General features: G+C 65.2%; 100 protein-coding genes (1 of these 100 cut by a window edge). 59 read left to right on the top strand and 41 right to left on the bottom strand.

What is annotated here, in order from left to right:
• From A3Q7_RS0105545 to ybiB, 4 genes are all read right to left on the bottom strand, one after another.
• A protein-coding gene (locus A3Q7_RS0105545; protein WP_018410868.1) for a nitrate/nitrite transporter crosses the window boundary here: on the bottom strand, nt 1–734 show its 5' portion. It extends 481 nt beyond the left edge of the window; the window shows 734 of its 1,215 coding nt (coding positions 1–734); its start codon is at nt 732–734; its stop codon lies off the left edge, out of view.
• 101 nt (nt 735–835) lie between these two features.
• Entirely contained in the window at nt 836–1,156 is a 321-nt protein-coding gene (nirD, locus tag A3Q7_RS0105540; protein ID WP_018410867.1) for a nitrite reductase small subunit NirD, read from the bottom strand.
• 137 nt (nt 1,157–1,293) lie between these two features.
• Complete coding sequence (gene nirB / locus A3Q7_RS0105535; protein WP_018410866.1) at nt 1,294–3,762, bottom strand: nitrite reductase large subunit NirB; 2,469 nt, start codon at nt 3,760–3,762, stop codon at nt 1,294–1,296.
• 657 nt (nt 3,763–4,419) lie between these two features.
• On the bottom strand, nt 4,420–5,334 hold the full coding sequence (gene ybiB, locus A3Q7_RS0105525; RefSeq protein WP_018410865.1) for a DNA-binding protein YbiB: 915 nt from the start codon (nt 5,332–5,334) through the stop codon (nt 4,420–4,422).
• Between the two features lie 146 nt (nt 5,335–5,480).
• Between ybiB and A3Q7_RS0105520 the strand changes: the two genes are divergently transcribed.
• Both A3Q7_RS0105520 and A3Q7_RS0105515 read left to right on the top strand, forming a co-directional pair.
• Nucleotides 5,481–6,365, top strand: a complete 885-nt coding sequence (locus A3Q7_RS0105520; protein ID WP_018410864.1) for an NAD(P)-dependent oxidoreductase — start codon at nt 5,481–5,483, stop codon at nt 6,363–6,365.
• Between the two features lie 10 nt (nt 6,366–6,375).
• On the top strand, nt 6,376–7,251 hold the full coding sequence (locus tag A3Q7_RS0105515) for an NAD(P)-dependent oxidoreductase (protein WP_018410863.1): 876 nt from the start codon (nt 6,376–6,378) through the stop codon (nt 7,249–7,251).
• A gap of 28 nt (nt 7,252–7,279) precedes the next feature.
• Here A3Q7_RS0105515 and A3Q7_RS0105510 read toward each other — a convergent pair whose 3' ends face one another.
• A complete protein-coding gene (locus tag A3Q7_RS0105510) occupies nt 7,280–8,539 on the bottom strand; it encodes a D-amino acid dehydrogenase (RefSeq protein WP_018410862.1) in 1,260 nt (419 codons plus the stop codon).
• A 168-nt stretch (nt 8,540–8,707) separates the two neighbouring features.
• Here A3Q7_RS0105510 and A3Q7_RS0105505 point away from each other — a divergent pair, with 168 nt between their 5' ends.
• The gene (locus A3Q7_RS0105505) at nt 8,708–9,721 is read left to right on the top strand and encodes a class 1 fructose-bisphosphatase (RefSeq protein WP_018410861.1); all 1,014 of its coding nucleotides are present in this window, start codon (nt 8,708–8,710) and stop codon (nt 9,719–9,721) included.
• On the opposite strand, the gene A3Q7_RS0105500 is transcribed toward A3Q7_RS0105505, so the two are convergent.
• Genes A3Q7_RS0105500 through A3Q7_RS0105485 form a run of 4 tightly spaced genes read right to left on the bottom strand, consistent with a single transcriptional unit; the run spans nt 9,709 to nt 13,352 of the window.
• On the bottom strand, nt 9,709–10,953 hold the full coding sequence (locus A3Q7_RS0105500; protein ID WP_026224526.1) for a TIGR03862 family flavoprotein: 1,245 nt from the start codon (nt 10,951–10,953) through the stop codon (nt 9,709–9,711). The genes A3Q7_RS0105505 and A3Q7_RS0105500 overlap by 13 nt on opposite strands.
• 44 nt (nt 10,954–10,997) lie before the next feature.
• A complete protein-coding gene (locus A3Q7_RS0105495; protein WP_018410859.1) occupies nt 10,998–11,657 on the bottom strand; it encodes a lytic transglycosylase domain-containing protein in 660 nt (219 codons plus the stop codon).
• Nucleotides 11,658–12,011 (bottom strand): VanZ family protein, encoded by a 354-nt coding sequence (locus tag A3Q7_RS0105490; protein ID WP_018410858.1) that lies wholly within the window; start codon nt 12,009–12,011, stop codon nt 11,658–11,660.
• A gap of 6 nt (nt 12,012–12,017) precedes the next feature.
• Entirely contained in the window at nt 12,018–13,352 is a 1,335-nt protein-coding gene (locus A3Q7_RS0105485; protein ID WP_018410857.1) for an undecaprenyl-phosphate glucose phosphotransferase, read from the bottom strand.
• Between the two features lie 200 nt (nt 13,353–13,552).
• Here A3Q7_RS0105485 and epsL point away from each other — a divergent pair, with 200 nt between their 5' ends.
• On the top strand, nt 13,553–14,782 hold the full coding sequence (epsL, locus tag A3Q7_RS0105480) for an XrtB/PEP-CTERM-associated polysaccharide biosynthesis outer membrane protein EpsL (protein ID WP_018410856.1): 1,230 nt from the start codon (nt 13,553–13,555) through the stop codon (nt 14,780–14,782).
• 6 nt (nt 14,783–14,788) lie between these two features.
• Here the strand turns inward: epsL and A3Q7_RS0105475 are convergent, their stop codons facing one another.
• The 5 genes from A3Q7_RS0105475 to A3Q7_RS0105455 are packed head-to-tail and all read right to left on the bottom strand — an operon-like array spanning nt 14,789 to nt 18,828.
• Entirely contained in the window at nt 14,789–15,328 is a 540-nt protein-coding gene (locus tag A3Q7_RS0105475) for an adenine phosphoribosyltransferase (protein ID WP_018410855.1), read from the bottom strand.
• On the bottom strand, nt 15,325–16,392 hold the full coding sequence (locus A3Q7_RS0105470; RefSeq protein ID WP_018410854.1) for an aminopeptidase: 1,068 nt from the start codon (nt 16,390–16,392) through the stop codon (nt 15,325–15,327). Before A3Q7_RS0105470 ends, A3Q7_RS0105475 begins: the two co-directional genes overlap by 4 nt.
• A 6-nt stretch (nt 16,393–16,398) precedes the next feature.
• Complete coding sequence (pabB, locus tag A3Q7_RS0105465; RefSeq protein WP_018410853.1) at nt 16,399–18,201, bottom strand: aminodeoxychorismate synthase component I; 1,803 nt, start codon at nt 18,199–18,201, stop codon at nt 16,399–16,401.
• Between the two features lie 38 nt (nt 18,202–18,239).
• On the bottom strand, nt 18,240–18,551 hold the full coding sequence (locus A3Q7_RS0105460) for a DUF3301 domain-containing protein (protein WP_018410852.1): 312 nt from the start codon (nt 18,549–18,551) through the stop codon (nt 18,240–18,242).
• A gap of 1 nt (nt 18,552) precedes the next feature.
• Nucleotides 18,553–18,828 carry a hypothetical protein gene (locus tag A3Q7_RS0105455; RefSeq protein ID WP_018410851.1) on the bottom strand — a complete coding sequence of 92 codons (276 nt, stop codon included), beginning with the start codon at nt 18,826–18,828 and terminating at the stop codon, nt 18,553–18,555.
• 339 nt (nt 18,829–19,167) lie between these two features.
• On the opposite strand from A3Q7_RS0105455, the gene A3Q7_RS0105450 reads away from it, so the two are divergent.
• The 8 genes from A3Q7_RS0105450 to A3Q7_RS0105415 all read left to right on the top strand — a co-directional run bounded on the left by A3Q7_RS0105450 (nt 19,168) and on the right by A3Q7_RS0105415 (nt 25,687).
• Entirely contained in the window at nt 19,168–20,124 is a 957-nt protein-coding gene (locus tag A3Q7_RS0105450; protein ID WP_018410850.1) for an EpsD family peptidyl-prolyl cis-trans isomerase, read from the top strand.
• A gap of 80 nt (nt 20,125–20,204) precedes the next feature.
• Complete coding sequence (gene epsE, locus A3Q7_RS0105445) at nt 20,205–21,011, top strand: polysaccharide export protein EpsE (protein WP_018410849.1); 807 nt, start codon at nt 20,205–20,207, stop codon at nt 21,009–21,011.
• A gap of 12 nt (nt 21,012–21,023) precedes the next feature.
• On the top strand, nt 21,024–22,415 hold the full coding sequence (gene epsF, locus A3Q7_RS0105440; RefSeq protein WP_018410848.1) for a chain length determinant protein EpsF: 1,392 nt from the start codon (nt 21,024–21,026) through the stop codon (nt 22,413–22,415).
• An 11-nt stretch (nt 22,416–22,426) separates the two neighbouring features.
• Nucleotides 22,427–23,290, top strand: coding sequence for a chain length determinant protein tyrosine kinase EpsG (gene epsG, locus A3Q7_RS0105435; RefSeq protein WP_018410847.1), 864 nt, complete (start codon nt 22,427–22,429; stop codon nt 23,288–23,290).
• 64 nt (nt 23,291–23,354) lie between these two features.
• Nucleotides 23,355–24,221 carry an exosortase B gene (gene xrtB, locus A3Q7_RS0105430; protein ID WP_018410846.1) on the top strand — a complete coding sequence of 289 codons (867 nt, stop codon included), beginning with the start codon at nt 23,355–23,357 and terminating at the stop codon, nt 24,219–24,221.
• 22 nt (nt 24,222–24,243) lie between these two features.
• Nucleotides 24,244–24,717 carry a tRNA adenosine(34) deaminase TadA gene (tadA, locus tag A3Q7_RS0105425; protein ID WP_026224525.1) on the top strand — a complete coding sequence of 158 codons (474 nt, stop codon included), beginning with the start codon at nt 24,244–24,246 and terminating at the stop codon, nt 24,715–24,717.
• Nucleotides 24,717–25,196: a L,D-transpeptidase gene (locus A3Q7_RS0105420; protein ID WP_018410844.1), complete on the top strand. Its 480-nt coding sequence runs from the start codon at nt 24,717–24,719 to the stop codon at nt 25,194–25,196. Before tadA ends, A3Q7_RS0105420 begins: the two co-directional genes overlap by 1 nt.
• A gap of 53 nt (nt 25,197–25,249) precedes the next feature.
• Nucleotides 25,250–25,687 carry a GNAT family N-acetyltransferase gene (locus tag A3Q7_RS0105415; protein ID WP_018410843.1) on the top strand — a complete coding sequence of 146 codons (438 nt, stop codon included), beginning with the start codon at nt 25,250–25,252 and terminating at the stop codon, nt 25,685–25,687.
• On the opposite strand, the gene A3Q7_RS0105410 is transcribed toward A3Q7_RS0105415, so the two are convergent.
• The 5 genes from A3Q7_RS0105410 to ygfZ form a co-directional block, all read right to left on the bottom strand.
• The gene (locus A3Q7_RS0105410) at nt 25,684–26,109 is read right to left on the bottom strand and encodes a response regulator (protein ID WP_018410842.1); all 426 of its coding nucleotides are present in this window, start codon (nt 26,107–26,109) and stop codon (nt 25,684–25,686) included. The genes A3Q7_RS0105415 and A3Q7_RS0105410 overlap by 4 nt on opposite strands.
• Complete coding sequence (locus tag A3Q7_RS19495) at nt 26,106–27,836, bottom strand: sensor histidine kinase (protein ID WP_018410841.1); 1,731 nt, start codon at nt 27,834–27,836, stop codon at nt 26,106–26,108. Before A3Q7_RS19495 ends, A3Q7_RS0105410 begins: the two co-directional genes overlap by 4 nt.
• Before the next feature lie 86 nt (nt 27,837–27,922).
• Nucleotides 27,923–28,708 (bottom strand): NRDE family protein, encoded by a 786-nt coding sequence (locus A3Q7_RS0105400; RefSeq protein WP_018410840.1) that lies wholly within the window; start codon nt 28,706–28,708, stop codon nt 27,923–27,925.
• A 19-nt stretch (nt 28,709–28,727) separates the two neighbouring features.
• On the bottom strand, nt 28,728–29,015 hold the full coding sequence (locus tag A3Q7_RS0105395) for a DUF4936 family protein (protein ID WP_018410839.1): 288 nt from the start codon (nt 29,013–29,015) through the stop codon (nt 28,728–28,730).
• The gene (gene ygfZ / locus A3Q7_RS0105390; protein WP_232417833.1) at nt 29,015–30,037 is read right to left on the bottom strand and encodes a CAF17-like 4Fe-4S cluster assembly/insertion protein YgfZ; all 1,023 of its coding nucleotides are present in this window, start codon (nt 30,035–30,037) and stop codon (nt 29,015–29,017) included. Before ygfZ ends, A3Q7_RS0105395 begins: the two co-directional genes overlap by 1 nt.
• Nucleotides 30,038–30,161: 124 nt before the next feature.
• Between ygfZ and mltG the strand changes: the two genes are divergently transcribed.
• The 7 genes from mltG to queF are packed head-to-tail and all read left to right on the top strand — an operon-like array spanning nt 30,162 to nt 35,550.
• Nucleotides 30,162–31,175: an endolytic transglycosylase MltG gene (mltG, locus tag A3Q7_RS0105385; RefSeq protein ID WP_018410837.1), complete on the top strand. Its 1,014-nt coding sequence runs from the start codon at nt 30,162–30,164 to the stop codon at nt 31,173–31,175.
• 7 nt (nt 31,176–31,182) lie between these two features.
• Nucleotides 31,183–31,800 (top strand): dTMP kinase, encoded by a 618-nt coding sequence (gene tmk / locus A3Q7_RS0105380; protein WP_018410836.1) that lies wholly within the window; start codon nt 31,183–31,185, stop codon nt 31,798–31,800.
• Entirely contained in the window at nt 31,801–32,853 is a 1,053-nt protein-coding gene (gene holB / locus A3Q7_RS0105375; protein WP_026224524.1) for a DNA polymerase III subunit delta', read from the top strand.
• A gap of 29 nt (nt 32,854–32,882) precedes the next feature.
• Nucleotides 32,883–33,248 carry a PilZ domain-containing protein gene (locus A3Q7_RS0105370; RefSeq protein WP_018410834.1) on the top strand — a complete coding sequence of 122 codons (366 nt, stop codon included), beginning with the start codon at nt 32,883–32,885 and terminating at the stop codon, nt 33,246–33,248.
• A 45-nt stretch (nt 33,249–33,293) separates the two neighbouring features.
• Nucleotides 33,294–34,097: a TatD family hydrolase gene (locus A3Q7_RS0105365; RefSeq protein ID WP_018410833.1), complete on the top strand. Its 804-nt coding sequence runs from the start codon at nt 33,294–33,296 to the stop codon at nt 34,095–34,097.
• Entirely contained in the window at nt 34,094–34,726 is a 633-nt protein-coding gene (locus A3Q7_RS0105360; protein ID WP_026224523.1) for an ankyrin repeat domain-containing protein, read from the top strand. Before A3Q7_RS0105365 ends, A3Q7_RS0105360 begins: the two co-directional genes overlap by 4 nt.
• The gene (queF, locus tag A3Q7_RS0105355; RefSeq protein ID WP_018410831.1) at nt 34,726–35,550 is read left to right on the top strand and encodes an NADPH-dependent 7-cyano-7-deazaguanine reductase QueF; all 825 of its coding nucleotides are present in this window, start codon (nt 34,726–34,728) and stop codon (nt 35,548–35,550) included. Before A3Q7_RS0105360 ends, queF begins: the two co-directional genes overlap by 1 nt.
• Before the next feature lie 3 nt (nt 35,551–35,553).
• Here the strand turns inward: queF and A3Q7_RS0105350 are convergent, their stop codons facing one another.
• Nucleotides 35,554–36,258, bottom strand: a complete 705-nt coding sequence (locus tag A3Q7_RS0105350; protein ID WP_018410830.1) for a uracil-DNA glycosylase — start codon at nt 36,256–36,258, stop codon at nt 35,554–35,556.
• A 111-nt stretch (nt 36,259–36,369) separates the two neighbouring features.
• On the opposite strand from A3Q7_RS0105350, the gene A3Q7_RS0105345 reads away from it, so the two are divergent.
• Nucleotides 36,370–38,853, top strand: coding sequence for an ABC transporter permease (locus A3Q7_RS0105345; RefSeq protein ID WP_018410829.1), 2,484 nt, complete (start codon nt 36,370–36,372; stop codon nt 38,851–38,853).
• A gap of 78 nt (nt 38,854–38,931) precedes the next feature.
• Here A3Q7_RS0105345 and A3Q7_RS0105340 read toward each other — a convergent pair whose 3' ends face one another.
• The 4 genes from A3Q7_RS0105340 to A3Q7_RS0105320 form a co-directional block, all read right to left on the bottom strand.
• Nucleotides 38,932–39,330: a hypothetical protein gene (locus A3Q7_RS0105340; protein WP_018410828.1), complete on the bottom strand. Its 399-nt coding sequence runs from the start codon at nt 39,328–39,330 to the stop codon at nt 38,932–38,934.
• Entirely contained in the window at nt 39,317–39,667 is a 351-nt protein-coding gene (locus tag A3Q7_RS0105335; RefSeq protein ID WP_018410827.1) for a heavy-metal-associated domain-containing protein, read from the bottom strand. Before A3Q7_RS0105335 ends, A3Q7_RS0105340 begins: the two co-directional genes overlap by 14 nt.
• A 16-nt stretch (nt 39,668–39,683) precedes the next feature.
• Nucleotides 39,684–40,394 (bottom strand): hypothetical protein, encoded by a 711-nt coding sequence (locus tag A3Q7_RS0105330; protein WP_018410826.1) that lies wholly within the window; start codon nt 40,392–40,394, stop codon nt 39,684–39,686.
• Nucleotides 40,395–40,816: 422 nt separating this feature from the next.
• Nucleotides 40,817–42,100 carry a sensor domain-containing phosphodiesterase gene (locus A3Q7_RS0105320; RefSeq protein ID WP_026224520.1) on the bottom strand — a complete coding sequence of 428 codons (1,284 nt, stop codon included), beginning with the start codon at nt 42,098–42,100 and terminating at the stop codon, nt 40,817–40,819.
• 243 nt (nt 42,101–42,343) lie between these two features.
• Here A3Q7_RS0105320 and A3Q7_RS0105315 point away from each other — a divergent pair, with 243 nt between their 5' ends.
• From A3Q7_RS0105315 to A3Q7_RS0105295, 5 genes are all read left to right on the top strand, one after another.
• A complete protein-coding gene (locus A3Q7_RS0105315) occupies nt 42,344–43,609 on the top strand; it encodes a DNA recombination protein RmuC (protein ID WP_018410823.1) in 1,266 nt (421 codons plus the stop codon).
• Nucleotides 43,606–44,556 (top strand): AEC family transporter, encoded by a 951-nt coding sequence (locus A3Q7_RS0105310; RefSeq protein ID WP_018410822.1) that lies wholly within the window; start codon nt 43,606–43,608, stop codon nt 44,554–44,556. The genes A3Q7_RS0105315 and A3Q7_RS0105310 overlap by 4 nt, the downstream gene beginning before the upstream one ends.
• A 268-nt stretch (nt 44,557–44,824) precedes the next feature.
• Nucleotides 44,825–45,964 (top strand): M14 family metallopeptidase, encoded by a 1,140-nt coding sequence (locus A3Q7_RS0105305; RefSeq protein ID WP_026224519.1) that lies wholly within the window; start codon nt 44,825–44,827, stop codon nt 45,962–45,964.
• Between the two features lie 68 nt (nt 45,965–46,032).
• On the top strand, nt 46,033–47,355 hold the full coding sequence (locus A3Q7_RS0105300; RefSeq protein WP_018410820.1) for a UDP-glucose dehydrogenase family protein: 1,323 nt from the start codon (nt 46,033–46,035) through the stop codon (nt 47,353–47,355).
• Nucleotides 47,356–47,364: 9 nt separating this feature from the next.
• The gene (locus A3Q7_RS0105295) at nt 47,365–48,372 is read left to right on the top strand and encodes an NAD-dependent epimerase (protein ID WP_018410819.1); all 1,008 of its coding nucleotides are present in this window, start codon (nt 47,365–47,367) and stop codon (nt 48,370–48,372) included.
• A gap of 45 nt (nt 48,373–48,417) precedes the next feature.
• Here A3Q7_RS0105295 and A3Q7_RS0105290 read toward each other — a convergent pair whose 3' ends face one another.
• From A3Q7_RS0105290 to A3Q7_RS21355, 6 genes are all read right to left on the bottom strand, one after another.
• Nucleotides 48,418–49,221, bottom strand: a complete 804-nt coding sequence (locus tag A3Q7_RS0105290; RefSeq protein WP_018410818.1) for an energy transducer TonB — start codon at nt 49,219–49,221, stop codon at nt 48,418–48,420.
• A 134-nt stretch (nt 49,222–49,355) separates the two neighbouring features.
• A complete protein-coding gene (locus A3Q7_RS0105285) occupies nt 49,356–50,744 on the bottom strand; it encodes an MATE family efflux transporter (protein WP_232417831.1) in 1,389 nt (462 codons plus the stop codon).
• On the bottom strand, nt 50,741–51,757 hold the full coding sequence (locus tag A3Q7_RS0105280) for a quinone-dependent dihydroorotate dehydrogenase (protein ID WP_018410816.1): 1,017 nt from the start codon (nt 51,755–51,757) through the stop codon (nt 50,741–50,743). The genes A3Q7_RS0105285 and A3Q7_RS0105280 overlap by 4 nt, the downstream gene beginning before the upstream one ends.
• 101 nt (nt 51,758–51,858) lie before the next feature.
• A complete protein-coding gene (locus tag A3Q7_RS0105275; RefSeq protein ID WP_018410815.1) occupies nt 51,859–52,608 on the bottom strand; it encodes an arginyltransferase in 750 nt (249 codons plus the stop codon).
• A 3-nt stretch (nt 52,609–52,611) separates the two neighbouring features.
• A complete protein-coding gene (gene aat / locus A3Q7_RS19490) occupies nt 52,612–53,358 on the bottom strand; it encodes a leucyl/phenylalanyl-tRNA--protein transferase (protein ID WP_018410814.1) in 747 nt (248 codons plus the stop codon).
• Nucleotides 53,355–54,485 (bottom strand): ABC transporter ATP-binding protein, encoded by a 1,131-nt coding sequence (locus A3Q7_RS21355; RefSeq protein WP_018410813.1) that lies wholly within the window; start codon nt 54,483–54,485, stop codon nt 53,355–53,357. The genes aat and A3Q7_RS21355 overlap by 4 nt, the downstream gene beginning before the upstream one ends.
• 209 nt (nt 54,486–54,694) lie before the next feature.
• On the opposite strand from A3Q7_RS21355, the gene A3Q7_RS0105260 reads away from it, so the two are divergent.
• Nucleotides 54,695–56,287, top strand: coding sequence for an ABC transporter permease (locus A3Q7_RS0105260; RefSeq protein ID WP_232417829.1), 1,593 nt, complete (start codon nt 54,695–54,697; stop codon nt 56,285–56,287).
• A gap of 102 nt (nt 56,288–56,389) precedes the next feature.
• On the opposite strand, the gene A3Q7_RS0105255 is transcribed toward A3Q7_RS0105260, so the two are convergent.
• The 4 genes from A3Q7_RS0105255 to A3Q7_RS0105240 all read right to left on the bottom strand — a co-directional run bounded on the left by A3Q7_RS0105255 (nt 56,390) and on the right by A3Q7_RS0105240 (nt 61,712).
• Nucleotides 56,390–57,292, bottom strand: coding sequence for a sterol desaturase family protein (locus tag A3Q7_RS0105255; RefSeq protein WP_018410811.1), 903 nt, complete (start codon nt 57,290–57,292; stop codon nt 56,390–56,392).
• Between the two features lie 69 nt (nt 57,293–57,361).
• Nucleotides 57,362–58,513, bottom strand: a complete 1,152-nt coding sequence (locus tag A3Q7_RS0105250) for a MalY/PatB family protein (RefSeq protein WP_051079108.1) — start codon at nt 58,511–58,513, stop codon at nt 57,362–57,364.
• A gap of 29 nt (nt 58,514–58,542) precedes the next feature.
• Nucleotides 58,543–60,672, bottom strand: coding sequence for a 5-histidylcysteine sulfoxide synthase (gene ovoA / locus A3Q7_RS0105245; RefSeq protein WP_018410809.1), 2,130 nt, complete (start codon nt 60,670–60,672; stop codon nt 58,543–58,545).
• A gap of 131 nt (nt 60,673–60,803) precedes the next feature.
• Nucleotides 60,804–61,712, bottom strand: a complete 909-nt coding sequence (locus tag A3Q7_RS0105240; RefSeq protein ID WP_018410808.1) for a LysR family transcriptional regulator — start codon at nt 61,710–61,712, stop codon at nt 60,804–60,806.
• A gap of 303 nt (nt 61,713–62,015) precedes the next feature.
• Here A3Q7_RS0105240 and A3Q7_RS0105235 point away from each other — a divergent pair, with 303 nt between their 5' ends.
• From A3Q7_RS0105235 to A3Q7_RS20460, 5 genes are all read left to right on the top strand, one after another.
• Entirely contained in the window at nt 62,016–62,807 is a 792-nt protein-coding gene (locus A3Q7_RS0105235) for a response regulator transcription factor (RefSeq protein ID WP_198289156.1), read from the top strand.
• On the top strand, nt 62,801–64,255 hold the full coding sequence (locus tag A3Q7_RS0105230; protein WP_018410806.1) for an ATP-binding protein: 1,455 nt from the start codon (nt 62,801–62,803) through the stop codon (nt 64,253–64,255). The genes A3Q7_RS0105235 and A3Q7_RS0105230 overlap by 7 nt, the downstream gene beginning before the upstream one ends.
• A gap of 155 nt (nt 64,256–64,410) precedes the next feature.
• Nucleotides 64,411–65,253 carry a spondin domain-containing protein gene (locus A3Q7_RS21100; protein ID WP_232417827.1) on the top strand — a complete coding sequence of 281 codons (843 nt, stop codon included), beginning with the start codon at nt 64,411–64,413 and terminating at the stop codon, nt 65,251–65,253.
• A gap of 244 nt (nt 65,254–65,497) precedes the next feature.
• A complete protein-coding gene (locus A3Q7_RS0105220) occupies nt 65,498–66,145 on the top strand; it encodes a glutathione S-transferase family protein (RefSeq protein ID WP_018410804.1) in 648 nt (215 codons plus the stop codon).
• Between the two features lie 7 nt (nt 66,146–66,152).
• On the top strand, nt 66,153–67,085 hold the full coding sequence (locus A3Q7_RS20460; RefSeq protein WP_077231315.1) for a pyridoxamine 5'-phosphate oxidase family protein: 933 nt from the start codon (nt 66,153–66,155) through the stop codon (nt 67,083–67,085).
• Here the strand turns inward: A3Q7_RS20460 and A3Q7_RS0105210 are convergent.
• From A3Q7_RS0105210 to A3Q7_RS0105200, 3 genes are read right to left on the bottom strand one after another with little or no spacing between them, the layout of a single operon-like run.
• Complete coding sequence (locus tag A3Q7_RS0105210; RefSeq protein WP_018410802.1) at nt 66,997–69,117, bottom strand: FUSC family protein; 2,121 nt, start codon at nt 69,115–69,117, stop codon at nt 66,997–66,999. The two genes, A3Q7_RS20460 and A3Q7_RS0105210, sit on opposite strands and share 89 nt — an antisense overlap.
• 4 nt (nt 69,118–69,121) lie before the next feature.
• Nucleotides 69,122–69,748 carry a response regulator gene (locus tag A3Q7_RS0105205; protein WP_018410801.1) on the bottom strand — a complete coding sequence of 209 codons (627 nt, stop codon included), beginning with the start codon at nt 69,746–69,748 and terminating at the stop codon, nt 69,122–69,124.
• Entirely contained in the window at nt 69,745–71,106 is a 1,362-nt protein-coding gene (locus A3Q7_RS0105200; protein WP_018410800.1) for a cache domain-containing protein, read from the bottom strand. The genes A3Q7_RS0105205 and A3Q7_RS0105200 overlap by 4 nt, the downstream gene beginning before the upstream one ends.
• 257 nt (nt 71,107–71,363) lie before the next feature.
• Between A3Q7_RS0105200 and A3Q7_RS20455 the strand changes: the two genes are divergently transcribed.
• The 7 genes from A3Q7_RS20455 (at nt 71,364) to A3Q7_RS0105165 (ending at nt 77,893) form a co-directional block, all read left to right on the top strand.
• Complete coding sequence (locus tag A3Q7_RS20455) at nt 71,364–71,537, top strand: DUF1328 domain-containing protein (protein WP_018410799.1); 174 nt, start codon at nt 71,364–71,366, stop codon at nt 71,535–71,537.
• Between the two features lie 28 nt (nt 71,538–71,565).
• Nucleotides 71,566–72,120: a ferritin-like domain-containing protein gene (locus tag A3Q7_RS0105190; RefSeq protein WP_018410798.1), complete on the top strand. Its 555-nt coding sequence runs from the start codon at nt 71,566–71,568 to the stop codon at nt 72,118–72,120.
• A 50-nt stretch (nt 72,121–72,170) separates the two neighbouring features.
• Entirely contained in the window at nt 72,171–72,374 is a 204-nt protein-coding gene (locus A3Q7_RS0105185) for a CsbD family protein (protein ID WP_018410797.1), read from the top strand.
• Nucleotides 72,375–72,797: 423 nt separating this feature from the next.
• Nucleotides 72,798–74,864: a carbon starvation CstA family protein gene (locus A3Q7_RS0105180; protein WP_018410796.1), complete on the top strand. Its 2,067-nt coding sequence runs from the start codon at nt 72,798–72,800 to the stop codon at nt 74,862–74,864.
• 114 nt (nt 74,865–74,978) lie between these two features.
• A complete protein-coding gene (locus tag A3Q7_RS0105175) occupies nt 74,979–75,173 on the top strand; it encodes a YbdD/YjiX family protein (protein WP_026224511.1) in 195 nt (64 codons plus the stop codon).
• A 93-nt stretch (nt 75,174–75,266) separates the two neighbouring features.
• Nucleotides 75,267–76,304 carry a CobW family GTP-binding protein gene (locus tag A3Q7_RS0105170; RefSeq protein ID WP_018410794.1) on the top strand — a complete coding sequence of 346 codons (1,038 nt, stop codon included), beginning with the start codon at nt 75,267–75,269 and terminating at the stop codon, nt 76,302–76,304.
• Nucleotides 76,305–77,068: 764 nt separating this feature from the next.
• Nucleotides 77,069–77,893 (top strand): DUF3014 domain-containing protein, encoded by an 825-nt coding sequence (locus tag A3Q7_RS0105165; RefSeq protein ID WP_018410793.1) that lies wholly within the window; start codon nt 77,069–77,071, stop codon nt 77,891–77,893.
• Between the two features lie 16 nt (nt 77,894–77,909).
• Here the strand turns inward: A3Q7_RS0105165 and A3Q7_RS0105160 are convergent, their stop codons facing one another.
• The gene (locus A3Q7_RS0105160; RefSeq protein ID WP_018410792.1) at nt 77,910–79,034 is read right to left on the bottom strand and encodes a helix-turn-helix transcriptional regulator; all 1,125 of its coding nucleotides are present in this window, start codon (nt 79,032–79,034) and stop codon (nt 77,910–77,912) included.
• A 176-nt stretch (nt 79,035–79,210) separates the two neighbouring features.
• Between A3Q7_RS0105160 and A3Q7_RS0105155 the strand changes: the two genes are divergently transcribed.
• On the top strand, nt 79,211–80,032 hold the full coding sequence (locus tag A3Q7_RS0105155; RefSeq protein WP_018410791.1) for a hypothetical protein: 822 nt from the start codon (nt 79,211–79,213) through the stop codon (nt 80,030–80,032).
• Between the two features lie 59 nt (nt 80,033–80,091).
• On the opposite strand, the gene A3Q7_RS0105150 is transcribed toward A3Q7_RS0105155, so the two are convergent.
• Nucleotides 80,092–80,409 carry a hypothetical protein gene (locus A3Q7_RS0105150; RefSeq protein WP_018410790.1) on the bottom strand — a complete coding sequence of 106 codons (318 nt, stop codon included), beginning with the start codon at nt 80,407–80,409 and terminating at the stop codon, nt 80,092–80,094.
• A 511-nt stretch (nt 80,410–80,920) separates the two neighbouring features.
• On the opposite strand from A3Q7_RS0105150, the gene A3Q7_RS0105145 reads away from it, so the two are divergent.
• Together A3Q7_RS0105145 and A3Q7_RS0105140 are read left to right on the top strand one after the other, a co-directional pair.
• Nucleotides 80,921–82,057: a hypothetical protein gene (locus A3Q7_RS0105145; RefSeq protein WP_026224509.1), complete on the top strand. Its 1,137-nt coding sequence runs from the start codon at nt 80,921–80,923 to the stop codon at nt 82,055–82,057.
• Nucleotides 82,058–82,061: 4 nt separating this feature from the next.
• Nucleotides 82,062–84,287, top strand: a complete 2,226-nt coding sequence (locus A3Q7_RS0105140; RefSeq protein WP_018410789.1) for a hypothetical protein — start codon at nt 82,062–82,064, stop codon at nt 84,285–84,287.
• 270 nt (nt 84,288–84,557) lie between these two features.
• Here the strand turns inward: A3Q7_RS0105140 and A3Q7_RS0105135 are convergent, their stop codons facing one another.
• A complete protein-coding gene (locus tag A3Q7_RS0105135; protein WP_018410788.1) occupies nt 84,558–87,446 on the bottom strand; it encodes an adenosylcobalamin-dependent ribonucleoside-diphosphate reductase in 2,889 nt (962 codons plus the stop codon).
• 877 nt (nt 87,447–88,323) lie between these two features.
• Entirely contained in the window at nt 88,324–89,025 is a 702-nt protein-coding gene (pdeM, locus tag A3Q7_RS19485; protein ID WP_018410787.1) for a ligase-associated DNA damage response endonuclease PdeM, read from the bottom strand.
• Nucleotides 89,026–89,216: 191 nt separating this feature from the next.
• Here pdeM and A3Q7_RS0105125 point away from each other — a divergent pair, with 191 nt between their 5' ends.
• From A3Q7_RS0105125 to A3Q7_RS19460, 18 genes are all read left to right on the top strand, one after another.
• Nucleotides 89,217–91,580, top strand: coding sequence for a putative bifunctional diguanylate cyclase/phosphodiesterase (locus A3Q7_RS0105125; RefSeq protein WP_018410786.1), 2,364 nt, complete (start codon nt 89,217–89,219; stop codon nt 91,578–91,580).
• Between the two features lie 473 nt (nt 91,581–92,053).
• The gene (locus A3Q7_RS0105120) at nt 92,054–93,460 is read left to right on the top strand and encodes an esterase-like activity of phytase family protein (RefSeq protein WP_018410785.1); all 1,407 of its coding nucleotides are present in this window, start codon (nt 92,054–92,056) and stop codon (nt 93,458–93,460) included.
• Between the two features lie 432 nt (nt 93,461–93,892).
• Nucleotides 93,893–94,573, top strand: coding sequence for an exosortase-associated protein EpsI, B-type (gene epsI, locus A3Q7_RS0105115; protein ID WP_018410784.1), 681 nt, complete (start codon nt 93,893–93,895; stop codon nt 94,571–94,573).
• Nucleotides 94,574–94,623: 50 nt separating this feature from the next.
• Nucleotides 94,624–95,916, top strand: coding sequence for an oligosaccharide flippase family protein (locus A3Q7_RS0105110; protein ID WP_157278108.1), 1,293 nt, complete (start codon nt 94,624–94,626; stop codon nt 95,914–95,916).
• The gene (locus A3Q7_RS0105105; protein ID WP_232417825.1) at nt 95,916–97,163 is read left to right on the top strand and encodes a Coenzyme F420 hydrogenase/dehydrogenase, beta subunit C-terminal domain; all 1,248 of its coding nucleotides are present in this window, start codon (nt 95,916–95,918) and stop codon (nt 97,161–97,163) included. The genes A3Q7_RS0105110 and A3Q7_RS0105105 overlap by 1 nt, the downstream gene beginning before the upstream one ends.
• Nucleotides 97,164–97,210: 47 nt before the next feature.
• The gene (locus tag A3Q7_RS0105100; protein WP_232417824.1) at nt 97,211–98,410 is read left to right on the top strand and encodes a polysaccharide pyruvyl transferase family protein; all 1,200 of its coding nucleotides are present in this window, start codon (nt 97,211–97,213) and stop codon (nt 98,408–98,410) included.
• A 38-nt stretch (nt 98,411–98,448) separates the two neighbouring features.
• Nucleotides 98,449–99,966, top strand: a complete 1,518-nt coding sequence (locus tag A3Q7_RS0105095; RefSeq protein WP_018410779.1) for an O-antigen ligase family protein — start codon at nt 98,449–98,451, stop codon at nt 99,964–99,966.
• Nucleotides 99,963–100,958, top strand: a complete 996-nt coding sequence (locus A3Q7_RS0105090) for a glycosyltransferase family 2 protein (protein ID WP_018410778.1) — start codon at nt 99,963–99,965, stop codon at nt 100,956–100,958. Before A3Q7_RS0105095 ends, A3Q7_RS0105090 begins: the two co-directional genes overlap by 4 nt.
• A 122-nt stretch (nt 100,959–101,080) precedes the next feature.
• Complete coding sequence (locus A3Q7_RS0105085) at nt 101,081–102,109, top strand: glycoside hydrolase 5 family protein (protein WP_157278106.1); 1,029 nt, start codon at nt 101,081–101,083, stop codon at nt 102,107–102,109.
• Nucleotides 102,110–102,140: 31 nt separating this feature from the next.
• Nucleotides 102,141–103,244: a glycosyltransferase gene (locus A3Q7_RS20255; protein WP_077231313.1), complete on the top strand. Its 1,104-nt coding sequence runs from the start codon at nt 102,141–102,143 to the stop codon at nt 103,242–103,244.
• Nucleotides 103,245–103,284: 40 nt separating this feature from the next.
• Nucleotides 103,285–104,541, top strand: a complete 1,257-nt coding sequence (locus tag A3Q7_RS0105075; protein ID WP_018410775.1) for a glycosyltransferase family 4 protein — start codon at nt 103,285–103,287, stop codon at nt 104,539–104,541.
• 28 nt (nt 104,542–104,569) lie between these two features.
• Entirely contained in the window at nt 104,570–105,466 is an 897-nt protein-coding gene (locus A3Q7_RS0105070) for an SDR family oxidoreductase (protein WP_018410774.1), read from the top strand.
• A gap of 16 nt (nt 105,467–105,482) precedes the next feature.
• On the top strand, nt 105,483–106,607 hold the full coding sequence (locus A3Q7_RS0105065) for a glycosyltransferase family 4 protein (protein ID WP_018410773.1): 1,125 nt from the start codon (nt 105,483–105,485) through the stop codon (nt 106,605–106,607).
• Nucleotides 106,607–107,656 (top strand): glycosyltransferase, encoded by a 1,050-nt coding sequence (locus tag A3Q7_RS0105060; protein WP_018410772.1) that lies wholly within the window; start codon nt 106,607–106,609, stop codon nt 107,654–107,656. The genes A3Q7_RS0105065 and A3Q7_RS0105060 overlap by 1 nt, the downstream gene beginning before the upstream one ends.
• 206 nt (nt 107,657–107,862) lie before the next feature.
• Nucleotides 107,863–108,303, top strand: a complete 441-nt coding sequence (locus A3Q7_RS19475) for a hypothetical protein (RefSeq protein WP_157278104.1) — start codon at nt 107,863–107,865, stop codon at nt 108,301–108,303.
• A 55-nt stretch (nt 108,304–108,358) separates the two neighbouring features.
• Nucleotides 108,359–112,771 (top strand): DUF1800 domain-containing protein, encoded by a 4,413-nt coding sequence (locus A3Q7_RS20250; RefSeq protein WP_157278102.1) that lies wholly within the window; start codon nt 108,359–108,361, stop codon nt 112,769–112,771.
• A gap of 9 nt (nt 112,772–112,780) precedes the next feature.
• Nucleotides 112,781–114,043: a DUF1501 domain-containing protein gene (locus A3Q7_RS19465; protein ID WP_018410769.1), complete on the top strand. Its 1,263-nt coding sequence runs from the start codon at nt 112,781–112,783 to the stop codon at nt 114,041–114,043.
• A 143-nt stretch (nt 114,044–114,186) separates the two neighbouring features.
• Nucleotides 114,187–114,833 (top strand): dTDP-glucose 4,6-dehydratase (locus tag A3Q7_RS19460; protein ID WP_018410768.1); only part of this gene is annotated, 647 nt, incomplete at its 3' end.

Genomic DNA, 114,833 nt, shown 5'->3' with positions numbered 1-114,833 from the left:
GCGTCGAGGCCGTACTGGGTGTTGAAGTAGATGGTGAGCGAGGAGGCGAGACCGACGAAGCCGCCGAAGGTGACGCTGTAGAAGAACATGAACCACCAGGCGTCCCGATCCTGCAGCACCTTCAGGTATTCGGAGAGCGTTTTCGGCGGCGGACACTCCGGTGCGTCCCTGGCAACCAGCAGGTAGAGCACGAACACCGCGACCAGCGGAATCAGAGCCAGCCCGAACACCTGGGTCCAGCCGAAAGCCGCCGCCAGGCCGGGTGCGAACAGGGCGGCCAGTGCAGTCCCCGAGTTGCCTGCGCCGGCAATCCCCAGGGCGGTGCCTTGATGCTCGGGCGGATACCAGCGCGACGCCAGCGGCAGCGCGACGGCAAACGCCGCCCCGGCGAAGCCAAGAAAGCATCCCAGCAACAGTGCCTGGTCATAGCTGTGGATGCCGAACTGCCAGGCGGCGAACAATGCGGCGATGACGATGATCTGGCCTATTGCACCGGCCTTCTTGGGCTGGAGATGATCCACCAGCACACCCATGAACAGCCGCAGTACGGCGCCGGCCAGGACCGGTACCGCCACCATGAATCCCTTCTGCGCGTGGGTGAGTTGAAGGTCCTGCGCAATCTGCACACCCAGAGGACCGAGCAGCACCCACACCATGAAGGCGAGATCGAAGTAGAGAAAGGCGGCGAACAGCGTGGGTGCGTGTCCGGCCTTGAGAAAGGCTTTCTTGTCCATCGGTGGATGACCTCCCCGTGCAGCCGGGTCCTGCGCACATCCTTGCGGGCGGGACCTGTCCGGGAAATGAAGGGTTCAGGGAAAGTGTGTGGTGCGAGTATTCAGGTGCGCAGCCACACCTGGCCGTGCTCCACCTTCACATCGAAACGTCGGGCGCAGCCGACGTCGGGCGCAACCGCTTCGCCAGATTCAAGCTGTATCTTCCAGCCGTGCAGCGGACAGGTGACGGTGTGACCGTGCACGATGCCCTGGGACAGCGGCCCGCCCTTGTGAGGGCACTTGTCATGCACGGCGAACACCACGTCACCGTCGGTGCGGAAGAGGGCGATGTCGCCGGAATCGGCGCGCACGACGCGCGAGCCGAGCAGCGGAATGTCGTCGAGCGCGCAGACCGGCGCCCAGGGGGTGGTTTCGGTGCTCATGAGGGTTCCTGTATGTGTATCTGTAGGGGCTGGGGGGGCCAGGGGGCAGGGGCTAGGGAACAGGCGCGGCTTTGCCGCGCGAGAGGTGGTGCTGTTGCCAGCCCCTGGCCTCCAGCCCCTAGCCCCTCATCCCTTGATCAGGCCTTCATCGCCTGTTTGATGGCGATGCTGCGGAATTCGCGGCCCAGTTCGGATTTCGCCTCGGCTTCGGCGCGCTCCAGCCACGGGTCCTTGTAGTCCTGCAGGGCGAACAGCAGGCGTTCGTACAGCGCGCGGCGGTTGTCGGCGTCCTCGACCACCTTGCCCTTCACATGGTCCAGACCGACGCGTTCGACATAGTGCACGGTGCGCTCGAGGTAGTAGCCCTCTTCGCGGTAGAGCTGCAGGAAGGCGCCGGCGTACTCCATCACCTCCTCGTCGCTGCCCACCTTGCAGAAGAACTGCGCCACCTCGGTCTTGATGCCGCCATTGCCGGCGACATAGAGCTCATAGCCCGACTCGACACCGATCACGCCGACGTCCTTGATGCCGGCTTCGGCGCAATTGCGCGGGCAGCCCGATACCGCCAGCTTCACCTTGTGCGGGCTCCACATGCCGAACAGCATCTTCTCGAGCTTCACGCCCATGCTCATCGACAACTGCGTGCCGAAGCGGCAGTGTTCGGCGCCGACGCAGGTCTTGACGGTACGCAGGCTCTTGCCATACGCGTGACCGGACACCATGCCGGCCTTCGCGAAATCCGCCCACATCGCCGGCAGGTCGTCCTTCTTCACACCCAGCAGATCGATGCGCTGGCCGCCGGTCACCTTGACCGTGGGCACCTTGTACTTCTCGGCCGCATCGGCGATCGCCCGCAATTCGTCCGGCGTGGTCAGCCCGCCCCACATGCGCGGCACCACAGAATAGGTTCCGTCCTTCTGGATGTTGGCGTGCGCGCGCTCATTGATGAAGCGGCTCTGCGGATCGTCCTTCGCCTCGTGCGGCCAGGTGGAGATCAGGTAGTAGTTCAGGGCCGGGCGACAGCTCGCGCAGCCGTTCGGCGTCTTCCACTTCAATTCGCGCATCACCGACGGGATGTCGATGAGGTGGCGTTCGCGGATGGCGGCGCGCACCTCGCCGTGGTTCAGGTCGGTACAGCCGCAGAGGGCCTTGCTCGACGAATCGGCAGGCGTGTAGGCGCCGCCTATGCACGAAGCGAGGATCTGTTCGACCAGCCCGGTGCATGAACCGCAGGACGAGGATGCCTTGGTGTGCTTGCGCACGTCATCCAGCGTGAACAGGCCCTGTTCCTTGATCGCCTTGACGATGCTGCCCTTGCACACGCCATTGCAGCCGCACACCTCGGCTGTATCCGGCATGGCGGCTGCCTGGGTCTGACCCTTGTGCCCGACATCGCCCAGGTGGTTCTGGCCGAACATGAGGTGGTCGCGCAGTTCGTGGATGTCCTGTCCGTCCTTGATGAGCTGGAAATACCAGGCACCGTCGGCCGTGTCGCCATACAGACAGGCGCCCACCAGACGATCGCCTTCGAGCACCAGCTTCTTGTAGACGCCGCCCGCCGGGTCGTGCAGCACGATGTCGTCGCATCCGGGTCCGCCCATGAAGTTGCCGGCCGAGAACACATCGATGCCGGTCACCTTGAGCTTGGTCGAGGTGACCGAACCCTTGTAGGTACCGATGCCGTACTGCGCGAGATGATTGGCACACACCTTGGCCTGCTCGAACAGCGGGGCGACCAGACCATAGGCGATGCCGCGGTGGTTCACGCACTCACCGACGGCATAGATCTTGGGGTCGAAGGTCTGCAGGGTGTCATTGACCACGATGCCGCGATTGCAGTGCAGGCCGGCTGACTCGGCGAGCGCGGTGTTCGGGCGTATGCCGGCCGCCATCACCACCAGATCGGCCGGAATCGTTTCGCCGCTCTTGAAGCGTATCGCCGACACCCGGCCGTCGCTGCCCGCGATCAGCGATTCGGTCTGCTTCTCGAGCAGGAAGGTGAGTCCCTTCCGCTCCAGCGAAGCCTGAAGCATGTCGGCCGAAGGCTTGTCGAGCTGGCGTTCCATGATCCAGGCGCCGATGTGCACCACCGTCACCTGCATGCCGCGCAGCGCCAGGCCGTTGGCCGCTTCCAGACCGAGCAGGCCGGCGCCGATCACCACCGCGTGCCGGCGTGTGGCGGCCGCCTCTATCATCGCGTCGGTGTCGGCGATGTCGCGATAGGCGATGACGCCCGGCAGATCCTTGCCCGGCACCGGCAGGATGAAGGGGTTGGAGCCGGTCGCCAGCAGCAGTCTGTCGTAGCTCGCCTCGCTGCCGTCGTCCGCGATCACCTTGCGGGCGACGCGATCCAGTTTCACGATGCGGCGGCCGGTGTGCAGCGTGATGCCATTGTCGCGATACCAGTCCCGGTCATTCAGGATGATGTCCTGTATGGTCATTTCTCCGGCCAGCACCGGCGAAAGCAGGATGCGGTTGTAATTCGGATGGGGCTCGGCACCGAACACCGTGATGTCATACATGTCCGGAGCGATCTTCAGCAGCTCTTCCAGCGTGCGGCAACCGGCCATCCCGTTGCCCACCATGACCAGACGTTTCTTTTCCATGTCCCGATTCCCGCAAGAACTGGCCGCAAGTCGTGCGACCGACGATTCCCCCGGCGGCGCGGCCGCACGGAGTACGGACGAGCGAAAACCGACATCTGCTCCAGCGCTGATGCCGCTAAGGGAAAAACCTTGTCGTGCCGGATCGTTCCGGCGATGTTCATACCTGTCGGCCCGGGCCCTGCATTGGGCTTCGGAACCGATGACTTCCGACGGGCCGCGAAAACAAAGTGCTCACGGCCCGGATGACGACACGACTGAGGCGGGTCGAGGTCCCGCCGGACAGTGCATCGAATGCAGTGGCTCTACGCCACGATGAGTTTCGAATCCATACAGCGGTACCGGACCGGCGGGAGCACGACACGTCTTTGCGTCGAATGTGCTCAGGCCTTGATCACGTTGCCCTCGCCGCAGACATTTGCGGGCGCGGGCGGGTGATGGAACGGACTTGAATCGATTCAAGCGGCACGCCATGCAGCGTGACGCGAATGGAGCAAAGCAAAAATATTGCCAAGCCGGGTGAGTACCATGGCGCCGTCGTGAAAGCCTTGTCAGCCAAGGCAATGGCCGTTGCCTGTCGATGCCGTGATGCCTGTGCGACCCCATGGGTCGGCACGGAATTGGTGCGGATCTGTCCGAACTGGTGCGACGGTGTTGCGCTCAGCGCTCCCGTGCGAGCCGGATGCAGGCGGTGACCTGGTCGGCCAGCGGGGCCGGCACCGCTGCACGTCCTTCGTACATGTCGAGCACGACCCGGGCATTCATGTCGGCGACGATGGCCGGCTCGGGCGAACCGAGTGGCTCCCCGTCCTCCTGTTCGAACAGTCTTTCCTCGCGCCCGTCGACGAAACCGGTCATGACCGGCCGCCGGGCCGGATTGGCGTAGGCTTCTCCCTCGGTGCCGCGCATCAGGATGGAGCGGCCTCCGTCCTCGCGCAGGAAGTGACTCATGCGCTCCAGGTACTCAGGGTGGGTGACCGGCACCACGCGCACACTGCGGCCAGGCAGAGGATCGATCATCTTGGTCATCGAATGCGCCGAATTGCGCACCCCGAGCTGCGGACGCAGCGACAGCAGCGCATCCAGACCCGGTGCAAGCGCGTCGACGCCGATGCAGGCGATGCGCCGCTCTGACAGCAGCGCGGCGGCGTGCGCCGCATCGGTCGCCATGGGCATGTCCAGCTCGCGCAGCAGTGCGAACGGGTCGGCCCGGCTGTCGAAATCGAAGCGGCCGTGTATCAGCACCGGCACACCGGCGCGTGCCAGCAGCAGTGCGACCAGAGGCATCAGATTCGGACGCCGTCGTGCGCCGTTGTAGGTCGGCAGCACCACCGTGCGCATCCCGCCCGGCGCGTCGATCCGCGTCACGCGCTCACGCAGCGCGTCCTGGAAGCCGAGCAGTTCGTCCAGCGATTCGCTCTTGACGCGCAGCGCAATCACGATGGCGCCCAGTTGCAGCGGCGGCACCCGGCCGTCCAGCATGTCGCCGAACAGCGCGCGTGCGTCGTCGCGCGACAGCGAACGTGCGCCCTTGGCGCCACGTCCTATTTCCTTGATCTGTTTCGCGTAATCCATGGGTACACGATTATGCCTGCGCCGGAATGGCGTGCCGGCTGGGTTATAGTCGGATTCACCGGGCGGACGGCGCCCGCGCATCCGGGTCGGACATCCTGCGATTCCGTACGCGCAAGTTATACGTTGAAAAATCAAGGAGACGAGACATGAAGGTCGGATTCATCGGATTGGGGCTCATGGGACGCCCGATGGCGGGTCATCTGGCGAAGGGCGGTCACAGCCTGCACCTGTGGGCGCGCCGCCCGGACTCGCTGGAACCTTTCCGCGACAGCGGTGCGGCCTTCCATTCCAGCATTGCCGATGTGGCACGTGAAGCGGACGTCGTGTTCTCCATGGTGGCGGATGCGCCGGACGTCGAACAGGTAGCGCTCGGGCCGCAGGGTGTGGCGGAGGGCGCGGCCGGACGCACCGATCTCGTGTTCGTGGACATGAGTACCATCGCGCCGGATTCGGCGCGCAACATCGCCGGTCAGCTCGCAGCCAAGGGTGTTGCGATGATCGATGCACCGGTGTCGGGTGGAGAGGTCGGCGCGATCAATGCTGCGCTGACCATCATGGCCGGAGGTCCTCAGGACGCATTCGACCGCGTGCTGCCGCTGTTCCAGTTGATGGGCAAGAACGTCACCCGGGTCGGCGACAGCGGCGCCGGCCAGGTGGCCAAGGCCTGCAACCAGATATTGACCGGCGTGGGCGTGCTGGCGCTGGCCGAGGCTTTTGCCTTCGCGGAAAAGAGCGGGGTGGACGCCGCCCGCGTGCGCGAGGCGCTGCTCGGTGGCTTTGCCTACAGCCGCATCCTGGAGAATCACGGCCAGCGCATGCTGGATCGCAATTTCAAGCCCGGCTTCAAGTCCTGGATGCACCAGAAGGATCTGCGCATCGTGATGAACGAGGCGCATCGCATGGGACTGGCGCTGCCGTCGGCCGCGGCGGCAGCCCAGATGCTCAATGCCATGGTGGGCCAGGGGCTGGGCGAGGAGGATTCGATCGCCGTGCTCAAGGTGCTCGAGGACCTGGGCGGCGTGGAACGCTGAGTCCGCTGACATGAAGGTCGGATACATCGGTCTGGGCGCCATGGGCCGTGCGATGGCGGCCAATCTGCTGCGCGCCGGACACGAGGTGGCGGTGTGGGCGCGCCGCCCCGAAGCCATGCAGCCGCTCTTGGCGCTGGGCGCGCGTGCCACCGGTTCACCCGCGGAATGCGCGGCCGACGTCGACGTGATCTGCACCATCGTCACCACCGGCGACGATGTGCGGCAAGTGGTGCTCGGCCCGCGCGGCGTCATCGAAGGCGCGCGGGCAGGCAGCGTGGTGATCGATCATTCGACCATTCCGCCATCGGTGGCGCGCGACATCGCCAGCGCGCTCGCAGGTTGCGGCGTGCACATGCTGGACGCGCCGGTATCCGGCGGTGAGCGGGGGGCGATCGATGCCACGCTGTCCATCATGGCCGGTGGCGATGCGGACGTGTTTGCACGCATGAAGCCGCTGTTGTCCGCGGTCGGTCGCACCCTGGTCCACGTCGGTCCGATCGGTGCCGGACAGGTGACCAAGGCCTGCAATCAGCTCATCCTGTGCGCCTTCATCGAAGCCGCCGCGGAGGCGGCCCGCCTGGCATCCGCCAGCGGGGTCGATTTTGCGAAGGTACGCGAGGCCATGCTGCACGGATCGGCTGCGTCGCGCGCGCTCGATCTGTTCGGCGGCAAGATGGCGCTGCGCGACTTCACCGCGGGCGTCCAGTCGAGGCTGCATCACAAGGATATGGGCATCGTGATGGGCGAGGCGGTCGGCATGGGTCTGGCCATGCCGCTGTCGGCCGCGGTGTGGCAGCAGTTGAATGCCCTGATCGGACAGGGCGGCGGCATGCAGGACACGTCTGCACTGCTCACCGTGCTTGAGCGGCAGAGCAGGCCGACCTGACCGGCGCGGCGAACGCGGTTTCGCGTGATCAGTGACGACGGCCGGTAAGGGCGGGAAAGTCGATGGCCGCGTCGCGCCCGGCCATCAGTTCGCTCAGCAGGCGCGCCGAACCGCAAGCCAGCGTCCACCCCAATGAACCATGACCGGTGTTGTACCAGAGGCCGCGCAGCCGGCTCGGCCCGATCAGCGGCACGTTGCCCGGGGTGCACGGTCTGAGTCCCGACCAGGCCTCGGCCTGATCGAAGTCGCCGATGTCAGGCAGCCATTCGCGGACCAGGCGCTTGAGCAGATCGACCCGGTCCGCTTCCACGGTGACCGTCATGCCCCCCAGTTCGGCCATGCCTGCGACGCGCAGACGATCCCCGAGCCGCGACAGCACGATGCGGTTTTCTTCGTCGGTGAGGCTGACGCGCGGCGCACCGGCACCGGCGGGCAGGGTGAGGGAATAGCCCTTGATCGGATACAGCGCGGGACGTGGCCCGTGCTGTTCGACCAGCATGCGGCTGTGGGTGCCCAGCGAGCACACCACCTGGTCGGCACGCAGCAACCCGCGCACGCCGCGCGCGTCGCGCACCGCCACACCACGTACCGCACCTTCATGCAGATCCAGTGCATCCGCCGTCGTTTCGTAGTGGAACTGCACGCCCGCATCGACGCAGGCACGTGCCAGTGCCTGCGTGAATCGGTGCGCGTCGCCGACTTCGTCGTTCGGCGCGTACAGACCACCGATCAGCGGGCGACGGCTGTTTGCCAGGGCCGGCTCGATGGCTGCGCACTGTTCGGGCGTGCAGGCATCCAGCCGGATGCCGAAAGGTGCCAGCCAGTGCGCGCGTGCCTGCGCGCGATCCAGCTCCTTGCGTTCGGTGAACAGATGCAGGATGCCGCAGGCCGCCTGGTCGTACTCGAGCGCAAGCTGGCGGCGCAGCGACTGCAGTTCCGCATGGCTGCTGACGGCCAGCGCAGCCAGCGAGCGCGTGTTGCGGCGTGTGCGTCCGGGCGTGCATTCGCGCAGGAATGCGCTCATCCACCGCCACTGCCGATGATTGACCGTGGGGGAAAAGCGGATCGGTGCGTTCTTCTCGAAAAGGGTGCGCAGACCGATGGCCGGTGCTTGTGGCGAGGCCCATGGTCCGGCGTGACTGACCGAAATCTGCCCGCCGTTGGCAAAGCTGGTTTCCATGGCCGCTTGCGGCTGGCGATCGACGACGATGACCGTGTGGCCGGCCTGTCGCAGATACCAGGCCGACGTGATGCCGATGACGCCGGCACCGAGAACAAGAATGTGCATGGAGTTTGATTTATTTACGATTCGACTGAGGACTGTCACAGCCGTGCGCCGGTTCCGTCAGCGCGACATGGTCACGGGCCGGAAAGCGCCCCGACGTGAAATCGATGGGTGTCGAATCGTGGTGCTGTGCACGATAATGCATTTCCTGTCATTCCGGAGTTTCCGCACATGTCCCGTATCACCCTGAGCCAGTTCCTGATCCAGCAGCAACGCGACGGAGAGCGTATCAGCGCTGATCTGCGCTTCCTGATCGAAGTTGTCGCGCGTGCCATCAAGGCCATTGGCAATGCGGTGGGCAAGGGCGGCCTGACCAATTCGCTGGGTGAGGCGGGCGGTGAGAATGTGCAGGGCGAAGTGCAGAAAAAGCTCGACGTGATCGCCAACGACATCCTGCTCGAAGCGAACGAATGGGGCGGCCATCTCGCGGCCATGGCGTCCGAGGAAATGGATCTGCCGCACCAGATTCCGCACCGCTATCCGAAGGGCGAGTTCCTGCTGCTGTTCGATCCGCTGGACGGGTCGTCGAACATCGACGTGAACATTTCGGTCGGCACCATCTTTTCGGTGTTGCGCTGTCCGGAAGGCGCGAGCTCGGCCGCCGAGATCGGTGAACAGGCCTTCCTGCAGGCCGGCAGCCGTCAGCTCGCCGCCGGCTACGCAGTCTATGGTGCCGCCACCCAGCTTGTGCTGACCGTCGGACATGGCGTGCATGCCTTCACGCTGGACCGGGAAACCGGCAGCTTCGTGCTCACGACCGAATTCATGCGCGTGCCCGAGGACACCGGCGAATACGCGATCAACGCGTCGAATGCGCGCTGGTGGGAGCCGCCGGTGCAGCGCTATGTCGAGGAGCTGGTGGCAGGCAAGAGCGGCCCGCGCGGCCGCGATTTCAACATGCGCTGGGTGGGTTCCATGGTGGCGGATGTGCACCGCATCCTGACCCGCGGCGGCATCTTCATGTATCCGAAGGACACCAAGGATCCGGCCAAGGCCGGCAAGCTGCGCCTCATGTACGAAGCGAACCCGATGTCGCTGATCATCGAGCAGGCCGGCGGCGCGGCCAGCACCGGCCACCAGCGCATCCTCGATGTGCAGCCGGAAAAACTTCATCAGCGGGTGCCGGTCATTCTGGGGTCGAAGAACGAGGTGGAGCGCGTGGCCGCCTATCATCAGGCCGGCTGATCGCCGCGCAGCCAGGCCTGCATGGCGCGGGCGGCGACGCGGCCGCTCGCCATGCAGGCGGTCAGCAGGTAGCCGCCGGTCGGCGCTTCCCAGTCCAGCATTTCGCCGGCACAGAACACGCCGGGCCGCGATTTCAGCATCAGACCGGCATCCAGCGATTCCAGGCGCACGCCCCCTGCGGTGCTGATGGCTTCGGCCATCGGGCGCGGATGCAGCAGGGTGAGCGGCAGTGCCTTGATGGTGGCTGCGACATAAGGGCTGTCGGCCAGCCGCGTCCGGTCCAGCACCTCGTTCAGCAGCGCCCGCTTCGTCGCGTCCAGACCGAGGCGGCTGGACAGGTGGGCCGACATCGAGCGCGATCCGCGCGGATGCTCGATTTCATGCAGCACGCGCGCGAAATCGCGGTCCGGCAGCAGATCGATATGGACCGCGCATCGCCCCCGCGCTTCGATGACCCTGCGGATATCGGCCGACAGCGCATAGATGAGACTGCCTTCCAGCCCGTGTTCGCCGATCACGCACTCGCCGCGCCGCGATATCGATTGTCCATGTGCATCGACGAGACCCAGCGTGACGGTCTTGAGCGGGGCGCCGGCATGGCGGTCGACCAGATGCGGGCTCCATGGCACGTCGAAGCCGCAGTTGGCGGCGCGCAGCGGGGCGATGTCGGCCCATGCGTTCAGCGTGTCGACCCAGCGACCGTCAGAGCCGAGCTGTGGCCAGCTTGCCCCGCCCAATGCGAGCAGCGTGGCGCGGGCATCCATGCAGGCCTCACCGGCTGGTGTCTCGAAGCGCAATGCGCCGTCCTGCGTCCAGCCGGTCCAGCGATGGCGCACATGGATGCGCACGCCTTGCCGCCGCAGCCGGGACAACCATGCGCGCAGCAGTGGCGCCGCCTTCATGTCGCGCGGGAACACACGGCCCGACGTACCGACGAAGGTGTCCAGTCCCAATCCATGGCACCAGGCGCGCACTGCCTCACCATCGAATTCGTCCAGCCAGCGTGCCAGCTCGGCGCTGCGCTCGCGATATCGATCGTCGAAAGCGGGGCGTGGCTCGGCATGCGTCAGGTTCAGTCCGCCCTTGCCTGCGAGCAGGAACTTGCGGCCGACCGAAGGCTTGCCTTCGAACAGGTCCACGCTTGCACCGGCCGCCGACAGGTATTCTGCGGCCATGAGGCCGGCCGGACCGCCGCCGATGACCGCCACCACATCGCTCCGGATGTCTTTCATGCAGCGCGTGTCGAGTGCCCGGTCCGTCGCGGCGACCTTGCCATTCACTGGATGCCGGATTGCAGGCGCAGGGCCGGCAGGTCAGTCCGCAGCCGGTAGGGGCTGGGAGGAGGAGAGGGGGTCTTCGCTTCGGCGCGCTTTTTCAGCGTTTCGTAGCGTTCGGATACCTTGGGCACATAGGCCAGGGTTTCCGGATAGGGCGGAATGCCGCCATAGCGACGTACCGCACCGGCTCCGGCGTTATAGGCCGAGAGCGCCAGTTCGAGCGAGCCGAATTCGTCCAGCAGGTCGCGCAGATGACGGGCGCCCGCTTTCAGATTGTCGGCCGGTTTCATCGCGTCGCGCACGCCGTACTGCAGGGCGGTCGAAGGCATGAGCTGTGCCAGACCCAGCGCGCCTTTCGGCGATACGGCCTGCGGGTTGTAGGCCGATTCCGCCTGCACGACGGCGTGCAGCAGTTCGGGGTCTATGCCCCCCTCGCGCGCCGCCATTTCGATCTGTGACGAGAATGGCAGATTGTCCAGAGCTTCCCTGCGTGCGCGCTGCACTTCGGCGTCAACGATGCGCTCCGCTTCGGGCGGGTCGAGGCGATAGTCGGAAAGCGCGGCAGGGTCGAGCCGGTAGGCGCGAGCGTCGGCTGCCTGCGCCCCGGCGAGCGGCAGCAGACACATGGCAAGCAGACACAGCGGATGCAGCAGGGTCATTCAGATTTCCGGGGGCGACAGGCGGCGTGCGATGAGGGCGGCAAGCACGATGCCCACGGCGTTCGCGCTCAGGTCCAGCAGATCCGCTTCCCGACCGGGCAGCATCTGCTGACGCCATTCATCGTAACAGGCCAGCGCGAACACCGCTGTTGCACACATCACCAGCCAGCGCTGACCGCTACCCAGCCACACCAGGAAGGCCATGGCGCCGAAGGTCGCGGCGTGTACCAGCTTGTCCCAGGGCGACGGGACGAGTCCGACCGCCAGTTCGGTTTCGCCGAGCCGGAGCAGGCCGGCGATCATGAACAGCGCCGCGGCAGCCGCCGCCCAATGCAGCACGCGTGGAGCACGCATGGCCGCTCAGTAGGCGTTGCGGTCGCGGAACACGACGGCGATGGTCTTGACGATGATCCACAGGTCCAGGCCGAGCGACCAGGTGCGCAGATATTCCAGATCGTACTCGATGCGCTTCTGCATCTTGTCGACGGTTTCCGTTTCGCCGCGATAGCCATTCACCTGGGCCCAGCCGGTGATGCCCGGTTTTACCTTGTGCCGCACCATATAGCCCTTGATGAGCTTGCGGTAGGTTTCATTGTGCGACACGGCATGCGGCCGCGGTCCGACGATGCTCATGCGCCCCTGGAGCACATTGATGAACTGCGGAAGTTCGTCCAGCGAAGTGCGCCGAAGGAAGCCGCCGAAGCGCGTGATGCGCTGGTCGTTGCGTGTGGCCTGCTTCACCTCCTTGCCGTCTTCCTGCACGGTCATGGAGCGGAACTTGTAGACCACGATTTCCTTGCCGTCGAGGCCGTAGCGGCGTTGCCGGAACAGCGCCGGGCCGGGCGAGGACATTTTCACGCCGATGGCGATACCCAGCAGCAACGGCGAAATGATGATCAGGATGAGCAGCGACAGTGCAATGTCGCTGGCACGCTTGACCAGTCCGTTGATGCCTGTGAACGGCGTGTCGCACACCGCCACCACCGGTACACCTGCGACATAGTCCATACGCCCCTGGATGAGGTCGGTCACGAAGATGTCCGGCGCGAAGAAGATGCTCACCGTGGTGTCCTTCAGGTCGTCCAGCAGTGCGAGGATGCGCGGCTGGCTGGCCATGGGCAGGGAGATGTAGATCTGGTCTATGCCATTGGCCTTGACATAGGCGGCCAGATCGCGCAGCCGGCCCAGCAGAGGCATGCCGTTGAGCTGGGTGATGCGTTCCGGCGAGCGATCGTCGAAGTAGCCGACGCAGCGCACGCCGAGGTAAGGATTGCTTGCAAACTGCTCCGCCAGCGATGCGCCGATGTCGTTGCAGCCGACGATAATCACCTTGGTCTGGTTGGCTTCCTGCGCGGCGGCGCGCTGCAGGTAGCCGCGCGCGGCAAAGTGCGCGGCAAGCTGGGTCAGCGGTGCGGCGATCAGCCAGGCCAGCACCACGTCCTGCGGAAAGTTCTCGATGTACTGGCTGGCATAGCCGAAGAAAAGCAGGATGAAGGCGATCAGCAGCCAGCCGATCACGGTCTGCCGGATCACCCGTCGCGGCTGCATGCTCAGCAGCGACGAGCCGGGGAAGGACAGCGAGAACACCACGAGGGACAGCACGACGTAACGCGCGTCAACCGCGTCGCCGTAATACAGTGCGCAGGCGATCAGCGACACGATCAACGACAGCGGGTCGAGGAACATTTCGACCATGCCGGAGAGACTGAGCGGTGCCCGCAATACGGAAGTGTTACGCTCAAACTTGGCGAGCATCGAAGAAGGAACCGGTGAGTGCAATGAACTGAAAACGTGAATACGGCAGCGCGGATAGAATACCGGACTTTGTTTTGCGGTTTTTCACGATTTGCATTTCGGAAAGAAAAGCGTCACGGCCTGTCGCCATACTGTCATCGATGAACAATAACACCCAGAAAAGTCGCTCCCTGCTGTGCCTGCTGTGCCTGCTGCCACTCAGTGCCGTGGTCAAGGCCGACGAGAATGACGCCTTCGGTCTGATCACGTCGGCTTCCTGGCAGTACGTCGACAACGTGCTCTACCTGCCGGATGGTCAGCGTTCGACCGCATTCGGTCCGGACACGCCGCGCGGCGATCACAGTTACACGGCCAGTGCCGGGCTCACCTTCCAGAAGCGCATCAGCCGGCAGGAACTGTCGGCGAGCTATGTGCAGAACATGGTGCGCTACAACGCCATCACCGATCTGGACTACGACGGCTACAACGCGGCGGCCGGCTGGAAGTGGGAAATCGGCAACAATCTGTCGGGCCAGTTGAGATACACCTCGCGGCGCTATCTGCAGGGCTTCGGCGATTTCCGGACGACGAATCCCGCCAAGAACCTGGTCAACGCCGAGTCCTACCGCTTCGACGCCAACTACCGGATCAACCCCTACTGGGCCCTGTTCGGCGGCGTGTCGCGCGATACCTTCGAGAACGGTCTGACCGTTCGCCGGGCGAGCGACTACGAAATCGATCGCGCCGAGTTCGGCGGGCGCTACACGACGCGCGGCGGCACCGCATTCGAACTGCTGGTGCGCGATTCGGACGGCGACTATCCCAACCGTCTGCCGTCTCTGAATGTCACGAACTCATATACCCAGAAAGACATCGAGGCGCGTGTGCGGTGGCAACCGGTGGGGCATTCGCGCCTGTCCGCATCGATCGGGCAATCCGATCGCAAGCACGCGAATGTGCCGGCGCGCGACTATCAGGACGTGTATGGACGTATGAGCTGGGACTGGCAGCCCACCGGCCATCTGCAATTGACCGTGAGTGCGGAGCGGCAGATCGCGGCGCTCGAGGACACCTTCTCGAGCTACTTCCGGACAACCACCTACACGCTCGCTCCGAGCTGGCAGCCCACAGCAAAATTGCGTTTCGATGGCCGAGTCCAGCGCGTCTCCCGCGACGGCAGCGGCCAGACCGCATTCACCGAACTGCTTCCACAGCTTGCGCAGAACGCCCGGCAGGAGGACATCACAATAGTCAGCATCGGTGCGACCTGGTCCATCCAGCGCAATCTGAGCCTGAGCGCGGAACTGCGCCGCGACGAGCGCGACTCCAACAGCGCCTTCTACCAGTACAAGGTGAACAGCGCGTCGGCGACGGTGCAATACCAGTTCTGAGTCCCGTCAGTCGAAGGCGATCAGCGCGGCGCAGTCCCAGCCCTGCGCCTTCAGCGTCGTCATGCCCCCGAGCGCGGGCAGATCGATGAGGAAGCGTATCGCCTCCAGGCGGGCGCCGGTCTGGCCTATCAGTCGGGCGGCCGCCTCGGCGGTGCCGCCGGTGGCGATCAGGTCATCCACCAGCAATACCCTGTCGCCCGGCTTCAGTGCGTCCTGCTGGATTTCCAGCCGGTCGGTGCCATATTCCAGCGCATAGTTCAGTCCCAGCGTGAAACCCGGCAGCTTGCCCGGCTTGCGCACCGGTACCAGGCCGCAGCCCAGCGCACGCGCGACGCCGCCCGCCAGCAGGAAGCCGCGCGCCTCGATGGCGGCCACGGCGTCTATGCTGCCAGGTGCCAGGCCTTCGATCAGGCCGGCGATGGCCTGCGCATGGCCTTGCGCGTCCGCCAGCAGCGGCATCATGTCGCGGAACTGTATGCCGGGCGACGGGAAATCCGGGATGGTGCGGATGCGGGCCTTCAGGTCCAACGATTGCTGGGCGTTCATGGTGTGTGGTTCTCCGGATGAGGGGGCAATCCCAGGGCGGCGCGGCGTTCGTCGCGGGGCAGTGCAGCCAGTGCGCGCATGCGTTCCCACACGCGCGGCATGTCGCCGTCACATTCGGCGATGAGCCGTGCGAACGCCGGCTTCGCGCCGGTATAGAGGCCGATGGATGCGAGCGTGGCGTTGTTGATGTCCTGGGCGAACCAGCGGTCGTAGCCACGGAAGCCGTTCCAGCGATGGTCGCGCATCGCGCGATAATCCGCGCCGAGGGCGTCGATCAGGCGCTTCTTGTCCACGAGTTTTTCCGCCTCGCTTGCCTCGCTCGCATAGAGCGCGTCCAGTGCCTCGCGATAGCGCGTGACCAGTGCCGCGAAACCGGCGCGCATCTCCTGCGCGCGCTCGAACCTCTCCGCCAGCGCCTGGCGGTCCGGCAGGGCCAGCCAGCGTCGCACGCCTTCCTCTTCCACCGCGCTGGCGAATGACTCGTTGAATTCCGTATCGTCACGCACATACACCACCTGGTGCGCCAGCTCATGCACGATGAGACGCACCAGCTCGGTGTCCGGATAGTGAATGAAGGTACTGAGCAGCGGATCGTCGAACCAGCCCAGCGTCGAGTAGGCGGGGATGCCCGACACATGAACATCGAGACCGCGTCGCGACAGCGTGTCGGCATAGGCGCGCGCGTCCTCCTCTGCGAAAAAGCCGCGATAACTGACACAGCCGGCGATCGGGAAACACGATTGTTCAGGTCGTATCGAAAGGGCTTGTGTGGCGAACACGTTCCACACGACGAATGGCCGTCCGATGTCCGCATAGCGCCGGTAACTGCCGTTGTCGGGCAGCGAAAGGGCCTGGCTGGCCCAGTCGCGTATGCGCTGCGCCTCTGCCAGGCGCAGACGCAGCGCTTCCGGCGTGCCGGGGTCGGCGATGACGGCGCTCACGTCCTGCGCGCTGCGCCACAGTTCCATCTGGCCGCGTGCCGTCTGCCAGTAGTAGTAGGGTGTGATGCCACTGCTGCAGCCGGTGAGCAAGGCACTCAGCAGGACCGCGGGAAACGACCGCATGCCGCTTCAGGACGACGACCGGTCACCGGCATAGGGATCGGCATAGGCCGGTACCGGAGCCGGTTCGACATCCAGCGGAGTCGAGTCCAGCTCGACCGGAATCCACCCGCGCACGCTGTTGATGAACCACATCGCCTGCGCGCGTCCGATGTCGTCACAGGTGAGCACCCGCTCGACCAGTTCGCCGCGCTCGACCAGTTCCCGCCTGAGCGTGCCATCGAGCAGGCCGCTGGTGACTGGCGGCGTGAAGCGTGTGCCCTCGATGTCCAGCACCAGATTGCCGCGCGTGAATTCGGTCAGTTCGCCGGCATCGTTCCACAGCAGCACGTCGAAGGCCTTGCCCGCGGCCCGTGCGACATGGGCGTCGTAGATCGCCCGCCGGGTGGTCTTGTGGTACAGAAAGGGTTCGGCCCGCGAAACCGGCTCGGCCGCAAGGCGCACCGTTTGTCGGCTGCCGTCGGGCTCGTCGGCGGCCGAACTTTCGATGCGCACGGTGCCGGCCTGATCGCTCAGCAGGCGCACCCGGTAACGGCCGGCAGGATGGGCGGCCGCGTGCGCATCAAGCAGGGAGATTGCTGCGCGCGGTTCGGCAAAGCCGAAATGGCGCGCCGAAGCCGTGATCCGGGCGAGATGCCGCTCGCGCAATACATAGTGCCCGTCCGCCAGCAGCAGTGTTTCGAATAGTTCGAAACCGCGTGCCGCCCGCGTGAGGAAGCGGCTTTTCGTCAGCACCTCGTTGTATTCGTCGGCTGCCTCGGAATCCCAGGTGATGCCACCCCCCAGACCGCATTCGAGCCGTCCGCTGGCCACGTCCTGGGTGACCGTGCGTATCGCCACGTTGAAGCGCGCCGCACCGCCCGGCGCCACATGGCCGATCGCGCCGCAATACACGCCGCGCGGCGATGTTTCAAGGTCGGCGATGATGTCCATGGACTTCAGCTTGGGCGCGCCGGTGATGGAGCCGCACGGGAAGAGCGCTTCGAACACCTGTTCCAGCGTGACGTCCGTGCGTGTGCGTGCGGTGATGGTTGAGGTCATCTGCAGCACGGTGGGGTAGTTCTCGATCGAGAACAGGTGGGGCACCTGTACGCCTCCGGGCATGGACAGCCGCGACAGATCGTTGCGCAGCAGGTCCACGATCATCAGGTTCTCGGCGCGGTTCTTTTCCGAACTGCGCAGCCAGCGCGCCAGTTCCGCATCCTCTTCCGGCATCTGTCCGCGCCGCGCCGTGCCCTTCATCGGGCGCGTGGTCAGCAGGCCGTCTTGCCAGGAAAAGAACAGTTCGGGCGATGCCGACAGGATGCGATGCGCGCCGGTGTCGATATAGGCACAGAAGTCGGCCTGCTGTGCCAGGCGCAGGTTCTCGTAGAAGGCGAGGGCATCGCCGTCCAGCCGTGCGCGGGCGCGTATCGTGTAATTCATCTGGTAGGCGTCGCCGCGTCGTATTGCCGCATGGATGGCGGCTATCGCCTGCTGGTAGCGGACATGGTCGGTGTCCAGCGACCATTCCGATACATCGAATTTCTGCAGTCGATCCGGCCCACAGTCGAGCGGGCGTTCATGCACGCCGAACCAGACCAGCGGGAGCGTACCGCCGGTGCGTACCCGGGCAGCGCGGTCGAAGGCAGGTGCCGCCTCGTAGGCGACGAAGCCGACGGCATGCCGTCCTGCCGCGGCCGCATCGGCCACGCGACGCAGCGCGTCACGCACCTCGTCGGGCGTGTCGGCGCGTATCACCTCGCGTGGCTCGCCGAATACCAGCCGCCGGGGAAGATGGCCGGCGGACGAAAAGTCGAGTATGAATTTCATGGTGAAAGCGGATGGCAGCCGGTCGTTCCGCCGCTGCGTCAGACGATGTGGGGGGCGATGTAAAGTGCAATCACCCGTTTTCCGAGCAGGGTGACCGAACCCTGGCGCCGATTGTTCCCGGTATCGCTGTATTCGAATGCATAGGTTCGTTTGATGCGCATCTGCCCGTCCTCGTCGCGGGCAAACGAGGTGGAGCGGATGGCCACCGTGTCGTCCAGCAGTTGCGCACCCTCCGACCGGCAGGCCGCGCGGCTGGCTTCCATGCCGGCTTCGCGCGCATTCAGGCTGTCCAGCCAGAACCAGATGAGGCTGACGATGAACGCCAGCGAAACGAGTTCAAAGGTGGGCATTTCAGTTCGCGCCGTCCGCAGCGGGCTGACGGGCGACGTAGCGAGCCAGCCTGGCGTCGATCTGTCCCGCCAGCGCGCCAGCCAGCGCGTGAGCTGTCTGTTCCGGATAGACACGGCTGAGCACAAGCAGCAGGCACAGCATCACATCGGCGGCCTCGCCCAGCGCCGCATCGGCGGGCAGCGTCTTGTGCGGCTTGAACCCCTGCGCGACCAGTACGGCTTCGGCCAACTCGCCCGCCTCTTCGGTCAGCTTGCACATGAGCATGGGCGCGTCCATGCGCTCGTGGCGCCTGAATACCTGGAGCGCGTCAGCAAAGGCGGCGGGAGGACAGGGCATGGCTGAGGAGGTGGCTTGCGCGGAAACCGGATTCTATCGCGTCCGGACGGCACACTCCGCGCCTGACGGTGCGTCGGCGCATCCAAATGCGTGTAATTCTCATCTAGCCATGGAGCGGCAGTCGTGGCACTCTCCACAGCCTTGTTGCATTACGGAAACATTTCACGCAACCGCGCCGTAATACGCGTCCTATACTGTTCGACTTTGGCCGGCCACCGTCCTGTCCGGTGCCGCCGCTACGGAACAGCACTCAGTCATCCATCAATCTCCGGGGAAAACATGCCACGTCACACGAGCCGAACCATCGCACTGACCGTACTCGCAGCGGCCCTCCTGTCCGCCTGCGGCGGCGGCGAAGAGAAGAAGACGGCGACACAGGTTGCAGCCAAGGTCAACGGGGGTGAAGTGTCGGTGCATCAGATCAATCAGGTCATGCAGCGCACGAATGTGTCCAGCCCTGAACAGGCCAAGGCGGCCAGCCGTCAGGTGCTGGAGCGCCTCATCGATCAGGAACTGCTGGTGCAGCAGGCCATGGACAAGAAACTGGATCGGGATCCGCGCACGCTGCAGGCGATCGAGGCGGCGCGCCGCGAAGTGCTGTCCCGCGCCTACCTCGAACAGGTTGCATCGGCGGCGACCAAGCCGACCGATGCCGAAATCAAGACCTATTACACCGAGCATCCCGAACTGTTCTCCGAGCGGCGCATCTTCAACCTGCGCGAACTGTCCATCGCCGCGGGCCCCGACTTCAAGCCCAAGCTCGAGGAATTCATGGGGCAGCCGCGCAGCCTGCAGCAGATCGCCGAATGGCTGCGCAGCCAGAACATCCGTTTCAATGCCAATGCGGTGACCAAGCCGGCGGAACAGCTTCCGCTGGAAATGGTGAAGAACATCCACAAGCTCAAGGATGGCCAGATGGGCCTGATCGCCACCAACTCCGGCATCATCGTGCTGGAACTGGTGGCCTCGCGCAGCGCTCCGGTCGAGGAGAGCGCGGCCAAACCGGTGATCGAGCAGTTCCTGCTGAATCAGCGCAAGGCCGAGATCGCCAAGGCGGAAGTCAAGAAGCTGCGCGAAGGCGGCAAGATCGAGTACATGGGCGAATTCGCCGGTGCTGCTGCGCCGGCTCCGGCCGCTGCGGAATCGGCGCCCGCCTCCGTTGCGGCACCGGCCGCGGACCCCGCGCCGGCTGACTCGGCTTCGCCTGTCGAAAAGGGCCTTTCCGGCCTGAAGTAAACAGCGGTGTCGCCGCACCCGGAGGGCCCGGCGACCCGGGTTCTCCGGTTTTCTGACCGACCAACCGGATGCTTACAAATATGACGAAGTTCGGACGTCTTCTGCTCGGATTCATTTTCGGACTGATGCTGCTGCCCGCCGGGCAGGCGGCCGATACGCGCGAATACGTGCTGGGCGCGGGTGACATCATCCGCATTACCGTGTTCCAGAATCCAGACCTGACGGTGGAAACGCGGGTGACCGAAAGCGGCACCATCACCTATCCGCTGATCGGAGCGGTGAGTGTGGGTGGACTGACTCTGCCGGCGGCGGAAAAGATGGTGGCGGACAAGCTGCGCGAAGGCGGCTTCGTGCTCAAGCCGCAGGTCAACGTCCTGCTGCTGCAGATCCGTGGCACCCAGGTTGCCGTGCTCGGCCAGGTGAACCGTCCCGGGCGTTATCCGATAGAAATCGCCAATACCCGTGTCAGTGACATGCTCGCGACCGCCGGTGGCATGGCGGTCAGTGGCGCCGACATCGTAACGCTGGTGGGCACCCGCAATGGCGAGCCTTTCCGTGTCGAGATCGACGTACCGGCCCTGTTCCTGCAGCCGGATGGCGTGAAGAACGACATTCCGGTGCAGGGTGGCGATGTGCTGTATGTGCACCGGGCGCCGGTGTTCTACATCTATGGCGAGGTGAATCGCCCCGGCGCTTACCGCCTCGAACGCGGCATGACCGTCATGCAGGGTCTGGCCCAGGGTGGCGGCGTCACGCTGCGCGGCACCGACAGGCGCATGCGCCTGCACCGGCGCGACGCTTCGGGTGGCGTCGAGACGCTGGACCCGGAAATGACGATGTTGCTGCAGAGCGACGATGTGATCTATGTGCGCGAAAGCCTTTTCTGATCGGATGGATTCATGACATTCCAGCAATTCCTGCTTATCCTCCGCGCGCGCTGGCTGGTCGGCGTTGCCGTGCTGTTCATCGTGGTCGCGACCACGGTCGCGGTCAGTCTGGTGCTGCCCAAGCAATACACGTCGACCACGTCGGTGCTGATCGACGTGAAGTCGCCCGACCCCATTCTCGGCGTCACCTTGCCCGCCCTGGTCACACCGGGCTACATGGCGACCCAGGTCGATATCGTGACTTCCGATCGCGTCGCACAGCGCGTGGTGCGCATGCTCGGCTTCGAAAAGAGCCCGCAGGCCATCGAGCAGTGGCGGCAGGCGACCGAAGGCCAGGGGTCTATCGAGGCCTATTACGCCGAATTGCTGAAGAAAAAGCTCGACGTGAAGCCATCGCGCGAATCGAATGTGCTGGCCATCGGCTTCGACGGCCAGGATCCGGCTTTTTCCGCCGCGGTGGCCAACGCCTTTGCCCAGGCCTATATCGATACCAATCTGGAACTGAAGATCGAGCCTGCCAAGCAGTACGCGAGCTGGTTCGCCGGCCAGTCGAAGGCCCTGCGCGAGGAACTCGAGAAGGCGCAGAACAAGCTGTCGGCCTTCCAGATGGAAAGCGGCATCGTCGCCACCGACGAGCGCCTCGACATCGAGAATGCGCGGCTGGCCGAGCTGTCCAGCCAGTACACGGCCATCCAGGCCCAGCGCAGCGATACCGCATCGCGCCAGGCCCAGGTCGGCAATGCGCAGCAGCTCGACAGCCTGCCCGAGGTGCAGCAGAACTCGCTCATCATCGGCCTGAAGTCCGAACTGGCGCGCGGTGAAGCGAGGCTGAACGAAATGAGCCAGCGTTACGGCCGCAATCACCCTGAATACCAGCGCGCCCAGGGCGAGGTCGACGTGATGAAGGCCAAGCTCGAAGCGGAAATGAAAAAGGTGGCCAGTACGCTGGGTACCAGCAACCGCGTGAACGTGCAGCGCGAAGCCGAAGTGCGTGCCGCGCTCAGTGCCCAGAAGGCGCGCGTGCTGGAGCTGAAGAAGCAGCGCGATGACCTGGCCGTGCTGCAGCGCGAGGTCGAAAGCGCGCAGCGTGCCTATGACGCGGTGGCGCAGCGCTTCACCCAGACCACTCTGGAAAGCCAGACCACACAGACCAATATCGTGGTGCTGACGCCCGCCATTCCGCCGATCGAGCCCTCGAGCCCGAATATTCTGCTGAATACGCTGGTGTCCATATTCCTGGGTACCCTGCTTGCGGTCGGGACGGTGCTGCTGCTCGAACTGCTCGACCAGCGCGTGCGCGGCGACGACGATCTGCAGCAGCTTCTGGGCGTGCCGGTGCTTGGCCTGGTTTCGGCGGTGAAATTCAACAAGAGCGCGAAGCGCGCGCGTGCGGCAGCGGCCTGAAGGACAGACAGATGAATGCACCCACTACCCTGGATTCCGGATCCGGCCGCGCCATTGGCGCCATCCTGATCGACGCCGGCCGCCTGAGCCCGGATGGTGCCGAACGTATCCTGCGTCTGCAGCGCGAACGCGGGTTGCGTTTTGGCGATGCCGCCATTTCGCTCGGTCTGCTGAAGGAATCGGACATCCAGTTCGCGCTGTCGCGCCAGTTCGATTATCCCTTCCTGCAGCCCGGCGAGAGCGCGGTGAGCGACGAGGTGATTGCCGCCTACCGTCCGTTCACCCATCAGGTCGAGGAACTGCGTGCGCTGCGCAGCCAGCTCATGCTGCGCTGGTTCGATGCCGAGGCCGAGCGCAAGACACTGGCCATCGTCAGCCCCGAGCGTGGCGAGGGGCGCAGCTTCATCGCGGCCAATCTGGCGGTGGTGTTTTCACAGCTCGGCGAACGCACGCTGCTGATCGATGCCGACATGCGCAACCCGCGCCAGCATCATCTCTTTTCCATCAACAACCGCGTCGGGCTTTCCGAAACGCTGGCCGGTCGCGGCGGCCCCGAGGCAGTGCAGCGTGTGCCCGCGCTGCTCGACCTGTGCGTCATGCCAGCGGGCGCGGTTCCACCCAATCCGCAGGAACTCCTGTCGCGTCCGGTGTTCAGCCAGTTGCTCGCTCAGCTCTCCAAGGATTTCGACGTCATCCTCATCGATACGCCCGCGGGCGCCGAGTACGCGGACGCGCAGACCATTGCGGTGCGCGCGAGTGGCGCGCTCATGGTGGCCCGCAAGAACGTGAGCCGGGCTTCCCGGCTGCGTCGGCTGGCCGACGAACTGGTGACCGCCAGCGCGACGCTGGTCGGATCGGTGATGAACGAGCCGTGATGCGTACTGTCCTATCCCGCATCACGGTTTCAGTCTGAATGTCCGCATGAACACGCCTCAATCAATGCGTCTGGGTAGCCATGCACTGTCGGGTGCGTGGGCGCCTTTCTGGATCGTGGTTGCCGGACTTGCGGCCATGTACGGTCCCAGCTTCCATGACCTGTTCACCGGCATCTGGGCGACCGACGAGAATGCGCACGGTCCCATCGTGTTCGCCGTATCGCTGTGGCTGCTCTATACGAAGTGGAACGAACATGCCGACAGTCTGGAGCCTGCGCCACTGCCCTCCGCCGGTTGGCCGCTCGTGGTGTTTGCGCTGCTGCTGTACATCATCGGTCGTTCGCAGGACATCCTGATCTTCGAGATCGGATCCATCATCCCGATGCTGGCCGGGTTGATGTTGGTTTTCTTCGGACGGCGCACGCTGATGAGCCTGTGGTTTCCGTTGTTCTTCATGCTGTTCATGATTCCGCTGCCCGGAGTGCTGGTGGATACGATCACTCAGCCGATGAAAATGGCGGTGTCGTGGGCGGCAGAACATCTCCTTTATGCGCTCGGCTATCCGATTGCCCGCACCGGCGTGATACTGGTGATCGGCCAGTACCAGTTGCTGGTCGCGGATGCCTGCGCCGGCCTGCATTCGCTGTTCACGCTTGAGGCACTCGGCCTGCTCTATCTGAATCTCGTGCGCCATGACTCGCTGGCGCGCAACATTACGCTGGCCATCCTGATCGTGCCTATCTCCTTCACCGCCAACGTGATCCGTGTCATCGTGCTGACCTTGATCACCTACTATTTCGGTGACGAAGCGGGGCAGGGATTCCTGCACGGATTTGCCGGCATGGTGCTGTTCATCAGCGCGCTCATCCTGATCATCGGTGTCGATTCGATGCTGCGCTTCGGCGTTCGCCAGACCGACGTTCGCGTCTGAGGTGGCGGGGAGGACGCCCCGGATGGCTTGCGATACTGACATCTTTTTCATGCAGCAGGCACTGTCGCTCGCACGAGAAGCCGGTTCGCTGGGTGAGGTACCGGTCGGAGCACTGGTGGTGCGCGACGGGGACGTGATCGGACGTGGTTTCAACCGCCCCATCATGGCGAACGATCCGACCGCGCATGCCGAAATCATGGCCCTGCGCGCGGCGGGTCAGACGCTCGGCAACTACCGCATGCCCGGTTGCACGCTCTATGTCACGCTGGAACCCTGCGCCATGTGCAGCGGTGCGATACAGCACGCGCGCATCGCCCGCGTGGTGTTCGGTGCGCGCGACCCCAAGACCGGCTGCTGTGGCAGTGTGACCGATCTGTTCGCGGAACCTCGGCTCAATCACCACGCGGAGGTGGAATCCGGCGTGCTGGCTGAAGAGTGCGGTCGCGTGCTCAGCGATTTCTTTGCCGCGCGCCGCCGTCAGACCGGGGTCGCGTGATGCGCATCGTCATCGATGTGCCCTCACAGTGGCTGTCCCTGCATGACGAGGCGGACGTGCTGATGCGTCGTTACCGTGTATCGACCGCCCGTAACGGCGTCGGCGAACAGCGCGGCAGCTATCGCACGCCGCGTGGCCGGCATATCGTCCGCGCGTGCATCGGTGCCGGCCAGCCGCTTGGCACCGTGTTCGTGCGACGCCGGCCAACCGGCGAGATCTGGTCCCCCGAACTGGCGGCGGCCCATCCCGGACGGGACTGGATACTGACCCGCATCCTCTGGCTGTCCGGCTGCGAACCGGGTGTCAACCGTCTGGGCGAGGTGGATACCATGCGGCGCTATGTCTATCTGCATGGCAGTCCCGATACGGTCGAGATGGGCGTGCCGGGTTCGATCGGCTGTGTGCGCATGCGCAACCGCGACATCGTCGAACTGTTCGATCTGGTCGCGGCAGGCACCGAAGTATTCATCCGCGGCTGATGATCGCATCGGCGGGATTCCGATACCTGCACTGACCGGCGTCCGTCCCTGCCATGTCGCCTTCCGATGATCCACCTGTCCGCCTTGTGCTTGGCTCCTGGGACGTGCTTCGGCCCTGGCTCGAGACCTTGCGCCGCGAGGTGTTCATCGTCGAGCAGTCGGTGCCCGAAGAACTGGAATGGGACGAAGATGACGCACGCAGCGTGCACGCGCTGGCGTGGCTGGCCGATGAGGCGGTGGCCTGCGGCCGTCTGCTGCCGGACGGCCAGGTCGGACGCCTCGCGGTGCGGGCTCACCGGCGTGGCCGCGGGGCCGGGCGCGCCGTGTTGCGGGCGCTGCTGGATGAGGCGGTACGCCGCGGCATGAGGTGCATCGTGTTGCACGCGCAGACGCATGCGCTCGGCTTCTACGAGAAGGAAGGCTTTCGCGCTGAGGGCGAGGTATTCGACGAGGCGGGTATTCCGCACCTGACGATGCGACGTGAGCTCTAGCGTTCGGCGGCTTCTCCGTTGTCGGGGACGGCGATGTGCATGCTCAGTGCGCGGATTGCAGCCTCATCCAGCGGTTTGACGATGAACCCGTCTACCCGGGCGTAGGCCATGGCGCGGTTGCGGTCGGCATCCATGGGCGATGAACTGAGCATGTAGATCCGCGTGCCGCGGATGCTGTCCGCGGGCAGAAGATGGAAAGCGTCGAGGAATTCGAAGCCATCCATGCGCGGCATATTGATGTCGAGCAGTATGAGGTCGATATCGTGGTCCGGGCTCGCGACAAACCATGCCAGCGCTCTTTCGGCCGATTCGAACACGTCGACCCGGCCGGTGATGCCGGAGCGCTCGAGCAGCATGCCATGGAAGAAGTTGTCGGCGTCGTTGTCGTCGATCAGCGCGATCGCGCGCAGCGGCGGAGTCATCCTGCATCCTCCTCATGTCGAGACGGATCGCGAGCACCCTCATGCCGGGGCAGTGTGAGGATGAAGCGGCTCCCCATGCCGACCGCGGATTCCACCTGCAGCCGGCCGCCGTGCATTTCGGCGATGCGCCGGCACAAGGCCAGACCCAGGCCGGTCCCTTCGTACTCGCTGCGACTGTGCAGGCGCTGGAAGGTCTGGAAAATGCGTTCCTGGTATTCTGGCGCGATGCCGATTCCATTGTCCCGGACCGATACCCGGATTTCCTGCTTCAGCGACTCGGCCTCCACCGTCACGCGTGGCGTGCCATCGGCGGGCTGGAACTTGAGCGCATTGCCGATCAGGTTCTGCAGTACCAGACCGAGCAGGCTGCGGTCGCCCAGCGTGACCGGCAGCGCACCGACCCGAAGTTCGGCGCCGCTGCGCAGCAGCGCATCACTCAATGCATGCCGGATGTCGTCCACCAGTTCGCCGAGGGCGACCGGCGCGCAGTGCAGTTCGGCGCTGTCCAGTCGCACATAGGCGAGCAGGTCGTCGACCAGCGCTCGCAGACGCTCGCCGCCGCGCACGATGAATTCGACGAAGCGGGCGCGACGATCCGCATCCAGCGACGAGCCCTCGCGCGCGAGCAGGCGCGCGAAATTGAGTATCGAGTTGATCGGTTCACGCAGATCGTGCGAAGCAACGTGCACGAACTGCTGCAGCGCGATATTGCTGTGTTCCAGTTGCTGCAGGGTCTGCAGCAACTGCTCCTCGGCGGCGAGCCGGTCTGTCATGTCCTCGCCCACGCCCAGCAGTTCGCCCGGCAGGCCGGTGTCATCGTCCAGCAGCGTGGTATGCCAGCCTATGATGCGGCGCCGGCCGTCGGCGGTCATGACATGACCGCGGAATCGTCTTTCCTTGCCATGCTCGCCGCCGATCAGCGATGCGAAGAAGCGCCGTCCCGCCGCTTCCTCGTCCGGCGGAAAGCACAGCGCGAACCAGTCCTCGCCGACCAGCGCGTCCGGCGCGTGGCCGAGCACCTTTCCGGCAGCGTTGTTGGCGCGCACGATGCGGCCCTCGCGATCGGCGATCACCATCATGCTGCCGACCGCATCGAAGTAGAGGTTGGCGCGGTCGAGCTGGGCAAGCAGCGCCTGGGTGCGCTCGCTCACCTGGGACGTCAGCTCCTTGTTGAAATCCTGCAACTGCCGCTCGAAGGCGGCCTGCCGACGTCGTGCCCGTTCCAGTTCGACTACCTTGCGCCGAAGTTCGATCTGCGCGACGACCTGCCGGCTCAATGCCTCGAGCGCAGCGCGCTGCGTGTCGGTCAGCTGCCGTGGCGCGGTGTCAATGACGCACAGCGTGCCGATGCGATGGCCGGACGACACCTCGAGCGGAGCGCCGGCATAGAAGCGGATACCAGGACTGCCCGTCACCAGCGGATTGTCGGCGAAACGCGGATCGGTCCGCGCATCCGCCACGATCATGACGTCCCGCTGCAGGATGGCATGTGCGCAGAAGGCCAGTTCGCGCGGCGTCTGCTCGGCCGCAAACCCCACGCGCGACTTGAACCACTGGCGATCCCGGTCCACCAGGCTCACCAGCGCCACCGGTGTGCCGCACAGTTGCGACGCAAGCATCGTGAGGTCGTCGTAGGCCTGTTCCGGCCCAGTATCGAGCAGGCCGCTGTCCTGCAGCGCGCGCAGTCGGGCGTCCTCGTCCTCCGGGAGCAGGGTGGCAATTGTCATGAGTGTCATGTCGTCTGAATGCCGTCTGTCATCGACCATGCTGCTGCGAACTTGACCGGGCAGGCGTCCTCCGGCCGCGACATCGATCACATGCCCGCCACTGGCAGATCGACGCGAGTGCGGCCCGATACCCCGCCATCCGGGGAAAACCGTCGCTCCTCGACATACAGCCGGCCATCGCTGATTTCCGCGATCGTGCTGCAGCGAGTGCCGTACTCCTCGCCGACCACGAACACCGATGAAAGTTGCCGTTCTCGCTCCAGCCCCACGCCGGTATCGGGCAAGGCCTCGTCGGAGGCGGGCCGGCGGTCCAGCAGCATCCTGAACAGCGCTTCGTACTGCGGGCCGCCGCTCCGGCAGGTGCGCATGATGTCGCCCAGGCCATCCCGGGCCAGCACCAGTTTGGGCCAGGGCGTACCCGGACGATGATTGGATACCGCATGAATGCCGGGGGGCAGGCATGCGACCGCGGGCGCTTCGCCGTTTCTGTGGCCAACCCACCATAGTGCGCGGCCATCGCCGAGCAGCAGATTGAAGCCGTTGTAGCCGGCGGCGACCGCTGCGGCATCCCGTGCGTAAGCACGGGCTTCGCGTTGCCCGGCCAGGAAATCGAGCACGAGTCGCCCGCGTGACCGGGCCGCGGCGCGCGCACGCGCGGGATCGCGGAAATTGGTCAGTGCGGCGAAACGACCATTGCGCGTGAAGCCCAGCCAGGTGCCGCCGGATTCGAGATCCTGCCCGGCGATCAGCCACGGCAAGCCTGCCCACACATCCAGAGGCCGCGTCGGTCGCGCGTGGAACTCATCGCGGTTCGCCGCCAGCAACAGCCGCTGCGGCGTATCCGGTGACCAGGCGAATACGATGAGGCACATGCGGATCCCCGGTGCCGGGCTAGGCGACCCGGAATCGTTCCAGATGACGCACGCCATCCTGCTTCAGATACTCGACCAGCCCGTGGCGCAGCACGTGCAGCCCGAGTTCGATCTCGAATCGGCGCGGATCGGTCACCCCTTCATACACCTCCATCCAGGTCGACGGATCATCCAGCCTGCGCCGCAGGCGACCGGCTACACCCGTTGCCGCGCGCAGCGACGCCTGCATGCTCGCGACCGCTGCGCGCAGGGCCGCTTCGCGATGCGGATCGATGCGGTAGTAGATGTAGTAGTCGATGGGTGTCATCAACCTTCGTTTTCGCCGAGCGCGTACGGCAGGGGCAGAAAGGAAAGCGGGCTGCCGGACAGGCTGCCCAGCGTCACCGGTCCGGCTTCGGTGCTGGACATCTGTACGACCGCCAGCAGTTCGCATCCGCCGTCCGGCAGCGCCACCGCGTCGACCACCGCCCCGCAGGCCTGGTCCTTCGTGTCCCGGCCGTACACCGGCGTACCGGGCGCCGGCGGCGCGCAATCGGCGGACGCGCGATACATGCGGCGCTTGAGTTTGCCGAGGTACTGCGTGCGGGCGACGATCTCCTGCCCCGGATAGCAACCCTTCTTGAAACTCACGCCACCACTCAGCTCGAAATTCACCATCTGTGGAACGAACTCTTCCTGCGTGGCCGGCCATATGCTCGCCAGGCCATCGCGGATGTCGAACCAGCGCCAGGCGGGCGATCCTGCCGGCGTTGCGTGAGCGGCCAGCGCGCGCCATACGGATTCGAGCCGCTCCGGCGGCGGAAGGATTTCGAAGCGGTCGGAGGCCAGCCGCAGCACGGCGACACCGTCCGCCTGCGCCTGCGTCATCGCGACTGCGGGGACCGGCAGGCCGGCGGCGCTCAATGCGGCTTCGGCACCGCGGCCGGCCAGCCCCAGAGCGGGCAGCGCGGCGCTGCCATCGGTGAGGGTCGCTTTCGCCCGCAGGATGTACATGGCGAGCTTCTTGCGCAGGGCTTCCGCCAGTCCCTGCGGCAGTTGCAGCACGATGCCGGCGCTGTCGCGCCAGATCAGGAAACTCGCCAGCATGCGACCCTTCGCGGTGCAGAAACCGGCGTACCGCACGTCGTCCGCGCTCAGCGACTTCACATCGTTGGTCATCAGATTGTGCAGGAAGGTGGCCGCATCCTCGCCCTCGGCGCGCAAACGCGCCAGATGGGTCAGCGGCACCAGCACCGTGCCTTCGCGCGCGGCGCGCATTTCCTCGCTGGCGTCGACGACGGCGGCGAACTGTCCGTCCTCGGTCAGGGTGCCTGCAGGGGGGAGGTCCATGAGCATCATGATGTTGCGAATCCCGAAAGTTGAACGCTGTCGAAAAGGTAACATACGGGAAACGCCGTGCTGACTTCGCGCCCGCCTTCCTTCGTCCCCGCTCACAGCGTCACTCCTGCACCCGATGATCCGTCTGTTCGTCCGTTTGCTCGTCCTTGCCCTGCTGTGCGCCGCGTTGGCGATCGCGGCGCTGGCCTGGTATGCAACGCGGCCCCTGCACTGGACGGGCGATGCGATCGAGTACACGCTGCGGCCCGGAACTTCGCTGCGCCAGGCGGCGCTGCAGATCGAGAGCGCCGGCGTTCCGGTCGATGGCCGCCTGCTCGGTCTGATCGGTCGCTTCGCGGTCGATGGCACCCGTCTGCAGGCGGGGAGCTATGCCTTCGAGGCCGGGCACACGCCGTTGCAGTTGCTCGAGCAGATGACGCGCGGTGACGTGAGCCTGCGTGAAATCCGTTTCATCGAAGGATGGACGCTGCGGCAGATGCGTGCAGTGCTCGCCGCGCATCCGGATGTGAAACAGGTGGTGGCCGGTATGGACGACCGGACATTGATGACGCGGCTGGGCAGCGATGCGCAATGGGCCGAAGGTTGGTTCTTTCCCGATACCTATCTTTTCCCGGCCGGCGACAGCGATCTGGACATCCTGAAGCGCGCCCATCACGCAATGCGGCGCCAGCTCGACGCGGCGTGGCAGAAACGTGCGCCGGACCTGCCCTATGCCTCGCCGGAGCAGGCGCTGATCATGGCCTCCATCGTCGAGAAGGAAACCGGCATCGAAGCCGACCGGGCAACCGTGGCGTCGGTCTTCGTGAACCGCCTGCGCGCCGGCATGCCCCTGCAGACCGATCCGGCGGTGATCTACGGTCTGGGCGAACGTTTCGACGGCAATCTGACGCGCGCCCATCTGAACACCGACGGTCCGTTCAACACCTATATGCGGAGAGGCCTTCCGCCGAGCGCGATTTCCGCCCCGGGTCGGGCGTCGATCGAGGCGGCCCTGAATCCCGCCCGCACCGACTATCTTTACTTCGTCGCCCGCGGCGATGGCAGCAGCGTATTCTCGCGTACGCTCGCCGAACACAACAGCGCCGTCGACCGCTACCAGCGACGTCCGGCGAAGATGGCGCGCAAATGACGGAATCATGAATCACAGGCATTTCATCACTTTCGAGGGCATGGACGGCGCCGGCAAGAGCACGCAGATCGCACGGACCGCCGACTGGCTGCGCAGTCGCGGTCACGCGGTCCTGCTGACGCGCGAGCCCGGCGGTACGCCGCTGGGCGAATCCTTGCGCGCGCTGCTGCTGCATGAGGCCATGCACGCGGAGACCGAAGCGCTGCTCATGTTCGCTGCCCGACGCGAGCATCTCGCGCAGGTGATCGAACCGGCGCTGGCGCGCGGTGAATGGGTGTTGTGCGACCGCTTCACCGACGCGAGTTTCGCCTATCAGGGCGGCGGCCGGGGTCTGACCGCGGAGCGGCTGGGCATACTGGAACAGTGGGTGCACGGCGACCTGAAGCCCGGGCTCACGCTGCTTTTCGATTTGCCGTGCGAGGTGGCTGCCCGACGTCTGGCGACCACCGGCAGCGATCCCGATCGTTTCGAACGCGAACAGTCCGCTTTCTTCAATCGCGTGCGTGCGGCCTATCTTGAACGCGCCCGGGCGGAGCCGGCACGCATCCGCGTGCTGGATGCTTCGCGACCTGCGGACGGTGTTTCGAATGAACTCGAAGAAATTCTTTCAAATTACTGTTATTGAATGATTTACGACTGGTGCTCCCCTCAGTGGTCGCAATTGCTCGCCCTCGGTGAGCGATTGCCGCACGCGCTTCTTCTCGTCGGGCCGGAAGGGCTGGGCAAGCGGGAATTCGCCGAAGCGCTCGCTGCTCGCGTGCTGTGCCACGAGGCGCGTGCGGACCAGCAGGCCTGCGGGCATTGCCCGGCCTGCCTGCTGATCGCGTCCGACAATCATCCGGACTGGCTGGTGGTGCGGCCGGAAGCGCTCGAGGACGCGGCGGAGGATGCGGATGAGGCGGGCGACGAAGGCGAGGGCAAGGCGAAGTCGACGCAGATCCGCATCGCGCAGATTCGCGCAGTGACCGAGCGGCTTGGCGTTGGCGCGCATCAGGGCGGTTACCGCGTGGTGCTGCTGTATCCGGCCGAGGCCATGAACGTCGATGCGGCGAATTCACTTCTCAAATCACTTGAAGAACCGCCGCCAAGAACGTTGTTTTTATTGATTTCTGATCATCCGAGAAATTTGTTGCCCACGATACGGAGCCGGTGTCGTGTGCTGTCCTTCCAGCAGCCGGCACGTGACGAGGCGCTTGCCTGGCTGAAGGCGCAGGGCGTGTCCGATGCTGTCGACGCCCTCGCGCTGTGTGCCGGCTCGCCATTGCGTGCGCGCGATCTGGCCGGTTCGAAGGAAGCTCAGATACAGGGCCAGTTTGTCGATGATGTATCCAGGCGCGCGCTGGAAGCGCCACTGGAAGTGGCCGCGCGCTGGGAAGGCTGGCTGCGCGGCCGCAAGAAGGGCGAGGCCGGCCTGACCGACATGGCGACCCTGGTGACCTGGTTGCAGCGCTGGATGGCCGATCTGGTGCTGATCATGCAGACCGGTCAGGCGCGTGTATTCCTGGGCCGCGGTGAGCAGTTGAAGAAGCTGGCCGAACGCAGCGACGTGGCAACCGTGCTGCGTGGTTACAATGAATTGTTGAAGGTGAGGGCGCTGGCGCATCATCCGCTGAATGCGCGGCTGTTCCTCGAGGATCTGCTGATGCGCTATGCCCGTCTGTTCCAGGCATCCCGCTGAACGGGCAGCGATGTGAAGAAGGAGGCAGGATGAGCGACACGCAGATGCAGGCCGGCAGCCGTCGGGCGGTGCTGTCGCTGGCCGTCAGTTCCAAGTCGGTGCTGTATGCCGCCTACATGCCCTTCCTCAAGGGAGGGGGCATCTTCCTTCCGACCAATCGCAGCTATCGCATCGGCGACGAGGTGTTCCTGCTGTTGCAATTGATGGACGATCCAGCCAAGTTGCCGATACAGGGCACGGTGGCGTGGGTGACGCCGGCCGATGCCCAGGGGGGCAAGCAGCAGGGCATAGGACTGCGCTTCGGCGAGGACGACAGCAGCAAGTCGGCGCGGGCCAAGATCGAATCGGTGATCGGAAGCTACCTGGGTTCGTCCCGCCAGACCCATACGCTTTGATCCGCCGGCTGCAGTTCATCGTCTTTCATTCTTCCGTCTATTCCGATGTTCGTCGATTCACATTGTCATATCGATTTTCCGGACCTCGCGGTGCGCGAGGATGAAGTGCTGTCCAATATGGATGCGCAGCAGGTGAGCCACGCGCTGTGCGTGTCGGTCAATATCGAGCAGTGGCCACGCGTGACCGCGATGGCTGAGCGGCACGACAATGTGTTCGCGTCGCTCGGTGTGCATCCGGATTACGAGGACGTGACCGAACCGGACGTCGCACAACTGGTCGAGATGGCAGCCCATCCGCGCGTCGTCGCGATAGGGGAGACCGGTCTGGACTACTTCCGTCTCACCGGCGATCTGGAATGGCAGCGTCGGCGCTTCCGCACCCACATCCGTGCCGCGCGTGAGTGCGGCAAGCCGCTCATCATCCACACCCGTGCGGCGGCCGAAGACACGCTCGCCCTCATGCGCGAGGAAAAGGCGCATGAGGCCGGCGGCGTCATGCACTGTTTCACCGAATCGCTGGACGTTGCGAAGGCGGCGATCGACATGGGGTTCTGCATTTCCTTTTCCGGCATCGTCACCTTCAAGAATGCCCAGCCACTGCGCGAGGTGGCGCGGGTGCTGCCGGAGCATGCGCTGCTGATCGAGACCGATTCGCCGTATCTGGCACCGGTGCCCTACCGTGGCAAGATGAACGAACCGGCTTACGTACCGCATGTGGCGGCCGAACTCGCACGCGTGCGCGAAGCCTCGGTCGAGGCGATCGCGCGCAGCACCACCGCCAACTTCTTCCGGTTGTTCCGCGACGCGGCCCGTCTGGCCGGCCGCACTGATCAGGCGGTGAGCGCATGAGGATGGTGAGCGCAGTACTTCTGTCCTTGTCCATGGCCGCAGCGAGTGGCGCATCCGCCGCGGCCTATGACGATCTGATCAATGCGGCCAATATGGGTGATGTCCCTGCCGTGAGCGCTTTCATCGACCGCGGGCTGGATGTCAATTCGGTGGATCTGCGCGGCGAAACCCTGCTCATCATCGCCGCGCGCAATGGGTACGGCGATATGGTGAAGGCGCTGCTCGCCCGCCGCGCGCGCATCGAGGCGGTCAATGCGGTGGGCGAGACGGCGCTCGCGGTGGCCGCCTTCAGCGGTCATGCGGACATCGTCGAACAGCTGCTCGCCGCGGGTGCCAATCCGGTGAACCCTCATGGCTGGTCCGCGCTGCACTATGCCGCCATGCAGGGGCATTCGGCTGCACTGCGCGCGCTGATCGCGCGCGGCGCACCGGTGGACGCGCTTGCACCGAATGGTGCGACAGCGCTCATGCTGGCGGCGCGCGCATCGACCGAAACGGTGAAGGTGCTTCTGGGCGCGCGTGCCGATGTGCGCATCCGCGGCCGCGAAGGGGAGACTGCGCTGGACTGGGCGATCAAGGCCGGCAACACCGATGCAGCCGCACTGATACGCGCGGCGCAGGCGCAGTGATGAGTCACCCGGCCAGCGGTTCCGGACTGGGGCGCGGTACCGAGTATCCGGACCGTTACGACGCCGGCCTTCTTTTTCCGATGCCGCGTGACGCCTCGCGCCAGGCGCTCGGCCTGCAGCCAGGCGCGCTGCCTTTTGTCGGCGTCGATCGCTGGCATGCGTGGGAGATTTCCTGGCTGGATCCCCGCGGCAAGCCGCAGGTGGCCATCGGTCGCTTCGACATTCCGGCCGACAGCTCGCACATGGTCGAGTCGAAGTCGCTCAAGCTCTACCTGAACGGGTACAACAACGAGCGCATGGTGTCGCTGGAAGCGGTGCGCGCATTGATCGAAACCGATCTGTCTGCCGCCTGCCGGTCAGGCGTGCGGGTCGAGCTGTATGCGCCCGATGCGCTGGCTGCGCCGGTGATCCGGCCGGTCGGTGAGTGCATCGACGGACAGGAGGTGGAATGCAGCGTCTATCAGCCCGACGCCTCTCTGCTGGCCGTGCGTGACGAACTGGTCGAGGAAACGCTGTTTTCCGATCTGCTGAAATCGAACTGCCCGGTGACGCAGCAGCCGGACTGGGCCACGCTGGTGCTGCGCTACCGCGGCCCGGCGCTGGATCGCGCAGCTTTGTTGCGCTACATCGTATCGTTCCGCAACCACGCGGATTTCCACGAACACTGCGTCGAGCGCATCCATACCGACCTGATGGCGCGCTGCCATCCGGAACGGCTTACCGTGGCGGCGTACTACACGCGACGGGGCGGACTGGACATCAATCCCTGGCGCAGCAGTTTCGAACAGCCCGATGACAGTTTCGTCAAACTGGCGAGGCAGTAGCGTTCAGCCATCGATCTGGCGGCGCAGTCCGGCGACCGCTGCGCGGAACTCCGGCGCGCCGCCATAGCTCGGATGGCGTGCCGGTATCGCCGCGATGCCCATGTCGGCCAGGCTGTGCTGGCAGATGCGGCCGATGGCCATGCGCGGTACGCCCGGGAACAGTTCGAGGAAATGTTCGAGCAGCGGACGCAGTGCGCGTCTTTCCGCCACGCCGGGCGCGCGGTTGCTGAGCACATTTCCGGCGTCGTGCGGGTGGTAGGCCACCGCGTTCCACAGCACGAATTCGTTCGGGACCCAGCCATGGCCGGTCATGGCGGACCAGACGATGCTCGCGGTGCGTTCCAGCATGCCGTCCGCGTTCCTGAGCTGCGGCAGCGGACGGCTGGTGCGCTGGAAACAGCCGTCGAAGTAGTCGGCGCCGCGCCCGGTGGCAAAGGCGGCCAGCACTTCGCGTTCGCTGGTCATGGCCATGCCGGAGAATTTGGCGCCGCTGTAACTGGGGGCTTCGGCGATCAGCAGCACCCGTGCCCGGCCGAGGCGCGCGGCAAGGTAGCGATGCAGGTGGTCGGCGCGGATGCGCGGCGCAGCGGCCGTCAGGTCGTGCGCGGCGTCGTGATCGCCCCAGGGATTGAACATGAGCGATCGGTCGGGGATCAGATCGCCGGCACAGAGTATGCGGATGAATCGGTCGAGAAGTGGCGCGGACATGGGGTCGGGTGATCGCTGCAAGCAGGGCTCGAGGCGCGCATTGTGCCTGCCACGAGTCGCCGTTGCATCGCGCGCCGTTGGGATACGAATGATGAAGTGCTCGAAAGGCGGATGATGAAATCGGACATCAAGCTGGGATGGCGCATGGCGGTGCGGGATTTCCGCGCCGGCGAGCTGCGCATACTGGGGCTCGCGCTGGTGCTCGCAGTCGCGGCACTGACCTCGGTCGCCTTCTTCACCGACCGCGTGTCGCGCTCGCTGGTCGATGAAGCGAACCAGTTGCTGGGCGGAGACCTGCTGGTGGCGTCCGATCAGCCGCTGGACGACGCGTGGCAGCGCGAAGCCGCGCGGCGCGGCCTGCGCACCGCACTGACGTGGACCTTCACCAGCATGGCGTCGTCGCCGGACGGGGCGCAACTGGTGGGCGTGAAAGCGGTGTCCGACGGCTATCCGCTGCGCGGCACCTTGCGTGTCGCGCCACAGCTCAATGCCCCGGACCGTCTTGTCGACAATGGTCCCGAGGCCGGCAGCGCCTGGCTGGACGAGCGCGCCAGCGCCGCGCTGGGCCTGCGCAGCGGCGACGGCGTGAACATCGGCCAGTTGCGGCTGCGTGTGGCCGGCGTGCTCACTTTCGAATCCGACCGCGGAGCCAATTTTTTTGCCTTCGTGCCGCGACTCATGATGCACGCATCCGATCTGTCCGCCAGCGGCTTGCTGCAACCGGGCAGCCGCATTGCCTACCGGCTGCATGTGGCCGGCGAGGATGCGGCAGTGCGCGCATTCGCCGGCTGGCTCAAGCCTCTGCTCGCGCGCGGCCAGCGCATCGAGAGCGTGGACGATGCGCAGCCCGAGGTGCGCGGAGCGCTCGACCGCGCACAGAAATTCCTGCGGCTGGCCGCCATGCTGGCGGTCGTGTTCGCCGCCGTAGCGGTCGGTCTGGCGGCGCGCCGCTACATGCAGCGCCATCTCGACGGCTGCGCGGTCATGCGCTGCCTGGGTGCCACCCAGTCCAGGCTCACGCGGCTGTTCCTGATCGAATTCGCGCTGGTCGGCATCGTCGCCTGCGTGGGCGGATGCGCGATCGGCTACCTGACCCAGTTCGGCGTCGAAGCGCTGCTGTCCGGCTTGTTCGCGACTCGCCTGCCGCAGCCCGGTCCCTTGCCCGTCGTCTATGGCTTCGCGGTCGGCATGACCTTGATGCTGGGTTTCGTGTGGCCGCAGTTGCTGCGCCTGCGCCGCGTGTCCACGCTGCGCGTGCTGCGCCGGGAACTGGAGGCGGGCGATGTCGTGTCCTGGGGCGCCTATGCCTTCGGCGTGCTGTGCCTGGGCGTGCTCATCGTGTTGATGGCGGCCGACCTGCAACTCGGCCTCATCGTGGTGGGCGGCTTCGTCGTCGCCTGCGGTGTCTATGCGGTACTGGCCTGGGTGTGTCTCGGGCTGCTGGCACGCCTGCGGCACCGGCTCAGCGGTGGCTGGCGCTATGGCGTGGCCAGCCTGACCCGTCGCCGTGCTGCCTCGACGCTGCAGATCGCGGCTTTGGGCATCGGCCTGACCGCCGTCCTGCTGCTGGTCATCGTGCGAGGTGATCTGCTGGATGCGTGGAAGAACAAGCTGCCCGCCGATGCCCCCAACCGCTTCATCCTGAATATCCAGCCGGACCAGCGCGAGCCGGTGAGCGCGCTGTTCGCGCAGGCTGGCCTGGCGGCACCCGAGTTGCTGCCGATGTCGCGCGCGCGTCTGCTGTCGATCGATGGCCGGCCAGTGTCGCCCGACGACTACGAGGACGCACGCGCACGACGCCTGGTCGAACGCGAATTCAATCTGTCATGGTCGGATCACGTGCAGGTGGGCAATCGTATTGTCGAGGGGGCCTGGCAGGCCGGGCGTCCCGGCTTTTCGGTCGAGGCGGGTCTGGCGCGCACGCTGGGCATCAAGGTCGGCGACCGCATGGGTTTCGAGATCGCGGGCGAGCGGGTGGAGGCCGAGGTCGGCAGCCTGCGCGAACTGGAATGGGACTCCATGAACGTGAATTTCTTCGTCGTCGCCACGCCGGGCGTACTCGACAGCTACCCGGCCAGCTACATCACGTCCTTCCATCTGCCGGCATCGCACTCCGCTTTCGCGAATGATCTGGTGGCGCGCTTCCCCAATCTGACCGTGATCGACGTCGATGCCATCCTGCGCCAGTTCCGCGCGCTGATGGACCAGCTCGCCGCCGCGGTCAGCGTGGTGTTCGGCTTCGCCCTGCTGGCAGGCGTGGTCGTGCTGTTCGCGGCCATCGAATCGACCCATGACGAGCGGCGATTCGAACTCGCCGTGCTGCGCACGCTGGGCGCGCGCGACCGGCAGTTGCGCGGCTCGCTGGCATCGGAATTTGCGATACTTGGCGGCGTGGCCGGTCTGCTCGCCGCGATCGGGGCGCTTGCGCTGACCATGCTGCTGGCGCGCGAAGCCTTCCAGCTTCCCTATGTGCCGTCGCTGGGGCTGCCTGCGCTGGGCTTTGCCTGCAGTGTCGCCGCAGTGCTGGCCACCGGCATGCTGGGGCTGCGCGGTGCCTTGCGCTCTTCGGCATTGGCCAGCCTGCGCGCGCTCTGAGCTGAGTGGTATCGCGGTGACGCGGGCGGATGCGGACGAATCCGCATCCGCCCGCGCCGATGCCGCGTCAAGTGCGGATCATCCGTCCCGAAGCAGCCATGGGGCAATGAACGCAAAGAAGGTTCCGACCGCGAACAGCAGGACAGACAGGGCATGTACGCAAGCGGACACGCGTCGTGCGCGGGCGCAGGCCAGAGCTGAGGCTGGATCGACCGGGCAGGGCAGGGCACGAGCCCGCCACTGCGCGATGGTGGCCAGAACGAGCATTGTGGCCGCGCCGCCGAACACCGCGAGCTTGTGCTCGGAGAGCCAGATGAGCTGGGGAAAGCGGGTCGTCAGGGTGACCAGCGTCGCGCCTGCGCCCAACGCGACCAGCAGGGCCGGCAGCGCACAGCACACCAAGGTGGAACTGCTTGCCAGCAGCGAAAGTCCGCTGCTTCCCAGCGTTGCACGCAGGCTGCGTTCAGCGTCCGCCATCGGATGTCCCCTTGAGTGTCGCGCGCAGGCTGTCCAGGGATTCCGGCACGCGTTCCATGCGCCGGACCCGGTATCCGGCGTCGGTGATCTGCGCGCGCAGGGTGTCGTCTGGAATGTCCAGCCCGTCCTTCAGGCTGAGCGCGACCACCTTGTGTTCCAGGCTCACCAGCACGTCGGCAGTCGCGGCATGGCTGCGCAGCTTTTTCTCGATTGCCGATCCGCAGAATGCGCATACCAGGCCTTCCACCTGCATCTTGATCGTGGTCGCGGCGTGCGCCGGAAGTGAGGAAAGCAGGGGCAGCAGAATGGATGCGAAGAGAAGTCTGATCTGTTTCATGTGAGTATCCTTCAATTCAGAACAGGAACATGAGATTCACGAAGGCGTCACCGCGGTGTTCGCTGTTGACGCTGACGCCGGCATCGACCCACCACCGGCGCTGGAACAGCCGCAGCAGCGGAGTCACCTGGGTGGCGCCGGTCAGGCCGCTGCGCGGTTCCAGTTGCACGCCAATCCAGGTGGCGACATCCTCGTAATCAGCCGCATAGGGAGCCCACAGTGCCTGTGCGGTGGTGACCAACTGGTCATGGCCGCCCGCGCGATAGGCATGGGAAGACAGGCGAGCGTAGATGCGGCGTGTCTCGTGATCGACCCAGAATCCGCCGTGCAGCCCGCTGCGCGTATCCTCGCCGGACGCGCCGTATTCGCTGCTGCGCGCCCACAGCGGTCCGCCGTAAAGATATGCGTTGGTGATGCCATCGTTGCCATAGTGGCGATGGACCAGCCAGTTTGCCTGCAGCGTCGTGTAGCGGCGATCGATGCGACCGTCGTCGGACAGGTAGCGCGACTGGCCTGTGGCGATCGCGAGGTCGGGTCGCAGGCCATGGGCGACCTCGACCATCTGGCTGTCGGGTGAAGCCGAGAACATGAACATCGTGATGTCGCGCGGGATGAAGAACCCGGCGGCGGCCTGTGCCGACGAGGTGGCGAGCGCAAGGGCCGCGAGCCGGCGCGCATGCGCTGCCGGCTGCCTGCCGCGCCATGGCGGAGGACAGTGCTGGAACATGGACAACTCCTGAACGGATGCGTACGAAAGTAAGGTCGTGCGTTCGGTTCAGGCTGTGCGGGGAGGTCTTTCCGCAGGCCCGTCGGTACGGGAAAAGGCGGGCGCGTCGATTGGCGCAGCATGGACCGGCATGCCGGCCCCGCTCGCACCGGGCAGGGCGTTCGGTATGGCGACCGCGTGCGCAGCATCGCACAGCGCTGCCTGCGGGCAGTCGTCAGTGCAATCGCAGTCGTGACCGGGCATGTCGATCTTTGCAAGTGCATCAGCCAGGGCGCACTGCGTGCTGCACTGCATGGCGTATGCGTGCAGCGGCAGCGCACACAGCATCAGCAGTGCGAAAAGGCGACGCAAGGACGGGGAGGAAACAGCGCGCATCGGGCAAGCGTGCCGCAATTCCGGCGGGCGGGCAAGCGTCAACGGGCTTACACCACCTGCGGCCAGTGCAGATCGCCGCACAGTACGCGCAGTTCGTCGTTCCAGGCGCGATAGGCGATGGATACGGTGACGCACAGCAGCCCCGACGAAATGGACAGATAGGGACGGGTCACCTGCACCTTGCCGACGTTCTCGATCGCGCGCCTGAAGTAGGGGCGGCGCGACCAGCGGGCGTGGCGGTTCATCGAAAGTTCGCGGTACTGACTGTCCGGACGACCGTGCGCGCTGCTTGCCCGCACATTGCGCCCGACCTGACGGCCTTCGGCATCGAGCAGGAAGCAGCAGTCGGCGCGCTCCAGGTCGAGAAAGCTGCGACAGGCGTCGTCCATCGGCGCACCTTCTTCCATCAGTACGGCGCTGCTGCCCAGCGCGTGGATGTAGGGCGCGATCAGTTCGCGGTAGCGCGCAGCGCCGTGGCCGCGCGTCAGGTCGAAACGTTCCCACAGCGTATTCAGCACGACATTCATTTCGCGCGTGTCGACCGGCCTCGCCTGTGGCATCGCGAAATAGAAACCCTGGATGAAATCGATGTCGGCGTCGAGCGCGGCCACCGCCTGAGCCTCGGTTTCGACACCTTCGAGCAGCACCAGCGATCCGGCTTCGTGGATCAGGCTCACGATCTGCGGCAGCAGGCGGCGCGCGGACGGATCCTCGACCGATTTGGTTGCGAAGGAGCGGTCGAGCTTGACGATTTCAGGCTGCAGCGTCCAGATCCGGTCGAAGTTCGAATGTCCGGCGCCGAAATCGTCGAGCGCGATCATGCAACCCAGCCCGCGCAGATATTCCACGGTCCGCGCAAAGCCCTCGTTCTCGGACACGGCCTGTTCCATCACTTCGATCACGATGTGGCGCGGATCGATCTCCGGGTGGTCGGTCAGCTCCGGCAGGAAGTCGCTCAGGTCTTCGTCCGGGCCGCGGCGGAATACCTCGGGATGGATGTTCAGGAACAGCCAGCCGCCACTCGGAGCGGTGGCGGCGTGATTGCTCACGTGAAGATAGCGGCACAACTGGTCGAGATAGCGCAGGTCCTCGTAGCTGCGCGGGCTGCTGATGACGCGCGTCGGCGCGACCGGCGTACCTTCCGCATCAGTGGCGCGCAGCAGGCCTTCGTGTCCGATGGCACGGCAATGGGACACACTGAAAATCGGCTGGAAGTGACTGGTCAGGGTCAAGCCCTGGTATCGGGCCAGCACGCCCTGGGCGTGATGGACGATGTCGGCGCCGGGTCTTTGGTCGGCTTCCGCGGCGGCTGACAACATTGCGTGGGCCATGACGACGCTCAATGAATGATCTGTCTCGAAGTATCGGCCCGCGCCACAGCCGCTTGAGCAGGATTTCCCGGCTCACCCCGCTTTGTTGTGCTGCACAATCGACGGTCAAGTACGATGGCATTTCATGGCGCGTCCGGGGTGTCGGTTCCAAAGCACGTATGCAAGCCGTTTTCCGCCGCCTGCTATACTTCGAAGCGGCCCCAATTGCTGTAACTGTACGCGTCCATTTAGTTACCCGATTCCGTGACGGATTTCACTGTTCTGCTGTCCCTGCTGCTGCTGGATCTGGCCGGCCTGGCCGTGCTGGCCGCCATCGTCTGGCGCGCTGTCCGGCGCGACGGGGGGCGGGACGACGAGCATCGGATCCTGCAGGCGCTGCACGAGGGGCTGCAGCGCCAGACCGAACGTACGGCCGGCATGCAGGCGCAGGCGAACGAGCGTCTGCTGCGCGCCACGCACCAGGAACTGCAGGCGGCGCGCGACGCCATTGCCGCTCTGCAACTCGCCCAGCAGCATTCCCAGGCCGAACATACGCAGCGTCAGCAGGACGCCTTGCAGCAGGGATTGCAGAATGCATCGGTGCAGCTCACCGCTTCCATGGAATCCTTGACGCGGACCGTGAACGAGCGGCTGGAAGCGCTGGGAGGTCGCGTGCACGAAAGGCTGGAAGAGGGCTTCCGCAAGACCAATGAAACCTTCGCCAGCGTGATGGCGCGGCTGGCCACGATAGACGAGGCGCAGAAGAAGATCGAAGGTCTGTCGTCCAGCGTCGTGAGCCTGCGCGAACTGCTCGGAGACAAGAAGGCGCGCGGCGCCTTCGGCGAAGTGCAGCTCGAGGCGCTGGTGCGCAATGCCTTGCCGCCCGATGCCTATGCCTTCCAGGCCACACTGGGCAATGGCGCGCGCGTCGACTGTCTGCTCAGCTTGCCCGAGCCGACAGGCCGGGTGGCGGTGGATGCAAAGTTTCCGCTCGAGAACTACCACCGCATGTTCGCCGCCGACGCGGGCGAGGTCGAGCGCCGGCAGGCACAGGCGGCGTTCCGGGCCGACGTGCGCAAGCACGTGGACGATATCGCCACGAAATACATCCTGGCCGACGAAACATCCGATGGTGCGGTCATGTTCCTGCCGGCCGAGGCGGTATTCGCCGAACTGCATGCGCATCACGCCGAGGTGATCGCCTACGCCCAGACGAAGCGGGTGTGGATCGTGTCGCCCACCACGCTGATGGCGGTGCTCAATACTGCGCGCGCCGTGCTCAAGGACGTCGAGACGCGGCGGCAGATCCATCTGATACGCGATGCGCTGGGTCGCCTGGCCAAGGATTTCGTACTGTTCGACAAGCGCATGGAAAAGCTCGCCACCCACATCCGCCAGGCGCACGAGGACGTGCAGGACGTGGCCGTGTCCAGCCGTCGCATCACCACCCAGTTCGGTCGCATCGAGCGGGCGGACAGTGACGCGCTGCAGGCCATCGACGCGCCGGACAGGGCGGATCGCGCATCGTGACCGCCATCCTGCAGCAGATCGCTCTGGCGGCACCGCTGTTCGTTCTGGTATTCGTCGGCTACGCGATATCGCGCTGGGGCGGCTGGCCCAAGGCGGCCGGCGACGCACTGGCCCGATTCGTGTTCTCGATCGCGCTGCCGGCCATGCTGTTCCGCCTGATGAGCGGTTTCGGCGATCTGCCGCCGGTCGACATGCGCCTGCTGGCCGCGTTCTTCGGTGGCTGCCTCGTCGTGTTCGTGTTCGGTCGCCTGCTGTCGTCGGCGGTGTTCCGTCTGGACGGGGTGTCGCAGTCGGTGTTCGCACTCGGCGGGGTCTTTTCCAACAATGTGCTGCTGGGCCTGCCGCTGACCCGCGTACTGCTGGGCGAGGAAGCGCTTCCGGCGGCCGCGCTGGTCATCGTGTTCAATGCGCTCATCCTGTGGACCCTGGTGACGGTGTCGGTCGAATGGGCGCGCCAGGGCGCGCTGACGCTGGCCGGCTTCGGCAAGACCGCGCGTGGCGTGCTGACCAATCCGCTGGTGGCATCCATTCTGAGCGGCACGGTATTCGGGCTGCTCGGACTGCGCCTGCCACCCCTGGTCGACCAGCCGGTCCGCATGCTGGGCGATGCGGCGCTGCCCATGTCGCTGGTGGCGCTGGGCATGGGGCTGGCCGAATTCGGAATGCGCAAGGGCTGGCATCTCAGTGCCAGCATCAGCGTGCTGAAGCTTTTCGTGCATCCGCTCGTCGTGTGGCTGCTGGCGCGGGCGCTGGCACTGCCGGCGGTGGAAACCCAGGCGGTGGTGCTGCTGGCCTCGCTGTCGGTCGGTGCCAACGTGTATCTCATGTCGCGCCAGTTCGATGCGCTGCAGGGTCCGGTGGCCAGCAGTCTGCTGATGTCCACCGCGCTGGCCTCGCTCACCACCCCGCTCATGCTCGCCCTGGTGCGAGCTTTCCCGTCCCCGTGAACATGCGCGGGGGGCGCGGGCATCCCGGTCCACCGCGAAATGCCCGCGGGCCGACCGCTCATGCGCCGCCTCGCCGTCGTGCCCGGCAGCGGCCTGGTCGCTCGGCGCGGGCAAGTGCGCCGGTCGCAGGTCTTTGCGCCCAATGCGTGCGCCGGGCGATTCATCCATGCCCTGGGGCCGCCGGTCCGGATGAACGGATGGTGCCCGGAGCGATTTCCACGGCATGGCCGGTATACTTCGGCCCATTGCGAATACTGCGGGCCGACGCGTGATCCGAATCAGCAACCAGTTCGACAGCGGTGCGATCGAGGTGATCGATTGCAGCGATCCGTCCGATATCCGTCTCAATCTGCGCGCCGACAACGCGGCCGGCTTCCGGCAATGGTTCCATTTCCGGCTGCAGGGGGCGGGCGGCAAGCCTTGCGTGCTCAGTTTCGAGAACGCCGGCGAATCGGCTTATCCCGGCGGCTGGGAGGGCTATCGCGTGGTGGCATCCCATGATCGCCGCAACTGGTTCCGGCTGCCGGCCGGCCAGTACGATGGCCGGCGCTACCGGTTTTCGGTGACGCCCGATTTCGACAGCCTTTATCTGGCCTATTTCGAACCGTATTCGTGGGAACGCCATCTCGAACTGCTGGGTGCGGCCGATTCCAGCCCGGTGGCTTCGGTCAGCGATCTGGGCGTCACGCCGGACGGGCGTGACCTGAACCTCATTACCGTGGGCCGGCCGTCGCCCGGCAAGCGCAATGTCTGGATCACCGCGCGTCAGCATCCGGGCGAAACCATGGCGGAGTTCTACGTCGAGGGCTTGCTCGAGCGCCTGTACGACACCTCGGATCCGCTGTCGCGCCGTCTGCTGGAACGCGCCTGTTTCCGCGTGGTTCCGAACATGAATCCGGATGGCTCGGTGCGCGGCAATCTGCGCACCAACGCGCGTGGCTGCAATCTGAACCGCGCCTGGCGAGAGCCGGACATGGATGTCAGCCCGGAAGTGGCGCTGGTGCGCGCGCGCATGTTGAGCACCGGTGTGGACCTTTTCCTCGACATCCACGGCGACGAAACCCTACCGTTCGTGTTCGTGGATGGAAACGGCATGGTGCCGGGCTTTGGCGAACAGGACGCGCGGCGCGAGCGCTGTTTCATCGATGCGCTGCTGGCGGCCAGTCCCGATTTCCAGGACCGTGAAGGCTATGCGCCCGACCGCTTCACCGATGAACTGCTCACGCTGGCATCCAAATGGGTATTCCACCAGTTCGGTTGTCTGGCGCTGACTCTGGAGATGCCTTTCAAGGACAACGCCCAGCTACCCGACGGCCTGTTCGGCTGGAGCGCCGCGCGCAGTCGCAATCTGGGCGCCGCATCGCTGCAGGCGCTGCTCGCCGTGCTGAACCTCGAACCCGACAACTGACCCCTTCCCGTCGGTAGGCGAGGCCGACGCCGCGCATACCGAATCAACCTTTCAACGGACCTTTCCGCATGAAGATCACCGTAATCGGCACTGGCTACGTAGGGCTGGTATCCGGGGCCTGCCTGGCCGAGATGGGCAATGACGTGCTGTGCCTGGACCTTGATCCGGAGAAGATCCGGATCCTGAAGGAGGGGGGCATACCGATCCACGAGCCGGGACTGGACGCGGTGGTTGCGCGCAACGTGGAGGCGGGCCGGCTGCACTTCACGACGGAAGTGGCCGAAGCGGTGCGTTTCGGCACGATACAGTTCATCGCGGTGGGGACGCCGCCGGACGAGGACGGCTCTGCGGACCTGCAGTACGTGCTGTCGGCGGCGCGCAATATCGGCCGGCTGATGACCGATTACAAGGTGGTGGTGGACAAGAGCACGGTGCCGGTGGGCACGGCGGACAAGGTCAAGGCCGCGATTGCCGACGAGCTGGCCAAGCGCGGCCAGGAGATGGAATTCGCAGTGGTGTCCAACCCGGAATTCCTGAAGGAAGGCGCGGCGGTGGAGGACTTCATGCGTCCGGACCGCATCGTGGTGGGCGCGGAGGACGAACGTGCGATCCACCTGATGCGCGCGCTGTACGCGCCGTTCCAGCGCAACCGGGACAAGCTGGTGGTGATGGATGTGCGCAGCGCGGAACTGACCAAGTACGCGGCGAACGCGATGCTGGCCACGCGCATCAGCTTCATGAACGAACTGGCGCTGCTGGCCGACCGCATGGGAGCGGACATCGAAATGGTGCGCCAGGGCATCGGTTCGGACCCGCGCATCGGCTACCACTTTCTGTATGCCGGCTGCGGCTATGGCGGGAGCTGCTTCCCGAAGGACGTGAAGGCACTGATCCGCACCGCGCGCGAGAACGGCCAGGCGCTGCAGGTGCTGCAGGCGGTGGAGGACGCGAACGACGTGCAGAAGATGGTGCTGGTGGACAAGATCGTGGCGCGCTTCGGCGAGGATCTGTCGGGTCGGCGTTTCGCGCTGTGGGGACTGGCGTTCAAGCCGAACACGGACGACATGCGCGAGGCGCCGAGCCGGGTGATCATCGGCGAGCTGTTCAAGCGGGGCGCGACGGTGACGGCGTATGACCCGGTTGCGATGACGGAAACGAAGCGCATCTTCGGAGAGGAGCCGCGGCTGACGTATGCGGACAAGCCGATGGATGCGCTGGAGGGGGCGGACGCGCTGGTGATCGTGACGGAGTGGAAGGAATTCCGCAGTCCGGACTTCGAGCGGATGAAGAGTGCGCTGAAGCAGCCGGTGGTGTTCGACGGGCGCAATCTGTACGAACCGTCGGTGGTGCGCGGCTTCGGCATCGAGTACTCGGCCATCGGCCGGCGCTGAGGGGCGGGCATGAAGGTATTGCTGACCGGCGCCGCCGGATTCATCGGCATGCATGTCGCGCAACGCCTGCTGGCGCGGGGCGACGAGGTGGTCGGGCTGGATAACCTGAATGACTATTACGAGGTGAGCCTGAAGGAGGCGCGTCTGGCGCGCCTCACGCCGCAGGCCGGCTTCCGCTTCGTGAAGATGGATGTCGAGGACCGCGCGGGCATGTCAGCCCTGTTCGCCGGGGAGCGCTTCGACCGCGTGGTACATCTGGCGGCCCAGGCCGGCGTGCGCTATTCGCTGCAGAATCCGCACGCCTATATCGACGCCAACATCGTCGGCTTCATGAACATTCTCGAAGGCTGCCGCCACGCCGGCGTGCAGCATCTGGTGTATGCCAGCAGTTCAAGCGTGTATGGCGGCAACACCAGGATGCCGTTCGCCGAAGCCGACAGCGTTGACCACCCGGTCAGCCTGTACGCGGCGACCAAGAAAGCCAACGAACTGATGGCGCACACCTACAGCCATCTGTACGGACTGCCCACCACCGGCCTGCGCTTCTTCACGGTGTACGGTCCGTGGGGTCGTCCCGACATGGCGCTGTTCCTGTTCACCCGGGCCATGGTGGAAGGGCGGGCGATAGACGTGTTCAATCGCGGCGACATGCAGCGCGACTTCACCTATATCGACGACATCGTCGAAGGCGTGATCCGCACGCTCGATCGCGTGGCGGAGGCCGATCCGGCTTTCGATGGTGAACATCCGCATCCCGGACGTTCGAAGGCACCGTTCCGCGTGTTCAATATCGGCAACCAGGGGCCGGTGAAACTGATGGCTTTCATCGAAGCCATCGAACGCGCGCTGGGTGTCACTGCACAGAAGAACCTGCTGCCGATGCAGCCGGGCGACGTGCCGGCGACCTATGCCGATGTGTCCGAACTGACCGCGTGGACCGGGTTTTTGCCGAACACCTCGATCGACGAGGGCGTGTCGCGCTTCGTTGCCTGGTATCGCGAGTACTACCGGGTCTGAACCCTCACCTGACTGCCGCGCCGGGCCGGCCGGTGCGGCGCCGGTTCATTGCAGCTTGTAGTCCACCGGCAGCGTGAAGCTGAACTTGCGCTGCGCCAGGGCGCCGGCCAGTGCGGGCAAGGTGAGCTTGCGCGCGACCTCGATCGCCGCCTCGTCCAGTACCGAGTGGCCACTGGATTTCTTCACGCTCACATTCACCAGTTCGCCGTTCTCGAACTCGAACAGCAGTTCGAGCTTGCCCTGCAGCCCGCGCATCTGCGCCACGCGCGGATAGCGCTTGTTCTTCTCGAAGCTGCGCGACAGCTCGCGCCCGAAGCCGCTCAGCAGGGAATCGAAGTTGTCGCTCACCGGTGCCGCATTGCTGACCGGACCGGGCGCGACCGGTGCGCTCGGCGCAACCGGGGCCGGCGTCGGCGGACCGGGTGGCGGCGGCGGCGCGTCGATGGGCGGCAGTTCGGACACCTTGGGTTGCGGTGCCACCACCGGTTCCGACGGGGCGGGCGGGGTCGGCGCAGGGGGCGCGGCGAGCACCGGCGGCGGTGGCTGGCGCACCACCTCCTTCGGCGGCTTGGGAACCGGCTTCGGCGGTGGCGGTGGCGGCGGCGGTGGCTCGATCACCTTGGGCGGTGGCGGCGGCGGAGGGGGCGGCGGCTCCGGTTTGATCATGCGTACTTCGACGCGCAGTTCCTCGAGCGGCGCACGCGGCACATAGATGGACGCACGCCATACGAAGAAGGCGTGGATGAGCACCGAGGCGACGAGGGCGATCAACCACCATCCGGAGCGGAATCGGGAAAAATCGCGGAAGTACTCGATATAGGGCGGACGAAGTACGAAGTTCGAATTCATCGTCAGGACGTGGGCATATCCGGCTGATTGATTTGTACGTGTCCGGATGCAGTGCGCGACTTTACTTGAATTGAAAGCCGCGGTGCACCTCCGGGAAAAAATCCTGATCGCGCGGCGCGGCTCACGAGGGCTGCTCAGTCCTTCATGGACCGCTGCACGGTGCGCCAGAGCAATGCGCCGATCGCCAGGCCGGCGCACACGGTGGACAGCAGCGTGGCAAGCCAGAAACCGGCCGCCCCCATGGGCGCCCGATGCAGCTCGGTGCCTGCAAATTCCATCCCGTGGAAAGCGAGAACATAGCCCAGCCCCAGGCCGATGCCCCAGAAGCACACCGTGTGGATGAGCATGGGTTGCAGCGTGACCTTGTAGCCGCGAAGCGCAAAGGACGCCAGCGTATGGCTGGCATCGACCACCACGAAGAGCGCCACATAAGGCATCAGTGCTGCCGCCACTTCGCGCACTTCGGTCGATCCGCCGAACAGCGCAAGCAGGACGTCGCGCTGCCACCACAGCAGCGCTGCGAGCAACGCGGCCAGGCTGCATGCCAGAGTGAAGCCGGTGAGGGCGGCATGACGTGCCGCGCGCCAGTCGCGGCCACCTGCGGCCTGACCGACACGGACCAGAGTGCCGCTGCCCAGTGCGAGTGGCAGCATGAAACACAGACCATTCAGATTGCCGACGATGCGATGACCGGCCACGACATCGGCGCCCAGGCGGGCGACGAACAGCGCGATCAGCGCAAAGCTCGTGACCTCGACGAAATTCGATATGCCCATCGGTCCGCCCAGCCGGAGCAATTCGCGCTGCGCGCGGGCACGCGGTGCCTGCCAGTTGCCGAGCAGATCCAGCGAGCGCAAGGAGGGTTGGCGCAGCAGGCAGGCCAGTGCGCACAGTGCCGACAGCCAGTTCACGCACAGCGTAGACACCCCGCAGCCAAGCGCACCGAGTGCCGGCAGGCCGAAGGCGCCGGTGGTCAGACACCAGGCCAGCGGCACATGCAGCGCCAGGCAGGCGAGCATGATGACCATGACCGGGCGCGGCTGGCCGAGGCCACTCAGGGTCGCCTGGAAGGCGCGGAACAGCAGCGATGCGGGCAGCGCCGCCGCGAGCGCCAGCAGATATTCGCGGGTACGGCGATCGACCTCGGCATCGAGCGCGGACAGGGACAGCAGCGGCGACGGATAGGCCAGCAGCAGCACGCCCGGTATCGACAGGAAGAGGGCCAGCCACACCGCCTGCTGGAAAGCCGGCGCGATGTCCTCGCGCTGTCCGGCCCCCATGTGATGGGCGACGATGGGCGCCGCCGCATACAGCACGCCGATCAGCGCGATGGCCACCGACATGAACAGACCGCTGCCGACTGCCACCGCCGCCACATCCAGCGTATCGTGCCGTGCCGTGATGATCGTGTCGGCGATATGCGTGCCGATGCCCGCGAGCTGCGACACCAGCATGGGCAGCGACAGTGCGAGGATGTCCGCTGCCGTGCCGGAGCGTGGCCGCACTCCGGCCGGAGGCTTCAACGCGTCGCCAGCGCGCGGGCCACGTCAGCCACAAGGCCCGGACCACGGTAGATCAGGCCGCTGTACAACTGCACCGCGACAGCACCCGCATCGATCTTCGCGCGTGCCTGCTTCGCGCCGGTGATGCCGCCTACACCTATCAGGTCGACCTTGCCGGCCAGCCGTGCGGACAGCGTGCGCAGCACTTCGGTCGAACGCTCGAACACCGGTGCGCCGGAAAGCCCGCCACCTTCCTGTCCGTTCGGCAGATGTTCGACGCCTTCGCGCGACAAGGTGGTATTGGTGGCGATGAGCGCATCGATGCGATGCGCGATCGCGGCGTCGGCGATGGCGTCTATCTGTTCGCCATCGAGATCGGGCGCAATCTTGAGCGCCAGCGGAACGCACCGGCCCGAGGTCGCATCCAGCGTGCGACGCTCCGCATCGATGGCGGCGAGCAGGCTGTTGAGTTCGTCCGCGCCCTGGAGCTGGCGCAGATTCCGGGTGTTCGGACTGGAAATGTTGACCGTGATGTAGCTTGCGTACGGATGGGCGCCGCGCAGGCATATCAGGTAATCGTCGAGGGCGCGTTCGATCGGCGTGTCGGCGTTCTTGCCGATATTGATGCCGAGGATGCCGCCGTCGCGCACGAAGCGCGACCTCTTCACGTTGTCCATCATCACCTGCAGGCCGAGATTGTTGAAGCCCATGCGGTTGATGATGGCCTGTGCCGCGGGCAGGCGGAACACGCGTGGCCGCGGATTGCCCGGCTGCGGGCGCGGCGTGACCGTGCCGATCTCGATGAATCCGAAGCCCAGCCGCGCAAGGCCGTCGATCGCCGCGCCGTTCTTGTCCAGGCCGGCGGCCAGTCCGACCGGGTTGGGAAGCTGCAGGCCCATGCAGCGCACCGGATTGTCCGGAATGCGGCGATGCGGCATCAGCGCGCCCGTGCGCGCCAGCGCGCCGAGGGTCAGTTCGTGGGCGTGTTCCGCGTCAAGCTTGAACAGCAGGGGGCGCAGCAGGGGGTAGAGCATGGAAGGATTTCCGGGTACGGCCGCTGGCGCAGCGGCGAAAACCGCGCATTATCCCGAAAAAAGCGCCGTGCCGCTGATGCGGGGCGCGGCCGGGCGAGGCTTCAGCCCAGCTCGTGATCCTCGAGTTCGCGCCAGATGCTGTTCATGCGGCCTTCCAGCGGACGGAAGCGCGCCTTGTAGGCCATCTTGTCGCTGTCGCGGATCCAGTAGCCCAGATACAGATAGGGCAGGTCGAGCAGGCGGGCCAGCCCGATCTGCCAGAGGATGTTGTAGGTGCCGTAGCTCGCGCCCTCGACATCGGGATCGTAGTAGGTATAGACCGAGGACAGGCCGTCGTCGAGGATGTCGATGATGCTCACGATGCGCAGCGGGGATGTCGCGTCCGAACCGTCGCGGAATTCGATCAGCCGGGTATCGACATGGCTCTGCAGCAGGAAGTGCGAGTACTGCTCACGCGAATCCTGGTCCATGCCGCCGCCGCTGTGCCGGGTCGACTGGTAGCGCTGGTACAGCGCGTAGTGCTCCTCGCGGAAGGACAGCGGTGCTTCGCGAGCCACCAGGGCATCGTGCTTTTTCTCCGCGCGCCGCTGCGCCCGGGTCGGCGAGAAGCGCGCGACCGGCAGGCGCACCGGCGTGCACGCGCGGCAGGCATCGCAATAGGGGCGGTAGGTGAATACCCCGCTGCGTCGGAATCCGGCGCGCACCAGATCGCTGTACAGCCGTGCGTCGATCAGGTTGGAAGGTGTGGCGACCTGCGAACGCGCGGTGCGGCCCTGCAGATAGGAACAGGCATAGGGGGCCGTTGCATAGAACTGCAGCGTGGTGAAGGGCAAGTCCTTGAGCAGCGCCATGATTCAGCGATTCGATGCGGTCGGCAGGTGCGGGTCGGTCGGAGTGCGTCGGAAAAACGCCGGAATCTCGTCGTCCGCCCAGCGGCGCGGACGGGCGTCCAGCGCCGTGGACTGTGACAGGATGCGGCAGAATTCGCTGCGGGCGATTTCACGACCGCCCATGGATGCGAGGTGGGCGGTGTTCATCTGGCAGTCGATCAGCGCATAGGCCTGCGCTTCAAGATAGCGTGCGAGATGCACCAGCGCAATCTTGGATGCGTCACGTTCACGCGAAAACATCGATTCGCCGTAGAACACGCGGCCGATCGCCATGCCGTACAGCCCGCCCGCCAGTCGTCCGTCGATCCAGGTTTCCACGCTGTGCGCCCAGCCGGCTTGGTGCAGTGCGCAATAGGCGGCGATCATGTCCTCGCCGATCCAGGTGCCGGCCTGACCGTCTCGCGGTTCCGCACAGGCGCGCATCACCGCCGCGAACGCAGAGTCGCAGCGCACCTCGTACGACCGGTTGCGCAGCACCTTGTCCAGCGAACGCGTGACGCGGATGTCCGACGGCACCAGCACCATGCGCGGATCGGGCGACCACCACAGCACCGGCTGACCTTCCGAATACCAGGGGAAAATACCCAGCCGGTAAGCCTGCAGAATGCGCTGCGGGGTCAATTCATGCCCGGCCGCCAGCAGACCGTCCGGTTCGCGCAGCGCGCTGTCGACCGGCGGGAAGGGTTCTCCCGGTTGCAGCCAGGGAATCACGCGGCGACTACGTGCGCGGTGGGCACGCGACCTTCCGGCGCGCCATCCGGATGGCGGAAGGCCACCACGTGATCGGCCTGCAGCCGCACGCCTATCCATTCGCCGATCGCATGGTTGTGGTGGGAAGGCACCAGAGACAGCACGGTGTGCCCGGATGCCAGCCGCAAGGTGTACAGGAAATCCGCGCCACGGAAGCACCGGGCGAGCACTTCGGCGCGCAGGGGCGCGGCGTCGTCGTGGATCACGTCATCCGGGCGCAGCAGTACGTCCACCCGTCCGTCCGGCAGGCAATGCGGACAGTCGCCGCAACACTCGAAGGGCGCGGCGCTGCGCAGCACGCCCATCTCGGTGTCCACCTCGCGTTCGCCGCGCACCCTACCGGGCAGGAACGCGCCCTGGCCGATGAAATCCGCGACGAAACGCGAGGCCGGGCGATGATAGAGGTTGTAGGCGCTGTCCCATTGCAGCAGGCGTCCCGCCTCCATGACGCCGATCTTGTCCGCCATCGCGAACGCTTCCTGCTGGTCGTGAGTGACCAGGATGGCGGTGATGCCGCGTCTCTTCAGGATGTCGCGCAACTCCCCGGCAAGACGGCTGCGCAGGTCGACATCCAGACTGGAGAACGGCTCGTCCAGAAGCAGCAGTTCCGGGTCGGGAGCCAGCGCGCGCGCCAGCGCGACCCGCTGCTGCTGGCCACCGGAAAGCTGGTGCGGAAACTTCGTCGCGTGCGCGGCGAGACCGACCAGGCCGAGCATGTCGTCCACGCGTTCCGCGCGCGCCTGGCGCGGCAGTCCGCGCAGCCCGAACGCCACGTTGTCGGCCACGCTGAGATGCGGAAACAGCGCGAAATCCTGGAACACCATGCCGACGCGGCGCTGTTCCGGCGCACGGTGCAGCGTCGGCGACGCCACCTGGACGCCGTGTATCGAAATGGCGCCGCCCGCCACGCGCTCGAATCCGGCGATCGCCCGCAGCACCGTGGTCTTGCCGCAGCCGGATGGACCGAGCAGGCAGGCGATGTCGCCGCGCGTCAGCGTCAGCGCAAGGTCATGCACCACCTCGACCGTGCCATAGGCGATGCGCAGCGATTCCACCAGCAGTTGCGAAGATGAGGGGAGCGATGCCATGACGGGAAGGTGCGTCGCAGGCCGTGCGTGAGCGAGAGCGATAATCGGTCGCAATTATAATCCGCCCCTGCGATGCGTGCCGCCGTGGCCGGTGGCACCTCGCCCGCCCGCCCCTGTATCCTCCGACTTCCATGTTCGCCTTGTCCCCTACTGCCGCCGGTCGGTCCGTCATTCCGAGCTTGCGACCGCTGGTGCCGGTGGCGCTGGCCTTGGCTGCCCTCGTCGCCGCACCGGTGCTGTCCGTGCTGTACAACCTGTCGCTGGGGGGCACCGCCGATACCTGGTCCCACCTGGTGTCCACGGTGCTGGGCGAGTATGTGCGCAATACGCTGTGGCTGTGCCTTGGGGTCGGCGCCGGCACGGCGGTGGTGGGCGTGTCCACTGCCTGGGCGACGGTCATGTGGCAGTTTCCGGGCCGCCGTGTGCTGGAGTGGGCGCTGGTGCTGCCGCTGGCCACGCCCGCCTATGTGATGGCCTACACCTACACCGATCTGCTGCAGTTCATCGGCCCGGTGCAGACAGCCTTGCGCGAATCCTTCGGCTGGGAGCGGGGCGACTACTGGTTTCCCGACGTGCGCAGCGTGGGCGGCGCGGCCTGCATGTTCGTCGCGGTGCTCTATCCCTATGTCTATCTGCTGACCCGGCAATCCCTGATCGAACGCGCGGCGGGCCTCAACGAGGCGGCACGCATGCTGGGTCTGGGCGCATGGGCGGCCTTCTTCCGCGTCACGCTGCCGCTGGCCCGGCCGGCCATCGTCGCCGGTGTTTCGCTCGCGCTGATGGAAACCCTGGCCGACTACGGTGCGGTGAGCTATTTCGGCGTGCACACCTTCACCACCGGCATCTATCGCGCGTGGTTCTCGCTTGGCGACCGGGTCGCCGCCGCCCAGCTCGCCGCCGTGCTGCTCGGCGTGGTGGCCAGCCTGCTGCTGCTGGAACGGCTGAGCCGCGGCGGCGCGCGTTTCCACGACAGCGGTCGCGCGGGCGGCAGTGCGCGCCGGTACGCGCTGGGACCGGCGGCTGGCTGGGCGGTCTGTGCGCTGTGCCTGCTGCCTTTGCTGTTCGGATTCCTGCTGCCGGCCGGCGTGCTTTTGCATTGGGCGCTGTCCGAGGGGGATGCGCAGTTCGGCCAGCGCTTCATCCGGCTCGCCGGCAACAGTTTCATGCTGGCGGCCATGGCGAGCGCGTGCGCGGTGGTGCTGGCGCTGCTCCTCGCCTACGCGGTGCGCGTCAGCCGTTCGCCGCTGGTGTCGCTGGCGCGCGGCGTGGTCGGGCTGGGCTATGCCGTGCCCGGCGCGGTGATCGCGGTCGGCATCCTGATTCCGGTCACCCGGCTGGACCATCTGCTGTCCGCGCAGTGGTTGCAATGGACCGGCCACAATCCCGGCTTGCTGCTGACCGGTGGCGTGGCGGCACTCATCTACGCCTATCTGGCGCGCTTCCTCACCGTTTCGCTGCAAGCGGTCGAATCGGGTCTCGCCCGCATCACGCCGAGCATGGATGAGGCTTCGCGCAGTCTCGGGCTGGGACCGTCGGCCACGCTGTGGCGGGTGCACTGGCCCATGTTGCGGGGCAGCCTGTGGACCGCGGCGCTGCTCGTGTTCGTTGATGTGATGAAGGAACTGCCGGCCACGCTGGTCATGCGCCCGTTCAATTTCGACACCCTGGCGACCCAGGCCTATACGCTGGCCAGCGACGAAAGACTGCAGGAAGCATCGACCTCGGCGCTGGCCATCGTCGCCGTGGGACTGCTGCCGCTGATCGCGCTGTCGCGCCAGATCGCGCGAACGCGCCGCAGCTAGGGTGCGTTCGCGCGCTGTGCCGGTGCTGCAACGTGCGCGCAGAGGCCGGTTTCGCTCCGCATGGCGCGCCGGGACCGCTGTGACGTCCGGGGCGACGCCGGGTCAGCATCGATCGCGAGGGTGCTGCGCGGCCTGCAGCGTGCGCCAGCGGAACGGCGCCAGGACCTGGCCCGGGTAGTCGTCCGGAACATGATCGGCAATGCCGATCACGCGCGGCGGCGGGCGGTTCGCCGGGCGGTACCAGGTGCCGAACAGCCGATCCCACAGCAGCAGGTTCTCGCCATAGTTGGTGTTGCCCTCGTCGGCGTTCGGTGCATGGTGCCAGCGGTGCATGTGCGGCGTGGTGAACACATGGTCCAGCAGGCCGGTGCGCATGCGTACATTGCAGTGGGTGAGCAGGCCGACGAAGGCGGTGAGGGCGCTGACCCAGTCCAGCACCGCCTGTGGCACGCCGGCGGCAAGCAGCAGGGGCAGCGAGAACAGCAGGCTGCGCAAGGTATCGACCATGTGGAAGCGTCCGGTGTTGAAGAACCAGAGCCGGCGCACGCTGTGGTGGATGGCGTGCCAGGGCCACATGACGCTCCATTCGTGCGAAACCCGATGTGCCCAGTAGAAGCCGAATTCGGCGATGACCAGCGCCAGAGCCACCTGCAGCGCCATCGGCCAGTGCAGGGGCCACAGCGCGTGGCGCGGGCGCAGCAGATCGAACCAGCCCTGGCTACCGCCGACGACCACGAGCGCGAACACCAGCGCCTTCGATGCCGCGGTGTGCAACAGGTCAGGCCACATCTGGCCGTCGTCGCGCAGCCACGCCGGCTCGTGCGGGCGGACCCGCTCAAGCCGCCACAGCGCGACCGCCAGCAGCGCGTAGGCGAGCAGGAAGCCGCCGGCGCGTTCGCCATGGGCGATACCGATGGCGGTGACGAAGGCGCAGCCGCACAACAGTGCGGGCCACAGAAGAACGTCGATCGTGCGATCGAGCAGGGGCAGCGTACATGTTCGCATCGCCGCGCAGACTATGACGGCGCCGTGACCGCAGCGTGACAGCGCCGCCGGCCGGCTTCGTGCGGCGTTCTACAGGTGCGCGGTCGCGCGGCGCAGGCGTTCCAGCGCGTCGCGGATGACGGCGCGCGGCGAGGCGAGATTGAGCCGCATGTGGCCGCTGCCGCCGCTGCCGAAGCTGATGCCGGCATTCAGGCCCAGACCTGCGTCGTGCACGAACAGGTCGCGCAGGGCCGCGTCGTCCAGGCCCAGTGCGCGGCAATCCAGCCACATCAGGTAAGTGCCTTCCGGCGCGTAGGCGTGGATGCGCGGCAGCCGGTGCGCGAGCGTGTTGATCACCTCGTCGCGCGTGGCTTCGAGATAGCGCATCAGCGCATCCAGCCACGGCCCGCCGTCGCGATAGGCGGCTTCCAGCGCGGCCAGGCTGAATGGATTCGACGCACCCACGTGCAACTGCCCGAAGGCGGCCTCGACCGCCTTGCGCTCGGCATCGTCAGCGATCAGCGCCGACAGGCCCAGGCCAGGAATGTTGAAGGTCTTGCTGGGCGCAACTGCGGTGAGCACCCGGTCTCCGGGGCGGGTGAGCGTGGCCAGCGGCACATGGCGCACGCCCGGGTACAGCAGGTCGGCGTGGATTTCGTCGGACAGCACGACCAGATCGTGCCGGCGCGCGATCTCCAGCAGGCGATCCAGTTCTTCGTGGCTCCACACGCGGCCGACCGGATTGTGCGGCGAGCACAGCAGCAGCAGCTTCGCGCCGGCGCGCGCGGCGCAGCCTTCCAGATGATCGAAATCCATGGTCCAGCGGCCGTCGCGCTCGATCAGCGGGTTTTCCGCGACGCGCCGGCCGGTGTCGCGCACGGCCGAGAAAAAGGGCGGATAGACCGGCGGCTGCACGATGACCAGATCGCCCGGCCGGGTGAAGGCCTGCACCGCCGCGTAAAGCGTGGGCACGACACCGGGGCAGAAATGGATGTGCTCGCGCGCGACATTCCAGCCATGGCGTGCGGCCAGCCAGCGCATCAGCGCATCGAACGCCGCGTCGGGGTATAGCGTGTAGCCGTAGACCGGATGGCGCGCGCGTGCCAGCAGCGCTTCGGTCACCGCCGGCGGCGCCGCGAAATCCATGTCGGCCACCCACAGCGGCACCACCGCATCGGTACCGAATACCTCGGTACGGCCATCGTGCTTCACGCTGGCCGTACCGTCGCGGCGCAGCGGCAGATCGAAATCGAAGGACGGATGTTCGGGCTTCAGCTCAGCTTCTCCCAGATGGTGACCTCGGACAGCGTGTGCTGGAACTTGCGCCGCGTCTCGCGGATGACGAAGGGCACATCGCGCGCGGCGCCGAGCAGCCGGAAACCGGGCGCCAGCGCCTCGCGCAGCCCGTCCAGTGTGGTCCAGCTCTCGCCATCCTTCTTGAATCCGCCCAGCCAGTCTTCGCGCCGGGTGTGTTCCTCGAGCCAGGTGTAGGGCGAGGCGATGAGCAGCAGGCCGCCGGTGTTCAGCCGTGCATGCACGCTTGCCAGGAAGGCTTTCGGGTCATACAGCCGGTCGATCAGGTTGGCGGCGAGGATGAGGTCGTACCCGGTCAGCACGCTCTTCAGATTGCAGGCATCCCCCTGCACGAAATCCACCTTGCCGCGCACCCCGTCCAGGCCGAGGTCCGCCAGCCTGCGCGTGCGATAGGACACCAGTTCGCCCTCATCGACGAGGGTGTAGCGCAGCACACCCTGTTCGGCCAGTTGCACGCCTGCGTTGATGAAGCGCGCGGAAAAATCGACGCCGGTCACGCGGTCGAAGTGACGGGCCAGTTCAAAAGTTGCGCGTCCGGTGGCGCATCCCAGATCCAGCGCATGGCGCGCCGGACGCTCACCCATCGCCTCGATCGCCATGTGCGCCAGCGCGCGCGGGAAATTCGCCACGCCGTAGTACTCGTCGCCATAATGGAATTCGGCGTACTCGGACAACTGGCGATCGCTTTCGTAATACACATTGGGCGCGCTGGCCGGTGCATCGCTGATCACGTAACGGAACCCCGCATGCTGGAAGAAATGACGGCGGAAGGCATAGCGCGACGCGCGGATCGCCTCGTTGCCGCAGGATATCCACGATCCGCCCTTCATCAGGTTGTGACGGGCGTCGAAAGTGGGGGTCGAGAAATCGTCATAGATGGGATGCACATCGAAACCTTCGAACGGGTAGATCGGGGTTTCGGTCCATTGCCACACATTGCCCGCCACATCGAAGAAGTCGCCCTGGGCGAAGCGATCGACCGGGCAGGATGATGCCCAGTGATCGAGATGCAGATTGGCGCTGGCCCTGGCATCGGCCGGAATCTCCGCCACGCCGGCCACGTCGTACAGGCGGTACCACTCGTCCTCCGTCGGCAGCCTGACCGGACGGCCGAGCCGGGCGGCCTTCCAGCGGCAGAAGGCGCGCGCCTCGTGGCAGTTGGTTTCGACCGGCCAGTTCCACGGCATCGCCACCTCCTGCAGCATGAGCCGCAGATGCCAGCCATCCGGCCGGCGCACCCAGAACTCGGGATGGTCGATGCCCGCCTGCAGCCGGAAGTCGCGCCACTGACGGCCTTCTTCGTCCCACCACGCATCGTCGCGATAGCCGCCGTCGTCGACGAACTCGAGGAACTCGCGGTTGCTGGTGAGCTGACGGGCCGCTTCGAAACCGGTCACGTCGATGGCGCGGGTTTCGTACTCGTTGTCCCAGCCGTAAAGCGGGTCATCGCGGCGCTTGCCGAGCTGCGTGCGACCTGACGGCACGGCGACCAGGGTATTCGCCGGTGGTTCGCCGGCATCGCGACAGGGCGCCCAGGCCGGGTGCGGGCGCACGAAATCGAGCCGGCTCTGACGGATCAGCACCGACGAGGTTTCCAGATGGATGCGTTCGTGCTCGATGCCCATCACGATGCTCCACCACGGGTGATTCCAGCCTATGGGCAGGGTGAGCGGCGCTTCGCGGATGACGCGGTCGACCGTGCGGCGCACTTCGTTGCGGTAGTCGCGTACCGCCTGCACCGACGGCCAGTCGTAGTTCGCCTCGTTCAGGTCGTCCCAGCTCATTTCGTCCACACCCACCGCGAACATCGATTCCATCCGCGGATCGATGCGCGCATCGATGAGCCCGGCGAGCAGCAGCTTGTTCACGAAAAAGGTGGCGGTGTGGCCGAAATAGAAAATGAGCGGATGACGCAGGGAAATCGGCTTGCGCGTCCACGCCTCGTCGCACGCCAGCACTTCGAACAACTGCTCGTAGCGCGTGCAGGTCGCATGGAAGTAATCGCGCAAGGTGTCGCGCATGGCCTGCGGATCGAGGCCGTCGAGGCGAGGGGTGCGCGGGAAGAGGGTGTCCTGATGGGCATTCATGTTCTTGTTCTGCTCCGTCGAGTGGAAGGGGCCGGCCTCCGGGCTGACAACTGCGCCCGCCGGGGCACGCGCGTCTGACGTCCGCTCGTCGTTCAAGTTCTGGGGCATCGCGATTGTGCCTCGGCCATGTTTCAGTGTTCGCCGGCGAAGGCCGGGCCCTCCGCGCCCAGCTCGCGCTTGAGCCAGTCGATCAGCAAACGGGTACGTCCGGGCAGCAGCCGTGCATGTGGATAGACCACATGCACCGGACGCGGCGGCGGCTCGAATGCGCCGAGCACCACATTGAGTCTGCCCGCCGCGACGTGTGGCCGCACTTGATAACTCAGAAAAAGGCCGAAGCCGGCTCCGGCCACACAGGCGTCCACGGCCGGTGCGATGTGATTGAACTCCAGATTGCCGCCGACGCTCACCTGCAGCGTGCGGCCCTCGGCGCGGAAGCTCCAGGCCAGGGCGGCTGCGCCGGAAAAGCGCACGCAGGGCGCATCGCACAGATCGTGCGGGTGCATCGGCTCGCCTCGTGCGGCGAGCAGGGCAGGGCTGGCGACCACCACGCGCCGTATCGTTCCCAGCGGCTGCGCGACCAGGCCGGAATCATCCAGCGCGCCGATGCGCACACCGACATCCACGCCTTCCTCGACCAGATTCACCACGCGGTCATGCAGCAGCACGCGCAGCTTCACGCGCGGATGTTGCAGCGCAAAGCGGGTGACCGCGGGGGCGACGTACATCTGGCCGAACTGTACCGGTGCGGTGATCGTGATCGGACCGACCGGCTCGGCTGCGCCTTCTTTCAGAGCGTCTTCCGCATCCTGCACCGAGGACAGAATGTGCCGGCAGTGTTCGAGGTAATGGCGTCCGTCGTCGGTGAGCGCGACCCGGCGCGTGGTGCGGTTCATCAGGCGCACGTCCAGATGCGCCTCCAGCGCGGCCAGCGTGCGCACCACCGCGGCGAGCGAGCTGTCCAGCGCACGGGCTGCCGCAGTCAGGCTGCCGCGGTCGGCGATTTCGACGAAGGTGCGCATCGCGCGAATCAGATCCATGCCGCATTCTAGGGGCTGTTGACGGTGAATCGGCGGCCGCGCGCGAATGCCCGTGCGTCCGGATCGGGCCAGCAGGCCGCGGGCGGCTCGCGTCACGCGCGCTGCAAACGCGCTTCGCGCTTCGACGCCAAGGGCCCCGGCTGCCGCGGTCATGCGATGCGCGCGACATGCGTGGGCCTGCAGTATCCGGTGGGCGATGTAAGGTCGAGGTGTCCCGCCCGGTCCTCCGACGTGTCCGGACCCGAGCCGGCGGGTACTCACGCCCGCACCGTGGCAGGGTCCGTCCGCACACGGAGCCCTATCATGCCGATGTCTGCCGAAGTGTCTGCCCAGGTGCCCTCGCGACTTCACGAATCGCTCCGCCCTGCGGCGGGAACGCAGCCGTCGAGGCGCGTGCTGGTGGTCGAGGACGATCCGGAAATCGCCCGCATGATCGAACTGAATCTCGACGCCGAAGGCTATCGGGTGGACCTGGCGGGCGACGGCGCGACCGCGCTCGCCCGCCTGAAGGCCGGTCACTATGCGCTGCTGCTGCTCGACCTCGCGCTGCCCGACGGCGACGGCTACGACCTGTGCCGCAGCGTGCGGACAGAGCCCGTCTATCTGCCCATCATCATGCTCAGCGCGCGGTCGACCGAAGTGCACCGCGTGCTCGGACTGGAACTGGGGGCGGACGACTATCTCACCAAGCCGTTCTCCTTCGTCGAACTTCATGCGCGCATGCGCTCCGTCATGCGCCGGATGCATGCGGCCGACGCACAGCTTGCCGCGCTGCCTGGCCTGATCCGCGTCGGCGAACTGCAGATCGACCCGATCGCGCGCGAGGTGCGCATCGGCGGGGTGCCGGTGGCGATGACGGTACGTGAGTTCGAACTGCTGTTCTTTTTCGCGCGTCACCCGGAGCGCGTGTTCACCCGGGCCCAGCTTCTGGACCACGTGTGGGGGTACAACCATGACGGCTATGAACACACGGTGAACTCCCACATCAACCGGTTGCGCGCAAAGATCGAGGCGCAGCCGTCGCGACCGCGCTTCATCCAGACCGTGTGGGGCGTCGGCTATCGATTCCTGCGCGGCGACGCGTCCACATGCTGAACAGCCTCTATGCGCGGATCGCGGTGAGTTTTGCGGTCATCCTCGCATGTTTCGGCGGCGTTCTTGGCGGGCTGGGCTACAACGCCGCGCGTACCCACCAGCAAGAGGTGTCGCAGTCGCTCAGCCGCGGTCTCGCGGCCCACATCGCGTCCCACAACAGACTGGTCGGTCGGGCCGACGTGGAAGAGCTCTTCCATATGCTCATGGCGGTCAATCCGCAGATCGAGGTGTATCTGCTGGACGCTGCGGGCCGGATCCTGATGCATTCGGCGCCGGATGGCCATCTGCTCCAGCGGAAAGTGGGGTTGGCGCCCCTGCGGGCCTATCTGGACGGGGCCCGACTGCCGATCTTCGCGGACAACCCTCGCCGTCCTGACCGCCAGGACGTGTTCAGCGTCGCGCCCATCCGGCGGGCCAATGGGGAGCCCGGCTACCTCTACGTGGTGCTGGCCGGCGAGGCGTACGCGCAGATGAGCGAATCCGCAGGGCTCGGCTATGCGCTGAGCGCCGGGCTCTGGCTCGGCCTGGCGGTGCTGTGCGGGGCGCTGGTGGCCGGATTGCTCGTGTTCCGCGGCATCACGCGGCGCATCAACCGGCTGGCCGAACAGGTCGACGCCTTCCTGCCGCCGGAAGCGGCCGACCCGCGCACGCACGCTGACGGCGGCAAGGATGAGATCGGCCGTCTGCAGGCCAGCTTCAGCCGCATGTCGGCCACCATCGCCCGTCAGATCGATGAACTGAAGCGGCAGGACAGTCTGCGCCGCGAACTGGTCGCCAACGTGTCGCACGACTTGCGCACGCCGCTCACGGCGCTGCACAACTATCTGGAAACCCTGCAGTTGCACGCCGATCGGCTCACACCGGACGCGCGCAGCGATTACATCGAGCGTGCCGTGCGGCAGAGCCTGGGCGTGGCCCGGCTGGCGCAGCAACTGTTCGAGCTGGCGCGGCTCGAGTGCGAGGAGTCACCGCCCCAGGCGGAGGACTTCTGCATCAACGAACTGCTGCAGGACGTCCGGCACAAGATGGCCTTTGCCGCCGATGCCGCCGGCGTGGACCTGGATGCGGGCGCCGCCGGCGACCGCCTGATGGTGCACGCCGACATCGGCCTGATCGAGCGCGTGCTGACCAATCTGATCGACAACGCGGTGCGCTGCACGCCTCGCGGCGGCATCGTGCGTCTCGACGCCAGGCGTATCGGCGACGCGGTGGAGGTTGACGTGGCCGACAGTGGCCGCGGCATCGCGCCGGAACTGCTGCCGACGCTGTTTGCGCGCTATTCGCCGCTGCGCCGGCGTGACGGCGATCCTTCGCGTGGCGGACTTGGCCTGCTCATCGTGCATCGCATCCTGACGCTGCACCGGACCTCCATCGCCGTCGACAGTGCCCCGGAGCGCGGTACGCGCTTCCGCTTCGTCCTGCCTGCCGCCGTCGCCCGGCACGCCTGAGCGCCGGCAACTTGCCGCACCGACCGCGGCAGGCAGCAAACATCACGACATCGTGATCATTGCGTGACCGTCTCGCGAGCAGCGCTCCTCAGCATGCGGCATGCGCAGACGCATTCCGTCACCGCGTGTTCGTCAATCCACAGGAGACCCTTCGCATGAACACTGTCCTTCGCATGAGCCTGCCGCTGCTTGCCGGCGCCGTTACCCTTGCAATGCCCTTGCTGGCTACCGCAGCCGACGTTCGCGTCACGTTCACCAACGTCAGTCCGGCCGGCAGCGTCGGTACCTCGCCCTTGTGGGTCGGTTTCCACAACACCAGCTTCGATCTGTTCGATGCCGGCTCCGCCGCTTCGCTGGGCGTGGAGCGCATTGCCGAGGACGGCAACACGGCGCCGCTGAGCACGCTGTTCGCCGCCACGACCGAAACCGGCATCCAGGGCACGCTGCCGGAAGGCCCGGCGTTTCCGGGTGCCGTGCGCTCGCTGGAATTCACCGGCCTCGACCTGGCCGGCGACAACCGCTGGTTCAGCTACGCATCCATGGTCGTGCTGAGCAATGACTTCTTCATCGGCAACGACAATGCGATGGAGCACGACCTGTCGGTGCTGCTGAGCAATGGCGGCATGCTCAGCTTCTACGTCGGCGGCAATGGCGACGTGTGGGACGCCGGCACCGAGGTGAACGACTTCGCCAATTCGCTGGCGAACGGGGCGTTCGGCATCGGTGGCGGTCAGAGCATGGCCAACCAGGGCATGGCCGAGAACGGCGTGGTGCGTCATGTCGATGACCTTCCCTACGCCAGCTTCCTGAGTGCGGCCCTGGTGCCGGCCGGCTACGACTTCACGCCGCTGCAATTCACGTCCCTGCAGGCCATCGGCCGCATCGACATCCAGTTGCTGGCACCGGTGCCGGAACCCGACACCTACGCGATGCTGCTGGGTGGCCTGGCGATCGTGGGCGCGATCAGCCGCCGCGCCATCAGGCGCCGGACCGCTTGATCCGGGCAGCCCGGGCCACGCGCCGGACATCGCGGACCTTGCACCACGGCCGGGCGTCGGCCCGAGCGTGAAGGAAGGGCGCGTACCGCAGTCAAGGACGCGCCCGTTTCCATGGGCAACTAAACCGGTTTTCGCATTTGATTTATCAGCAATAGCCCATTTATTGCGTCCGCCGGTCGGTGGATAGTGTGCGTGCTGCCCGATGTCGGGGCAGCGCTTCCCTCCACACTGCAAGGACGCCGCGATGAACCTGACTGCCACTTCCCGCCCGGAAACACCCATCCTGCTGCACGGATTCAAGCTGTCCGGCCACAGCCACCGCGCCGAACTGTTCCTGGAACTGCTCGGCTTGCCCTATACCTTCCGCCAGGTCGATCTGGCGGGCGGCGAACAGAAGTCGCCGGCCTTTCTTGCGCTCAATGCCTTCAGGCAGGTGCCGGTGATCGAGGATGGCGATACCGTGGTGGCCGATTCCACCGCCATCCTGGTCTATCTGGCGCAGCGCTACGCGCCGGGACGCTGGATGCCGCAGGACGCGGCGGGCGCGGCCGAGGTCCAGCGCTGGCTGTCCGCCGCCTCCGGCCCGGTCGCTTTCGGACCGTGCGCAGCACGGCTGGTGACCGTGTTCGGCGCGGATTTCAATCCGGATGAGGTGATCGCGCGCGCGCATCGCCTGCTGGCGGTGATGGAAAACGGACTGGCGCAACGCGAATGGCTGGCGGCAGCGGTGCCGACGCTGGCCGACATCGCGGTCTACACCTATGTCGCACACGCGCCGGAAGGCAATGTGTCGCTCGATGCCTATCCCCGGGTGAGGGCGTGGCTGGCGCGGGTCGAAGCGCTGCCCGGCTTCGTGCCGATGCCGGTGACACGCGCCGGCCTGCGCGCCTGAGCCCGCCATGAGTGCGCCCATCGACCGTCTGCCATCCGCCCTGCCGGGCGATCCCTTCCATCCCGGCGAGCGTGCGCTGCAGGCACACGCCGGCGTGCGTCAGCGCATGGCCGAGGTCGGCGCCCGCGTCATCCGCGGCCACATGCCGGAACAGCACCGGGCCTTTTTCGCGGAGCTGCCCTTCGTGCTGATCGGCAGCGTGGACGGCGCAGGTCAGCCCTGGGCGACGCTGCTGTCCGGCCCGCCGGGTTTCATCCGCTCGCCGGAACCGACGCGCCTGCGCATCGAAGGCCTGCCCGCCGGCGGTCAGCCACTGGCGGCGCATGTCGCGCCGGGCGCGCCGCTCGGTCTGCTCGGCATACAGCCGCACACGAGGCGGCGCAATCGCGCCAATGGCCGGGTGAGCGGCGTCGATGCGGCGGGCTTCGATATCGCCATCGAACAGAGTTTCGGCAACTGTCCGAAATACATCCGGCCGCGCGAGGCGCGTTTCGCCCCGGGGCCACACAGTCCGCCCGCCGTGCAGGCGCTGTCCGGGCTGGACGACGCGGCGCGGCGACTAATCGCTCGCGCCGACACCTTCTTCATCGCCAGCGCGGCGTACGGCGGCGTCGATGTATCGCACCGCGGTGGCGAGCCCGGCTTCGTGCACATCGACGGCGACGTGCTCACCGTGCCCGATTACGCGGGCAACCTGTTTTTCAACACGCTGGGCAATCTGCTTGTGGAGCCGCGGGCCGGGCTGCTGTTCATCGATTTCGCGCGCGGTGACATGCTGCAGTTGTCGGTGCGCGCCGAGGTGATCGACGATGCCGCCGAGCGTGCGCGTCTGCCTGGCGCGCAGCGCGTGCTCAGCTTGAGTCTGCTCGCCGCGCAGCGGGTGCGGCCGGCGCCTGGACTGAGCTGGTCGGCGCAAGCAGTTCCCGCGCCGCGCTCATGATCGCCTGCGCGTCCTCGCGTGCGGCGTCGAGCCGGCGGCGCAGCGCGTCGCTTTCGTGACCGACCGCGAACACGATGCCGGTGCCGAGCGCATTGCGCAGATCGACGCGGGCCTGCTCGAGCGCGAGGGCGGCAGCCGCTGAGTCGCCCTGCGCACCGAGGCGGCGCGCGGCGGCGACATGGGCGAGCAGCAGGTAACCGCGGGTAGTCAGGATGTTCAGGGTGGCCAGCGGCAGTTGCTTGGAACTGGGTTCGTTCACCATGCGGGCGGCGGCATCGGACAGCGCGGCGAGCGCTTCCTGCGCATGCCGCCGGGCAAGCCGGTAGTTCACATCGCGCGTGCCCGGCGTGAGCGCCCGTTCGATGTACTCGACCAGCGACTGCTGCAGCCGGCGTACCAGGGCCGGCACCGAGTTGCGTTCCCAGCTCGGCAGCACACGGCTGAACGCCCAGGCGATGGCGACGCCGGCCAGCGTATCGAGAAAACGTTCCGATACATGGAAGCTGCCGGGTGCGATCAGGTGCAACTGCAGCAGCGCCATGACGCACATGGCGGTGACCGTGACCCGGTAGCGCACGGTCAGGAAGGTGTGCGCAATGCCGATGCTGATGAAAATGACGGACAGCAGCACCACCGGCTGCGGTACGAAGCGCAACAGTGCGGCGACGAACAGGCAGCCCAGCGCATTGCCTATCATGCGGTCGGTCTGGCGCTGCCGGGTCTGGCTGAAACTGGCGCGCATCACCAGCGACACCGTGAGCAGGATCCAGTAACCGTGTCCCGCCCACGGCAGCCACCGCGACAGCAGGTAGGCGGCGGCCATGGCCAGCGTGAGGCGGATCGCGTAGCGCAGCACCGGCGAATCCATGCGCAGCGCCAGCCACAGCGCGCGCGGTGCGAAGCTCGAGCGCGACAGGAAGCGGCCCATGGCCATCACCGACACCTTCTTCGGTGCCGGATCGCGCAGGACACGATCGACGCGCCGCAGCGCATCCACCGTATCGAAAATCTTCTGGCGCGCCGCCAGCAGCGAAGCGAGCGCGATGTCGTCGGCAGGAGGCTGCTGTTGCCGCAGCGTGTCGACCGCATGCGCAAGCGCGGGCCGCATCGCGCGGTAGGGCGCCTCGGTCAGCACCGGCTCGCGAGAGGACAGATCGGATTCGGCGATGCGGATCACGTCTTTCGCGGCGGCGCGCGTCATGTCGGCGAGCAGGCCGAGCACGCGGTGCTCGCGGAAGGCATCGCGCAGCGGCGAATAGTCGCCCTGGCTGGCGAGCACCGCCTCGTGCGCATCGATCATCGCGAACAGGCCGTCGGCCATGGCCTGGCGCTCCGGCGTGCGCCGCTCGTCGAGCAGGAAGTCGCGCGCGGTCTGCAGCTTTTCCGCCAGCACCGCCTGACGGCGCACCAGATCGGCATACACCTGGTCGATCGGAATGGCCGGATCGAACAACCGGGCCTTGTCGTTCATGTAATCGGCGAAGGCGTGCATGGCGTCCACCAGCACGCGTCGCCGCATGTCCACATCCACCGCGCGCGCCATGAGCAGCCCGTAGCCCAGGTAGAGCATGCCGCCCGCACATTCCTGCAGCACGTGCATCATCTGCTGTTCGACCGGCAGTTCCGGCAGCGCCAGCGAGAACGCCATCACCATGGTCATGCCGTAACCCAGCGGCAGGCCGGCACGCCCCCAGGCGGTGGCCATGGCGGAGGCGAAGGCGATGAGCAGCACGACCGCACCGAGCAGCCAGACCGAATCGTGCGACAGCAGCACGGCGAGCGACACCAGTGGCATCTGCACCAGATTGGCGAGCAGCAGCGGCAGCTTGTTGCGGCGCGGTACCGCGATATCGGTCAGGCTGACGATGAGTGCACCGGCGGATACCGGTATCGCGACCTGTGTGCCGAAGGCGAGCCAGGTGAGCACAGTGATGAGCAGCACACCGGCGCTGCACAGCAGTCCGCTCAGCGCGTGGTGATTGCGCAGCTCGCGCGCCAGCGGCGCATCCTTGTTCAGCCCGGGCCACTGCATCGCGTCAGGTCCTGTCCCGGCAATGGTCGAGCGCGAACTTCACCAGGGCGGCGGTGCTGTCGAGATCGAATTTGCGTTTGATGTTGATGCGGTGCGTTTCCACAGTCCGTACCGACAGCGCCAGACGGGCGGCGATTTCCTTGTTGCCGAGGCCATCCGCGATCAGTTTCAGCACCTCCCGTTCGCGTGGCGTCAGCTCGGGCTCCGGCAGACTGGCATTGACCAGGGCGTCGGCCACGCGGGCGCTGAAATAGCGCCGGCCCGCGCTCACCGCGTCGATGGCGGCGACGATTTCCGCGGACGGGCTGTCTTTCAGTACATAGCCCCGGGCGCCGGCGCGGAAGGCCTCGACCACGTATTGCGGCTCGTCGTGCATGGTGAGCATGATGACCTGCAGTCCGGGATCGCTGTGCTGCAGCCGCCGCGTCAATTCGATGCCGTGCATGTCGCGCATCGAAATGTCCATCAGCACGCAGTCCGGTGCGTGGCGCGCGATCGCCTCCAGCGCCTCGGCGGCGGATCCGGCTTCGGCCACCACCGTGAAGTGGCCGACCGCTTCCAGCCGCGCGCGCAGTCCGTCGCGCACCAGTGGGTGATCGTCGACCAGCAGGAGGCGCAGCGCAGGCTTCATGCATCCTGCTCCGGCAGGCGGGCGGTCAGGGTCGTGCCGCGCGGACCGGATTCGATCCGGAAACTTCCGCCCAGCGCCTCGATGCGTTCGCGCATGCTGGACAATCCAAGGCCGCGGCGTGGCGATGCGGCCACCGCGTCGACATCGAAGCCATGCCCGTCATCCGCCAGTTCCAGCACGCGATGCGCGCCATCCCGACGCAGGCTGAGCGTCACCCGTGAGGCGGTCGCGTGGCGTTCGACATTGTTCAATGCTTCCTGCAACAGGCGGAACAGCGCGGTTGCCACGTCTCCGCCGGCGCCGCGCTGTTCGTCGGCGTCCGTCTGCATGGAACAGGCGATGCCCGTGCGCGCCGAAAACTCGTCCAGCACCTGCTTCATCGCTGCCTGCAGACCCAGCGTGTCGAGCAGTGTGGGCCGCAGGCCGTGCGAAATGCGCCGCACATCGCCCAGCACATCCTCCATGGCGGCGATGCCCCGTCCCAGACTGCGCCGGGCGGCCTCGACCGCCTCGGTGTCCGGCGCTTCCAGCCGCGCCTGGGCCGATTCGAGCAGGAATTTCACCGACACCAGGCTCTGACTCACGCCGTCATGCAGTTCGCCCGCCACCCGGGTGCGTTCGGTTTCCTGCGAGCGCACAACCTGGCGGGCCAGTTCGCGCATTTTCTGTTCGGCCACGCGACGGTCGGACAGATTGAGCGCCATGCCCCCCAGCGCCACCAGCACGGTCGCCACCACGGCGATGGCCGCGATCACGCCCAGCGTATTGCGGATGGCGAGCTGCGCCTGCTGTTCCATGCGCTGACGCGCGGCCACGATGTCGTCGGTGTACAGCCCGGTGCCGAGCATCCATTCCCACCCGGGCAGGGACGCCACGTAACCCAGCTTGTTCTCCGGGCGGCCGGAAGACGGCCGGCGCCAGATGAAGTCGACATAGCCGCCGCCATCGCGCGCGGTGGCGATCAGGTTCTGGATGGTCGGGCGGCCGAGCGGATCCTTCATGTCCCACAGCGTACGGCCGACCAGTTCGGGCTGGCGCGGGTGCATGAGCACGCGGCCACGATAGTCATAGACGAAGAAATAGCCGTCGTCGCCGAATTCGAGCCGGCCGAGCAGATCGAGCGCCTGACGGCGCGCGGCTTCATCCTGACGCCCGCTGAGATGGCTGATGCTGGCCAGCGCGAGCAGTACGTAGTTGCGCAGTTCGGCGCGCCGCGCCTCGGTCAGTGCGGGCTCGACGATGGCATGTTCGGCGTCGGCCAGCGCGCGCCCCTGCAGCTTCACTACGGCGGCGACCGCGGCGATCGCGAGCAGCAGCGGTACGACGGCGAGCAGCACGAATTTCAGGCGCAGTTGCATGGCGCGATGGCGGTAAGGAAGCCCGGATGATAAGGCGTTTCAGCCGCGTGCGTCGCGCCCGGATAACGGCGTTTCCGGGGTGCCGGGTGCGCCACTGTCGGACGGCACCCACAAGGCGGTGTCATCCGCCTACACGGCGCTGCCGGATCGCCGATACGCCGTTTGGTCGCCCTCCCGGATCATTCATCCCATGCCGCAGCGATCTTCGGCGCCCGCCTGCGATCGCATTCCATCATCCCTCAGACAAGGAGAACGTCATGCTGAAGTGGGCTCTCATATTCGCACTGATATCGCTCGTGGCCGGCGTGTTCGGCTTTACCGGCATCGCCGCCGGTGCCGCCGGCATCGCCAAGATTCTTTTCTTCATCTGTGTGGCTGTGTTCGTCATCTTCCTGGTGCTGGGACTGCTCGGCATCAAGGCACTGAACTGACACGCCATACCCGGACAAGGAGATGACCATGACCATAGCGACCCTGCGCAAGAACGACGAGAAGGGGGCGATGACGCTGGATCACGATGCCCTCCGCCGAGCCAGCGAGGACCTGGACAAAGGCGCGGTCACGCCCGCGAACAGCGCCTGGAGCGAGGACATCGTTCATCTGCTCAACCATGCGCTGGCCACCGAGCTGGTCTGTGTGTTGCGCTACAAGCGCCATCATTTCACCGCGCATGGCATGAATTCGCCGGCCATCGCCGACGAGTTCCGCGAGCACGCCGACGAGGAGGCGGCGCATGCCGACCTGCTGGCGCGACGCATCGTGCAACTGGGCGGCGAGCCCGATTTCGACCCGTCGCGGCTGCTCGATCGCAGTCATGCGGACTACGACGAAGCAACCGACCTGAAGTCCATGGTCCGGGCCAATCTGGTCGCCGAGCGCATCGCGGTAGAGAGCTACCGCCAGATGATTTCGCTCATCGGCGACAAGGACCCGACCACCCGGCGTCTGCTCGAGGACATCCTGCATGACGAGGAGGAGCACGCCGACGAACTGGCGGACCTGCTCGAACAGTGAGCGAGCGGGCCTGTGCAGTGATTTCCAACCACCGATAGAAAGGAAGCGCCATGAACAGCGACCGTATCGAAGGCAACTGGAAGCAACTGAAGGGGAAGGTGAAGGAACAGTGGGGCAAGCTCACCGATGACGAACTGGATGTGATCGAAGGCCATCGCGAGCAGCTCGCGGGCAAGATCCAGGAACGTTATGGCGTCGCACGCGACGAAGCCGAGCGGCAGGTGAAGGATTGGGAACGCCGCATGCACGGCTGACGGTGCCGGCGCATTCCGCCCCCCGGGGACGGGGCGGCGTGCGCATGTCCCGGCGTGGCGAGGTGGCGACGCGTGTCCGGCACGCGTCGTCCTTGTCCGGGGCGGGTCCTGTACAGGACCCGCCCCGGGTCTTTTGCAGGATTGACGCAGCACTCAGGGTTTACCGCTAGGTGTTGGCGCGGAGTGCCACTGCGTAATCGCACCGATGCGGGGGCTTTGCCCGGCCAACCATACTCCCGGTACTCCACCCGCTTGCAGCGCAGACATGCGCTGTCGCAGGGCAGGAGGTCGACAGTCGTCGCGTCCGTGCATGCCCGCGTTCGCTCCCGTCAGCGGGCGGCGGCGGCCAGCGGAGCGCTGGCGACACGAGGCCGCGCGGTCGCGGTCGCTGCAGCCCGGACCACCGGGCGCCCGAGGAGACACATGAACCCCCTGATTTCCAAGCTCGGCTGGGCCGCGCTGTCGGTGACCGGCGCCGCCTGTCTCGGCGTGGTCGCGCTGTCGCGCGGCGAGAGCATCAGCGCCCTCTGGATCGTGCTGGCCGCACTATCGGTCTACCTGATCGCCTACCGTTTCTACGCGCGCTTCATCGCCACCCGTGTCATGGAGCTGGACGCCCGCCGCATCACGCCGGCGTGGGCCAGGAATGACGGCCTGGACTACGTACCCACCAACCGCAACATCCTGTTCGGTCACCACTTCGCGGCGATTGCCGGTGCCGGCCCGCTGGTCGGACCGGTACTGGCGGCGCAGATGGGCTACCTGCCGGGCATGCTGTGGATCCTCGCCGGCGTGGTGTTCGCCGGCGCGGTGCAGGATTTCATGGTGCTGTTCATTTCCACGCGCCGCGACGGGCGCTCGCTGGGCGATCTGATCAAGTCCGAACTGGGCGAGGTGCCCGGCGTGATCGCGCTGTTTGGCGCTTTCATGATCATGGTGATCATCCTGGCCGTGCTGGCGCTCATCGTGGTCAAGGCGCTGGCGCACTCGCCCTGGGGCTTCTTCACGGTCGCCGCGACCATCCCGATCGCCATCCTGATGGGTCTGTACATGCGCTATGTCCGGCCCGGCCGCATCGGCGAGGTGTCCATCGCCGGTTTCGTGCTGCTCATGCTGGCCATTGTCGCCGGTGGCTGGGTGGCGGCCGATCCGGTGTGGGGCCCGCTGCTCACCTTCGACGGCAAGCAGCTTACCTGGATGCTCATCGGCTACGGTTTCGTCGCATCGGTGCTGCCGGTCTGGTTGCTGCTCGCCCCGCGCGACTACCTGTCGACCTTCCTCAAGATCGGCACCATCGTCGGTCTGGCGCTCGGCATCCTCATCGTCGCACCCCAGCTCGAAATGCCGGCGGTAACGAAGTTCATCGATGGCAGCGGTCCCGTATGGTCGGGCAATCTGTTCCCCTTCCTGTTCATCACCATCGCCTGCGGCGCGGTATCCGGCTTCCATGCGCTGATCTCTTCCGGCACCACGCCCAAGCTGCTCGATCGTGAAACCGATGCGCCACTGATCGGCTACGGCGGCATGCTGATGGAGTCCTTCGTCGCCATCATGGCGCTGGTGGCCGCCTCGGTCATCGATCCCGGCGTGTACTTCGCGATGAACAGCCCGGCAGCGCTGATCGGCAAGACCGCGCAGGAAGCGGCCACGGTGATTTCCCAGTGGGGCTTCGTGGTGACGCCGGAAATGCTGACGCAGACCGCGGCCGACGTCGGCGAAACCAGCATCATTTCGCGTGCCGGCGGCGCGCCGACGCTCGCCGTCGGCATGGCGCACATCCTGCACCAGGTGATAGGCGGTCAGGCCATGATGGCGTTCTGGTACCACTTCGCCATCCTGTTCGAGGCGCTGTTCATCCTGACCGCGGTCGACGCCGGTACGCGTGCTGGCCGTTTCATGCTGCAGGATCTGATGGGCACCTTCGTGCCGTCGTTCAAGCGCACCGAGGCGCTGGTGCCCAACCTGGTCGCCACCGGCCTGTGCGTCGCCGCCTGGGGCTACTTCCTGTACCAGGGCGTGGTCGATCCGCTGGGCGGCATCAACACGCTGTGGCCGCTGTTCGGCGTGGCCAACCAGATGCTGGCTGCGGTCGCGCTGGTGCTCGCCACCGTGGTGCTGGTGAAGATGAAGAAGCAGCGCTACATGTGGGTGACCGTGCTGCCCACGGTGTGGCTGCTCGCCTGCACGCTGACCGCCGGCTGGCAGAAGGTATTCAGCGAGAACCCGAAGATCGGTTTCCTGGCCCACGCCGCCAAGTTCAGCGCCGCCGCGGAGAACGGCGAAGTACTGGCGCCGGCCAAGAGCATCGAACAGATGCAGCAGGTCATTTTCAACGACTATGTCGATGCCGCGCTCGCATCGCTGTTCGTGCTGGTGGTGCTGTCCATCACCTTCTTCGGTATCCGCAAGGTGATGCAGGCACTGCGCGACGACCGGCCGAGCGTGCGCGAATCGCATCACGGCCTGCACGCCGAGGCGGGCAGGGCGTGATGGCAAACGGGTGCTCGATGCGGGCGCATCTTCCAGAAGAAGTGCGCACCGGGCCCGTCACGCTGCTGCCGACCGCGCAGCCGCGCGACGGGTCGGGCGCCCCGGGGTGTCATCATGTTTAAGGACATTGCGCGCATGGGCGAATATCTGGGTCAGGCGGCCCGCCTGATGGTCGGTCTGCCGGATTACGATACCTATGTGCAGCACATGCGCATGAAGCACCCGGACCGGGCGCCGATGACCTATGAAGAGTTTTTCCGTGAACGCCAGGAAGCGCGCTTCGGCGGCGCTTCCGGCAAATGTTGTTAGGACCTTGTCGATCGCGGCAGCGTCCTTCGCCGATGTACCACCTCCTCCTTATTGGCCGGGGTCGGCGCAAGCCTTCCCCGGCATTTTTTTGGAATGCCTGCCGTGAATCCGATGGACCCGATTCCGACCACCTTGCTGAGCGGCTTTCTTGGCGCGGGCAAGACCACCTTGCTGAACCGGCTTCTCGCGGCCGATCACGGCCAGCGCATCGCGGTGATCGAGAACGAGTTCGGCGCGGTCGGCATCGACGGCGGACTGGTGGACCGCGCTGCAGTGTCGGTCGTGGAACTGTCCAATGGCTGCATCTGCTGCAGCGTGCAGGGCGAACTGGGCGAGGCCTTGCGCGCTCTGATGGCGCGGCGCGATGCCGGCGAACTGGCTTTCGACCGGCTGGTGATCGAAAGCACCGGCCTGGCCGATCCGGCACCGGTGGTACAGACCTTCTTCAACGACCCGGTGCTGCGCGAGCGTTACCGCCTCGATGGCGTCATCACGGTGGTCGACGCCGTACATTTCGACCAGCAGTTCCGCGGCGAGCGCGTCGCCGCCTCCCAGGTCGCGTTTGCCGACCGGCTCGTGGTGAGCCGCGCCGATCTGGTGACGCCGGAGCAACTTTACGAACTGTGTGCCCGGCTGCAGCGCGTGAATGCGCGCGCGCCCATCATCGTTGCCGGCAGCGCCGACGAGCACTGGCGTGACCTGCTCGCCATCGGCGGTTTCACGCTGGACGAGAAGGGCCTGCCGGTTGCCGGCTGGCAGCCGGTGTCGCCGCGTGCGCTGTCCGGTTTCGGCGGCACGCTGCGCAAGTCCTGGGATGATGCGGTCGGCTCGCTGCTGCTGGAAACCGACCGGGCGCTCGACCTTGATCGCATCGCAAGCTTCGTCGATGCGCTCATCGCCGACTACTCGGTCGACCTGCTGCGCTACAAGGGCGTGCTGTCGATCGCCGGCGAACCGCGCAGGCTCATCTTCCAGGGCGTGCACCGCATCGCCGGCTTCGACTACGGTCGCCCCTGGGACGAAAACGAAGCCCGCACCAGCCGCATCGTGCTGATCGGCCGGCATCTGCCGGCCGACGCCTTGCGCGCATCCTTCCTCGCCGCCTGCGCCATCGCCGACGCAATGGCCTGACCCTCGCCGCCGCCCGCGATCGCGCCCACAAAAGCTCGGCCAGGCCGAGAACGGAGCCAAGGTTTCGTGGGAGCGGGCTTGCCCGCGATGCAGCTTCGAACGCAGCCTGCGGCCGGCATGCGCCGCATCGCGGCCAGAGGCCGCTCCCACAAAAACTCGCGACAGACACGAACGGAGCCGGGGTTTGGTGGGAGCGGGCTNGCCCGCGATGCAGCCTTGAACGAAGCCTGCGGCCGGCATAGCCCGCATCGCGGCCAGAGGCCGCCCACAAAAGCTCGGCCAGGCCGAGAACGGAGCCAAGGTTTCGTGGGAGCGGGCTTGCCCGCGATGCAGCCTTGAACGAAGCCTGCGGCCGGCATAGCCCGCATCGCGGCCAGAGGCCGCCCACAAAAGCTCGGCCAGGCCGAGAACGGAGCCAAGGTTTCGTGGGAGCGGGCTTGCCCGCGATGCGGCCTTGAACGAAGCCTGCGGCCGGCATGGCCCGCATCGCGGCCAGAGGCCGCTCCCACAAAAGCTTTCGCCGATCACGAACGGCGCCGGGGTTTGGTGGGAGCGGGCTCGCCCGCGATAGAGCTTCGAACGAAGCCCACGGCCGGCATGCGCCGCATCGCGGCCCGCGGCCGCCCACAACAGCTCGCTCAATCGGCGAAAGAAGCGGGGTTGCTTGGGGGCCATGTCAGAGCAACATCCGGAAATGTTTGCGGCCGGATATCCCCGGCGAGGGTTCTGTCCATCTTCATTCACCGCGAAGGGAGGAGGGCGCCATGAAGAAATCGACCGCCGTGATATCCGTGCTGATCGCGCTGGCGATCGCTGTCGGTGGATATCTCTTTTATGTGCAGCCGCCAGCCGCGCCACCGCCCGCGGAATTGCCCGCCGATCCTCCGCCGGTGGCGACGCTGCCCGAAAGTCCGTCGCCGGCACCGGATGTCGCGCCGCATTACCCGATAGACGTGCCGGCTGCGGCGGATGCGCCGGCTGCCGAGGCGGACCTCGATGCCCGGCTGCTGATCGCATTGCGCGCGCTGTTCGGTGCGTCGCTCGACACCATGTTCAACACCACTGATATCGTGCGACGTATCGTGGTGACGGTGGACAATCTGCCGCGCGAACGCGTTTCGCGCCGCCTGATGCCGGTCAAGCCGGTGCCGGGACCGATGGTGATCGCGGGTAGCGGCGACGAGCGCGTGATCGACGCTTCGAATGCCGAGCGCTACCGGCCCTATGTCGAACTGATGGAACGGGTGCCGACTGCGACGCTGGTCGATGCCTATGTCCGGAACTACGACGCCTTCCAGGCGCGCTATGTCGAACTGGGCTATCCGCAGGGCTATTTCAACAATCGTCTGGTGGAGGTGATCGACCACCTGCTGGCGACCCCGGAGCCCGCTGTGCCATTGCGTGTGGCGCAACCCAGGGTGCTGTACACCTTTGCCGATCCGGAACTGGAAAAGCTGTCGGAAGGACGCAAGATACTGCTGCGCATGGGCCCGGACAATGCCGCGAAGGTGAAAGCCAGGCTGCGCGACATCCGCGCCGCGGTGACGCGCGAAGCCGCGGCGGGTACGCCCTCCGCCGGCGCACGCTGAGGGCCTGCTGGCAGCCTTACACGCTGCGGGCGAGCAGGGCGACGGCTTCGGCCTGACGGTGCGTGCCGGTCTTGGCCAGGATGCGCTTGAGGTGGGAACGGACGGTCGCCAGGCCGATGCCCAGCCCGGACGCGATGCCTTCCAGCGAACGCCCCTGTGCCAGCGCGGCGGCGACCGCGGCTTCGGTCCGCGTGAGGTCGAACAGCGCGCGCAGCTTGTCCAGATCGGCCGGCGCTTCCGGGTCACGGATGAACAGCAGCGCGGCCGGCTCCTGATCGCCGAATACCGACAGCGAGGGGCGCAGCGGCACGATTTCCAGCAACAGCGGCAGCCGGTCGCGGCGTGGAATGCACAGCGCGGCTCCGGCATCGCCCGGCTCGCCCCGGGCGACAGCGATCGCCGCGCGCACCCGCGCCGACAGCGCATCGCGCAGCGCAGCTTGTCGCAGTACGAGGCACCCGCCCTGTACCGCAAGTTCGGTATTCCCGCGCAACAGGGTGTCCGCCATCGCGCTGGACATCATGACGCGGCAGCGCGCATCGACCACGATCACCCCGGTATCGACGCGGTCGAGCGCCTGCAGGGCGGCGGTGTGTGCCTGCGACAGCGCCGACAGGCGGCGACCCAGCCGCAGCGCGCGCTGAAGGTGCGGCAACAGCAGCGCAACCTTGCTGCGCTCGACCTCGGAATACGCGCCGGCTTCGCGCGCGCGATGGATGCCCAGCACGCCGATGACGCCATCGGCCGCCTGGAACACCGCGCCCAGCATGTGGTGGATGTCGAGATGGTGCAGCCATTCCCGGTAGAAGCCGCTGCGCGCCTGCTCTTCGGGTGTCACCAGATCCTCGTCGGTGATGACGCGCGACAGGCCGTGGGCGACCGAGCGCTCGACCCACAGGTCGCGCCGGTGCCAGTCCTCGGCCCAGGCCCGGTCGCGCTCCGCGACCACCAGATTGTCGGTGCATTCGAGCAGATCCACCTGCGCGCCGTCGCCATGCAGCTTGATGACCGTGCTGGTGGAATCGAGCGCCTGTGCGGTGCGCGTCGCCGTGCCGGGCCACAGGCTGCTGTCCAGCGCAGCGTCGTAGTAATGCGCGATCAGCGCCGACAGGCGGGCGTCGGCAAGTTCCGGTGAGGACATGGGTGGCGCCTCCGTGTGCGGGTTTCTCCCCTGTTTGGGGGGCGCAAGCGCCCCGTGCCGGTTTCTACCATAGCGCACGGGCGGCGCACGACCGGAAACCTAATGTCCCAGGTGCATCAGTCGGGACTGCACCGGCGGCGATACGACCGCCGGGATCAAATGACAGGAGCTTTTCCATGCAGACACGAGCCGTTCTTTCCCGCCTCGCACTGGCCGTCGCGCTGATCGCCGGTGCGGCGCCCGTGCAGTCGCAGAACGCCACCACCCCTGCCGCGAAACTCGACATCGCCGGCGTGCGCATCGGCATGACCGAAGCCGAAGCCGTCAAGGCCGTGCAGGCCTTCGACGCCAGCGCGAAGCTGAAGCGCACCGTCGCCACCTTCCCCTATTTCGATGGCGTCAGTTCGCTGCAGTCGCCGGAATTCCTCGACCACATTGGCGCGACGATGAACAATGGATCGGGCATCGGCATCTGGTTCGCCAGCCCGCCGGCCGAGCCGCGCGTCATCGCGGTGATGAGACGCGCTTCGGCGCCGCAGCCGCCGGGCAGCGAACAGATGATGTCGTCCCTGGTCGGCCGCTACGGTCCTTACGCCGCGCGCACACCGCCTGTCGCCGGTGGCCGCGCCGTCGTGCACTGGAGCGAGGAAGGCAAACCCCAGTGCAGCGTGGACAAGGATCGAAAGGGCCAGCGCATCCCCTGGCATAACGCCATGGGCACGCTGCTGCAGCCGGGGGCGGTGAAGGTGCTGGAACAGTACGCGCGGCAGCGCGTGCCGCATCTGGTCGAGGCGCTCGGCCCCACGCCGGACGTCGCCCGTTGCGGCATCGTGCTGCGCTACGAATGGAACAGCGAACCGGTGCAGAACTTCGAAGCCTGGCTGGTCGATCAGGGCGGCATGGTCGCCAGCAGCCGCCGGTCGGCCGAGTGGGTGGAACAACTCAAGGCCGACGCGGTGCGCAAGCTGAAGGGGCAGGGGACGGTGCCGAAGTTCTGACCCGCCCCGGTTCCTTCGGGCGTGTCATCCGGTGTGTGTGCGGACCACGCTTGAGCGCTTTACAGCATGCGCGACACGATGCGCTGCGTTTCGTCGCTGAACTCGGCAAACTCCTGATCCGTAAGCAGATTTTCCCGTCGCATCTCGGTCAGCTTGTACAGCGCGTTGGAGCGGCTCAGCCCGTCGAATGCAAGCGCGATCTGCTTGTCGCGGTCCTGTATCAGCTCGAAGATGTTCGAGTAGCGTTCATGGCTCGTGTCCTCGCTTTGGGCCACGAGCATCAGTTCTTCCAGGATACGGTTGCACAGGCGCTCAAGCGCAACCGGCTTCAGCGTGCTGAGCCGTCGCCAATCTGCTTCAGGGATGCGGGTCGTCATGGTCTGTTCGGGATGCCTGTCGGTGGGATCGACGAATGGGTTCAGTTCAAGGGGTCGCTCGCCCTAAGGATAAGCGCGGAATCTGTACGAATGCGCTGATAGCGGGGTCTGACCCCGATAACGGACCCCGAACGAAGCCCACGGCCGGCATGCGCCGCATCGCGGCCAGAGGCCGCTCCCACAAAAGCTCGCCCAGGCCGCGAACGAAGCGGGTTCATGTAGGAGCGAGCCCGGCTCGCGATTCCACCCTCGAACGAAGCCTGCGGCCGGCATAGGCCGCATACATATCGGATTGGGAGCGCTGACGCCGACCGGCAGAGCCGGCGGAGCAGCACGAGGCCGGCGCGGCGCGCAAGCTGCGGGGTAGGGTGCGGGCGCTTCCCGCGGTGCTGCAGACGCCTTCGTGATCCTGTCATGCTGGTGCGCATGACAGGACAGAAATTCCCCTCATAATGGATGCGATGGGCCGCCACCTCACGGAATGCCCTCGACCACCCGAAGGGACTTCCGCTTGGCGACTTCACTCCCGCTTTCCATCATGCGCCGCGTGCGCGCGTTCAAGGACTTCTTGTTCGGTCTTTGCGTCGTCGGCGTCGCGCTGCTGCCGCCGGTCGCCGCGTTTGCCCAGACACCCGATGCCAGCGCCTGGCCCGGCCGGCCCGCTTTCGAGAACATGCCGTGCGCCCAGCGACGCGAGCAGGTGCTGCAGTTCTGGGGGACTCTGCCACGCCAGCCCGATGCCTGCGCGCGCGCGCGCAAGACGCTCGCGGTGGCGCAGGATCTGGTCGCCACCAAGCGCGCCTGTGGCGAGACGGCCGACTGGCGCACGGTCGAAACCGATCAGAGCGTGACCGAACATGCCGCCGCAGCCCGCGCCGCCTGCGGGAACGGCGGCAGCTCGTTGCGCAGACAGGCGGCCGGTGACGCGGGCCGCGCTGCCGGATGTCCGATGGACATCACAGCGAACGGGCGGCGGGTATCGATCATCGACCCGATCGAAGCCCAGGGTGGCGCGGCCAACGCGCTGCGTGCGGCGCGCCAGACACTGGCAAGCATCACCAGCCAGGGCTCTTGCAGCGACTTCGGCAGCGAACGGCAGACCTGTGAAGAGAATCTGCGCGTATGGCAGGACACCGTCCGCGCGCTGGAATGTCACGCCGCGGCGGAAGAGAGACAGCCCCCGGCCGTGCCGGGCAAGGCAGGTGGTGCGAGCGGCGATCGACCGGGTTCACCACCCGCCGCGGCCGCAAAGGATGCCAACGCTTTTCTCGGTTTCGGCGACAAGACGGGGGCGAAGGGCGACGGCGGCGCGGGTGCGTCCGGCGGCAAGGGCGGCGCCGCAGGGCGCGGAGCGGCCGCCTTTCTGCCTTTCGCGGATGGCAACGGCAGCGGTAGCGGCGGCGGGACCGAAAGTGCCTTCCCCACGCCGTTCTGCCGCTTCGTCAGCGACGAGAAGGAGCGCCACGATCCGGAAACCCAGGTGTGTGTCGGCAAGACGGTCTACATCTGCCTTGGTCGCAGCAGCCCGCGCGGTGCCGATGCCTGGCATGTGGTGGGCACCAGCGGCTGCGGCACCGTGCGTTCCATCCGCGCCGTGGAAGATGCGCGACGGGCCGATCGCCAGCGGACAAAGATTCACGAGGACTGAACCGATGACATCGATCGCGCAGCGCACGAAACGCCTCTGGCTGGTTCTTGCGGTCACCTGCATTGCCGCCGTGCCCGCTGCCCGGGCCAACGACGCGGCGGCCTGGGGGCGCGCAATGCAGGGTGTGAACCAGTGGATGCAGCAACAGGAGGCACGCGAGCGACGGGCCGAGGCGGCACAGCAGCGGCAGCAGGCGGAGGCGCAGCGGCGCCAGGCGCAGGACGCCGCGCAACAGTTTGCCGAGACGGAGCGGCGTCAGGCGCAGCAGCAGCTTGCCGCCGATGCCGCCCGCGCCAGCGAAGCCGCCCGCATGGAGGCCTTGCGCGCGCCGGGCCGCTACGCCGGCCGTCTGGTGCTGCACCGCGCGTTGTTGCAGTCATCGGCCGACACGCCTCCCGGGCTCACCCTCGTCGGACGTTCCGCGGTCGCCATTTCGCCCGACGGAAAGCACATGGCATGGGTTGCGCGCAACGGCGATGTCGTGATCTGGCCCGAGGGCAAGGTGCTGCGCGCGCAATCGGCCTTCGATCAGGTGTGGTTCTTCGGTGCAGCGCGGCTGATCGCGCGCGACATGCGCTATGGCGGCCCCGCCGAACTGCTGGATCTGCAGGGCACCAGCGTCCAGCGCTGGACCGCAGTAAGGCAGTTGCAGTCGGGCGCGCAGGGTCAGCCCCTGGTGGTCATGGAGGGCGACGCCAAGCGCTGCACGCGGGTGGTCGCCTACGACAGCTCCGGCGCCGTGCTCGCGCACACCGACCTCAGCGCGAACGCACCGCCGGATTGCACGGCACGCTACGTGAACGGTGCGCTGGAAGTGCTCGCGACAACGCCGGATGCGGTCACCTATTACCGCGGGAACGAGGCGCTGCGTCGCACCCAGCACGCGGATGGCGGTGGCGAGCAGGCGCCGGGCGTCACCTGGGTCGGGGCGACGTCCCACGCACTGACCACGCGCTGGAACTTCAATTGGGGCGGCGGCGAAAGCGGGACCGCGGCAGTGCTCTGGACGCCGCAGAGCGGGGCAAGCGTTTGCCGCTTCGCGGTCGGCGGGTACCTGCACGTGATCGCCGTCGGCGAACGGCTTTACAGCTTCACGCCGGCGGGCGAACTGAATCTGCAGTCGTGCACCTTCAGGTCGCTGGGTAGCCCCGCATCCCACCTGATCGTCGCCGGAGACCGGGCGATCGTGACCGATGCACGCAGTGGCGAAGTCACGCTGCTGGATGCGGCGGGCAAGCCGGCCCTGACCGTGAACACCGGGCTCGGCCGTGCGCCGAAATCCGATGGAAACGACAGCTACTTCATCCTGGCACAGTTCGATGCGGAATCGAACACGCTGACGGCATCCTCTTCGGGCCAAGGCGATGGCCCGATACCCGTGTTCGATATCCGCAGCGGCGCCCGGCTGGCGGAACTGCCCGCCCCTGTGGCGCCGGGCGGCTGGGGGCAGCGAGTGGACTACGACGCCGCGGCGCAGCTCTGGACGTCCCGGCTGTGGCCGCCGAACCTCATGCGCAATCCCGCGCTGGACGACATGCTGGCGCGCGCGGTCAAAGGCAGCTACGAAACCACCGAAGCGTTCCACAAACGACAGGAAAAGACGACGCTCCCGCATGCGCTGCAGGTCGAACTTGTCGCGTACGACGCCGACCGCAGCAGGCTCGACGTGCGCTATCGCGGCATGAAATTCGGCCTGCTCGTGCCGCCCGAACAGGCGCGGCAGCTCGAAGGCCGGGCGGTGACCACGCTCAGCGGTCAGTTGCGGGTGGTCGACCCCGACTTCCTCGAGCTCACCCGGCCGGTGCTCGATCTTGGCGAAGGGCGCAGCGTCGCGCTCCAGATGGTGAGCTGCCCGGCATCGCTGGCGTCACTGTCGAGCCGCATGCCGGCTTACCAGGCCGCGCGCCTGTCGCGACTGCGCGCGCAGATTCTCGGCACATCGATCGACGACACGGTGACGCGCGCCCGGCGCGCGGGGTTTGATCGTGCCGCGGCCATACGGGCCAGCTACGAACAGGCCGAACTGTCCGATCGCGATGCGGAAAGCGTGCTCGCCAGTCCGGACGCCACGCTGCAGCGCGATATCCGGCGCGCGGCGACCGGCGAACTGCCGCTGCGCTATGACTGCGCCGGCACGCGCGGCGACGCGGTATGCCAATACGTGGAACAGCGATGGCGCGCCCTGGCCGCGCGCGAAGTGGCGAAAGCCATGGAGTGCCGCGACGATTGAAGCCGCGCTGGATCGGGCGGGCAAACATGGGGCGCTTCAGATGAGCCCCCTGACCACGAACGAAGCCCGCTTCCCGTAGGAGCGAGCACCGCTCGCGACACCACTATCGAACGAAGCCGGCGGCCCGCATGCGCCGCGTCGCGACCTGGGGGTCGCTCCTACAGAAGCACGCCCTGACTACGAACGCAGCCGGGTTGTCGTAGGAGCGAGCCCTGCTCGCGACCTCATCCTCGAACGGAGCCGCCGGCCGGCCTTCGCAGGCAGAACCTCTCAGCCGCAACTCCCCACTGCGCCGCAGGCGGTGCAGAAATCGCAGCCGTCCTTGCGGATCACCGACTGGTTGCCGCATTCGTTGCACAGCGCGCCCTGCATGAGCTTGGGTTCGTCGTCGCCGCGCGGGGCTTCGAGGATGCCCATTTCGCGGGTGGGGTAGCCGCTCTCGTCGAGTATGCCCAGCATGGCGTAGCGGTGGATGATGAGGCGGGCGACGTAGGCGACGGTCGAGGGCCAGGTCTGCTGGCGGCGGGTGCCGGGCACGAAGGCCATGAAATCGCCCAGCGGTTCCGGGTACTGGATGAGCTTGCGCAGCTTCATGCCTATCCAGGCCGGGTCCATCACGCGCATGTCGAGCGACAGCACGCGGGTGAGTCCGTCCAGCGCGCGCGGATAGTTGCCTGACAGCCAGACCGAGTAGGGGCGCGTCTCGCCGCCGGGCAGGGTGATTTCCTTCAGGCCCAGCACGAAGTCGTCGCCGGTGGCGGCATTGCTCACATCCACCGTCCAGCTCAAGGTGCCGTCGGTACCGGTGCGCGGTTCCTGCACCGCGAACAGGGTATCGAGCACCGGCGACGGTGCGTCGCGGTCGAGCGCACCCAGCTTGTCGCAGCGATAGCGGATGACATGGGCGAAGGCCGCCACCACGCCGGGCATGCGGCGCGGTTCGCCGGTGGGCGGCATGGCCAGATCGAAGGCGTCGCCCACGGTTTTCGCGAGCACGTCCAGCTTGAGCTTGAGCCAGGCCGGATCATTGGCGCGCATGTCCATCGACAATGTCTTGGCCACCGCGCCCAGGCCGCGCGGCTGGTTGGCGCCATTGACCCACACTTCGAAAGGCAGCAACTGGATGCGACCATCCTGCCCCTCGTTTTCGGTGTGGCCGACGAACAATGCGAATTCGCCGCCGGGCGTCTTCAGCATATAGGTCCAGCTCGGATTGCCGTCCGACAGGTCGGGCCGACCCGGCCAACGCAGGCTGGACAGCACCGGCGCCGGCAGCGCGCCGATGGACAGGCGCTGGTTCGCGCCGCCGGCGGTCAGCTCCACGTCGTGCGGCTGCTTCTTCTCCTCGGCCTTGGGCGTATCCACCGACAGCACGCTGCCCAGCACGCTGTTCGGGCGATAGGTGGCGAGGCCCTTGAGCCCGGACTTCCAGGCGGCGAGATAGAGATCCTCGAAGTCGGCGTAGGGATAGTCTTCCGGCACGTTCACGGTCTTCGAGATCGACGTGTCCACATAGGGTGCGACCGCGGCCACCATGTCCTTGTGGGCGGCGGCGGAAATTTCCAGCGCGGTGACGAACCAGGACGGCAGGCGCTCGGTGTCGCCGCCCAGATGCTTGTACAGGCGCCAGGCGTAGTCCTCGACCGCATATTCCTTGAAGGTGCCGTCCGGCATGCGCTTCTTGCGGGTATAGGTCCACGAGAACGGCGGCTCGATGCCATTGCTGGCGTTGTCGGCGAAAGCCAGCGATATCGTGCCGGTGGGCGCGATCGACAGCAGGTGCGAATTGCGCAGGCCGTGCTTGCGGATCGCATCCTTGATGTCGGCCGGCAGGCGCGACGCGAAATTGCCGCCGGACAGGTAGAGGTCGGCATTGAACAGCGGGAAGCTGCCGCGTTCCTTCGCCAGATCCACTGACGCGAGATAGGCAGCGTCGCGCATCACTTCGGAAATGCGCGAGGCCATCAGGCGCGCTTCCTGCGAGTCGTAGCGCAGCCGCAGCATGATGAGGGTGTCGCCCAGGCCGGTGAAGCCGAGGCCGACGCGGCGCTTGGCCATCGCCTCGTCGCGCTGCTGGACGAGCGGCCAGTGGGTCACGTCGAGCACGTTGTCCAGCATGCGGATGGCCACCGCCACCACTTCGCGGAAGCCGTCGAAATCGAATTCGCTCGCTTCCGAGAATGGCCGCTTCACGAAGCGCGTCAGATTGATCGATCCGAGATCGCAGCAGCCATAGGGCGGCAGCGGCTGTTCGGCGCAGGGGTTGGTGGCTTCGATGCGTTCGCAGTAATACAGATTGTTGTCGCGGTTGATGCGGTCGAGGAAGAGGATGCCCGGCTCGGCGTGGTCATAGGTCGAGCGCATGATCTGTTCCCACAGATCGCGCGCGCGCGGCTTGGCATAGACCCACAGCCCGTCCTCGCGCTGGTAGGCGCCGGCCGCCTTCAGGTCGGGCGCGGGTTCGGCCTTGTGCACCAGTTCCACGGTGCCGTCGGCTTCCACCGCCTTCATGAATACATCGGTCACGCCGACCGACACATTGAAATTGGTGAGATCGCCGCCGTCCTTGGCGTGGATGAATTGTTCGATGTCCGGGTGGTCGCAGCGCAGCACGCCCATCTGCGCGCCGCGACGGCTGCCGGCGGATTCCACCGTTTCGCACGAGCGGTCGAACACGCGCATATAGCTCACCGGGCCGGAGGCGCGCGACTGCGTGCCGCGCACGCGCGCACCGACCGGGCGGATGCTGGAAAAGTCGTACCCCACGCCGCCGCCGCGACGCATGGTTTCGGCCGCCTGCGCGAGCGCGGTGTAGATGCCGGGACGCTCGTCCTCGATTTCGGTGATCGAATCGCCCACCGGCTGCACGAAACAGTTGATCAGCGTGGCGGTGAGCTGGGTGCCGGCGGCCGAACTGATGCGTCCGGCGGGTACGAAGCCGCGCTCCTGCGCATCCAGGAACTTCGCTTCCCAATGCGCGCGGCGATCTTCCGCTTCGGCCTGGGCCAGCGCCTTCGCCACGCGGCGACGTACCTCGGCCACCGTGGATTCGCCGCCCTTGGCGTACTTCTCGACCAGCACCTCGCCGGAAATTTCCTGGTCCGGCAGGCAGGCGATCTTTTCCTCTTCGGTCAGTGGGACAAGGTCTATCTGTTGCATGGTGCGGGGCTCCTGCTGACGTCAATCTTCAATTCTAGGCCGCGACACAAAGTCGTAACAGGCTTGACAGCCGGCCTGCGCAAGGGATTCCGCGCCGGCACTGGCAGCGCGCGATGCCGCCACGCGGGCTCGCCGCGCGCGTCGCCTCTTCATGCCTCAATCCCGCGCCGCTCGCGGTCAGGGTGAGCGCTCGCAGGAGCGACCCCCAGGTCGCGACGCGGCGTACGCAGGCTGCGGACATTGTTCGAAGCTCTATCGCGGGCAAGCCGATTCGCCCTCACCCCCGGCCCCTCTCCCACTGATGTGGGAGAGGGGAGACAGGTGCCGTCGCCGATGTGTGGGAGAGGTAAGGCAGGCGCCGTCGCCGATGTGACCCTCGCCCGCATCAGCGGGAGAGGGTGGCGCGCAGCGCCGGGTGAGGGCCAGCGGCCTCCACTGCCCGGTGGCTTCGTTTGAAGCTGCATCGCGGGCAAGCGGATTCGCCCTCACCCCCGGCCCCTCTCCCACTGATGTGGGAGAGGGGAGACAGGTGCCGTCGCCGATGCGTGGGCGAGGCGCCGTGGCCAATGTGTGGGAGAGGTAAGGCAGGCGCCGTCGCCGATGTGACCCTCGCCCGCATCAGCGGGAGAGGGTGGCGCGCAGCGCCGGGTGAGGGCCAGCGGCCTCCACTGCCCGGTGGCTTCGTTTGAAGCTGCATCGCGGGGCAAGCCCGCGCCCACCAAACCCCGGCTCCGTTCGTGTTTGCCGCGAGCTCACCGCTATCCTGGCTCCGATAGCGGTCAGGGCGAGCTGTTGTGGGAGCGGCCTCTGGCCGCGATGCGGCGGATGCGGACCGCGGGCTTCGTTCCAAGGCGGAATCGCGATCTGCGCTCGCTCCCTACGGGAAACGCGTCTCCGCTCGGGGCGGACGCGGTCGCATTCCGTTGCCGCGCCGCCGGGGCGGGGTGGCGGGAACCTCGAACACATGGTCGCCGGCGCAGGCGTAGAGGCGTGTCGTGCCGTCGTGTTCCAGAGTGGCGTGGCCGGTGAAGCTGCCGAAGGCGGGCAGCAGACCCACGTCCTGCCCGAGGGCGAAGCAGGGCAGGCGCAGCCGGTCACCGGCTGCCTCGATACGCACCGCCGGATGCACATGGCCAGCGAGCACATAAGCGCCCGCGACGGGCTCCGGATGATGGCACAGCGCGAACGGGCCGATGCGCCAGCCTTCGTCCACCACCGACAGCGGCAAGCCCTGAGGGATGCCGGCATGTGCATCGTGATTGCCGCGCACCAGCAGCCAGTCGCAACCGTCCCGATGCAGCGCGGCGAGCTGCGCCATCAGCGCGGGCGTACAGCCGTTGCGGGCGTGCAGCAGGTCGCCCAGGAACACGAGCCGGCGGGCGCCGGTGCGATGGAGCAGGGCGGCCAGGCGCGCGAGCGTGTCGCTCGAGCTGCCATCCGGCACCGGGACGCCGAGCGCGCGGAAGCTGCTGCCCTTGCCGACGTGTGCGTCGGCGACCAGCAGGGCCGACTGCGCGGGCCACCACAGGGCGCGCTCGGCCAGCAGTTCGAGCTGTTCGCCGCAAAGTTCGATTTTCATGACCCGGGTCGGTCGGAACGGAAACGGAACGGTCGCGCATTGTCCCACGCCCGCCGAGTCCGGGAAAAAGTCATGTTCGGTGAAGGGTTTGCGCAAAAGAACTTCAGGAATGTCTGAGCAGCGCCGATATGCGCAGTCACGCATCGATAAACCGTGAAGTCGCGGGCGTGCGCCCCCGGCTCCGATAGAACATGGCTTACAGCGACTCACCCGTCACGGAAAGCGTCGTCGACGACGAGTATTCCGCCTCGATCCGCGCGCAGCAATTGCGCTCGGTGGTGCGCTTTGCGCCATTGTCGGTGTTCTCCAACATCTGCAACGCGACGCTCATCCTCGTTTTCTTCGGCCACAGCGCACCGGTGTGGGCATCCGCGCTGTGGTTCGCGCTGGTGCTGCTGGCGATGCGGCTGAATGTAAAGGCCTGGCTGCGCAATCGCGCCAAACCGTTCGAACGCATCTCGCGCCGCACGTTGCGGCGGGCCAGCATGCACTCCACGCTGGTGGGCGTGATCTGGGTTCTTCCCATCATCGCGCTGTTCGATCGCTCGCAGGCCGACCAGGCCATGCTGCACATCGTGGTGACCGGCGGCATGCTGTGCTCGGGTGGCTTCATCCTCGCCGGTATGGCGAGCGCCGCCGTGCCCTACGTTTTTGCGATGTGGGCCGGCATGCTGACCGCGTTCCTGCTGGACGATCCGCTGGTCAACTTCGACCTGATCGCGCTGTTCACCCTCTACGTGGTGCTGATTGCCGCCTTCGCCCTGGCGAGTACGCGCAGCTTCGTGGCCCGGCTGCGTGCCGAAGCCGAGGCGGAACGGCAGCGCGAAGTGGTGGGCCTGCTGTTGCGTGACTTCGAGGCACACGCCAGCGACTGGCTGTGGGAAACCGATGCACGCGGCTTCCTGCAGAACCCGTCCGCGCGCATGTCACAGCACTTCGGGCGGCCGGTTGACGAACTGCGCAGCCGCACCCTGATCGGTCTGTTGAAGGATGCCGTGGACGACAGCGAGGACGCCACACGTGCCATCGCCACCCTGGAGGCGCTGCTGGGCACCGCACAGCCTTTCCGAGATCACGCGGTGTGCCTGCGTCTGCGCGGCGATACGGTGTGGTGGTCGCTCACCGCCAAGCCACTGGTCGATCCGGCGGGCGCCCATGCCGGTTGGCGCGGCGTCTGCACCGACATCACCGAAAGCCGCATCGCGGCCCGCGAAATGACGCGACTCGCCAACTACGATTCGCTCACCGGCCTGGCGAACAGACATCACTTCCGTGCCCGGCTCGAGGCGGCACGCGTGCCGGGCGGTCAGGTGGCTGGCTGTGCGATGTTCATGTTCGATCTGGACGACTTCAAGAATGTGAACGATTCGCTTGGGCACGATGCCGGCGATCTGGTGCTGAAAACCATGGCCAGCCGGATGCAGATGCGCATCCGCGAAGGCGACGTGCTGGCGCGCCTTGGCGGGGACGAATTCGCACTGCTGTGCCGCGGTTGCCAGAGCGTCGAGTGCGCGTCCGAAATCGCTGCGCGCCTGCTTGATGCCTTCGCGACGCCTGTCATGATCGATGGCGTCAGCGTGAAGGTGGGCAGCAGCATAGGCATCGCGCTTGCGCCACAGCACGGCGACGAGCCGGATGTGCTGCTGAAGAACGCCGACATGGCGCTGTATGCCGCCAAGGCTGCGGGCCGCAACACCTGGCGCTTCTTCGAATCGGCCATGGACGAACGTGCCCGTCACCGCCTGAGCCTGCACAGCGATCTGCTGTCGGCGGTCGAACGGGGCGAATTCGAGCTGCATTTCCAGCCGCAGATCTGCATGCAGACCGGTCGCATCGCCGGCTTCGAGGCACTGATACGCTGGCACCACCCGCAGCGCGGCATGGTGTCACCGGCCGAGTTCATTTCGCTGGCGGAAGAGACCGGGCTCATCCTGCCGATCGGCCAGTGGGCGCTCGAGCAAGCCTGTCGCGTGGCCAGCGAATGGCCGCAGGGCCTGCATGTGGCGGTCAATGTGTCGGCGGTGCAGTTCGCGAATGGCGCGGTGGTCGGACAGGTGGGCGAGGCGCTCAAGTCCAGCGGACTGGATGCGCACAGGCTGGAGATCGAAATCACCGAGTCGCTGCTCATCCACGACAGCGCCTCGGCCCGCGAAGCGCTGGTCGCGCTGCGCGACATCGGCATCGGCGTGGCGCTGGACGATTTCGGCACCGGCTATTCCTCGCTCGCCTATCTGCGCAGCTTCCCGATGACCAAGATCAAGATCGACCGCTCATTCGTGAACCGGCTCACCAGCCGGGGCGGCGACGAAGCCATCGTGCGCGCCATCATCCAGCTCGCCGAAGCGCTCGGGCTGGAAACCACCGCCGAAGGCGTGGAGCAGTGGTCCGAATGGGAGGTGCTGGCCGGCCAGGCCTGCACCTTCGCGCAAGGCTTCCTGCTGTCGCGCCCCTTGCCCGCCGAAGTACTGCCCGACTTCATTGCGCGCTGGCCGGGTGCCGACGCGCTGCAGCCCTCCGCAGTCATTGCCAAACCCGCACGCGTCAGGCTGGTCTGAGCTGCCGGGCCAGGTATCGGGGCCGCGGGTTTCGTCCGAAGCTGAATCGCGGGCAAGCCCGCTCCCACCAAACCCGGGCTCCGTTCGCAGTCCAGGGCGAGCTCTTGTAGGAGCGACCCCCAGGTCGCGACGCGGCCTCGGCGGGCCACCGGCTTCGTTCGAGGGTGAGGTCGCGAGCTTGGCTCGCTCCTACGACAACCCGGCTCCGTTCGGGGTCACCGCGCGCTTTCGTAGGAGCGACCCCCGGTCGCGACGCGGCCTTAGCAAGCCGCCGGCCCCGTTCGGGGGTGTTGTCGCGAGCGGGGCTCGCTCCTACAGAACCTCGGCTCCGTTCGCGGTCAGCGCGTGCTTTTGTAGGAGCGACCCCAGGTCGCGACGCGGCGTGGGCATGCCGCTGGCCTTGCGTACACAAGACCGTAATACACCGTCGTTACGCTGGCCTCGTAACACAACCACAACAAACGAGGTCAGACATGAAACTGAAAACCCTCTGCGCCGCGCTCATGCTCGCGGCGGCTGCGGCGCCGGCTTCGGCGGTGTCCTTCATCAATGGCATCACCATTCCCGGCGCCACCGGCGACCAGTACGGCAGCAGCGTCAATGACGGCCGGCTGGGCATGTTTTCCGACATCTACTACGACCCCAACCGCAACGAATGGTGGGGCCTGTCGGACCGTGGTCCGGGCGGCGGCACACTCGCCTACGACGTGCGCGTCCAGCGCTTCACGCTGGATGTGGACAAGAGCACCGGCGCCATTTCCAACTTCCAGGTCGTACAGACCATCAAGTTCAGCGCGGGCGGCGTCACCATGGGCGGCCAGTTCCCCAGCACGCTAAGCGGCTCGGCCAGCAATCTCGGCACCGCGTTCGACCCGGAAGGCATCGTGATCAACCCGCACACCGGCACCCTGCTGGTGTCCGACGAATACGGTCCCTCGCTGTATGAATTCGACCGCAACGGCAATCTGCTGCGCGCCTACAACACGCCGGAAGCCCTGCGTCCGGCGCTGAACGCAGGCGGCTACAACTACGACGGCGACGGCAATGTCGGCCGCCGTACCAATCGCGGTTTCGAAGGTCTCGCGATCTCGCCGGACGGTCAGTACACCTATGCCATGTTGCAGAGCGCCATGGTGGACGAGGGCGGCGCGAACGGCGTCTACAACCGCATCGTGAAGTTCGACAACACCAGCGGCGAGGCCGTCGCGCAGTACGCCTACAAGATGGAAACCGCCGCGCAGGGCCGGGGCATTTCCGCGCTGGTGGCGCTCAACGACCATGAATTCGCGGTGCTCGAACGCAACAACCGCGGCCTCGGCGCCGACGCGGTGCTCGACGGCGCAGCCGGCAACAAGAACGTCTACCTGATAGACCTGACCGGCGCGACCGACGTGACCGGCATGGACCTCGACGCCGCGGGCGCGAGCTTCACCGCCGTCAGCAAGAACAGCACGCCCTTCATCGATCTCGCCGCCAACGCGCTGCCGGAGACCGGCGGGCTGTCGCCCGAGAAATGGGAAGGCCTGGCGATCGGCCCGCAACTGGACGACGGTTCGTGGCTCATCGTGGCCGGCAACGACAACGACTACTCGGTCACCCAGAACGGCAGCGCCGTGCAGTTCGACGTGCTGTTCAACCCGGCCACGCAGCAGCGCATCCAGTGCCCGCTCGGCTCGACCGAGGGCTGCACGCTGCACGGCAGCACCACACCCTACGCCGGCAGCACCGAGGGCTTCGAACTGATTCCCGGCGTGCTGTACGCCTATCGTGCCACCGGCGCCGAACTGGGCTATACCCCGCCGGTGCCGGAACCCGCTGGCTGGGCTCTGCTGGGAGCCGGGCTGGCGCTGGTGGCGGGTGTGAGCCGGCGCAAGTCCTGAAGCGTTCGAGCTGTCCGGCCCCGGTCGGATGGCTCGCTTGCCAGACGACACCCCGCGCCCGCCCGTCGGGCCGGGGCCGTCTCATGCCTGCCTCAATCCACGCGCAATCCCTGGCAGCGCGCGCGACCACGAAATCCGAATGAGTGCGCGTGTAACAAAGCGCGCAGTCCGCCTTCACTGTCCTGTAACCTCCGGCCGGAGTTGCGACGCAGACCCGGTTTCACGGCCCCGATGCGTTGCCGCATCGTGCAGGGAACCGCTTTCGGGTCACCTCTCTGCAACCGTGACGTAGTAGGCTGTGCAAGGTTGCACTGCAGCATGCCTTCAAGCTATTTTCGGCTCTGTCACAATTCGTGAGAAGGTCGTCAGCGTGCCTGACAGCCTGTGAGTCACAATTTCGAATTCTGTCCAGACGCATCCGAGCTCGCATCCATGAAGAAACCCCTGATTCCGGCGCTGGTCGCTGCAGCCCTGATGGCCTCGGCAGCGGCCGTGGCCACCGTGATGACGCCGACACAGCGCATCGTAGACAAGCTGCCCAAGTTGGATCTCGAAGCCTCCATTCCAAAGCAGTTCGGCGACTGGACGCTGGACACCCGCGCAACCGGTGGCGTGGTCAACCCGCAGCAATCCGAACTGCTGAACAAGCTCTACAGCCAGATCGTCACCCGCACCTATTACAACTCCAAGGGCTATCGCATCATGCTGTCCATCGCCTACGGCGAAGATCAGCGCGACGGCAACCAGCTCCATTACCCGGAGGTGTGCTACCCCGCGCAGGGCTTCCAGGTCACGAGCAATCGCAAAGGTGTTCTGGACACCCCCCTGGGGCAGATTCCGGTGAAGCGGCTGGAATCCAATCTTTCCCAGAATCGTTTCGAGCCGATCACTTACTGGACGACGGTCGGTAGTGAAGCGCTGACCGGGGGCGCCGCCAAGAAGATTGCGGAGATGCGCTACGGGTTGAAGGGCGAGGTACCGGACGGGCTGCTGTTCCGCGTTTCTTCCATCGACCGCGACTCGGAGACGGCCTTCGCCTTGCAAACCGAGTTCGTGAACGCGCTCGTCACTCACATCGCCCCGGACATCAGACCTCGCGTCGCCGGCCTCTGATCCATCACCCAGCGGCAGTCACAAGACGTCGGGTTTGCACAGGAGAACTCGTGTCTCTCGGGAAAAACATCGCCTTGATGGGCACGAGCACAGTCATGCGGCTGGGCTTCGGCATGCTCACTTTCGTGGTGATGGCGCGCATGCTCGGCCCGGAAGCGTTCGGGCAGCTGATGCTGTGGTTGTCGGTCGCAACCCTGCTGTCCTTGCTGGCGAACTTTGGCCACACGTCCTATCTGCTCAAGGAGATCGGCGGCCAGCCATCGCAGGCGGGCGCGCTCATCGCCGAAGTACTGATGGTGCGAGGCGTGCTGTCGCTGCTGCTGTTCGTCGGCGCGACGCTGATCGTCGCGGTGTTCTTCGGTTTCCCGTCATGCATGCTTCTGGCGTTGCTGCTGGCTGCCGTGCTTGCCGATGGCTTGAGCGAGGTTTTCAACGTCGGTTTTCGTGCCACGGACCGCTTCGCGGCAGAAACCCGCCTCGCCACGGTGATCGCTGGGCTGCAGTTCGTCATAGTGGCGACCGCGCTCTACATCGACGCTTCCGCGGTCGTTGCGGCATGCGGCTTCTGCCTCTCACGTTTCATCGCCTTGTTGATGGTGGCCGGCGTCCAGCGCAGCTACCTCGCATCGCTTGGACCCCTCTCGATGGCACGGGTCGTTTCCAAGCTGCGGGCGACCTTCTCCTACGGCAGCGATTTCGCGCTGCAGAGCCTGTTCGGCCAGATCGACAGCGTCGTGCTCAACAGCTTTCTCGGCGCTGCTGCGGTGGGCGTTTTCCAGGCCGGCATGCGCTTGTTCACGGGCGGCGCGCAGGCGGCCAGCGTGCTGGCAAACGTCTTCCTTCCGCGAGCCGCCGCCGCATCCTCGGACGGCGAACGCTTCCGCCGCGAGTCCGTGCGGGTCCAGTGGGCCTTTATCGGCGTCGGCCTGGTGTTCGGCTTGTGCCTGGCCGTCGGTTCCGGCCTGATCGTGCCGCTTCTCTACGGTGAGCAATACGAGACTCTGAAGACGGTATTGCCCTGGTTGGGCTTGTTGTTCTTCGTCCGCTTCTTCGCGGCGTCCTGGGGCGTCGTGTTGACGTCCGCCGGGGCCCAGACCTTTCGCGCCTGGATGAACGTCGTGCAGTGGCTTCTCGTCATGGGCGTCGCTATATGGTCGGTCCCGCAGATGGGGGTCGTCGGCTGGGTGTGCGCTCTGATCGTGGGCAACCTCTTCCTGTCGATCACTTATCTGCTACGCGGCTATGCGCTTACCGGCGTTGGCGTGACCCAACCCGCCGCCGCGGGCGCGGCCGCTTTCGCCTTCTATCCGTTCCTGCATTTCCCGGCACTCGGTTTCAGTTGATGAATCAAGCGATACACGACGCCTCTCCGGTCGCAGACCCCGCTGAACCTGTCATGCAAGTGGCTCGAAACGGCTACTGCACAGGTTGCGGCGCGTGCGAATCGATCGCGGGCAGCGACACGATAACCATGCGCACAAGCCGTGGCGGATGGCTGCGGCCGACGGTGCTCAAACCTTTGTCGGAGCATGCGCGCGCCGTCATTCGCGACGTTTGTCCGGGCATGACCGTGCGGCACGAGCGCATCGAGGCGGGGCATCATCTGCTCTGGGGGCCGCTCGTGGCGGTCAGGGCCGGGCATTCGACGGATCCGGCCCTGCGTCGTCAGGGTTCGTCCGGAGGTGGCATCTCGGCGATCGCACTGCATCTGCTCGAATCCGGCAAGGTCGCCTTCGTCGCGCAGATCGCGGTCAGTCGCACCGACCCGTTGGCGAACGAACTGCAGATCAGCCGCAATCGCGCCGACATCCTCCGCGCAGCCGGATCGCGCTACGCGCCGTCCGCGCCGCTTGGCCGACTGCGCGAGATCATCGCACTCGATCAACCGTTTGCCTTCGTGGGCAAGCCATGCGACATCGCCGCGCTGCGCCGCTACGCCCTGCACGACGCGCGGCTCAAGGCCAATCTCGTGTGCGCCATTTCATTCATGTGTGCAGGCGTTCCCAGCATTCTGGGAACGCATGAACTGCTCAAGAAGCTCGGCACTTCGGCAGACGAGCTGAAAACCTTCCGTTACCGCGGCGACGGATGGCCGGGCATGGCCCGGGCGGTCACCCGCGACGGCCGCTTCTTCCAGACCGACTACAACAGCTCCTGGGGAACGGTACTGAATCGCCACCTGCAGTTCCGCTGCAAGATTTGCCCCGACGGCACCGGTGAATTCGCGGACATCGTGTGTGCCGACGCGTGGTACGGTAAGGACGGCTACCCGGACTTCACCGAGCGTGACGGGCGCAGCCTCCTGCTCTCGCGAACCCGCACCGGCGAAGAACTCGTCCGTCGGGCGATCGAATCGGGTGCGATCGAAGCTGACGACCTTCCGGTCGATGACATCGCCCAGATGCAGCCGTATCAGGTTTACAGAAAACAAGTGGTATGGGGACGCCGGCTTGCTGCGAGGCTCGCCCGAGGCTCCGCACCGGCCTACACGAATATGGGCCTTTTCCGCGCAGCGCTCTCCGCGCGGCCGGTATCAGCGCTTCGTGACGCCATTGGTACATTCCGGCGCGCGAAGGGAGAAAAACAATAATGAAGCACGACGCACATGCTCATCAGCCCGTCTTGACGATCGGTTTGTTGTGGCATTCCCTCTCATCCGACAATCTCGGCGTAGGCGCGCTGACCGAATCGCAGATCGCCATTTGTGAGGCTGCGGCCCTCGCCGCTGACGTACGCGTCAGGTTCATCGTGTTCGGTACCCAGGGCGGCAGCAGCTACGCGCCTGCCGGTTCGGACATCACGATAGGCGAGCGAGTATCCATCAAGCGGATGCTGACCGGTCGCTCCGGCTTCCTCCGGCAGGTGGAACAGTGCGATCTCGTACTCGACATCGGTGAAGGCGACAGTTTTGCCGACATCTACGGCAACACGCGTTTCATCTTCCAGATCGCGAGCAAGATCGCCGTCATCGCAAAGCGCAAGCCGCTGATCCTGAGCCCGCAGACCATAGGGCCGTTCAAGCAAGCTTGGGCACGCATCATCGCCGCGGCCGTGATGCGACGCTGCGCCCGTGTTTTTGCCCGCGATACGCTGTCGGCCGACTATCTGGTCAAGCTTGCGGTCACTGGAAATACCGATGAAGTCATCGATGTGGCCTTCCGCCTGCCCTATACCTCGCTGCCCGCGCACACGGACGGCCGCTTGAGAGTGGGGCTCAATGTCTCCGGGCTGATGTTCTCCGGCGGCTACACCGGTGGCAACCAGTTCGGTCTGACCCTCGACTACCCGGCGCTCATGCGCAAGCTTCTTGCGGCGTGGACCCACAGGAGCGATATCGAGGTGTGGCTCGTACCGCACGTCATACCCGATGCGCTTCCGGCGGACGACGACAGGATTGCGATACGGGCGCTGGCTGCTGAGTTTCCGGCTGCTCGCGTGGCGCCGGAATTCAAAAGTCCGAGCGACGCCAAGACTTTCATCGCGGGCCTCGATTTCCTCACCGGTGCGCGCATGCACGCCTGCATCGCCGCGTTCTCGTCCGGCGTACCGGTCGTGCCGCTCGCCTACAGCCGCAAGTTCGAAGGCCTTTTCTCGTCGCTCGGCTACGACTGGGTCGCCGATGGCGCGCGGCTGAGCACCGACGAGGCGTTCGAGAAGATCGAACAAGGGCTTGCGCGAAGGCAGGAACTCAAGGCCGAAATCGAGTGCGGCAACGCCATCGCCCGCGAGAAGATCGGCCGCTACCAGGCCCATCTTGCCGAAGCGATGCGAACATGCGCGCAGTCCTCACGCGCACATGAGGCCGACATCCATGACGGTCGGCACGTCGGACCTTGATTCAAGGCCCTGATACAGCACAACAGGAAATTCCATCCATGATCCAAACGACCCACCCACGAACACTGCTGCAACGTACCCCTGTGTTGCTGGGAAAAGCAGTCTTGCTTGCGGGCTTCGGATTCATCCTGTTCCTTTTTGGTGTTGCGAGTGCGCTGTTTCCGCAGTTTTCAGCCAGATTGGCCCCGTTCCTCGCAATAGGCGTGGTGTTTTTCGTTGCCTTGCTGGCGTCGCGCGATACGCCTATCAGTGAGCGATTCCGGTTGTGGTGGATGACCGCCTTGCTGGTCATCTTTGCGCTGTGGCCGACCTACATGATCATCAAGGTCGGCAAGCTCCCTGCGCTTGATGGCCGACGAGTCATTGTGGGTTTGAGCATCGTACTGACCTTCTATCTGCTGGTGAGCAGAGGCTTTGTTGCAAAGGCATTGCTCCGTCCGCAGCCAGGTCCGTTGAAAACGGGATTCTGGATCATCACCGTGCTCATGCTGCTGCGGTTGGCTTCGTGTTTTGTATCCAAGTCAGAAATATATTCTGTGGTCACCGTTGCATGGGAAATTTTCTATTTTTATTCGATCTATTTTATTTCTGCATTGTTCTTTACTGGCGAGAATTTTCAGGGCCGCTTTCTTCGGACTACTTTGGTTCTTGTGCTTTTGATCGGCTTTTACGTGTTTGTCGAGCGGGTGCTCGAGAGAAATTTTCTCGCCGATATTGCGCCGGAAACTCAGGGCCTAGAAGATCTTAGCCTCGCCATGCAGCAAGGTCGTGTGCGCGACGGCCAGTTTCGAACCCAAGGAACATTCGAACATCCACTTGTAATGGCTGAGTTCATGGCTATGGCCTTTTGCTTTGGTATGGCTGCGGTTTTGTGGCCTGGTCCTCGGTTTGAAAAATTTCTTGGATGGATTGTGATTTTTGCTGCGCCGATCTGCATTTGGTTTAGCGGCACCAGAGCGGGGTTGCTTGCTCTGGGTGCGGGATTAGGCGTGGTGTTGCTGTTGAGGTTTTTTTCCACCCGAAAGAAATCAAACAAGTACGAAAAATCAATGCGCAAGTTTGCGTTTTTCATGGTGGCGGCAGGTGCTTTAGCGGTTGTAACGCCGACGGTGCTTCTAATTGCCCAAGGAAGGTCTGCCGCAGAGGGGTCGAGCACTCAGGTCAGAATGATGATGATCGAACTCGCTAGGCCCGCGATCAAGGAGTCTCCGCTCTTGGGTAGTGGTGCAGGTACTGCTGGTGCGGTAGCCGGCATTAAGACCGGAAGCGGTGTCACCACACTCGACAGTCATTTGCTTGCGCTGACCGTGGAATCCGGTGTGCCGGCGCTGATTGTATTCATGCTCATCTTTCTTTATCCAGCCTGGGTGATTCTTGAAAAAATGCTGTCCGGCACGTTGACCAACCCGAGATTCGTCGCGGCAACGGCGGGCGCGCTGTCGGTGGTCTTCATGTTCCGGGCGATATTGTGGATTCCCTACAATATGGCCATCGTGTTCATGATGGTCGCAATAGCTCTGGCTGCCTGCCAGCCCAAGGAAGAGCACGCGGCATGAACATGCGAGGCGAGGCGACGGTTGCCATAGTGGTGCTCAACTGGAATGGCTGGACGGACACTGTCGAGTGCCTTGAAAGCCTTACCGTATTGAATCACCGGTCCTTCTGCGTCATCGTCGTGGATAACGCATCCACGGATGACTCCGTGGCGCGCATATCGGGCTGGGCCGATCAGTCCGGCCGGACGGGCAGATTCACGGTCCTCGATGAGGGGGCGATGGCGACCTTTTCGCATCGCCTCGGCCACCTTGATGTTGTCCTGGTCAGGGCTGCGGTCAATGGCGGATACGCCCGCGGCAACAACCTCGGTCTCCGCCTGGGCATGCAGTGTGGTGCAAAGTATCTCTGGATACTTAACAACGACACGGCTGTGCATCCGGATGCGCTCGTTGCTCTCGAAAAAGTCGCGACGGAGGACGCCTCGATCGGCATCGTAGGTTCTGTGCTCGTGTACTACGACGACCGGACGCGCATACAAGCATACGGCGGCGCCACGTTCAACAAGTACACGGCGCGCGGCGATCAGATTGCCCAAGGCCAGCCATTCGATTCCGCGACGCTCGCGTCATTTTCCGGAGAGCAGCCCGCGTACATTTCCGGCGCCTCCCTGTTCGTACCGGCCCGCTTCGTCGAGGAGGTCGGCCTGATGGAAGAACACTATTTCCTCTACTACGAAGAAATCGACTGGGCGGTGCGTGCATCAGGCAGGTGGCGGCAGGCCATCGCGTCTGAAAGCGTGGTGTATCACAAGGAAGGCGGAACGATAGGGACATCGACAAGAAGCAGTCGATCACGTCTTTCGCAGTACTACCTGAATCGCAACCTGGTGGTGTTCTACCGCAAATTCTTTCCCTGGCTGGCCTTCGTTGCCGTCATGCGGGTCACACGTGAACTCCTCCGGTGTTGCTATCGCAGAGAGTTCGCGTTGGCTCGCGTCACGCTGCGTGCGCTGTCTGATGGCTTGCGCGGCGTCACGGGTGTGTCCGCATGACTTTGCCCGACCGCACGCGGAGAGACTTCGTCCGCGTGTGCGCGTGCGTGCCTTTCATGGCCGCCCGTCCGGAGCCTGTCCAGGCCCAGACCGAGCGGGCCGCGGGACCGCGCGGATTCGGAGTGAATTGCTTCGATCTCTTCCTCGGACGCCTGTTGAACCATGCAGGCGTCAGATCGCCCGGTGTAAGGCTGCACGAACTCGCCGATCTCGGCATTCCCTTCGTTCGCTTTCCGGTATCCGTCTTCTGGCCTGATGAATGGCGGCACTACACCGCCGGTCGCAACCGCTACTTTGACCTGCTCGACGAGGTGGTCTGGGCGGCCGAGAAGCACGGAGTGAAGCTGGTACCGACGCTGATCTGGAATGTGTCTTCGGTGTCCGATCTTCACGGTGAACCGGTTTCGGCATGGGCTGACGATAAATCGGCCACAGCGCTGTTCGCCGATCGCTTCATCGCCGACGTGGTAGGCAGATATCGTTCCAGCCCGGCCTTTGTCGCGTGGGAATTCGCCAATGAGCTGAATACCTACGCTGATTTGCCGAACGGATACAAGTGGTGGCCTAAAACCGATGCATCCCGTGGTACACCCGCACAGAGAACGGACGCCGATCTGGTGTCTTCCCTGCTGATATCCCGCGTGATCGCGCGCTTCGCAAGAAGCGTGAGAGCGCTGGTGCCGACGGCTGTGCTAAGTGGCGGATTTGATGCGCCCCGCAAAAATGCATTCAACCTGTCACTTGCTAGGGGTTCTGCAGATACCGCCGACGAAATCTTGGCTAACCAGAGACGGTTGAATGAGGGTATGGATCTCTTGTCGGTACATCTTTATCCGTCCGGTGATCGCGGATCAGATGTTATGTTGAGGGATGATTATTTTCGACAGTTGCAACTCCTTATAAGTGTTTCAAAGGCGCTGTCAAAAGAGATTTTTGTGGGGGAGTTCGGTGTAAAATCAGGTTTTTACTCTGTGCAAGAGAAGGCTTCCTATGAGCGGCTTTTGAATGGCATGTTAGATTCTGGGGTGCGTAGAGGTGCCCTGTGGGTCTTTGATTATTCACCGATGGCTAACGACTGGTCTGTCACCAAATCGGGTGCTCGTTCTTATCAGCTTGATATGATTTCAAAGATTAATCGTAATTTGAGTTGATTCGCTTCTTTTTTGAAGTTTATTTTATGTAATGTTGAACCCAAGAGCTGCCTTTGTTTGTTTTACTGGAAACTCGGGGCTGACCGATTACTCGGTTTCTCTTCTTCGTGAGCTCATGCGGCTGAGAAATGTTTTTTTTCTTACCGCTGACTCCTTCGACGAGGGAAAGTACGGTTCAGAAATTCCTGTCCTGAAAGTATTTCGCCGCACGCGTCATTACCCGCTTGATATTTTTCGTCTTGCATGGACGGTTCTTAACAGGCGGCCTCGGCTTGTTGTCTTTCAGTCATGGCTCAAGGTTGCGTTTCTTGATGCGCTCATCGTCCGGCTCTTTCGGCTGTTCGGGATCTGTTGTGTCATTACGGTGCATGACCTGCTGCCTCATTACCCTCGCCGGTGGAGCAAGTTGGAAATGAGGTTCTTCTACCGCTCCTTCGACGGCGCAGTGGTGCATTCGAAACGTCAGGCCGAGGGTATGCGGGCGCTGGGGCTTGATATGCCTCTACTCGTGGTGCCGCACGGCGTCTATGACCTGTTCAATACGCGAGGTCTGACCCAGGCTGAGGCGCGGAGAGAGTTGCCCGAGTTGTCCGCCGACAGGTTCACCGCCTTGTTCTTCGGATTTCTCGATCATCGCAAGGGCATCGCGGAGTTCATCGATGCGGCCGTCAGATTGCGTGAATCAGAAGACTTCCAGTTTGTTGTTGCGGGGAAGGCGGAGCAGCGACCTGTAGTACTTGACGCGCTGGAGCGGGCGCGTACCGCCGGCAACGTGCTGGTTCACGATTTCATGATTCCGCACGAAGACGTTCAGCGTTACTTTGCCGCGTGTGATGTGGTGGTTCTGCCCTATCTGGAAGGAACGACGAGCGGCGTTCTGAAGCTTGCGATGGCTTTCGGCAAGCCCATCATCTGCACGGACATCGGCGATTTTCCGGAAACGCTCGAGAGCTGGCCCGGACTGATGGTCGATAGCGAGCGCTTGGTCGATGATCTGGTGGCGAAGCTGCTCATGGCGCGGGATCGTGGTGCGGAGCTTTTCGAGCAAGGCGCTCGGCATGCCGATGATTTCCGATGGGATCGCATTGCGCAACGCTACGATGAGTTCGTTCGTTCGCTTGAGCACGAGGCATGAGGCGCGATGACAATTTTTTTGCCTGCAACCCGGATTCGTGATGCCTCGACTGCTGAATATCAATAACTACCACTACCGAAGGGGTGGCGCGGACGCGGTCTATCTGGATCACGCGGCGCTGTTCGAACGCCTCGGCTGGTCATGCGCTTTTTTCTCGATGAAGCACGAGCGGAACATTCCGAGCGAATGGTCTCGCTTCTTCATCGAAGGCCTTGAGTTCGGCGGGGATTACTCGGCGGTTCAGAAGCTTTCGATGGCCGGGAAGGTGATCTATTCGTTCGAGGCGCGAAACCGGCTCGCGCGCCTGCTCGATGAGTTCCGCCCCGATGTCGCGCATCTGCACAACATCTACCACCACATTTCGCCATCCGTTCTTCAGCTTCTGCACGCGCGCAAGGTGCCGGTGGTGCTGACCACTCACGATCTGAAGATCGCGTGTCCGGCCTACAAGATGCTCAATGCAACGGGTGTGTGCGAGCGTTGCCGGGATGGCAGCGTTTTCAATGTCGTGCGTCATCGTTGCGTGCGCGACTCTCTGGGCGCCAGTCTCGTGGTCGGGATTGAAAGCGCGCTGCACGACCGTCTGCTGCATTCGTATCGTCGCTACGTGACACGTGTGGTTGCGCCCAGCGTTTTCTATCGCGACACTTTCGTGCGCTGGGGTTGGCCGGCCGAGCGGTTTGCGGTGGTGCCGAATTTTGTTGATGCATCGGCGTTCGCGCCGGTGTTTGCACCCGGCAGTCATTTTCTGTATTTCGGGCGCTTGTCCACGGAGAAGGGCGTCGCAACGCTCATTCGCGCAGCCGCGCAGTCAGGTGTTCAGGTGAAGGTGGCGGGTACTGGTCCGCTGGAGGCTAACCTCAAGGCGCTTGCTTCGGCGTCGGGCGCCCGTGTCGAGTTTGTGGGTTTCAGGTCCGGTGCGGATCTGCATCAGCTCATCGCCAGTGCGCGGGCTGTGGTACTGCCGTCGGAGTGGTATGAGAACGCGCCGATGAGCGTGCTCGAGGCTTATGCGTTCGGCAAGCCGGTGATCGGCGCCCGCATCGGCGGAATACCTGAGCTGGTGCGCGAAGGCGCCACCGGGGCTTGTTTCACGTCGGGTGACGTGTCGGATTGCGCGCGCGTCCTGAGCGAGTTCCAGCAAATGGCCGATGAACAGATCGCGGCGATGGGGCGGCAGGCGCGAGCGTGGGTTGAATCCGATTTTTCACCGGAGCGTTATACGCGCGCGATGCAGGCGGTATATGAATCGGTAGGTGTGCAGTCGGCGACGCCGTCTGTTGCGCAGGTTTCGTAGGATCAATATCAGTCAACTGAGGACAATCATGGCAAAGATCTATATCGCAGGTTGCGGCGGCATGCTGGGTGAGGCGTTCTATCACACGTTCCGCGAAGGGCATGAGCTGCGCTGCACTGACAAGGACGTGAACGAGGAGTGGTTGTCCTTCCTCGATTTTCGCGATCTCGAGGCCTACCGCGAGGACGTGCAGCGCTTCAAGCCGGATTTCCTGTTTCACCTCGGTGCGCATACCAGCCTCGAGTACTGCGAGGACAATATCGAAGACGCCTACCTGACCAACACGACCTCGGTCGAGAACGCGACCTATATCGCGAATGAGCTCGGCATTCCGCTGCTGTACATCAGCACCGCAGGCATTTTCGACGGTTCGCAGGACACGTTCGACGACTGGGACCGCCCGAATCCGATGGGCCACTACGCGCGCTCGAAGTACATGGGTGAATTGTTCGTCACCCAGAACGTGCGCGAGCATCTGGTATGCCGTGCCGGCTGGATGATGGGTGGCGGGCCGCGCAAGGACAAGAAGTTCATCCAGAAGCTAATGAAGCAGTTGAAGGAAGGCAAGACCGAACTGAACGTGGTGCATGACAAGCTCGGCACGCCGACCTACACCTTCGATTTCGCGCGCTCGGTGAAGGCGCTGATGGAAAAGCGCTACTGGGGGCTGTACAACATGGTGTGCGAGGGCGTGACCAGTCGCCTCGAGGTGGCGCAGCAGCTCGTGGTGGAGCTGGGCATCGCCGACCAGGTGAAGGTGAACCCGGTCAGTTCGGACTTCTTCAAGCAGGAGTTCTTCGCGCCGCGCCCGGATTCCGAACGCCTCATCAATCGCAAGCTTCATCTGCGCGGACTGAACATCATGTCCGACTGGCGCGTCGCGCTGAAGGCTTACATCGACCGCGATTATCGCGACTACCTCTGACAGGACGGTGCTTCCGATGCGTATCGCGGCCTTCGGCTTTCGCTCGGTCCCGCTTCGTCCCGGTTGTGCCGGCGCCGACAAGTTCGCTTCCGAACTGCTGCCGCGTCTTGCCCGAAATGGACACGAGGTGATCGGCTACAACCGGCTCTATCCCGGCGAGGACGCGTTGGCCGATGTGGTCGACGGAGTGAGGTTCAAGCATTTTCGTACCGTTGCGAAAAAGGGTTTCGACACCTTGTTGCATTCGGCGAAATGCACCTGGGACATCATCGTGCACAACACGGCAGATATCGTGCATATCCAGAACGGAGGCAACTCGATCTTCGGGCTTGTTCTGCGGCTCTTTGGCAAGCGGGTATTCATCAGTCAGGATGGTGTGGACTGGAAGCGGGACAAATGGCCGTGGTACGGCAAGCTCTATCTCCGCCTGTCGTCGCATCTGACGGCGATCGCCGCGACACAGGTCATTTTCGACAATGTTTTCGTGAAGAAGCTGTTCGAGGAGAAGTTCCGCCGCAGCTACGAGTTCATTCCTTTTGGAAGCGAGGTTTCCGAGACCGACCTGGATCACTCGATCCTCGACGAGCTTGGCCTGAAGCCGGGCGAGTACTTTCTTTTCGTCGGGCGCTTCATTCCGGACAAGGGCCTGCAGTATCTCGTGCCGGCATTCGAACGGCTGAACACCGACAAGAAGCTGGTGCTCGTCGGTGGCTCGCCCAATCCCTCGGACTTCGAGAAGAGCATCAAGGCGACGTCCGACCCGCGCATTGTGTTTCCCGGTTTCGTGTACGGCAAGCGCACTCACGCGCTGATGAAATCTGCTTACTGCTATGTGCAGCCATCGGACGTGGAAGGCCTGTCTCCGGTGATACTCGAGAACATGGCGCTTGGAACGCCCATCCTGTGCAGCGATATCGTGGAAAACAGATATGTCGTCGCGGACTGCGCGTTGCAGTTCCGCAAGGGAGATGTCGATGACTGTCTGCGAGCGCTGACTGAGGCGGTCAGCGACCCCGCCGGTCTGCAGCAGCTGGGACAGAAAGGGCGTGCGCGCGCGATGAAGACCTTTTCATGGACGGCAGTCACCGCGGCCCACGAAAAGGTGTTTTCGGGCGAGCCTTCCGGTTTCGCGAACGGCTGATGCAGATGCCGTCCTGCCCGCCTGATTCAAGCGCAAGGCCCAGGCTCCTTGTCGACTTCTGGTACGCGGCCGAACTCGAGAGCATTGCGACGCCGTTCTCGAGGATTCGGCGTGGTGGCCTGCCGGGCCGGGTAATGGGCCTGTTGTCGGCGTTGTCCATACTTCGGAGCGCGGACAGTTTCGATTACGTGGTGCCCAACTGGTATGACTGGGGGCGCCTCGTCGTCGTGCTGAATGCGTTGTTGCCCCGACCCCGCCGCGTCATGCTGTTCGAGGTGATCGACTATAGCGTAGTGTCGCGCGATGACTGGAGGGGCCGGTTGTACCGGCTCTTCGTGAGGGCGGTGCTTGGCCCCGCAATGCGCCGTACCTTGACCTTCATGCATGTCATGACCGAGTACGAGCGCGCGAGGTTCGCCCGCTTGTACGGTCTGGATCGCGAGGTGGTCCAGGTCATTCCATGGCCTTTGCTCGGGTGGACGCAGGCATCGGGGTCGGCGTCGCTGCGGCCGGACCGTGACGGTGACTACGTCTTTTCCTCCGGGCGGGCGTCCTGCGACTGGCCCACCTTGTTTGCAGCCGCCGCTGATCAAGGGTGGCGGCTTGTCGTCGTGTGCAGTCGATCTGACCTTGCCCAGGTTCACGCCCTGAACAGGCGCGTCGGTGCCGAGATCCTTTCCGAGATCGGCAAGGATGAGCACGACCGCCTGCTGGCGGGCGCGGCGGTCTGTGTCATCAGCCTGCGCGAGGATCACAAGAGTTCCGGTCAGGTCCGTCTGGGTGCGGCGATCGAGCTTGATGTTCCGGTCGTAGCCTCGGAGGTCGAGGGACTGAAGGGGTATCTGCGACACGGCGTGAATGCATTGGCCTTTCCCGCAGGCGATTCCGTGGCTCTGCGGAATCAGGTTGAGCAACTGCTTTCCGACGCGCAAGCGCGTCGCGCGCTGAGCATCAGCGCGCGCGCCGCATGCGATGGTTATGATCGATCTGCCTACTTTCGTGAGCTTGCGCTCCGTGTCGAGCGCGCCTATCGGGCCGATCACGCCTGATCTGTCCTCTGGGGCTGCCCGCGACGATCCCTGGAAGCGCTGCTCCGGTGCGCACGAAGGAAAAGTTCCCAGACGCTGAAACAGGTTGTTTCACCTTGCGTTAAATACTGTGTCACGACAGTCGTTAGAAATAGCGGCTGTCGGGTCCTGCGTTCGTCTAGTCTCGTTCGCGACCCGGCACACGAACTGATGGTGAGAGCCCGACCATGTTTCTTTCAGCACTTGCGCAACGTGTGTTCGTAACGCGCAACGCAACACTCAGTCTCATTCTTTTTTTCCTCGTCCTACCCATCTCCGCACGTACAGCACCGGCACCGCTACAGGTCCGGGTGGTCGACGCTGTCTCGACCGCAGGTCTGGCCGGTGTTGATGTTCAGGCCTATGAAGTGGCTGCCGACGGCAAACGCACGTGGCGGGCCAAGCAGACTACCGACTCTGCGGGCAGCACCACATTTCAACTCGAAGGTCTTGGTGCGGGGCGCTCCTACCAGTTCGACCTGAAGCCCTTTCTGAGCAGTTTCAGCAGTGAGGTGGTATCCCAGCCCGGCGAGGTGGTGATTCAGGCCGGGAAGCTGCAGGTGAAGGTTGTGGATGGTCGTGACGGCAGTGCGTACGCGGGGCGCAGCGTGTATCTGCTGGGAGGGTGACAGCGGTACGGGTGCGCTGGCTGGAGCGGGGACATTCGTGACGGACGCGCAGGGGATGCTGAAGCTGGACCCTGCGGGTCTTGGGACGAAGCGTTACGTGGTGAGGGCGGCGAGTCTGATCGATGGCAGCCAGAAGGACAGTGCAGCGTATGTGAGCGCGGGCGCGTATGTGTTCACGGTGGGTACGGCAGGTCTGAAGCTGAAGGTTGTTGACGATGTGACGGGCGCGGCGATGTCGGGGCTGGAGGTGAATGCCTACGAGAAGCTGGCCGATGGCAGCAAGGTGTGGAGGGCGAAGAAGTCGCTGGGTTCGGATGGTCTGGCGACGTTCGATCTGGATGGTCTGGGCAGCGGGCGCAACTACACGCTGGAAGGCCAGCCGTTCGGGCAGTGGCTGACGTTTGCGGAGGCGTCGCAGACGGGAAGCCGTGAGGTGCGCGTTGGCAAGCTTCAGGTGCAGGTTGTGGATGGTCAGACGGGTCAGCCGAAGGCTGGGCAGCTTGTTTCGTTGAGGAAGTGGCAGTCGGACGGCAATCATGTATCGGTGATGAGTGCGACGACGGACGCGCAAGGGTGGTTGAAGCTGGATCCGCCGGCGGTGGGAACGGATCCATACGTTGCGCAGGCGACGAGCCCGACCGATGGTCAGTTGAAGACGAGCGCGGTGTATCTGAACAAGGGTCCGCACAAGTTCGTGCTGGGTAACGCCCCGGTGGTAGGCCGGCTGGTCGATGCGAGCAGTCAGGCGGTGCTAGCGGGCAAGGAAGTGACGGCGTACGAGAAGAAGGCGGATGGCACGCTGGTGTCGGTGGGCAAGAGGACGACGGACGCGAACGGAACGGTTTCGTTTGATCTGGACGGTCTGTCGGAAGGGAGACGCTACATTCTCCGGACGAAGCCGTACGTTCATTCGGTCGACAGTGCGGAGGTGACGCAGGCGGGCGAGGTCCGGCTCAGGGCGGGCAAGCTGCACGTGCAGTTGCTGGATGGACGCAACGGGCAGCCGTACGGTTTGCGCGACGTGTTTCTGCTGGAAGGGGCGAGCGCGTCGACAGCGAAGGGGATAGGGAAGTTCCGCACGGATGCGGAAGGTCGTTTGAGGCTGGATCCGGCGGGGCTGGGCAGCAGCGTGTATGTGATCCGCGCCTCGAGTCTGGTGGATGGCAGCCAGAAGGACAGCCCGGGTTACGTGGCCGAAGGCAGCTACACGTTCAGGGTGGGTAATGCGTCGCTGACGGTGCAGGTGCTCGATGATGTGACGGGCGCGGGTCTGGCGGGGCTGGTGGTGAATGCGTACGAGAAGAAGTCGGACGGAAGCAAGGAGTGGAAGGCGAAGCGGACGCTGAATGCGGACGGTCAGGCGGCATTCGATCTGGAGGGTCTTGGCGCAGGCAAGAGCTATGTGCTGGAGGGTCAGCCGTTCGCGCAGTGGGTGACCTTCGCGGAGGTGAGCGAGACGGGGTGGAAGACGGTACGTGTGGGCAAGCTGCAGGTACAGGTGATGGATGGACAGACGGGCCAGCCGCGAGCGGGGCAACTGGTGTCGCTAAGGAAATGGCAGTCGGATGGCAATCACGTTGCGGTGACGAGTGTGCAGACGGATAGCCAGGGGTGGTTGAAGCTGGATCCGCCGACGATAGGGACGGATCCGTATGTGCTGCAGGCGGTGAGTCCGACGGACGGTCAGTTGAAGACGAGTGCGGTGTATTGGGGAAATGGACCGCACAAGTTCGTGCTGGGCAATGCGCCGGTGGTGGCCAAACTGGTGGATGGCGTAAGCCAGGCGGGGCTGCCGGGCAAGGAGGTGGTGGTCTATGAGAAGAAGTCGGACGGCACGCTGAGCTGGCTGATGCAGAGGACGACGAATGCCTCGGGTGCGGTGTCGTTCGATCTGGATGGTCTGGCGTCGGGTCGCAAGTATGTGCTGCGCACGAAGCCGTTCCTGAGCTCGCTGGACAGTCCGGAGATCACGCAGTCTGGCGAGGTGGTTATCCAGGCCGGGAAGTTGCAGGTGAAGGTTGTGGATGGTCGTGACGGCAGTGCGTACGCGGGGCGCAGTGTGTATCTGCTGGAGGGTGACAGCGGTACGGGTGCGCTGGCTGGAGCGGGGACATTCGTGACGGACGCGCAGGGGATGCTGAAGCTGGACCCTGCGGGTCTTGGGACGAAGCGTTACGTGGTGAGGGCGGCGAGTCTGATCGATGGCAGCCAGAAGGACAGTGCAGCGTATGTGAATGCGGGTGCTTACACATTCACTGTCGGCAATCCAGCGCTCAACGTCACCGTGTTGGATGTGGTGACAGGTGCGCCTCTCGCGAATCAGGAAGTAAACGCCTACGAAACGGATGCCGCGGGCGGAATGACGTGGCGCGCGAAGAACGTTACTGATGCAACCGGCACGCTTTCGTTTGATCTTGAAGGGCTTGGGGGCGGGAAGCTCTTCAAGCTCGGTGGTACCTTCTATGAGAACTGGGAGGTAAGCACAGTCATCTCTTCCCCTGGTGCTTTCGTCTTCAGGGTCGGTGCGGAGCATGACCGCGTACCGCCTACCGTTTCCATTCTTCAACCTGGAGCGGGCAAGGCTGTAAGCAAGAACGGCTTTAGTCTGTATGGTCTGGCGAGTGACGACCGAATGATCAAGACCGTCAAAGTCGTCATAGGTCTGCCCTCCGGTAAAACGCTGCACGCAGCCGCAACTCACCACTCCACCGCCGGAACTTGGCATCTTGATGCCATCTCCTTCGGCGAAGAAAAGCCTGGTGCTGTAAAGGTGACAGTGACAGCGGTCGACCAAGGTAGCAACGAAACAAGGGCATCGCTGGCGCTCGATCTTGTGGAAGACGTGACGCCTCCGACCTTGTCCGTCGACAGTCATGTTGATGGGGGCAAAGTACCCCTTAGGGGTTTCGTGCTCCGCGGTGTCGTCAAGGACAACACGCTTTCTCCGACCCTCCGAATCACTGTTTCTGGAGCTGGATTGACGGCAGTAGCGGAGCAGGCTGTTGAGGTCGACGAGTCGTCAGGACGCTGGGCCTATGCCATAGCGCCGGAGGAGAGCTTCCAACCCCAGACATTGCAGATTGTTCTGAAGGCCAAAGACACGGCCGGAAATGAGGTTGTTAAGACTCTTAGTTTGATGCCGGATGATGTCTTTGAGCAGGCGTGGCATGTTTTGCAACGAACCAGCTTTGGCGCGATGAGATTCAATGAGGTGGTCGCCCAAGGGGTATCGGCGTTCATTGCCGAGCAGCTCAGGCCCGCGCTTATCGAAGATTCGAATGCAGAAGCCAAGGCCAATACATCGACAGAGGATGTGCAAGTCGCATCCGAGTTCCTGCGCCGGGCAACCTACTCGAAACGTCAGCTCAGAGAGGTGATGACGTGGTTCTGGGATAACCACTTCAACACGAACTACAACGCGCACCTCGTTGCCGCATACGAGACAGCCGAAATGTCCGGTTTCCGTTCTGAGGCGCTGGGGAGTTTTCGCCGTCTCATGGGCATCAGTGCCCGGAGTCCGGCCATGCTGTACACGCTGGATGGCGTGAGCAACATGAAGAACTCACCGAACGAGAATTATGCGCGCGAGCTTCTGGAGCTTCACACCCTTGGAATCAATGGTGGCTACACCCAGAAGGATGTCGAAGAGGTGGCGCGTGCATTTACCGGCTGGGGAGTGAAGGATGGTGCGTTCTTCTTTGACACGTCGAAGCATGACTCGACCAGCAAGGTTGTCCTTGGAACGACTATAAGTGCCTCAGGGGTGAGCGCGGGCGACGCGGTGCTCGACATACTGGCGCGCAACCCTTCGACGGCCCGTTTCGTCTGCCAGAAGCTTGTCGCGTTCCTTGTTTCGGATGTACCGGCTGGGGGCTTGATTGATAGATGTGCCGAGAAGTTTATCGAGCAAAGCGGCGCTTCCGACCAGATAGCTCAAGTTGTTGGCACCATTCTCAATTCGACCGAGTTCCTTGGTGAGCAGTATCGTCGCGCAAAGGTGAAGACGCCTCTTGAGTTTGTGATAGGGGCGGTCAGACAGATGGACGGCGTTTCAAGCGGTAACGATCTGGCGTCCGAACTGCAGATTCAAGGAATGCCGATCTACCTTAACTCCGTGCCGACCGGGTATTCCGATTCCGGTGAGGACTGGGTCAGCAGCGGCATGCTCCTGATGCGGTCCAGGTTTTCAGATCGCCTGCTTTCGTACGCGCCGGAAGAGGGACGAACATCATTTTCTCTCTCGAACACCATGGCCGCCGGTGGTGGTGTGACTGCGGAGGGAGTTGCCGCCCTGATGCTGGAGCGCCTCTTGGGCCCGACCTTTACCGCGAGGCATGTGCAGCTTGCAAAGGATCTGCTCACAGACGGCGGAACCTATCCATTCAAACCTGATTGGCCGGATGCCGAAATACGCGTTCGCCGGCTTGGCAAGCTGCTGATGGTCTTGCCCGAGTATCAGTTGCAGTAAGGAGCTCTCATGAAGCGCAGAGTTTTTTTGGAGCATCTGCTCAAGGCGATCGGCGGCGCGGGTGCATCCTCTTTGTTGGGCGCAGGCAGCGCGCTTCTCTCCACTCCGGCCGGCGCGGCTGGGGCGGGTCATACGCTCGTCATCGTGTTCCTGCGTGGCGGATGGGATGGTTTGAATGTCGCGGTTCCCTACGGCGATGCGAACTACTATGCCTTGCGTTCCAGCATAGCGATCCCGCGGCCTGATTCCTCACAGAGCCGTAAGGTGCTGGACCTGAACGGTTACTTCGGCTTTCACCCTTCCATGGCATCGCTGCACGCCTTGTATTCGAAGGGAATGGTCGCCGTCATGCCCGCGGTTCATTATCCGAATCCGTACCAGTCTCACTTCGCCGGCCAGGACATGATCGAGCATTCGATGGCAGGGGAGGAGCTCACAGGATGGCTTGCGCGCTATCTGAACGAAACGCCGGATAGTGGCGTTCAGCGAGCGATAGCGCTGAGTGATGTACTGCCACGCAGCCTTGCTGGAGCATCCACGCCAGCGTCCGCGTTTCCTGACATCGCCTCTTTGAACCTTGCAAGCTCGCCCGATGATCATGCGGCCATCTCGACTGTCATCAGCGATGCCTACCGGTACGAGCTTCCCGTCAATAATCCGAACTCGACAACGCTTCGAGTCATTGGCAGTCAGCTCGTGAGCAATCTGGTCGAACTCGAGTCGGCTGCGAGCATTCCGGTTCAGAACAACGCCACTTACCCGAGCTCGAATTTTGGCCGCCAGTTGCGCCAGGGAGCGTCCTTGATCAAATCGGGCCTCGGCGTCGAGTTGATTACCCTGTCTTTGGGTGGCTGGGACACCCATAGCCAGGAAGGGGGCGCCGAAGCGAGTGGACGCATGTCCACGCTGCTCATGAACTTTTCTGACTCCATGTCGGCGTTCTTCACGGACATCGGAGGGCTTTCCGGAAATGTAACCGTCATCGCAATGAGTGAGTTTGGACGTACCGCTGCCCAGAACGGCAGCGGCGGGACGGATCACGGCATGGCGACAACATGGATGGCGATAGGAGGCAGTCTGAAGGGAGGCGTTTATTGCCCGGGTGGATGGCCGGGGCTGTCGGCGACGCAATTGGCGAACAGCCGTTACCTCAAGGCAACGATAGATTATCGGTCGCTTTTTGCAGAGGCGCTGAAGAGTCGCATGGGCGTTTCGTCTGTAGCCAGCATACTTCCGGGGTTCGACCCGATTGCACTGGGAATATTCTCCTGAGAGGAGTCGAGCGTTCCGTGAAGGTTCTGCTTGGCGATCATTCCCTATGAGTTGCGTGAAATGTCACGCAAGTGTTTCGTGGTCTGTAATGTTTTCTCTTCGTTCGTGAGTTACCCTGCACCGCAACAAACGCAGGAGAAAGCATGACGATCTTGGTCACCGGCGGAGCCGGCTTCATAGGCAGCAACTTTGTACTGGACTGGCTGGCGGGCAGCGACGAGCCGGTGGTCAATCTGGATGCGCTCACCTACGCGGGCAATCTGCAGAATCTGGCGTCGCTGGCCGGCGATGCGCGGCATGTGTTCGTGCAGGGCGACATCTGCGACCGCGAACTCGTTGACCGACTGCTGAGTACGCACCGCCCGCGCGCCGTGGTGCACTTCGCGGCCGAATCGCATGTGGATCGCTCGATCCACGGCCCGGGCGAATTCATGCGCACCAACGTGACCGGCACCTTCACCTTGCTGGAGGCTGCGCGCGCCTACTGGGGCACGCTCGAGGGCGAGGAGAAGGCGGCTTTCCGCTTCCACCAAGTGAGCACCGACGAGGTCTATGGCTCGCTCTCGCCCACCGATCCGCCGTTTTGCGAGACGAACGCCTACGAGCCGAACAGCCCGTATTCGGCGAGCAAGGCCGCGAGCGACCACCTGGTGCGCGCCTGGCACCACACCTACGGTCTGCCGGTGGTGACCACCAACTGCTCGAACAACTACGGCCCCTATCACTTCCCCGAGAAGCTCATCCCGCTCATCATCGTCAACGCGCTGGCGGGCAAGCCGCTGCCGGTGTA

It is taken from the genome of Methyloversatilis thermotolerans, assembly GCF_000372885.1.
Classification (GTDB): Bacteria; Pseudomonadota; Gammaproteobacteria; order Burkholderiales; family Rhodocyclaceae; genus Methyloversatilis; species Methyloversatilis thermotolerans.
Note: the sequence above shows the minus strand (reverse complement) of the source record. Positions and strands in the feature narration are given on the sequence as shown.

Excerpts from the sequence above, each read along its gene's own strand:
- epsL (WP_018410856.1), top strand. The coding sequence starts at position 13,553 with ATGAACAATAACACCCAGAAAAGTCGCTCCCTGCTGTGCCTGCTGTGC.
- A3Q7_RS0105235 (WP_198289156.1), top strand. The coding sequence starts at position 62,016 with ATGCCGATGTCTGCCGAAGTGTCTGCCCAGGTGCCCTCGCGACTTCAC.
- A3Q7_RS0105415 (WP_018410843.1), top strand. The coding sequence starts at position 25,250 with ATGTCGCCTTCCGATGATCCACCTGTCCGCCTTGTGCTTGGCTCCTGG.
- A3Q7_RS0105485 (WP_018410857.1), bottom strand. The coding sequence starts at position 13,352 with ATGGTCGAAATGTTCCTCGACCCGCTGTCGTTGATCGTGTCGCTGATC.
- holB (WP_026224524.1), top strand. The coding sequence starts at position 31,801 with ATGATTTACGACTGGTGCTCCCCTCAGTGGTCGCAATTGCTCGCCCTC.
- A3Q7_RS0105120 (WP_018410785.1), top strand. The coding sequence starts at position 92,054 with ATGAAACTGAAAACCCTCTGCGCCGCGCTCATGCTCGCGGCGGCTGCG.
- A3Q7_RS0105470 (WP_018410854.1), bottom strand. The coding sequence starts at position 16,392 with ATGCGGTCGTTTCCCGCGGTCCTGCTGAGTGCCTTGCTCACCGGCTGC.
- A3Q7_RS20460 (WP_077231315.1), top strand. The coding sequence starts at position 66,153 with ATGAGTGCGCCCATCGACCGTCTGCCATCCGCCCTGCCGGGCGATCCC.
- A3Q7_RS0105125 (WP_018410786.1), top strand. The coding sequence starts at position 89,217 with ATGGCTTACAGCGACTCACCCGTCACGGAAAGCGTCGTCGACGACGAG.
- A3Q7_RS0105500 (WP_026224526.1), bottom strand. The coding sequence starts at position 10,953 with ATGAAAGACATCCGGAGCGATGTGGTGGCGGTCATCGGCGGCGGTCCG.
- A3Q7_RS0105190 (WP_018410798.1), top strand. The coding sequence starts at position 71,566 with ATGACCATAGCGACCCTGCGCAAGAACGACGAGAAGGGGGCGATGACG.
- ybiB (WP_018410865.1), bottom strand. The coding sequence starts at position 5,334 with ATGGATTACGCGAAACAGATCAAGGAAATAGGACGTGGCGCCAAGGGC.
- A3Q7_RS0105370 (WP_018410834.1), top strand. The coding sequence starts at position 32,883 with ATGAGCGACACGCAGATGCAGGCCGGCAGCCGTCGGGCGGTGCTGTCG.
- A3Q7_RS0105365 (WP_018410833.1), top strand. The coding sequence starts at position 33,294 with ATGTTCGTCGATTCACATTGTCATATCGATTTTCCGGACCTCGCGGTG.
- A3Q7_RS19465 (WP_018410769.1), top strand. The coding sequence starts at position 112,781 with ATGAAGCGCAGAGTTTTTTTGGAGCATCTGCTCAAGGCGATCGGCGGC.
- A3Q7_RS0105240 (WP_018410808.1), bottom strand. The coding sequence starts at position 61,712 with ATGGATCTGATTCGCGCGATGCGCACCTTCGTCGAAATCGCCGACCGC.
- A3Q7_RS0105255 (WP_018410811.1), bottom strand. The coding sequence starts at position 57,292 with ATGCGAACATGTACGCTGCCCCTGCTCGATCGCACGATCGACGTTCTT.
- A3Q7_RS0105420 (WP_018410844.1), top strand. The coding sequence starts at position 24,717 with ATGCGCATCGTCATCGATGTGCCCTCACAGTGGCTGTCCCTGCATGAC.
- A3Q7_RS0105165 (WP_018410793.1), top strand. The coding sequence starts at position 77,069 with ATGAAGAAATCGACCGCCGTGATATCCGTGCTGATCGCGCTGGCGATC.
- A3Q7_RS19495 (WP_018410841.1), bottom strand. The coding sequence starts at position 27,836 with ATGACAATTGCCACCCTGCTCCCGGAGGACGAGGACGCCCGACTGCGC.
- epsE (WP_018410849.1), top strand. The coding sequence starts at position 20,205 with ATGACGAAGTTCGGACGTCTTCTGCTCGGATTCATTTTCGGACTGATG.
- nirD (WP_018410867.1), bottom strand. The coding sequence starts at position 1,156 with ATGAGCACCGAAACCACCCCCTGGGCGCCGGTCTGCGCGCTCGACGAC.
- A3Q7_RS0105475 (WP_018410855.1), bottom strand. The coding sequence starts at position 15,328 with ATGAACGCCCAGCAATCGTTGGACCTGAAGGCCCGCATCCGCACCATC.
- A3Q7_RS0105065 (WP_018410773.1), top strand. The coding sequence starts at position 105,483 with ATGCGTATCGCGGCCTTCGGCTTTCGCTCGGTCCCGCTTCGTCCCGGT.
- A3Q7_RS0105345 (WP_018410829.1), top strand. The coding sequence starts at position 36,370 with ATGATGAAATCGGACATCAAGCTGGGATGGCGCATGGCGGTGCGGGAT.
- pdeM (WP_018410787.1), bottom strand. The coding sequence starts at position 89,025 with ATGAAAATCGAACTTTGCGGCGAACAGCTCGAACTGCTGGCCGAGCGC.
- A3Q7_RS0105505 (WP_018410861.1), top strand. The coding sequence starts at position 8,708 with ATGTCCCGTATCACCCTGAGCCAGTTCCTGATCCAGCAGCAACGCGAC.
- A3Q7_RS0105175 (WP_026224511.1), top strand. The coding sequence starts at position 74,979 with ATGTTTAAGGACATTGCGCGCATGGGCGAATATCTGGGTCAGGCGGCC.
- A3Q7_RS0105360 (WP_026224523.1), top strand. The coding sequence starts at position 34,094 with ATGAGGATGGTGAGCGCAGTACTTCTGTCCTTGTCCATGGCCGCAGCG.
- epsF (WP_018410848.1), top strand. The coding sequence starts at position 21,024 with ATGACATTCCAGCAATTCCTGCTTATCCTCCGCGCGCGCTGGCTGGTC.
- A3Q7_RS0105135 (WP_018410788.1), bottom strand. The coding sequence starts at position 87,446 with ATGCAACAGATAGACCTTGTCCCACTGACCGAAGAGGAAAAGATCGCC.
- tadA (WP_026224525.1), top strand. The coding sequence starts at position 24,244 with ATGGCTTGCGATACTGACATCTTTTTCATGCAGCAGGCACTGTCGCTC.
- A3Q7_RS0105395 (WP_018410839.1), bottom strand. The coding sequence starts at position 29,015 with ATGACACCCATCGACTACTACATCTACTACCGCATCGATCCGCATCGC.
- ovoA (WP_018410809.1), bottom strand. The coding sequence starts at position 60,672 with ATGAATGCCCATCAGGACACCCTCTTCCCGCGCACCCCTCGCCTCGAC.
- A3Q7_RS0105340 (WP_018410828.1), bottom strand. The coding sequence starts at position 39,330 with ATGGCGGACGCTGAACGCAGCCTGCGTGCAACGCTGGGAAGCAGCGGA.
- A3Q7_RS0105180 (WP_018410796.1), top strand. The coding sequence starts at position 72,798 with ATGAACCCCCTGATTTCCAAGCTCGGCTGGGCCGCGCTGTCGGTGACC.
- A3Q7_RS21355 (WP_018410813.1), bottom strand. The coding sequence starts at position 54,485 with ATGGCATCGCTCCCCTCATCTTCGCAACTGCTGGTGGAATCGCTGCGC.
- A3Q7_RS0105320 (WP_026224520.1), bottom strand. The coding sequence starts at position 42,100 with ATGGCCCACGCAATGTTGTCAGCCGCCGCGGAAGCCGACCAAAGACCC.
- nirB (WP_018410866.1), bottom strand. The coding sequence starts at position 3,762 with ATGGAAAAGAAACGTCTGGTCATGGTGGGCAACGGGATGGCCGGTTGC.
- A3Q7_RS0105160 (WP_018410792.1), bottom strand. The coding sequence starts at position 79,034 with ATGTCCTCACCGGAACTTGCCGACGCCCGCCTGTCGGCGCTGATCGCG.
- A3Q7_RS0105200 (WP_018410800.1), bottom strand. The coding sequence starts at position 71,106 with ATGCAACTGCGCCTGAAATTCGTGCTGCTCGCCGTCGTACCGCTGCTG.
- A3Q7_RS0105090 (WP_018410778.1), top strand. The coding sequence starts at position 99,963 with ATGAACATGCGAGGCGAGGCGACGGTTGCCATAGTGGTGCTCAACTGG.
- A3Q7_RS0105275 (WP_018410815.1), bottom strand. The coding sequence starts at position 52,608 with ATGGCGCTGCTCAAGGACTTGCCCTTCACCACGCTGCAGTTCTATGCA.
- A3Q7_RS0105290 (WP_018410818.1), bottom strand. The coding sequence starts at position 49,221 with ATGAATTCGAACTTCGTACTTCGTCCGCCCTATATCGAGTACTTCCGC.
- mltG (WP_018410837.1), top strand. The coding sequence starts at position 30,162 with ATGATCCGTCTGTTCGTCCGTTTGCTCGTCCTTGCCCTGCTGTGCGCC.
- pabB (WP_018410853.1), bottom strand. The coding sequence starts at position 18,201 with ATGAAATTCATACTCGACTTTTCGTCCGCCGGCCATCTTCCCCGGCGG.
- A3Q7_RS0105060 (WP_018410772.1), top strand. The coding sequence starts at position 106,607 with ATGCAGATGCCGTCCTGCCCGCCTGATTCAAGCGCAAGGCCCAGGCTC.
- A3Q7_RS0105350 (WP_018410830.1), bottom strand. The coding sequence starts at position 36,258 with ATGTCCGCGCCACTTCTCGACCGATTCATCCGCATACTCTGTGCCGGC.
- epsI (WP_018410784.1), top strand. The coding sequence starts at position 93,893 with ATGAAGAAACCCCTGATTCCGGCGCTGGTCGCTGCAGCCCTGATGGCC.
- A3Q7_RS0105105 (WP_232417825.1), top strand. The coding sequence starts at position 95,916 with ATGAATCAAGCGATACACGACGCCTCTCCGGTCGCAGACCCCGCTGAA.
- A3Q7_RS20455 (WP_018410799.1), top strand. The coding sequence starts at position 71,364 with ATGCTGAAGTGGGCTCTCATATTCGCACTGATATCGCTCGTGGCCGGC.
- A3Q7_RS0105070 (WP_018410774.1), top strand. The coding sequence starts at position 104,570 with ATGGCAAAGATCTATATCGCAGGTTGCGGCGGCATGCTGGGTGAGGCG.
- queF (WP_018410831.1), top strand. The coding sequence starts at position 34,726 with ATGAGTCACCCGGCCAGCGGTTCCGGACTGGGGCGCGGTACCGAGTAT.
- A3Q7_RS0105455 (WP_018410851.1), bottom strand. The coding sequence starts at position 18,828 with ATGGACGCGCCCATGCTCATGTGCAAGCTGACCGAAGAGGCGGGCGAG.
- A3Q7_RS20250 (WP_157278102.1), top strand. The coding sequence starts at position 108,359 with ATGCTGAAGCTGGACCCTGCGGGTCTTGGGACGAAGCGTTACGTGGTG.
- A3Q7_RS0105460 (WP_018410852.1), bottom strand. The coding sequence starts at position 18,551 with ATGCCCACCTTTGAACTCGTTTCGCTGGCGTTCATCGTCAGCCTCATC.
- A3Q7_RS0105140 (WP_018410789.1), top strand. The coding sequence starts at position 82,062 with ATGACATCGATCGCGCAGCGCACGAAACGCCTCTGGCTGGTTCTTGCG.
- A3Q7_RS0105095 (WP_018410779.1), top strand. The coding sequence starts at position 98,449 with ATGATCCAAACGACCCACCCACGAACACTGCTGCAACGTACCCCTGTG.
- xrtB (WP_018410846.1), top strand. The coding sequence starts at position 23,355 with ATGCGTCTGGGTAGCCATGCACTGTCGGGTGCGTGGGCGCCTTTCTGG.
- A3Q7_RS0105230 (WP_018410806.1), top strand. The coding sequence starts at position 62,801 with ATGCTGAACAGCCTCTATGCGCGGATCGCGGTGAGTTTTGCGGTCATC.
- A3Q7_RS0105495 (WP_018410859.1), bottom strand. The coding sequence starts at position 11,657 with ATGACCCTGCTGCATCCGCTGTGTCTGCTTGCCATGTGTCTGCTGCCG.
- A3Q7_RS0105205 (WP_018410801.1), bottom strand. The coding sequence starts at position 69,748 with ATGAAGCCTGCGCTGCGCCTCCTGCTGGTCGACGATCACCCACTGGTG.
- A3Q7_RS19475 (WP_157278104.1), top strand. The coding sequence starts at position 107,863 with ATGTTTCTTTCAGCACTTGCGCAACGTGTGTTCGTAACGCGCAACGCA.
- A3Q7_RS0105490 (WP_018410858.1), bottom strand. The coding sequence starts at position 12,011 with ATGCGTGCTCCACGCGTGCTGCATTGGGCGGCGGCTGCCGCGGCGCTG.
- ygfZ (WP_232417833.1), bottom strand. The coding sequence starts at position 30,037 with ATGGACCTCCCCCCTGCAGGCACCCTGACCGAGGACGGACAGTTCGCC.
- A3Q7_RS20255 (WP_077231313.1), top strand. The coding sequence starts at position 102,141 with ATGTTGAACCCAAGAGCTGCCTTTGTTTGTTTTACTGGAAACTCGGGG.
- A3Q7_RS0105155 (WP_018410791.1), top strand. The coding sequence starts at position 79,211 with ATGCAGACACGAGCCGTTCTTTCCCGCCTCGCACTGGCCGTCGCGCTG.
- A3Q7_RS0105410 (WP_018410842.1), bottom strand. The coding sequence starts at position 26,109 with ATGACTCCGCCGCTGCGCGCGATCGCGCTGATCGACGACAACGACGCC.
- A3Q7_RS0105280 (WP_018410816.1), bottom strand. The coding sequence starts at position 51,757 with ATGCTCTACCCCCTGCTGCGCCCCCTGCTGTTCAAGCTTGACGCGGAA.
- A3Q7_RS0105300 (WP_018410820.1), top strand. The coding sequence starts at position 46,033 with ATGAAGATCACCGTAATCGGCACTGGCTACGTAGGGCTGGTATCCGGG.
- A3Q7_RS0105335 (WP_018410827.1), bottom strand. The coding sequence starts at position 39,667 with ATGAAACAGATCAGACTTCTCTTCGCATCCATTCTGCTGCCCCTGCTT.
- A3Q7_RS0105400 (WP_018410840.1), bottom strand. The coding sequence starts at position 28,708 with ATGTGCCTCATCGTATTCGCCTGGTCACCGGATACGCCGCAGCGGCTG.
- A3Q7_RS0105520 (WP_018410864.1), top strand. The coding sequence starts at position 5,481 with ATGAAGGTCGGATTCATCGGATTGGGGCTCATGGGACGCCCGATGGCG.
- A3Q7_RS0105170 (WP_018410794.1), top strand. The coding sequence starts at position 75,267 with ATGCCTGCCGTGAATCCGATGGACCCGATTCCGACCACCTTGCTGAGC.
- A3Q7_RS0105450 (WP_018410850.1), top strand. The coding sequence starts at position 19,168 with ATGCCACGTCACACGAGCCGAACCATCGCACTGACCGTACTCGCAGCG.
- epsG (WP_018410847.1), top strand. The coding sequence starts at position 22,427 with ATGAATGCACCCACTACCCTGGATTCCGGATCCGGCCGCGCCATTGGC.
- A3Q7_RS0105220 (WP_018410804.1), top strand. The coding sequence starts at position 65,498 with ATGAACCTGACTGCCACTTCCCGCCCGGAAACACCCATCCTGCTGCAC.
- A3Q7_RS0105210 (WP_018410802.1), bottom strand. The coding sequence starts at position 69,117 with ATGCAGTGGCCCGGGCTGAACAAGGATGCGCCGCTGGCGCGCGAGCTG.
- A3Q7_RS0105075 (WP_018410775.1), top strand. The coding sequence starts at position 103,285 with ATGCCTCGACTGCTGAATATCAATAACTACCACTACCGAAGGGGTGGC.
- A3Q7_RS0105515 (WP_018410863.1), top strand. The coding sequence starts at position 6,376 with ATGAAGGTCGGATACATCGGTCTGGGCGCCATGGGCCGTGCGATGGCG.
- tmk (WP_018410836.1), top strand. The coding sequence starts at position 31,183 with ATGAATCACAGGCATTTCATCACTTTCGAGGGCATGGACGGCGCCGGC.
- A3Q7_RS0105150 (WP_018410790.1), bottom strand. The coding sequence starts at position 80,409 with ATGACGACCCGCATCCCTGAAGCAGATTGGCGACGGCTCAGCACGCTG.
- A3Q7_RS0105510 (WP_018410862.1), bottom strand. The coding sequence starts at position 8,539 with ATGCACATTCTTGTTCTCGGTGCCGGCGTCATCGGCATCACGTCGGCC.
- A3Q7_RS0105295 (WP_018410819.1), top strand. The coding sequence starts at position 47,365 with ATGAAGGTATTGCTGACCGGCGCCGCCGGATTCATCGGCATGCATGTC.
- A3Q7_RS0105185 (WP_018410797.1), top strand. The coding sequence starts at position 72,171 with ATGAACAGCGACCGTATCGAAGGCAACTGGAAGCAACTGAAGGGGAAG.
- A3Q7_RS0105330 (WP_018410826.1), bottom strand. The coding sequence starts at position 40,394 with ATGTTCCAGCACTGTCCTCCGCCATGGCGCGGCAGGCAGCCGGCAGCG.
- A3Q7_RS21100 (WP_232417827.1), top strand. The coding sequence starts at position 64,411 with ATGAACACTGTCCTTCGCATGAGCCTGCCGCTGCTTGCCGGCGCCGTT.